Genomic DNA, 111,081 nt, shown 5'->3' with positions numbered 1-111,081 from the left:
GTCACCCGGGTGAACCTGGTCCCCGGCGCCAGTTCCGCACCGCCGCCCAGGATCTCGACCCGGTCCTCGGGAGGGAAGTAGCGCGACCAGTTCTCGGCGTCGACGAGCAGCTTCCACACCACTTCGGGCGGCGCCTTCACGTCGATGTCATTGAGGGCGTAGAGCGCCGACGTCTTCGGGTCGTACGGTTCCGGCCACATCACCTTGTCGTACATCGTCCGTCCTTCCGTTCGGGGTGTTCTGGGCGTTCCGGGTGTTCCGTCCGTTGGCAGCGGCGCGAGCGCCGAAGGCGCGTCAACCGGCCTGCTCCTCCCGCTCGGCCGCCACCTTGGCGAGCGCCGCGAGCAGGTTCTCGTGCGTGCGCCAGAAGACCTCGGGGTCCTGCTTCGCCAGTTCGACCCAGAGCGGACCTTGCATCGTCTCCTCGGTCCACAGGTGGGTCCCCGTCGGCGTGGGGGTGATGATCCAGGCGTGGTAGGCCCTGGACTCCTCGGACGCCTTGGGGTGGCCGCCCCACGCGATCCGCGTCCGGGGCCGGAACTCCTGTACGGAGGCGGAGACGTCCTGGCCGGCCAGGTTGGTCTCGAACCGCGTGCCCAGGCGCAGCGCGTCATGGCCGTCGAGCAGCCGCACCTCCCCCACGCCCGGGTAGAAGGAGGGCCACGTGCGGGGATCGACGAGCAGGGACCATACCGTTTCCGGAGATGCCTCGACCTCCAGCTCGTTGGTGAAGTGGATGGGGGATCGACTGGGCGTCATGGCCTGCGGCCAGTTGATCGCCTCGAACGTCTCGGACATGGGTTTCTCCCAACGTCGGACCGCTCCCTGGCGGTCCGTTCCGTGATGTACGGCGGGCGGCGGTTGCGCGCCGCCGGTGTTCCGTTTCGACGGGATGTCGTTCGACGGGGACCGTCACACGATGGGCGGGAGCACGGACGGCGTGTTCCCGCCGGCGGCCACGGAGTCGCGCAGCGCGTCGAGGCCGGCGGCATGCTGGACGATCGGCTCGTATCCGAGGTCGGCCACCGCCTTGTCCGTGCGCAGGGTGCACTGCTGCCCGAGGAACCAGCGGGCGGGGACGGGGACTTGACCGGCCGCGGTCTCGGCGTCCAGGTCGGGGACCGCGACATCCACGCCGAGGATCGCGAACTGCTCCTCCAGGAACGCGCGGAGGGTGACGCGGTGCCGGTCGGTGACGAAGTAGGCCTGACCCGGCCGGCCGCGCTGCCATCCGAGCACGAGCCCCTCGACGGCGTTGTCGACGTACGTGACGTCGCTCGTGTGCCGGCCGCCGTCGATCCAGGCGAACCGGCCCGCCTTCGCCGCCGCGGCCAGGCCCTCGACGAGGAAGCTGCCGGGTCCCCAGACGAACCGCGGGCGGATCGACACGGTGGCGAGGCCCGGGGCGTTCGCGTCGAGCACGATCCGCTCGGCCACGGCCTTCGTGGCGCTGTAGGCGGCTGCCGAGTCGGGCCGCAGCGGCGCGGTCTCGTCCACGTCCACGAGCGGGTCGCCGGCCAGCAGCGCGGCTTCGCTGCCGCAGTGGACGAAACGCGGCACCCCCGCGTGGCGAGCGGCGTCGACGGCCGCCCGGGTGCCGCGCACCGTCACCAGTTCGTGGCGGTCTCGGTCGGCGGTGACATCGGTCTCGGCGGCGAGGTGGAACACCACGTCGCTGCCCGCCACGTCCTCCCGCCACGTCAGCGGCTCGGTCAACTCGCCCCGCACGGGCTCCGCGCCCAGCGCCGAGACCTTCGCGGCCGATGCCTCGCTTCGCACCAGGACCCGTACCGCGTGCCCCGCGCCGAGGAGCCGGCGTACGAGTACCTGGCCGATGAACCCGGAACCGCCGGTGACGAACACCTGCGCCATGTCTCTCTCCTTCGCTTCGTGTGAGCCCCTCACCGGACGTGGCGAGCGGTCCCATGGGTGAGAGCAACCGGGCGGCCCGCGGACTTCCCTCCACAATCTTCATACTTCGAAGGCTTGCGATAAGATCCATGGATGGCTTCTCTGCGGGCACTGGAGTGCCTCGTCGCCGTCGCGGACTCCGGGTCGATCACGCAGGCCGCGCTGCTGCTGCACTCGTCGCAGCCCGCCGTCTCCCATCAGCTCGCTTCGCTGGAACGGGAGACGCGGACGGTCCTGCTGCGCCGCGAGGCCCGCGGGGTCAAGCTCACTTCCGCGGGGCGGGCCGCCGTCGCGGACGCCAGGCGCGCGATCGAGGCGGCCGCGGCCGCGGTGCGGTCGGCGCGCGCGGCCGGTCAGGCGGCCGGCGGCGTCCTGCGCCTGGTCTGCGCGCAGAGCCTGACGGTGCCGCTGCTGGCGGCCGTCATCCGCCAGTGGCGCCGCCGCCACCCGGAGGTGGCGATCACGCTGCGCGAGTCCACGGCGATGGACGAGGCGCTCGGTCTCGTCGAGTCCGACGAGGTCGACGTGGCCGTGCTGACCGCGCCCTCGGCGGGCCGCTTCACGATCACCGCCGTCGCGGAGGAGGAGATCGTGTGGGCGGCGCCCGCCGACCATCCGCTGGCCGGGCGGCCGGCCGTACGCCTCGCGGATCTCGACGGGGTGCCGCTCGTCCACTTCGCCCCGGACAACGGCCTCAGCGGCTGGCTCGACCAGGCCTTCGCCCGCGAGGGGGTCCACCCGGAGACGGTGATGCGCACCTCGGTGACGGCGACGGCGCCGCAGCTCGCGGCCGCCGGGCTGGGGGTCGCGGTGTGTCCCGTGAGCGCGGTCAGCCACGGCTTTCCGGGAGCGGTGCGCTCCTTCTCCCCGCGGTGGGTCCGGCAACTGGTGGCGGTGACGTCCACGCGGCCGGACCCGCTGGCCGCCCGTTTCATCGCCGACCTGCGCGACCACGGCATGAGCGTGCCGCGCGACGTCCGCGACCAACTCGCCCGGCCCCGCCCGCCGGACGAGCCGCCCGCGGCGTGACGGAAGCCGGGGCGCGGCCGGACGAGCTGCCGGACGGGCCGCCGTTCACGGAACCCGGGGTCACATCGCGGGGTGCTGGTCGCGGACCGGGCTGAGCGACTCCAACAGGGAGGCGGTGTGCAGCACCGTCGACTCGCAGTGCCAGCCCGCCGCCAGCTGCACGCCGATCGGCAGGCCCTCGCCGCTCGTGCCGAACCGCAGGGACAGCGCCGGGAGGCCGGTCAGGTTGAACGGAACGGTCGCTGTCTGGATGTGCGCGGCGTTCACGGTCCGGCCGTCGACGGTGAGCCGGGCGGCGCCGTGTCCGTGTGCGGGAACGGGCAGGACCGGGAGCAGGAGGATGTCGTACCGCTGGAAGTACGCGGCGAACGCGTCCCGGAGGCGTTCGACGCCCTGTTCGGCCAGGACGTAGTCGTGCAGGGGCGTGTCGGGGCCGGCGAGCATGTGCTTCGAGACCCTGCCCATCCGGTCCTCGTGGCCTGCGGTGGCCTCCCGGAAGGCCGGTCTGACCTCCATGACGTGCTGTCGGTAGAAGAGGTCGAGCGGGTTGTCCCGCTCCAGGGCCGGGATGTCCACCGCGTCGACCTCGGCCCCCGCGCTCCGCAGCGCTTCGGCGGCGTCCCGCACGGTGGCGGCGACCTCCGGGTCGATCGGGCCGAGCCCGGAGTCGACCAGCCATCCGACACGCACCGGCCGGTCCGGCGACGTGCCCAGGCCGGCGTCGAACTCCCGCGGCACGCTGGCAAGACCGTCGGCGCCGTCCGGCCCGGACAGCAGCGCGTAGGCCAGGGCGAGGTCGCGGACGGTGCGGGCCATCGGGCCCACGTGCCAGTCACGGCGGGGCGCCCGGGGCCAGACCCCGGTCATCGGGATGCGCCCGTGCGTCGGCTTGAGCGCGGCGATGCCGGTGTGCGCGGCCGGCCCGCGCACCGAGATGGCCAGGTCGCTGCCGAGCCCGAGGGGCGACATGCCCGCCGCGATCGCCGCTGACTCGCCGCCGCTCGAACCGCCGGGCGTACGGCCGAGGTTCCAGGGGTTGTTCGTCCGGCCCGTCAGGAGGTTGTCGGACTCGGTCGAGTACGAGAACTCCGGGAGGTTGGTCTTCGCCAGGAGGATCGCACCGGCCCGCTTCAGGCGGGCCACGCTGGTGGCGTCCCGGTCCGGGACGCGGCCCGCGAAGATCGGGGAACCGCGCTGCGTCAGCACCCCGGCGGTGTCGAACGAGTCCTTGGCCGTGAACGGCACACCGTGCAGCGGCCCGACCGCCACGCCGGCCGCCAGCGCCGCGTCCGCGGCCTTCGCCGCCTCCAGAGCCCCGTCGGCGAGCGTGACGATGGCGTTGACCTTGGGATCGGCCGCCTCGATGCGGTCGAGGTGCGCCCGCACCACCTCGACGGAGGAGACCTTCCGGTCGCGGATCAGCTCGGCGAGTCCGCTCGCGTCGCGGTGGATGAGCTCGGTGGTCATAGTGACCTCGTTTCTACTAGACCGGTCTACTAGTACGGCGTGCGGGGGGCGGGGAAGGCCCGTCGAAGGGCTCGTCAGATGTGGAGGACCTGGCGGGTGACGGCCATGGCACGGTCCAGCGGGCGCGCACTGCGGTGGATCTTCGCCATCATGCTCGCTCCGATCCACAGGTCGTAGAGCGCCTCGGCCGCCATGCGGGGGCTCTCCTCGACGGACACGGACCCGTCCGCGACGCCGTCGGCGATCATCCGCTCCAGGCGGTCGACGATCGCGGTGGTCCCGGTCTTCGTCGCCGCCCTCATCGCCTCGGAGAGGTCGGCGACCTCCGCGCCGAGCTTGACGACCAGGCATCCGCCCTGGCAGTCGTCCGCCGCCTGCGTGTCGTGGAACCTCTGCCAGTAGGCCATCAGGCGCTCGGCGGGGCTCCTGCGGCGGTCGGCGGCGATGCCGTCCATGACGGCCAGGTAGTCGTCGAAGTAGCTCTTCATCATCGCCTCGCCGAAGGCGTCCTTCGAGGCGAAGTAGTGGTAGAAGGACCCCTTCGGGACGCCGGCCGCGGCGAGGACCTCATTGATGCCGACCGCGGCGTAGCCCTTCGTGGCCACGATCCGCCGCGCGGTCTCCAGAAGGCTCTGCCCCGTGTCCACCTTGGTACCTGCCATACGGGCACGCTAGCAGCAGATTAGACCAGTCGTCTAGAAACCCGCTCCGCGCAAGGGCAGCGGGCGGGCAGGCATGCGGAAAATCTATCGCTGCGCCTCCTTCTATCGATGGACGGACGGGAAGCACGGCCCCTGCCCCGCCTGTTGGACACCCACGAGGAGCGGCGCGCAGCGCGCCGGGCCCGATCCGGCGGAGCCGGACCTGTCGAGGACCACCCGACGCAGAGCCCAACGCAAGAGCCCGACGCAGAGAAGGAGCGCTCACCATGAGCAGCATCAGCATCATCGGCCTGGGGCAGATGGCCCGCGTGCTCGCCGACCGGGCGCTCGACGGCGCCCACGCCGTCGAGGTCGTCGGCCGGGACGCCGCCAAGGCCGCGGACGTGGCCGCCGCACTGGGCCGCGGCGCCACCGCGGGCACCGTGGGCGCGGCCCCGGCCGGGGACATCGTCATCCTCGCCGTGCCCGCCGGCAGCGCCGTGCCGGTCGTCAGCCGGTACGGGGACGCGCTGGCCGGCAAGGTCGTCGTCGACATCTCGAACCCCTTCAACTCCGAGGCCACCGGGGTCGTCACGCCCGAGGGCACCTCCGTCGCACAGGAGATCGCGAAGGCCGCCCCGGCGAGCGCTCACGTCGTCAAGGCGTTCAACACCGTCTTCGGCGGCGTCCTCGCCCAGGGGCGCCCGGTGGACGTGTTCCTCGCCGGCGACGACGCGCGGGCCAAGGCGCGCACGTCGGCGTTCGTCGAGAGCATCGGCCTGCGCCCGTGGGACACCGGCGACCTGGCGATGGCGCGGTGGCTGGAGGGCGCCGGGGTGCTGATGATGGGCCTGGGGCGCCATGGCGTGGGGGCGTACGACTTCTCCCTCGGCGTCACCACCGCCGGCTGAGCGCGTGGGCGGGCGCGGGCGTCAGCGCGGGTCGGGGGACGTGGGCGGCAGGGAGGGCTGCGCCAGGCCGGCGAGCAGCAGGTCGATCATGCGGCGGGCCTGGTAGTCGGGGAAGGTGTCGACCCCGATGCATAGGTTGCCGACGGCGAGCATCAGGTCGAAGGCACGGACGTCCGCGCGGGTGGCGCCCGCGGCGGCGGACGCTCGCAGCAGCTGGTCGAGCACAGGTAGCAGGCGTTCGACGAACTCGTTGTGCAGGTAGTCGAACCCGGTCGGGTCCGAGCGCATGGCCTCGGCCAGGCCGTGTTTGGTGACGAGGAAGTCGGCGAACCGGTGGACCCACAGCCGCAGGGCCTCGTACGGCCCGACCTCCGCGGACGGCGCGTGCGCGTCGGTGGCGAGCGCGTCGACCTGGTGCTTGAAGACCGCGACCACCAGCTCCGAGCGGGTCGGGAAGTGGCGGTAGATCGTGCCCATGCCGAGCCCCGACTCCGCGGCGATCTCCCGCACGGGAGCGTGGACGCCCGCCCGGGCGAACACGGCCGCCGCGGCGTCCAGCAGGGTCTGCTCGTTCCGGCGGACGTCGGACCGCTTGCGGCCGCCCGGGGGCGAGGTGCTGGGCGTGGGCATCGGAGGCATCCTTTCACTTCACTTGCAAAGCGGAGCGACGTTCCATATCGTGATTCGGAGCGGGGCTCCGCATTTCCATCCTGCCAGACGCCTCGCCGCACGGGCACCGCCGTGCCCGCCGAACCTCCGAAAGGCGTCCGCCCCGTGATCGACACCGCGTCCTCCCGCGACACCGGGTCCCCTCTCGCGCCGCCCCGCCGGACCAGCTTCGGCATCATGACCGCTCCCACCCACGTCGCCTACGACGACATCCTGCGGGTGTGGCAGGAAGCGGACGGCATCCCGCAGATCGAGCACGCCTGGCTCTTCGACCACCTCATGCCGATCGGCGGCGACCCGGACGGCCCGGCCCTCGAGGGCTGGACGCTGCTGTCGGCCCTCGCGGCCCGCACCGAGCGGCTGCGGCTCGGGGTGATGGTCACCAGCAACAGGTTCCGGCCGCCGGCCGTACTGGCCAAGATCGCCGCCACCGTCGACATCGTCTCCGGCGGCCGGCTCGAGTTCGGCATCGGCGCCGGCTCCCGGCCCGACGTGCCCACCGCCCGGCGGGAGTACGCGGCGCACGGCCTCCCCTTCCACGACGCCGCGCACGCCGTCGAAAGCCTCGCCGAGGCGTGCACGGTCATCCGCAGGCTCTGGACCGCGACCGAACCGTTCGACTTCCAGGGCCGCCACCACCGGCTGACCGGCGCGTTCGCCAGTCCCAAGCCCGTCCAGCGCCCCCACCCGCCGATCCTGATCGGCGGGAAGGCGACTCGCACCCTGCGCGTGGTGGCCGAGCACGCCGACCTGTGGAACGCGCCCGCCGACAGCATCGAGCAGGCGATCGCCCGCAGCGCCGTACTCGACCGGCTGTGCGCCGAGATCGGCCGCGACCCGGCCGAGATCACCCGGTCCATCGTGCTGCCGGTCTCCTACGACCGGCCCCAGGACACCCGCGCCACCATCCGCGCGGCGGTCGACGGCGGGTTCGGCCACCTCGTGCTCGCGCTGTCCGCGCCCTACCCGGCCGGGGTCGCGCGCTGGATCGCCGACACCGTCATCGACCCGCTCGAAGCCGCCTACGCCGTACGCCCTCCCGGCCGCACGCGCTGACGGCCCATTGACGCACCCCGCCCCGATCCCCGACACCACCCCCGCAACCGAGGAACCGCCGATGACGACGAACCACCCGCCCCTCGACCCGGAACTCGGCGCCGTCCTGGCGCTGGTCCACCAGCAGCTCTCCCCGACCGTCACCGCCCAGGACATCGGCGCCCTGCGGGCCGGGCTCTTCGCCGCCCCGGGCGAGGACCTGACCCGCGGCGGCACCGTCGAGGTACGAGACCTCGCCGTCCCCGGCCCCGACGGCGCCCCCGAGGTCCCGCTGCTCGTCCTGCGGCCCGCCGGTCTGGCGGCGGGGGCACCCGTCATCTACTACCTGCACGGCGGCGGCATGATCATCGGCGACCAGCGCACCGGGGTCGGCACCGTCCTCGACTGGGCCGTCGCCAACGGCGCCGTGGTGGTGTCCGCCGGCTACCGCCTCGCACCGGAACACCCGGACCCCGCACCCGTCGAGGACTGCTACGCGGGGCTGCTGTGGGTGCACGAACACGCCGGGCGGATAGGCGGCGACCGGGACCGTGTCGTGCTCGCCGGAACGAGCGCCGGCGGCGGACTCGCGGCCGGCGTCGCACTCCTCGCCCGCGACCGGGGCGGCCCCCGGCCGCTCGCCCAGGTGCTGATGTGCCCGATGCTCGACGACCGCTTCGTCACACCGAGCAGCCGGGAACTCGACGGCGAGGGCATCTGGGACCGCACCAGCAACACGACCGGGTGGCACGCCCTGCTCGGCGAACGCCGGGGCACCGACGACGTCAGCATCTACGCGGCACCGGCCCGGGCCACCGACCTTGCCGGCCTGCCCACCGCCTTCATCGACGTCGGCTCGGTGGAGACCTTCCGCGACGAGGCCATCGACTACGCCGCCCGGCTGCTCCAGGCCGGCGTCCAGTGCGAACTGCACGTCTGGCCGGGCGGCTTCCACGGCTTCGACGCCATGGCCCCGCACGCCGCGCTCTCGCGCACCGCTTCGACGACTCGGGCCGCCTGGGTCCAGCGGCTGCTGGCCGCGGGCTGACACCAGAAGTTTCCGGCCCGGCGGTCCGCTTGACCTCGATCCTTTCGCCGGCGCCCGGCCCTGACAGAAAAGTAAGCTCTTACGTCCGATCGGGAAAAGGCATAGCTTTGCGGAAGTCGGCGATTCCGCCGCACCGATGTGCACCTTTACGCGAATACCCGCGTCCGTGCACGTCCCCACCCGCGCCTTTCCCGAATGATCGGAATTCCGTGATGCCGAGCCCCGAATCCGACGCCCTCCGCGCCGCACTGAAGTCGATGGCCGACCGTATGCGCGACCGGCCCGACATGGATCTGCCGACGCTGCGCGACATGATGGACGAACTACAGGCGCAGTCCGCGGAGCCCACCGGTGTGACGTACGAGGAGGTCGAGGCCGGGGGGCGGCCGGCGCTGTGGTGCACACCGCTCGGCTCGGCGACCGACCGCGTCATCCTCTTCCTCCACGGCGGCGCTTTCGTCGCGAACTCGAAAGACACCCACCGCAAATTCGCCGCCCATCTCGCGAAAGCGACCGGTTGCCGTGCCCTGGTGATCGATTACCGGCTGGCGCCGGAGCATCCCTTTCCGGCCCAACTCGAGGACGCGGTGGCGGTCTACCGCGATCTCCTGCGCACCGGCGTCGAACCCGGCCGTATCGCCGTCGCGGGCGATTCCGGCGGCGGCGGGCTCGCGACCTCGACCGTCCTGAAACTGCGCGACGACCACGACCCGCTGCCCGCGGGGATCGTGGCGGTCTCCCCCTGGTACGACATGGAAGCCACCGGTGAGACCTTCGACACCAACGCCGCGCACGACGTCTTCGCCAGCCGGCCGACCACGCTCGCGCTCGCCGCGATGTTCCTCGGCGAGCACGGCTCCCCCACCGACCCGCTGGCCAATCCCCTGTACGCGGACGCCACCGGACTGCCACCCGTCTATCTGACCTGCGGCGGGTACGAGACGATGCGGGCCGACGCCGAACGCTTCGCGCGCCTGGCCACGCACGCGGGCGTCGACGTCACCCTCGAAGTGGGCGAAGGGATGCAGCACATCTACCCGTTGATGGCGGGCCGCGCCCCCGAGGCCGACCGGACCGTCGCGAACATCGCGCGCTGGCTGCGTCCCAAGCTGGGGCTTTCCCGTCAGGGCGCTTCCGCGTCGTAACGCTCCCGCGCCTGCACCATGGGGCCGATGTGGTCGTCGACCCAGCGCACCAGGGTGTGCAGCCGCACGGTCAGATCCGCGCCGAGCGCGGTCAGGCTGTATGTGACCTGGGGCGGCACGGTCGGCGCCACGGAGCGTTCGACCAGTCCGGCGCGCACCAGGACCTTGAGGTTCTGCGACAGCATCTTCTCGCTGATGCCGGCGACCTCGGCGGTCAGTTCGGAGAACCGGCGCGGCCCGTCGAACAGGGCGTCGAAGATCAGCACCGCCCACCGGTTGGTGACCCGGTCGAACACCGCTCGCGGACACTGCTGGTCCAGCACGCCGACCGCGAGCGGCGTCCCCGCGGCTCGCACCTGGGACACACCTTCCACCGGTTCCATACCCGCACAACCCGCGGTCGGCCCCGGCCTATTCCGGACGGACGGCGGAGGCGAGCCGGGTCTCGGCGATCCGCCGGGCGGCCTGCTGCGGGGTCACGCCGGTCGCACGGGCCAGGTCCAGCACGTGGCTGACGGTGTCGCCGATGCGCTCCACCCGCTGCTGGGCGGCTTCGTGGCCGTAGTGCTCCGATTCCCGGCTCAGCGCGTAGACGATGCCGCCGGCGCCGGCCACGTAGTCCGGGACCCAGACCACGCCGTGCGCGGCGAGGGCGTCGGCGACGGACTCCTCGGTGAGCTGGTTGTTGGCCGGGCCGACGACCAGGGGTGCGGTCAGCCTGGGCACGGTCGCCACGCTGAGGACGCCGCCGACGGCCGCCGGGACGAAGATGTCGGCGGGCGCGGACAGCGCCTCATCGGGCTCGACCCATCCGTACCCGTACGCCAGGGCGGTGTCCTTGCGCGACCGGTCGACGTCCGATACCAGGACGCGGGCGCCCTCGGCGGCCAGGCCCGCCGCGATGCCGCCGCCGACCGAGCCGAACCCGCTGATGACCACCGTCCGGCCGGCGCTGGAGGCGCTGCCGAACACGTGCCGGGCGCCCGCGCGGAGGGCGGCCAGGACGCCGGTGGCGGTGGGACCGCCGGAATCGCCGGTGCCGCCGTGTTCGCCTGGCGCGCAGTAGGCGTACGGCGAGAAGCGCTTCAGGACCACCATGTCGTCCGGGCCGGTGCCGATGTCGGGGCCGGTCCGGTACGACCCCTCCATGGCGGCGATCAGCTCGCCCAGGTCCTCGAGCGCGGCCTCGCGCAGCCGCGCGGTGAGTTCGGTGTCCCGGCCGAGGGCGATCACGCTCTTGCCGCCGCCGAAGTCCAGACCGGCCACCGCGGCCTTGTACGTCATGGCCTCCGACAGCCGCAGCGCGTCGGCCAGCCCGTCCTGCCACGTGTCGTAGCGGCGCAGCCGGCACCCGCCGACCGCCGGGCCCAGCGCCCGGGAGTGGACAGCGACGACCAGCGGCAGCCCCGAGCGGCTGCCACGACGGACCAGGACCTCTTCATGTGCGAACGCGTGGCTCATGCGCCTGAAGCTAGAGTGACGCTCGGACGAACTGGCGCTATGCCGAACGAAATTCGGACGGCGGCCGTGGAGGGTGGTCATGGACGACATTGATTCGGCGATCGTGCGCCATCTACAGGTGGACGGTCGGCTCTCCAACCGCGCGCTCGCGGAGAAGCTCGGCATCGCACCGTCCACCTGCCTGGAGCGCACCCGGCTGCTGCACAAGCGCGGCGTCATCGAGGGGTACCGGGCCCAGGTCTCCCTGCGCGCGCTCAACCGCCCGGTCCAGGCCATGGTGTCCACGCAGGTCCGGCCGCTGCGCCGGGACGTGGTCGCCGCCTTCGAGCAGTCGGTGACCCGGTTGCCGGAGGTCGTCTCGGTCTACACGATGGCCGGCAGCGACGATTTCCTCGTCCATGTCACGGCCCAGGACATCGACCACCTGCACGCCTTCCTGCTGGACCAGTTCACCAACCGCCGCGAGATCGTCGGCTTCCGCACCTCGATCATCTACCAGCACCTCACCAACCCGGTGCTCGAGCCGCTGCCCCCCGCACCGGAACAACGCGCCTGAACATCCCGCCTGACACATCCCGCCTGGACATCGGGCACGCGGGTCAGTAGCCGAGACGTTTCTGCCGCTTCTTCTCCGCCCGGTCCCGGGCCCGCTGCTCCTCCCGGGCCCGCCACTCCGCCTCGACCTCGCGCCGGGTGTCCTCGCTGTCGCGCACCAGCTCCGCGACGCTGAACCGGCACAGGACATGCCAGTCGGTAGCGTACTCGCTGGGCAGGTCGCTGCCGACCAGCAGGAAGCCGTCGGCCGAGCGGAACAGCCGGGTGCGGGGCGGATGCCGCAGCTGGCGGGGCTGGAAGGTGGTGGCGTGGCCCTCCAGCCGGGCGAGGGCCTCCTCGCGGGTGCCGGTGAACACCTCGAGCACGGTGTTGTGCACGAAGCCGTAGCGCCCGCCCTTGGCCTCCTCGACGATCAGACCCCACCGTGTCGCCATCGACGTCGACTCCCCCCCGGAATCCGGAACGCGGCACCCGACGGGTACCGCGTTCCGCTGTCGTCCGCCGCTCCGCTGCCGGAGCCGCTGCCGGTCCGGCCTCAGCCGGTTCCCTCACGACGGTGCTTGCCGTGCGGCGCCGCCGCTTCGCCGTCCTCCGCCGAGGCCTCGCCCCGGTGCCGGCCGGCCACGTCCTCGTCCGCTCCCTGGTGCGCGTGGTCGCGCGCCTGATCGGCCCTGGTCGTGTTCGCCATCTTTCTGCTCTCCCCCTGTACCCACCTGACTACATGCTCACGCGCGGGCGTTCACCCTCGGTGACGCGGGCGAGTCTACCGAGGATCATGCCGCCGCCGGGGCAGGGGGCCTGCTGTGTCAGCGGCGCGTTCTGGAGCGGGAGCACCGCGAGCGTGCGGCGCGCCGGGGGCAGCGCGCGGGCCCGCACCACCCGCGGCGCGGGCAGTGCGCGCGGCGCCGGGGCGACCTGCGGCGGCGGGTCGTACGGGTGCAGGGCGGCGGGCGTCGGCAGGTGCAGCGGGGAGCGCGGCAGCCAGCGGGCGGCCGGGCCGAGCCAGTCCGCGGGCGCACGGCGCCAGTGCAGCCGGCGCTCGCCCGGCCGCCACAGCGCGAGCGAGGACCGCCCGCCGGGCACCGCCGAACGGAAGGCGACCACGCACGCCTCCGGGGCGAGGCTCTGCCCGGGCTGCGCGGCGACGGGCGAGAGCAGCGCACCGGCCACCCGCAGGGTGTCGGGGAAGCGCACCGGGTGGCGGCTGCCGAGCACGCCCCAGCCGAGCCGGGGCTCGCCGGTGGCGTCGCTGCGGACGATCAGCAGCCCGCTGTCCGGCTCGGCGAGCAGCAGCCGGTCGTCGCTGTCCTCGGTGAGCTGGAGCAGCGGGTTGACCTGGCCGGCGAACAGGTCGACCGCCACGGCCTTGGTCCGCCCGTCCAGTTCGCGGTCCAGGGCGAGCAGCCGCCCGGTGCGGTCCAACCAGGCGCCGCCGGTGCAGCGGCCGGGCAGCGTCAGCAGGTGCACCGGGCCGCCCCCGCTGCCGCCGCCCGCGTCGCACAGCTGCCACAGCGAGGTGACGCCGCCGCCGGCGTCGTAGCAGGTGGCGAAGGCGCCGAACGGGGCCGGCGGGAGCAGCCGCACGTCGGTGCCGGTGAGCGCGCCGATCTCCTGGCTGCCGGTGCCGGTGCCGGACGGGTAGAGCAGGGACAGGTCGTGGCGGGTCCCGGCGGGAGCGGCGTCGGCGGCGGTGCCGGCCGCCGTACCGCGCCGTACGAGCACGCGGCCGTCGGGGAGGGGGAGCACCTGCGTGCCCGGCTCCTCCGGGCGCGGACCGGGCAGCGCCACCGCGTAGGGCTCGGGTCCGTCCAGCGACCAGCGCTCGACGTACCAGCCGCCGCCCCCCTCGCCCTCCTCGCTCGGCACGGTCGCCGCCGCGAGGCAGGCCGCGTAGGCCCCGTCGGCGCTGATCGTGAAGCCGCTACGGTGCCGGGCCGCCGGTTCCGCGGCGGGCGCCCGCTCCGGCGGGGTCGGGTCCGAAAGCTGGCGGGTACCGGTCGTGTCGAGGGTCATGTGGGTTCTCCACCTCCAGCTCAGGACGGTAGTTTTCGTACTTCACGACGATCAACGCGAGCCGGGACAGTTCACACGTAAGGGTGTCGCCCCGTGCGAACCGACGCTGTCACCCGAGCCGTTGTGCTGCGTCGGCCGCTCGCATCCCGGCCGGCCGGCGCGGCGGGTAACCTTCGTAGCGTGCCCGCACCCTCTCTTGCCGACGTGCTCGCCGCTCTGGACGCCCTCTGGCCGCCGGAGCTGGCCGAGTCCTGGGACGCCGTCGGCCTCGTCTGCGGCGACCCGTCCGCGACGGTCGGCCGGGTGCTGTTCGCCGTCGACCCGGTCCAGGAGGTCGTCGACGAGGCGGTCCGGCTCGGCGCGGACCTGCTCGTCACCCACCACCCGCTCTACCTGCGCGGCACCACCACCGTCGCGCCGGTCGGCCCGGCCGGCTTCAAGGGCCGGGTGGTGCACGACCTGATCCGCGGCGGCGTGGCCCTGCTGGTGGCGCACACCAACGCCGACCGGGCCGACCCCGGGGTCTCCGACGCGCTCGCGGCGGCCGTGGACCTGCGCGTCACCGGCCCGCTCGTGCCCGACCCGGCCGACCCCGCGGGCCGCCGGGGCCTGGGCCGGCTGTGCGCGCTCGACGTGCCGATGCGGCTGGCTGACTTCGCGGCGCGGGCCGCGCGCGGCCTGCCGGACACCGCCACCGGGCTGCGGGTCGCCGGTGACCCGGACACCCTGGTCCGCACAGTCGCGGTCTGCGGCGGCTCCGGCGACAGCCTCTTCGCCGAGGTCCGCGCGGCCGGGGTGGACGCCTTCCTCACCGCCGACCTGCGGCACCACCCCGCCTCCGAGGCCCGGCAGGCCGGGCCGCCCGCCCTGGTGGACGCCGCGCACTGGGCCACCGAGTGGCCGTGGTGCGAGCAGGCCGCCGGCCAGCTCGACGAGATCTCCGACCGGCACGGCTGGAATCTGCGGACCCATGTCTCGCGGGCGGTCACCGACCCCTGGACGCTCCACGCGCCTTCCACCACGCCGGACTCCGCCGCCATGACGGACCCGTCCGCCGTCCCGTCCGCCGCGCCGGACCCCTCGGACGTGACCGGGCCGCCCGGCCCGACCAGCTCGTCGCCGAACCCGAATTCCCCTTCCAGCAGCACAGGAGCCCCCCGCTGAACGCCGCGCCCGCCGACCAGATCCGACTTCTCGAAGTCCAGGCCCTCGATGCGCGTATCGCGCAGCTCGACCACAAGCGCCGCAACCTCCCCGAGCACGCCGAGCTGGAGCGGCTGGGCGCCGACCTCGCCCAGCTGCGCGACCTGCTCGTCGCCGCCCGGACCGAGGAGAGCGACACCGCCCGCGAGCAGACCAAGGCGGAGCAGGACGTCGACCAGGTGCGGCAGCGCGCGGTCCGCGACCAGCAGCGGCTGGACTCCGGGGCGGTCACCTCCCCGAAGGACCTGGAGAACCTCCAGCGCGAGATCGCCTCGCTCGCCAAGCGCCAGTCCGACCTGGAGGACGTCGTCCTGGAGGTGATGGAGCGCCGCGAGAACGCGCAGGAGCGCGGCGCCGAACTCGCCGACCGGGTCGCGGCCTTGGAGGCCAAGGTGGCCGAGGCCGAGCAGCGCAAGAACGCCGAGCTGGAGGGCATCGACGCCGAGGGCTTCACCGTCGCCAAGGAGCGCGAGGTACTCGCCGACGCCGTCCCCGGCGGCCTGCTGGGGCTCTACGACAAGCTGCGCGCCCAGCAGGGCGGCATCGGCGCCGCCCGGCTCTACCAGAAGCGCTGCGAGGGCTGCCGGCTGGAGCTGAACATCACCGAGCTGAACGAAGTGCGGGCCGCTCCGGCCGACACCGTGGTGCGCTGCGAGAACTGCCGCCGGATTCTGGTGCGTACGGCCGACTCCGGGCTGTAGGGCGGTGGCCGCGACGGGGCAGGGGGCGCCCGACCTGGGCGCCCCGACCACGTTCGTGCTGCTGCGGCACGGGGAGACGCCGCTCACCGGGCAGCAGCGGTTCTCCGGCAGCGGCGGGACCGATCCGGGCCTGTCGGCGCGGGGACGGGCCCAGGCGGAGCTGGCCGCACGGGAGTTGGGCGCGCAGGTCCTGGCCGCGAAGGAGTTGGGCGCTCAGGAGTTGGGCGGCCCTGGCGCCGTGCACGCCGTGGTCAGCTCGCCGCTCGCCCGCTGCCGGCAGACCGCCGCCGCGGCCGCGGACCGGCTCGGCCTGGACGTCACCGTCGAGGAGGGCCTGCGCGAGACGGACTTCGGCGCTTGGGACGGCCTGACGTTCGCCGAGGCGCGGCAGCGCGACCCGGAGACGATGACCGCGTGGCTCGGCGATCCGGCCGCCGCCCCGCCCGGCGGGGAGAGCTTCGCCCGGGTCGCGGAGCGGGTGGCGGCCGCCCGGGACGCGCTGCTCGCCGCGCACCGCGGCCGGACGGTCCTGCTGGTCAGCCATGTCACGCCGATCAAGACGCTGATCCGGCTGGCCCTCGGCGCCCCGCCCGAGGCGCTCTTCCGGATGCGGCTGGACCCGGCCGCCCTGAGCGCGGTGGACCACTACGCCGACGGCAACACGTCCGTGCGGTACGTCAACGCGACCGCGCACCTGCGGGAGCTACCCGGCCGCGGGTGAGGCGCGGGCGGTTCACCCGGCCAGCGCGGCCGCGGAACGGGCCAGTTGTGTGACGCGGTCCCACGCCTTCGCCCGCAGGGCCTCCTGCGGCAGCATCCATGTGCCGCCCACGCAGGCGACGTTGGGCAACTCCAGGTAGGCGGCGGCGCGTTCGGCGTCGATGCCGCCGGTCGGGCAGAAGCGGGCGCGCGGCAGCGGAGAGTGCAGCGACTTCAGGTACGGGGCGCCCCCGGCGGCTTCCGCGGGGAAGAACTTCATGTCGGTCACGCCGAGTTCCAGCAGCCGCAGGACCTCCGAGGCCGTCGAGACCCCGGGCAGGCTCGGCAGGCCCGAGGCCCGCATCGCCGCCAGCAGGTCCTCCGTCCAGCCCGGGCTCACCAGGAACCGCGCGCCCGCCGCCTTCGCCGTCTCCACCTCGGCCGGGCCCAGGACCGTACCCGCGCCCACCACGGCGTCCGGGACCTCCGCGGCGATCGCGCGGATCGCCTCCGGCGCGGCCGGGGTGCGCAGCGTCACCTCGATCGCCCGCAGCCCCCCTGCCACCAGCGCGCGCGCCAGCGGTACGGCGTCCTCGACCTGCTCCAACACGACCACGGGGACCACGGGGGCCAGGTCCAGCACACTCTCCATGCGGCTCATCCTCACCCGCCCCCACCACCCCCCGCAACGCCCGTTGCGGAGCGCGCAACGTCCTGGCCCTGTCCGACCGGGCTGCCCCGTCCTGCCGGCACCCGGACCGCCCCGCGGTGGGGGGCTTGTCGCGCCGTTCCCCGCGCCCCTGGACAGGTGCGGCCCCTCCCGCCGGCGCAGTTGCGCCCCCTCAGTCGCCCGCCCCCCGCAGGAGCACGTCGAGTTGGGGCGAACCCGCGGGGTGCTCCACCTCGTAGCCGAGGTCGCGCAGCGCGGTGGCAAGGGCGGGAACCGTCTTGGGCGCGGCGCCGGCCATGAGGAGCGCGCGCAGCAGCTCCCCCTTGGTCGCCTTGTTGAAGTGGCTGACCACGGACCGCTTCTCGACCCCGCCCACGACCCGCACCTGGAGCACCCGGACCGTCGCCGTACGCCCCGCGAGGGCCCCTTGCGGCTTCCACGCGGCCGCGTACGCGGCGGACCGCAGGTCCAGGACGAGCCCGCCGCCGGCGACCTCGGGCAGCACCGCGTCCAGGTGCGGCCGCCAGTACGAGGCGAGCCCCCCGGTGCCGGGCAGCCGTACGCCCATCGAGCAGCGGTAGGACGGCACCCGGTCGGCGAGCCGCAGCACACCCCACAGCCCGGAGAAGACGAGGACGGAGCGCCGGGCCCGCCGCAGCGCGGACGCGTCGAGGGTGGCCAGGCCGAGCGCGTCGTAGAGCACACCGGTGTAGAGCTCGGCGGCGGGCAGGGTGGGCGCGGTGCGCAGCGCCGCGTTCTTCGCGAGTTCGCCGCGCAGCCCCGGGGTGAGCCCGAGCACCTCGGCGGCCTTGTCCGCGTCGCCCTCGCACAGCCGCACCAGCTCGTCGAGGACCGCCCCGCGCGCGGCGGTCAGCTCGGGCAGCGACAGGCCGTCCAGCGCGAGCGGCCGCCCCCGTACGGCGGTGGCCTTCCCCTCGGACGGCGGCAGCAGGACGAGCACGGGTTCTCCCTCGGTTCCGAAGACGGCGTACGGGCCGGCCGCCGTGCCTTCGCACCTCGGCCGGCCCCGTAGCAGCCTACGGCCGTACACACCCGGCTCCCGCCCCGGTCAGGGGGCGGGAGCCGGGTCGGGCCGGGTCCCGAAGAGGCCGGACGGGACCCGGCGGCCTGCGCGCCGCGCGGCGGTGCTCAGCCGCGGGCGAAGGCGAGCAGGTCGGCGTTGATCACGTCGGCCTGGGTGGTGATCATGCCGTGCGGGAACCCTTCGTACGTCTTGAGCGTGCCGTTCGGCAGCAGCTCCGCCGACCGCGGTCCCGCATTCGCGTACGGCACGACCTGGTCGTCGTCGCCGTGCATGACCAGCACCGGGAGCGTCACCTTCTTCAGGTCCTCGGTGAAGTCGGTCTGGCTGAACGCGACGACGCCGTCGTAGTGCGCCTTCGCGCTGCCGGTCATGCCCTGCCGCCACCAGTTCTGGATCACGGCCTCGTCCGGGGTCGCGCCCTCCCGGTTGAACCCGTAGAACGGGCCGGCGGCGACCTCCCGGAAGAACGACGAGCGGCGGTGCGCGGTCTGCGTCTGGAAGTCGTCGAAGACGGTCTTGGGCACGCCGCCCGGATTGCTGTCGGTGCGCACCATCAGCGGTGGCACCGCGCTGATCAGCACCGCCTTGGCCGCCCGGTCCTGCCCGTGGCGCGCCAGGAAGCGGATGACCTCGCCGCCGCCGGTGGAGTGGCCGACGTGGATCGCGTCGCGCAGGTCGAGGTGGGTGACCACGGAGGCCAGGTCGTCGGCGTAGTGGTCCATGTCATGGCCGTCGGGGACCTGGGCGGAGCGCCCGTGGCCGCGCCGGTCGTGGGCGACCACGCGGAACCCGTGGTCGAGGAAGTACATCAGCTGGGGGTCCCAGTCGTCGGACGACAGCGGCCAGCCGTGGCTGAAAACGATGGGCTGGCCGTGCCCCCAGTCCTTGTAGAAGATCTCCGTGCCGTCCCGTGTCGTCACGAAACCCATGGCTCTCCCGGTCGAATATGGGGCGATTCCCCCCGATGGGACTGTATCGCCGGGCCCGGCGCACCGCAGTCCAGCAGCAGTGCCCCTTTTCCGTTCCGGCAAACACGGTTCCGCCGCGGAATTCCCGCTGCCCCGAATTCCCGCCGCCCCCGCGTTTCCTTTTCCGGCCTAGGACCCGATCCCGTCGAACTGGCGGACCCAGTACGGGGCCTGGCCCACGGTGCCGTTCCACTGGGACACGATGAGGGTGAGCGCGTCCGCCGAGGCGCTGCCCGGGTGGATGTAGCCGCCGTAGAGGTTCGGCACGGTCAGCGAGGTGATCCGCGGGATCGGCGTACTCCACACCGCGTCCGGGCGGGACGCGCGGCGGGTGCAGATCGCCCCGAGGACCACGTCGAAGTAGCTCATGCAGTACGTGCCGCCGATCCGCTTCACCGAGAACTCGCCGGTGTTGTTGCCCGACAGGATGACCGACGGCGGCGCTGCCGTGGTCCACTGCCACGCGCCGTTCAGGTACGCCCAGTTCTGCTGCGCGCCGAAGTTGCCGTCGTGGAAGTCGCCGGGCTGGATGCGGAAGAGCTGGATCGCGCCGCCGTCCGCGGTGTTGATGTGGGTGCCGTTCCAGCGCTTGGAGAAGATGTACAGCCAGCCGTCGGGGTCGATGCCCGCGAACGACCACATGCCGTACATCGACTGGTTGACGCCCCGCACGTCGCCGTCCCAGTGGTACGGGAAGTCGGTCCAGGTCGCGCCGTAGTCGTCGGAGTACGCGACGCCGGACATCAGCGAGCCGTCGTACCCGGCGGGCGGCCCCCAGGTCGCCACGGACGTGTACTGGAGGTAGGTGCGGCCGCCGAACTCGATGCAGTCGTTCGGGATGCGGCTGACCTCCGTGCCGAACCCGTTGTTCGCGTTGTGCGTGTAGTTGAGCAACTGGCGGGCCGTGCCGTTGGGTTCGGCCCAGGTGAAGGAGATCGGGGTCGCCCCGGACGCGTCGAAGCCGGCCTGGTTGAGCATGACGGGCGAGCCGATGTACGTACCGTCCGCCTGCTGCATGCCGGCCCAGGAATCGCCGAAGACGTAGCCCCAGGTGCCGTCGTGCTCGCGGTAGTAGGGGATGCCGAGGTCGCCCGAGCCGAGGCCGACCGCGCTCGCGGAGTCGCCGGCCTGGTCGCACAGCGGGGTGCCGTTCTGAGCGGCGGCGGCCGGGGCGGCGCCGGCGAGTCCGGCGCCCAGGACGCCGGTGGCGGTGGCGGCCAGGCCCATTCCGGCCTTGAGAACGGAGCGGCGGTTCGGCCGTCCAGCGTGGGACATGGGGCGGTCCTCCAACGGTGTCGGTTCTTCCGGTGCCTTGCGGCGCGCCTGCGGCGGCCCCGACCGCGCGACGGGCGCGGGCGGGGCCATGGACGGGGGCGCCTGCGCTGCGAGTCGCGCGGGGGGCGCGGTCCCGGTGCGGCTCCTATCCCCGCCGCACCGGCGACCGTCCCCCGTTCGCCCCCGTTCCGGTGCGCGGCCGGCATCGCGCACCCGGTCGAGCACCGCGGACAGAACGCTAGGAGCGGCCGATGAAATCACGGTGAAACGGCCTGCGGCGCCCGGCCGTTGTTGCCTCGCCGCCGTCGGCCGACCGCCCCGCCGGGGGCCGCCGACCGCCTCGCCGGTGCCGGCCGACCGCCCCGCCGCTGCCGGCCGACCGCCTCGTCCGCCGTGTGTTCGCGCAGGTCAGCGCGGTGTACGCGGATCGGCCGGATATGGCCAGTCCGGTGACCTGTCCTCCCGGGCGCCCCCATACCCACACTCGGCGGCACCGGCCAGAGATTGGAGTCGCACCGTGCTGTCGACCGTGTCCCCCCTCACCCAGCAGGAGCGCCAGATGCTGCACGCGGTCGGCTGCGGCCTGCGGGACCCCGAGATCGCCGCGTGCCTGGGGCTGCCCGAGCCCGCGGTGCGCGGGATGCTCGGGCACCTGCTGGCGAAGCTGGGGCTGCCCGACCGCTCGGCCGCGATCGTGTACGCGTTCGACAGCGGTGTGGTCGTGCCCGGGCGCGGGCCGCGCCGGCCGGGCGTGCACGCGGGACCCGGCGGCGGGGGCGCCGCCGGGTCCCCCGGGCTCAGTACGGCTGAAGTCGCCGCGCACGTCGCACCCGTCTCCGTATCCGCCCTACCCGTACCCGTATCCACCCCCGTACGCGATCCGCAGGAGGAGACGCTCCGGATCTGCCTGCTCGGGCCGCTCCAGGCGTGGCGGGACGGCCGGCCGGTGGACCTCGGGCCGGCCCGGCAGCAGTCGGTGCTCGCCGCGCTGGCGCTGAGCCCCGGCCGCGCGCTCGGCCCGCAGGAGCTCCTCGACGGTGTCTGGGGCATGGAGGCACCCATGGCCAACGTCGTACCCGTCTACGTCTACCGGCTGCGCAAGATCCTCGCCGCCGCCGCGGCCGGGCAGCCCCCGGTGATCAGCCGCGACCGCTGCGGCTACCGGCTGGCCGGCGCCGTGTCCGTCGACGCCGCGCGCGTGGAACGCCACGCCACCGCCGCCGCGGCCGCCGCCCGCACCGGCGACCTCGCCGAGGCCGTACGCCTCACCGCCCGCGCCCTCGACCTCTTCCGCGGCGAGCCCCTCGCCGGCCTGCCCGGGCCCGTCGCCGAACTGGAGCGGATGCGCCTGACCGAGCGCCGCAATCTCCTGGTCCGGCGCAAGGTCGACGGCCAACTGCGGCTGGGCCGCCACACCGAGGCGATCGACGAGCTGTCCGCGCTGTCCGTCACCCAGCCCCTCGACGAGTCCGTGGCGGCCATGCTCATGTGCGCCCTCCAGAAGGGCGGCCGCCCGGCCGCCGCCCTCGAGGTCTTCGACCGCACCAGCCGCCACCTCGCCGCCGAGCTGGCGACCGCCCCCAGCGACCTGCTGCGCCGCGCCCGCCGCGCCGTCCTGCGCGGCGACACCGTCCTCCTCGACCCCGCCCAGGCGTGGCCCGCGGCCGCCGCGGGCTACGATGGGGGTACGGCAGACGAGCCGGGCGGACGGTCGCGTCGGATCACCTGTGATCCGCCGAGGAACGTCCGGGCTCCACAGGGCAGGGTGGTGGCTAACGGCCACCCGGGGTGACCCGCGGGACAGTGCCACAGAAAGCAGACCGCCGGGGACCTCGGTCCTCGGTAAGGGTGAAACGGTGGTGTAAGAGACCACCAGTGCCCAGGGTGACCTGGGCAGCTAGGTAAACCCCACCCGGAGCAAGGTCAAAAGGAGCGCCCTCACCGGCGCTCTGCGCGGACGTTCGAGGGCTGCCCGCCCGAGTCCGCGGGTAGACCGCACGAGGTCGGCGGCAACGCCGGCCCTAGATGGATGGCCGTCTCCCCGGCCGCCGCGAGGCGCCCGGGCGACAGAACCCGGCGTACAGCCCGACTCGTCTGCCACACCCACTGCCCCGGGCCCGTATCGGGCAGCCCCGATAGCCCCCGACGTCCTAAGCTGAGGCTCGGGCGGTGCCGTCGTCTTGGCGGAAGTGCACTACGGGGGGTTCAGCATTGCGTGTGCAGGGGGCGGCGACGCGCCGCTCGACAGCCCGTGGGCGGGGACGGCCGCCTTCCCCGCCCACGGCGTGGGCGCGTGTCAGCTGGTGCCGTGGTCTGCCTGCTCGACCAGGTCCGCGACCGCCCCGGGGTGGCTGACCATGGCGGCGTGCGAGGAGTTGACCTCGACGGTGTGTGCGCCGATGCGCTGGGCCATCCAGCGTTCGAGGTCCGGGCTGATCGCCTTGTCCTGCTTGGCGACCAGGTACCACGAGGGAATGGTCCGCCACGCGGCCGCTGTGGCGGCCTGGTTGAGGGCCGCCAGGTCGATCGGCTCCTGCGTGTCCGCCATGTCGGTCGCCTCGGCGGGATCGACGTCAGCGGCGAACACCTTACGGAACTGGGCCGGGTCGATGTACGCGTCGGTGCCCTGGGTTCCGTCCGGCTTGGTGTACTCCTGCTCCTGCAACGGCAGGGCCGTCGCGGGATGGTCGACCGGGTGGGCCGTCAGGTCGGCCAGCGACTCGCCGACGTCCGGCACCGAGGCCGCCACGTAGACGAGGGCCTTGACGTCCGGATCGCCCGCGGCCGCGTTGGTGATGACCTCGCCGCCGTACGAATGACCGACCAGGATGATCGGTCCCTTGATGCCGTTGAGGAAGTCCCGAACGTAGGCGGAGTCCCCGGGCAGGCCGCGCAGCGGGTTGTTCGCGGCCCGGACCGGATAGCCGTCCTTGCGCAGGCGGTCCATCGCGCCGTACCACCCGGAGGAGTCCGCGAAGGCTCCGTGCACGAAGACGACAGTCGGCTTGGGCGTGGACGTGGTGGCGTGGTGGCCGGCGGCGGCGCCGGCGGTCGGGATGGAGATGGCTGCTGCGGCGGCGAGAGCGGCGGCGACGAGCGCGGAGCGCCGGATGACAGGCGTGATCACAGGAACCTCTTGCGAGTAGAAAGAACGGTCTACCTTCTTACTGGATGAGCGTGACACGCATCCGGCGGGATGGCAAGAGAGAACGTTCCTTCTCCTTAAGAGAACGCCACTTCAGGGTGGGGTAGACCGGGTCGGCCCGCGGCCCGGATCGCGCCGGGCGGCGCTGTTAGCGTGGACTCGGTGGACATCATCGGCACCGTCGTCAGCAGTCTGCGAGCGGGGCGCGCGTACGGGCGGCGCATCAGCAAGCACGGGGCCTGGAGCATGCACTTCCCACGCTTCGCCGGCACGGGCTTCCACGTGGTGCTCGCGGGTGAGGGCCGGTTGACAGCCGCCGGCATGGAGCCGGTCACCGTCCATCCCGGCGATGTCGTGCTCGTACCCCACGGAGCCGAGCACGCCCTCGGCCATGTGTCCGCGACGACCGGCTTCGAGTTCTTCTGCGGGGTCTACCGGCTCGGTCAGGTTCCGCTGCATCCCTATCTCGGTCAGATGCCGGCCGTCGTGGTGCATCCGCGCGGTGAGGGCGACGTCGACCTGCGGGACCTGGCCGACTTCGTCGACCGTGACGTGACCCGGCCGGCGCCGGGGGAACAGGTGATGCGGGCGGCCCTCGTCGATCTGGTGGTGGTGCATCTTCTGCGTCGGACATCGGAAGAGCGGCGGACAGACGCCTGGCCGGCCGCGGCCGACTCCTCCATCGCCCCGGCGCTGCGCGCCCTGCACGACGCGCCGCACGAGCAGTGGACCCTGGAGCGGCTCAGCACGGCCTGCGCCATGTCACGTGGCGCGTTCAGCCGCCGGTTCGCGTCGGTCGTCGGCACGCCGCCGATGAAGTACCTGGCACAGCTGCGCCTCGCCGGCGGCGCACGGCTGCTGCGGGAGACCGGGGAACCGCTGGACGCGATCGCCCGGAAAGTGGGCTACTCCACCGGTTTCGCCTTCGCGCACGCGTTTCGCCGTGAGTACGGGCTCGCGCCCGGCCGCTACCGGTCGGAGCGCGGTGCGCAGATGTCACACCCGCGCATGGAACCGTCATCTTCGATCATGGTGCCGCCGCCCGCCGAATGATGCGGTGGCCTCATGACGATTGTTGTTCTCGGCGCCACCGGACACTTGGGACGCCATGTGCTTGCCGGCCTGAAGCGCCGTGGTGTCCCTGCGGCCGACATCACCGCCGCGGGCCGGGACCTGTCGAAACTCGGTGACCAGAACGTCCGGGCGGTACGTGTCGACTATGCCGACGCCGCCACGGTTCGCGCGGCGCTGCGCGGCGCCGATCGCGCGCTGCTCATCTCGGGTGGCGACTTCGGCCGACGCGTGGCGCAGCATGCCGCGGTCATCGACGCGGCCGGCGCGGCCGGCGTCGCGCTGCTCGCCTACACGAGTACGCCGCACGCCGCCGGTTCGGGGATGGCCATGGCCCGGGAGCATGCCGCTACCGAGTCGCACCTGCGCGACTCCGGTGTGCCGTTCACGGTGCTGCGCAACTCGATGTACCTGGACATACTCACCGGGCAGGTCGCGCCGCGGGCGGCGGCCCGCGGTGTGGTCGAGGGCGCTTCGGGCAAAGGCAGGATCAGCCCGGCGAGCCGAGCCGAGCTCGGGGACGCGGCGGCCGAGGTGCTGGTGGGTGCGGGCCACGCCGGCGCCGTGTACGAGCTCGGCGGCGCGCGCTCGTACACGATGGACGACGTGGCCTCGGCCATCGCCCGGTGGTCCGGCCGGCACGTCGAGTACCGCGACGTGCCGGCCGGCGACTACCGGGCCATGCTGGTGAAGCAGGGCATGCCCGAGAAGGTGGCCGAGATCTTCGCCGACACCCAACTCGGCATTGCCCGCGACGAGTTCTACGTGAGTTCCGGCGACCTGACGCGGCTCATCGGCCGGCCGTCCCGGACCCTCGAAGAGGCGCTGTCGAGGACGGCTACCAGCGGTTCCAGTGGCTGAAGTTCCTGTCGTCGGCGCGCGGGGCCGGCTTGAAGTCGGTGCCGATCGTGTAGGCGATCGGGGTCAGCGCGACCTGGACGGTTTTGTCGAACGGGAGGCCGAGCAGGTCGGCCATCTCGCGCTCGAACGTGAGGTGGGCGACGGTCCATGCCGTTCCCAGTCCGCGTTCCCGCGCGGCGAGCATGAAACTCCAGGTCGCCGGAACCACCGAGCCCCAGTTGTGGGCCTGCCCCCGGATCGAGAGGAGTTCCTCGCGACGAGCGACCCGCACCACCGGGATCATCAGCACCGGCACCTCGTGCAGATGCTGGACCAGATGGCCGAGGCTGCCCCGAATCCGTCCCCACTGCGACGAGGCGAAGCTCATCCGGGTCGGGAGCGGGGTGGGGTCGTGCTCGTCGGGAGCACCGGCCATGAGCCCGGCGCGCCAGATGTCGGCCACTTTCGCCTTCGTCGCCGGATCGTCGATGAAGACGAAGTCCCACTGCTGCTGGTTGCGGCCGGTCGGTGCCTGGGTGGCGACCTTCACCGCCTCCTGGATCAGCTCCCGCGGAACGGGCCTGGTCAGGTCGAGGCGCCTGCGCACCGCGCGCGTGGTGGTGAGGACCTCGTCTGCGGTGAGCCCGAGGGCCTGGTGCGTCGGACCGCTGGTGTTCACTGGGCCGCTCCTGGTTCGTGGCAAAGGACAAACGGACAAACGGGCAAAGGGACAAGGAGACAGGGAGGCGGAGGGAGCAAGGGGTTCCGCGGTGGCTACGGCGCTGTCCGGGTGGCGGGCAGCGCCGCGTCGAGCAGGGCGGCCGCCGCATCGCGCGTGGCGTGCACCACCGCGGGGTCGCGGTCCATCTGAAGGGACTGCGCGGCCCCGTCCCACAGGGCGTGCAGTTGCATCGCCACCGCCGAGGGGTCGGCCGCGCCCGCCTCTGCCGCGAGGTCGGTGAACGTCGTCCGGAGCCACTCGCGGTACTCCGAGGCGACGGTGTCCACGCCGGCGGCGTGCGACTCGGCGGTGGCGCGGGCGAAGGCGCATCCGCGGTAGGTGCTGTCGGCGGCGAACTCCAGCTGGATGTCGAACGGCGCGAGCGCCCTCTCCCGTGGGTCGCGGCGGCTCGCGAGCGCGCGTTGGAAGCGCGCCTTCATGCCGTCGTGCCGGTCGCGGAGGTAGGCGGCGACCAACTCGTCCTTGGACTTGAAGGCGTCGTACAAGCTGGCCTTCGCCACCCCCGCGTGTTCGAGGAGCCGGCCGATGCCGACGCTTCGGATGCCCTCCTGGTAGAACAGCTCCGCGGCGGCCGAGAGGAGCCGTGCGCGAGGTGTACCGTGCGTGTCAGTCTGCATCCGACTCACCTTTTCCTGTGGTGGGAACAACCGTCGTCAACGCGGCGGCGCCGAGGGCCGCCAGTACCAGGGCCAGTCCCGCCGCGATCCGGGTGAGCGGTATCCCCGCACTCGTCAGGGCGCCCGGCACGATCGCGGCGGCGCCGAGACCGAGGTAGGCGACGACGAAGACGGCGGCCATCAACGCCGGTCTGTCGCGGTCCGATACGCCGGCGGTCACCATGCGGATGGGGCCCTGGAAGCCCGGACCGAACCCCGTGCCCGCTACCGCGCTGGCGGCCAGATAGAGGCCGGCCGAGCCCAGCGCGAGCGCCGCGAGCGTCACACCGAGTCCCGTGAGCGTCATGAGCAGGCCGACGACGGTGACCGCTCGGCCCCCGACGTTGCGCAACGCCACCGTCATCACCGTCGCGGTGCCCATCAGCGTGAACAGCGGAAGCGCGCTCTTCCAGCCGGAGGCCCCGGGCGCCAGCGTGCGGAACAGGGCCGGGCTCAGCGCCGCGTAGAAGCCGGACAGGCCCCAGACCACGAAGACCACCGGCGCACATCCGATGAAGGCCGCGCGGGCGTGACGGGGGACGGCGACTCGTGGTGTGAGCGACAGCACCGGGACCGGCCGCCGGTCCGTGTCCGGGATCAGACGCGGGACCAGGGCGCCTTGAGCCAGCAGGATCGCCCCCAGCACCAGGTAGACCGTGTGTGTGGGGCCGGGCACGAACTGGATGAGGAGGCCGCTCAGCAGCGCCCCGAGTCCGCTGCCGGTGCCCGGCGAGGCGGCGCTCGCGACCGGGCCGTACTCCTGGTCGGACTCGATCATGAGGGCCGACAGGTTCCCCAGCGCGGCGCCTGAGGCCAGACCCTGCATCGCCCTGCCGATGACGATCGGCACGAACGAGCCGGCGGCGGCGAACAGGGCGAGCGCGATCACCTGGACCCCGATGGAGGCGAGCAGCACCCTTCCGCGCCCGAATCGCTCGGGCAACCGGTCCAGCCACAGCAGCCCGCAGATGACCGCCACCGCGTAGGTGGCGAACGCGAGCGTGCCGATCAACGCGCTGGCATGCCACGCCGATTCGTACGCCTGATACAGCGGGCTGGGCGCGTTCGCGCTGGCGAGGAAGAGCACGACGATCGAGCTCGCGAGGACCAGCGCGCCGGGCCCGCCCGGTCCGCCCGGTCCGTCCTGAGCGTCCCGAGCGGACGCGAGGACCTCCAGCGGCGCTGCCCCGTACATACGGCGGGATGCCAACGGTCTCCCCCTCCGGACAGACCGGTCTGTCCGCAGGAACCTAACAACAGACAGGCCGGTCTGTCCACCGCAGTCCCGACGTCGACGTGACCGCTGAACTTCTCGCGGGGGCCGGCCCGTTGGCCGCGCCGACGCCCGTCGGAGTGATCAGCGCAGGTCGAGTACCGCCTTCCCGACGATGCCGGCCTCGACGGCCTCGTGTGCGGCGGCCACGTCGTCGAGGCGGAAGGAGTGCACGGGCAAGGGCGTGAGCGCGTCCTTCCGCAGGGCCGCGGTGATCTCGGCGGCGGAGCGCAGCAGTGCGTCGCGCGGCTCGGTGAGGAACAGTGCGAACCGCAGCACCAGGTTGGACCACATCAGCCGGAAGACCGGCAGGGCCGGGTCGTCGGGGGACGCCGAGTAGGTCACGATGGTGGCCCCCGGACCGGCGACGGCGAGGTCCAGTTCGAGGTTGCCGGTCAGCGAGACCTCGATGATCCGGTCGACCGGCCCGACTCCGTCGAGGATCTGCCGCGCCGCGTCGGCGTCGCGGTAGTTCACCACGAGGTCGGCGCCCGCGGCCCGAGCCAGCTCGGCCTTCTCCGGTCCGCTGACCGTCGTCGCGATCCGCGCGCCCGCGAGCCGGCCGAGTTCGATCGCGTAGTGCCCGACGGCGCCGGCACCGGCCGCGACCAGTACCGTGCGGTCGCGGGGCGAGCCGTCCGCGTGCAGGCACCAGTGTGCGGTCATCGCCGGTATGCCGAGGCACGCCCCGAGTTCGTCGGAGGTCCCGTCCGGCAGCACCACGGCCTGCTCGGACGGCACGACCGTCCACTCCGCCGCGGTCCCCCACAGGGCGCCCGACCCGGCCATCCAGATCCACACGTGTTCGCCGATCCGGCTCGCGTCGACTCCCGTGCCGACCGCGTCGATCCAGCCCGTCCCGTCCTGGTGCGGGATACGGCCGGTGCGCTCGCCGATGCGCTGGAAGTCCCGCGCGGTGGAGTTCAGCCGCATGAACATGTCGCCCGGGTTGATCGCGGACAGTGCGATGCGGACGCGGACCTGGCCGGGGCCGGGTTCGGGGCGGTCGACGTCCACCACCCGCAGCACGCTGCTCGCGGGACCGGACGTGTCGTAGAACGCTGCCCTCATTGCTTCTCTCTTCTCCTCTTGCTCGTGGTGCTCTCGCGCTACGGACGGGCGGCGACGCGTCGCATCAGCGACTCCAGGTCACGCTCGCCCGCCGGGGTCTGCGCACCCAGCTCCAGAGCGCCGGTCATGAGCCGCGCCGGCAGGTCGCCGCTCACCAGCTCGGCCCAGGCGCTGTTCTCCGCGCGCAGGCCGTCGGACAGGTCCGCCGGCGGGACCAGTTCCTTGGCGGCGGCGATCAGCTCCGGGGAGAGCGCGGCGATCCGCTCCGCCACCTGGTCCACGAACCCGTCCAGTTCGGACGCGGGCACCGCGCGGTTGATCCATCCGTAGGCGGCCGCGGTGTCCGCGTCCACCAGGTCACCGGTGAGCAGCAGCTCCAGCGCGCGGTTGCGCCCGACCCGCTCGCGCAGGTACTGCGTTCCCCCGCCGCCGGGCACGATGCCCATCAGCACCTCGCTCTGGCCGATGCCCGCCGTCTCCCGCGCGGCGAAGGCCATGTCGGCGGCCGCGACGAACTCGGCACCTCCGGCCCGGGCCTTGCCCGCCAGTTTGACGATCGTCACCTGGGGCTGGTGGCGCAGCAGTTCGCCGACCCCCTGGAAGAGGTTGGCGTCCGGGTTGCGGTCCGCGATCTCCGCAAGTCCCGCCATCTCGTCGAGGATGTGGATGTCGACGTGGGCGATGAAGAACTCGGGGTTGGCGCTGGAGAACACGATGACGCGGACCGAGCGGTCGTCCCGCAGTGTTCCGAGAACGTCGTGCAGTTCGCGGATCAGGGTCCCGCTGAGCACGTTGACCGGCGGAGTGTCCAAGGTGATCCGCGCGACTCCGGCATCGATGCCGACACGGAGCGTTGTGTACTGGTCCGGGTCCATGAATGTCCCTAGGTTTGCGATGGGCTAGTAGGTTTGCGATGCATACCAACCCTGGGCCCGGCCCTGTGAACGGTCAATAACGCACTTGTCGACAACCAAGGATCACGATGGATACCGACCTTTCGCCCCAACCGCCCCGTGGTGCTCCGCGGTTCAGCGCCGAGTGCCCGAGCCGGCCGATCCTCGACCAGATCGCGGACAAGTGGTCGATGATGGCCATGGCGGTCCTGGAGCGACCGACGCGGTTCAACGAGATCAAGCGGCAGTTGGAGGGCGTCACCCAGCGGGTCCTGACGCAGACGCTGCGCCGGCTCGAACGCAACGGCATGGTCCGGCGCCGGGTGCTGGAGACCTCTCCGCTCGGGGTGGAGTACTCCCTCACCCCCCTCGGCGAGTCGTTCCGCGGCCCTTTCACCCGCCTCCACGAATGGACGGTCGAGCACAGCGACCAGGTCCAGTCGGCCCAGCGCGCATACGACGAGCGGTCGTCGGGGCGCTAGCAGGTTCGCGCGTGCGGGGCGGGGACACGTCGCTGTTCGAGCGGGCTGCTGCTGTCAGTCCGTTCTGACGTCGGCGGATCGTGCCGCGGCCTGCGCTCGATACCGCCCCGGTGTGGTGCCGAACTCCCGTTGGAAGGCGTGTGAGAGCGCGTACGGGCTGCCGTAGCCGACTTGGTCGGCGATGGCGGCCAGGGTGTCCGGGGTGTCGCGGAGCAGGGTGGCGGCGCGGATCACGCGCCACCAGGCGAGATACGCCATCGGAGGACGGCCGACCAGGGCGGTGAACCGGCGCGCCAGGGTGGGGCGGGAGACGCCCGCCTCCGCCGCCAGCCGGTCGTTGCTCCATGGCTCGGCCGGGTTCGAATGCAGCGCCCGCAGCGCGGCGGCCGTCACCGGGTCGCCCAGTACGCGGGGCCAGGCTCCGCCGGGGGCCTCGGTCATCCACGCGCGGATCATGTAGATGAGAAGGAGGTCGAGCAGGCTCGGGAGCGCCACGCAGGAGCCGGGCCGCGTCTCGTCCAGTTCACCGGCGAGCAGCTCGATGGCGGCACGCAGTTCGAGGTGGCTGCTGACCCGGCTGGGCAGGTGGACGACCTCAGGCAGCTCTGCCATCAGCGGGTGCATGCGGCTGCAGTCGAGCCAGTACCTGCCGCAGAGCATCTCTGTCTCGTAGTGACCGGGCCGGGTCCGCGGCTGTGTCTCCGCAAGCCCTGGCCCGAACGGGACCGCCTCCTTTTTCGCGACCGCCGTATCGACCGGGGAGTCGGCGAGCACATGGCCGGTGCCATGGGGCAGCAGCACCGCGTCGCCCACGCCGAGGGGTGTGGGGGCACCGCCGTCCGTCAGCAGCCAGCAGTGGCCCTTGAGGACGACGTAGAAGCCCGCGCCGTCGTACGGGTCCAGGCGCGCGCTCCAGGTCCCGCTGGTCCGCAGCCGGTGGGACCAGGGGTGCCCGAGGTGCACGGCGGAGATCGCATCGCTCACCACATCCACCGCTCCAGGGTATCTGTCGTATGACGGGTGAGAGGGATGCGTATTTTCTTGAGCACAATGCGCATTGAGACGGTCGTTCGACCTTTCCTAAGGTCGCTCACGTGACGAACGAGAACGAGCGTGCGCAGAGCATGGTGCTGGGAGACGTCGAGGTCATCCGGGTCGTCGAGTGGCACGAACCCTTCCTGCCCGCCTCCGACATGTTCCCGGGAGCTGCCGCCGAGGTGTGGAAGGAGAACGAGGGCCGGCTGGCACCGGACCACTGGGAGCCGGACAGCGACGTGGTGGTGCTTGCGCTCCAGAGCTGGGTGCTGCGCAGCGCGGGCCGGACCGTCCTGGTCGACACCGGGGCGGGCAACGGGCGCGAGCGACCGGGCATGGGGCCCTTCCACCACGCCCGGAGCGATCTCCTCGGCCTCCTGGCGAGGGCCGGTGTCCGACCGCAGGATGTCGATGTCGTCGTCAACACCCACCTCCACGTCGACCACGTCGGCTGGAACACCGTCGACGTGGACGGGCAGTGGGCACCGGCGTTCCCCAACGCCCAGTACTTCATCCCGGCCGCAGACGACTTCCACTACGGTCCGGGCAACGCGTACGGGAACGGCACGCAGGAGGTCGACCGCCTGGTCTACGAAGACAGCATCGCGCCCATCCACCAAGCCGGACAGGCCGTGCTGTGGGACGGCGTCCATCGCGTCGACGAACACCTCACCCTGGAATCCGCGCCCGGTCACACGCCCGGCTCGTCCGTGCTGCGACTCGCGTCCGGCAGCGACCGGGCGGTCTTCGTCGGAGATCTGCTGCACAGCCCGGTGCAGATCCTGCACCCCTGCTGCAACAGCAGCTCCTGCCTGGCCCCGGAACAGGCGGTGGCCAGCCGCCGCCGGATTCTCGGACGGGCCGCCGACGAACGGGAACTGCTCGCTCCCGCGCACTTCGGCGGCGCGGGGGCCCTCGAAGTACGACGGGACGGCGACAGGTTCGCCCTCGGCCCATGGGCGGCGGCCGGCCGGAGGAAGCGCGCCGTCGAGTGAGCCGTGGCCTCGTCCGCGCACCGCCCCGGCACCTGCTTGGGTACGGTGTGGGGCGGTGCTCGTCGGCGGGGCGGCCGTCGGAGCACCGCGCCGCACACGGCCGTCGCGGCGCGGCACCGGACGGGGGACGGGGATGGCGGGGGACGCGGGACAGGCGTCCGGCGCGGCGGACGGCGCCGCACCGGACCGCGCGGGCGGACCGAAGGGGTGCGCCGGACCGCGCAGGAAGCTGTGGTGGTACCGCTCCGAGCCGTTCGAGGAGGAGATCGAGCGGCTCAGGAAGCCCGACGGCAACGCCCTGATCCCGTGGCTGCTGATGGCGCTCGGCCCGCTGGTCGACCTGCTCAAGGGCCGGGTGGGCCAACCGTGGCCGGCCGCCGCGGGCCTGGCGGTCTTCTGCACGCTCTACGTGCTGACCGTGCGCTCCGCCTTCAGCGCCCGCCGGCGCTCCGGGCCGGTGCCGCTGCGGCTGCTGGGCGGCCTGGGCGCGACCGCGCTGGTGCTGGCGATCGGCTACGGCGGCAACTTCCTGCTGCTGTTCGTGCTGGTGTCGCTGTGCGTGGGCAGTGTGGCGGGCAGCCGCCGCTCGCTCGGGCTGCTGCTGATCCCGACCAGCGCGGCGGCCGGGACCGTCTCGGGGCTGCGGCACGAGGGCATCTGGTCCACGATCAGCCTGGCGTACGGCTCGTTCCTGTCCGGGCTGGTGGTCTCGGTGATCATCACGCTCTTCCACGCGGTGGACCAGCTCAGGTCGACCCGGCAGGAGCTGGCCCGCTCCGCGGTCGCGCAGGAGCGGCTGCGGTTCTCCCGGGACCTGCACGACCTGCTCGGGCACACCCTGTCGGTGGTCGTGGTGAAGTCCGAGGCGGCCCGCCGGCTCGCGCCGCGCGACCTGGACGCGGCGCTCGCCCAGGTCGCGGACATCGAGTCGGTGGGCCGGCAGGCGCTCACCGAGATCCGTGAGGCGGTCACCGGCTACCGCGAGGGCAGCCTGGCCACCGAGTTGGAGCGGGCCCGTTCGGCGCTGGCCGCCTCCGACATCGAGGTGGCGGTGCGCGAGTCCGGCCCGCCGCTGCCGCCGCAGACCGAGGCGCTGCTCGGCTGGGTGGTCCGCGAGGGCGTCACCAACGTCGTACGGCACAGCCGCGCCTCGAAGGCCACGATCGAGCTGCGCGCCGACGGGGAACAGGTCCGCCTGACCATCACGGACGACGGGGCCGGGCCGTCGGCCACGCCCGGCCCGGGCCCCGGGGTCCGCACCGGCACGGGTCTGCGCGGGCTGACCGAGCGGCTCGCCGCGGCGGGCGGCTCGCTGGCGTCCGGTCCGGCCCCGGCGGGCGGTTTCCGCGTCGCCGCGGTCCTGCCGGTCGAGGAGCAGCCGGAAGGGTTCAGGCGCGGTTGACCCGGCGGGCGACCAGATGGGCCACCGCGAGGTAGACCGCGGCGGGCAGGCCGTAGTTGACCACGGTGCGCCACTTCGCGTTGTCGATGGTGAACATGTCCCTCGACCAGGTCGCGAGCCAGTTCGCCGCGTGGTGGACCGCGTCGACGAGGTCGTTGCCGCGGTTCGCGTCGAAGACGAAGAAGAAGATCCAGAGGATCAGGATGAGTGCAGCGATGTCTGCGGCGAGCAGGATGATCGCCGCGGCGGGGTTGCCGCCATACCGTCTGGCCATGGCGGTCGTGTTGCCCGGGCGCGGTGGGCGAAACCTGCCGCGGGGCCGTCTTGTTGAAGTGGACCTGCCACCAACTGCCGGTGCGGGCCGACCCCGGGCCGGGTCCCGGCACGACGACGGCCGGCCGCCTCCCCCGTCATGAGGGAGGCGGCCGGCCGTGGTGCGGCGCCCGGTCGTACGGCCGTGCCCGCCCGGCGAACCGGCCCGACGCGGTCGGGCGCCGCGGATCAGCCGCGCTGGATGCCGCTGCTGTCCTGGAGGACGCCGCGGCGCCCGTCCTGGGTCTGCGCGATGAGCGCCTGGCCGCGCTGGTCCACCGCGAGGTACCAGGTGCCCGGGGCCAGTTCGGCGATCTGCCCGCCGCTGCCGTCCTCGGCGAACAGCGGCCGCGGGACCGGCACCGCGAACCAGAACGCGGTGAAGTCCGCGGACGGCGACGGGGCGGCCGTGGTCGGCTGCGAGTGCACACCGGCCGCGGGTGAACCGCCGTACGGCGGCTGCGGGGCCGGGGCGCCGGCGTAGGCGGGGTCCACCGACTGCGCGCCGCCCGGGTAGCCGTAGCCCGCCTGCTGCGGGGCCGCACCGTAGGGCTGCGGGCCGCCGACACCGTACGGCTGCGGCTGCTGCGGGCGCGGGGCGCCGGCCAGCGGGGCCTTCAGCGCGGGCAGCCGGCTGCCCAGCACCGCGGCCACCGCGATGACGACACCGAAGATCAGGGTCAGCCAGGCGCCGACCTTCTTGTCGACGTTGTCCTGGTTGTTGAAGAGCGTCGACCACACCGCGGTCCAGCCGACGAACAGCGACAGCGCGATCGTCCACTGGTCGAGGGACAGCCCGAGCACCTGCCGCCCCGCGAACTGCCCCGACCGGGAGACCAGCAGCGCCGCGGCGGCGATGATCGCGGCCAGCGTGACCGACGGCAGGATCGGGAACGTGGCCGAGTGCCAGAGGTTCTGCGAGCTGTGCGAGACGCCACCGCTCACGGAGTAGCCGCTGGGGTAACTGTAGAACGGCAGGAAGGAGGCGATCAGCAGCAGCGCCGCTGAGCCGATCACCAGGCCGTCTCCTCGGGTCAGGGAGCGGATGTTCACGTCGGGTCCTGTCCTTTGCGATGCGGAATGCTGGATTCGGTTCGTCGGGGCGGGAAGCGGTGCCCCATCGTACGGGTGTGACCTTTGGCCGGGTGTCAGGTATGCGTCTTGGTGCACGATCCATACCGGACTGCTACAGCCCTGTCACCTCTTCCCATCGGCAGGCCCCGCGGGGGAACCCTGCAGAAAGGCGGTGAGGCCGTCGGCGATGCCCTGGGCGGCGCGCTGCCGCCAGCCGGCACTCGTCAACGACGCGGCGTCCTGCGCGTTGCGCATGTTGCCGCACTCGATGAACACCTTCGGCACGGTGGAGAGGTTGAGCCCGCCCAGGTCGTCGCGGACCATCAACCCCTTGCCCCCGCCGAGGTAGTCGGCGAAGGGCTCACCGGTCGCCGCCTTGAAGTGCGCCCGCAGCGTGGTGGCGAGCAGCAGCGACGGAGCGGCGATCTTCCGGGTGTCGGCGCCGCCCGCGTGCAGCGACTTCGGCGCGATCACATGGAAGCCGCGCGCACCGGCGGGCGCGCCGTCGGCGTGGATGGACAGCGCGGCGTCCGCGTGGGCGGCGTTGCCGATCCGGGCCCGCTCGTCGACACAGGGGCCGTACGGGCGGTCGCCGTCCTGGGTCAGCACCACCTTCGCGCCGCGGGCGACCAGGATCGCCCGCGTCCGCCGGGAGACGTCCAGGGTGTAGGTCGCCTCCGGATAGCCGGAGTCGGTCTCGGTCCCCGTGGTGTCGCATTCCTTGCGGTTCGTGCCGATGTCGACCAGCCGGTTGATCTGCGCGGTGTGCTGGTAGTTGGTCGGATTGTGCCCCGGGTCGAGCACGACGACCTTCCCGGCCAGGGGAAGCGTTTCAGCAGACGGCGTCGCGGACGGGGTGGTGCCGCCGGGCGCGGCGCTGCCGCCGCCGGCGTTCTTCCCGTCGGCGCTCGACGCGCTGCCCGTGCTGCGTGTGCCGCCGGTACCGGAGCCCGAGTCCGCCGCTGTTCCGCAGCCACTCACAAGCACCGCCGCCGCCACCACGGCCGCTGCGGCGAGTCCGCCGCCACGACCGCCCCCGTGTGACCCGTTGCTGAACACGCCCGCGACTCTATCGGCCCGAGCTGTCACCTTGCACCCGGCGTCACTTTCCGCGGTCGGCCGCGTCAGCGCCGGGGGCGCCCGCCTGCCCGGCATCCGGCCGCCCGGTGTCCAGGTGCCCGGCGCCGCGCCGCAGCACCCGCAGCGAGCCGGTCGCCGACACCTCGGTGAACGCCCCGGACGCCAGCGCCCGCCGGTAGATCCGGTACGGCGCCCGGCCGCCGTCGGCCGGGTCGGGGAAGACGTCGTGGATCACCAGCAGGCCGCCCTCGGCCAGCAGCGGCGCCCAGCCCTCGTAGTCCGCGCCCGCGTGCTCGTCGGTGTGGCCGCCGTCGACGAAGACCAGGCCGAGCGGCTGCCGCCACACCTTCGCGACCTGCGGGGAGCGGCCGACCACCGCGATCACGTGCTCCTCCAGCCCGGCGGCGTGCAGGGTGCGGCGGAACTGCGGGAGGGTGTCCATCCGCCCGGTGACCGGGTCCACCAGCTCCGGGTCGTGGTACTCCCAGCCGGGCTGCTGCTCCTCGCTGCCGCGGTGGTGGTCCACCGTCACCACGACGGTGCCGGCCGCCGCGGCGGCCTCGGCGAGCAGCAGCGTGGAGCGCCCGCAGTACGTGCCGACCTCCAGCAGCGGCAGCCCGAGGCCGGCCGCGGCCTCCTTCGCGGCGGCGTGCAGGGCCAGGCCCTCGTCGAGCGGCATGAAGCCCTTGGCGGCCTCGAAGGCGGTACGTACGTCCTTGTCCATGCCGCCAGCGTAGGCGGCCGCTCGCCTCCCGCCCGCCGCGGCGCCACCATGCCCCGCGGCGGGCCGCCAACTCGTATGGCCGGAACGCCTGTTCGTGCCTACGCTGGCCGGGTACGTACGTATGCGCAGGTTCCGCCGGTCCTATCCGCCCGAGGAGTCCCATGCCCGTACCCGGTCAGGCCCACGACATCCTGTCGCCGCAGTTCGCCGAGGACCCGTACGCCAGCTACCGGGTGATGCGGCAGGAGACGCCCCTCGTCTGGCACGAGGGCATGCGCAGCTACATCGTCTCGCGCTACGAGGACGTCGAACGCGCCTTCAAGGACAGCACGTTCACCACCGACAACTACGCCTGGCAGCTCGAACCCGTGCACGGCCGGACCATCCTCCAGATGAGCGGCCGCGAGCACGCGGTGCGCCGCGCCCTGGTCGCGCCCGCCTTCCGCGGCCGGGAGCTCCAGGAGAAGTTCCTGCCCGTGATCGAGCGCAACTCCCGCCGGCTGATCGACGCCTTCCGGCGGACCGGCTCGGCCGAGCTCGTCGGGCAGTACGCCACCCGCTTCCCGGTCAACGTCATCGCCGACATGCTCGGCCTGGACCCGGCCGACCACGACCGCTTCCACGGCTGGTACACCTCCGTGATCGCGTTCCTCGGCAACCTCGCCCAGGACCCGGAGGTCACCGCGGCCGGGCAGCGCACCCGGGTGGAGTTCGCCGCGTACATGCTCCCGATCATCCGGGACCGCCGCGCCCACCCCGGCGACGACCTGCTCTCCGCGCTGTGCCGGGCCGAGGTGGACGGCACCGCGATGGACGACGAGGACATCAAGGCGTTCTGCAGCCTGCTGCTGGCCGCGGGCGGCGAGACCACCGACAAGGCGATCGCGAGCGTCTTCGCCAACCTGCTGCGCCACCCCGACCAGCTCGCGGCGGTCCGCGCGGACCGCGCCCTGGTGCCGCGCGCGTTCGCCGAGACGCTGCGCTACACCCCGCCGGTGCACATGATCATGCGGCAGGCCGCCACCGACGTGCCGGTCAGCGGCGGCACCATCCGCAAGGGCAGCACCGTCACCTGCCTGATCGGCGCCGCCAACCGCGACGAGGAGCGGTACGCCGACCCGGACGTGTTCGACATCTTCCGCTCCGACCTGAACAGCACCAACGCGTTCTCCGCGGCCGCCGACCATCTGGCGTTCGCCCTGGGCCGGCACTTCTGCGTCGGAGCGCTGCTGGCGAAGACGGAGGTGGAGGTCGGGGTGAACCAGCTGCTCGACGCCCTGCCGGGGGTGCGGCTGGCACCCGGCGAACTCCCCGTCGAGCGCGGTGTGTTCACCCGCGGCCCGGCGTCGGTACGGGTGGCGTTCGACCCGGTGTGAGCCCGCCGGCCCGGCCCGGTCTGAGCCGAGCCCCGGCCCGGCCTGAGCCCGCCGGCCCGCTTCAGCCGACGTACGCGGAGGTGAAGCGGACCGGCAGCCGCTCCAAGCCGCGCATCCAGATCGACGGCCGCCAGGCCAGCTCGTGCGGCTCCACCGACAACTCCACGTCCGGCAGCCGGTCGAGCAGCACCTCGACCGCGGTCCCGGCGATCGCCTCGGCCAACTCCGGCGCCGGGTACGGGCAGCGGTGCTCGCCGTGGCTGAAGGAGACGTGCGCGCTGTTGCCGGCGGCCCCGGCCGGCCCGTCGGGCCGCACCTCCGGGTCGGTGTTGGCCGCGGCCAGGCCGAGCAGCACGCAGTCGCCCTGCCGGATCTGGCGGCCGCCGAGCTGCGTGTCGCGGGTGGCCCACCGGCCGATGAAGTTCTGCGTCGGGGTGTCCTCCCACAGCACCTCGTTGAGCGCCTGGCCCGCGCTGCCCCGGCCGCCGGACAGGGTGACGGCGAACCGGTCGTCGGTGAGCATCAGCCGCAGCGCGTTGCCGATCCAGTTCGCGGTCGGCTGCTGCGCGGCGGCGATCACCGTGACCAGGTCCTGGACGATCTCCATGTCCGCCAGCCCCGCGCGGTGGGCGAGCATCCGGGAGGCGACGTCCGGGCCGGGCAGCACCCGCTTGTGGTCCAGCAGCGCCTGGACCCGCTGCTGGACCCGCAGGTAGGCCGCGACCGGGTCCTCGCCCTCGGCGGCGTCCAGCGACGTGGTCAGGTCGCGGACCATGTCGGCGGTCTGCGCCTCCGGCAGCCCGCACATCCAGACCGCCGCCAGCAGCGGCAGCCGGTGCGCGTAGTCGGCCATCAGGTCCGCCCGGCCGCGCCCGGCGAACGCGTTGATCAGCCGGTCGGCGACCTCCTCGCAGTGCCGTTTCAGCTCGAACTGGTCGACCTCGGCGAGCGCGTCGCTGATCACCCCGGCCCGCCGCTGGTGCTCGGCGCCCTCCGCGAAGAGCACCGACGGCTGGTAGCCGACGTACGGCAGCAGCGGCCAGTCCGCGGGGATCGCCTCCCACTGGTTCCAGCGGCGCGAGTCGCGGGCGAACAACTCGTCGTTGGAGGTGACGTAGTGCAGTTCGCGGTAGCCGAGCACCAGCCAGGCGGGCACGCCGCCGTCGAGCAGCACCGGCGCCACCGGGCCGTGGGCGCGGCGCAGTTCCTGGTAGAGCCGGGCCGGGGTCTGCTGGAACTCCAGGCCGCCGAGGGCCACGGCGCCGAAGGGGGCCGGGCAGTGCGCGGGCGGTGCGGACAGCGCGGCACCCGCGGGGGCGTGGTCGGTCACTGGGCCATCTCCTGGGCACGGGACAGGGCGTAGAGGTGGTCGACGAGCGTGATCAGGACGGTCTTGCCGGACTCCCGGTCGCGCGCGTCGCAGTCGATGAGCGGAACGGCGTCGTCGAGGGTGAGGGCGTCCCGTATCTGCTCCAGGGTGTGCACCGGCGGCCCGAAGCTGTTGCGGGCCACCACGAACGGCAGGCCGTGGTGCTCCAGCCGGTCGATGGCGTACCAGGAGTCGGCGACCCGGCGCGGGTCGACCAGCACCACCGCGCCGAGGGTGCCGGCGAAGAGCCGGTCCCACAGGAACCAGAAGCGCTGCTGGCCGGGCGCCCCGAACAGGTAGAGCACCATGCGCGCGTTGAGGCTGATCCGGCCGAAGTCGAAGGCGACGGTGGTGGTGGCCTTGCCGTCGACGCCGGCGGCCTCGTCGATGCCGACGCCCGCCTGGGTCATCGTCTCCTCGGTGTTCAGCGGGCGGATCTCGCTGACCGAGCGGACCATGGTGGTCTTGCCGACCCCGAACCCGCCGACGATCACGATCTTCAGTCCCTCGTCGGCGGTGTCGGCCAGCGGCCTGCGCGCGGGCGGTTCACAGTTTGCGGAGTCCAACGAGCACCTGCTTCAGAAGGTCGGAGTCGGGCAGCCGGGCGCCCGCGCGGGTACGGGGGTGGCGGGCGGTGATCATGCCGGTGTCCAGCAGGTCGGCCAGCAGGATGCGCACCACGCTCACCGGCAGCCGCAGGTCCGCGGACAGCTCCACCACCGCGGTGGGGCGCCGGCAGGTCCGCAGGATCGCGGCGTGCTCGGACTGCATCCCGGCGGTGGGCTGCGACTCGCTGACGATCAGGGCGACCAGGTCCAGCCGGTCGTCGTCGGCGCGGCTGCGGCCGCCGGTGACGGTGTAGAGCCGGTCGGGGTCCTCACCGCCGACGCTCGCGCGGGTCACGCGGGCTCCTCGGCGGGGCTGCGCGGTGGCGCGGTCAGGTAGTCGCTCAACTGCTCCACCAGTTCGCTGGTGTTGTGGCCGATCATGCCGGCGTCGGCGTCCTGCGCGGCCACGACCGCGAGGTGCGCGCCCTCGCCGGCCTCCACGATCACCAGCAGGCCGCCGTGGAACTCGGTCATCGACTGCCGCACCCCGCCGCTGCCGTCCCCGAACTCCACGGACGCGCCGTGCGACAGGCTCTGGATGCCCGACGCGATGGCGGCGAGCTGGTCGGCCTGGTCGACGTTCAAGCTCGTGGACCAGCTCATCTTGAGGCCGTCGCGGGAGAGCACGAGCGCGTGCCGGCTGCCCGGGGTGCGGTCGAGGAGGCTGTCCAGCAACCAGTCGAGGTTGCGGTCGGTGGTCTGCATCGCGGTCGAGGTCCACCCGGCGGTGCGGGTCGCGGGCCCCTTCCTCCAATCTGTTGTCCTGACGCTGACGGGTGGGGGTGCCTGGGCGCGCAGGTCCTACGGCGAGGGGGTGCCGTCCTGCGGGGTGTCGTGGGGCGCGCCGTGCGGCATGTCGTACGGGTCGTCCTGCGGTTTGGCGTGCTGGGGTTCGGCGTGCTGCTGCGGCTCGGCGTGCTGGAGTGCGGCGGGCTGCGGTCCCGCAGGCTGCTGGGGCTCGGCGGCGCGGGTGCGGGCGGTCTGTTCGCGCCGGCGTTTGCCCGCGGCGACGAACGCGCCGAAGCGGGCGCCCATGTTGCCGGTGGCCGGCTGCGGGACGGGCTCGTCGCGGCCGGGCCGGCCCTGGCCGGGCAGGGCGTGCTCGGCGGCGGCGAGGGTGTGGCCGCGGACCCGCTTGGGCAGGGCGAACAGGTCGTCGTCCGCCGCGGGGGGCGCGGCGGGTTCGGGTACGGTCCCGCTCTGCGGTACGGGCTCGGGCGCGTGGGGAAACGTCCCGGCGGTGCTGGTTTCGGTTTCGGTGCCGCTATCGGGTCCGGCCGGCGGATGGCTGGACCAGGCGGTGCCCTCGGCGGGCGCGGCGGGCGCGGGGACCGGCAGGGGCGCGGTGGGGGCGGTGTGACCGGGCTGCCGCATCGGCAGTCCGCTCGGGCCGATCACCGGTTCGCCGGAGGCGGCCGGACCGGTCGCCGCGGGCACCGCCGTACGCGGTGCGCCGCGGTCCCGGTCCCGTTCGCGCTCCGCGGGCTCCTGCGGCGTACCGTGCGCGGGTGTCTCCTCCCGCGGCCGCGTGATCAGGTGCTGCGGGATGAGCAGCAGTACCCCGGTGCCGCCGCGTGAGGAGGGCCGGAAGTTGACGGTCAGCCCGTACTTCCCGGCGACGCCGCCGACGACGGCCAGGCCGAGCCGGGTGCCCGACAAGGTGCCCAGCCGCAGCGGGTCGTGCGAGACCGCGTGCTGGGCGCGGCGCAGCGCCGGGGGGCTCATCACCAGGCCCGCGTCCTCGACGGTGATCACCACGCCGGTGGTCAGCTCCTCGACATAGAGGTGCACCGTCTCGGTGGGCGGCGAGAACCGGGTGGCGTTGTCGACGAGTTCGGCGAGCGCGTGCATGACGCCCTCGGCGGCGTGGCCGACGACCGCGGCGGTGGACGTGGAGTGCAGCCGGACCCGCTGGTAGGCGCTGATCCGGCCGATCGCACCGCGCAGGATGCTCTCCATCACGATCGGCTTGGTCCACCGCCGCCCGGACCGGCCGCCGGTGAGCACCGCGATGCTGTCCGCCAGCCGTCCGGCCTGCGCCGTGGCGTGGTCCAGCTTGAGCAGGTCGCCGAGAACGTCCTCGTCGTAACGGTTCTCCATCTCGCGCAGGTCGGCCATCATCGTGGTGGTCAGCGCCTGGACCCGGCCCGCGGCGTTGGCGCACGCGGCGAGGGTGGCCGCGCGCAGCCGGGCGGCGCCGGCGAGTTCGGCGGTGAAGACCTCCAGCACCCGGCGGTGCCGCGGGTCGGCGAGCGCGGGGGCGGCGGCCAGCGCGGTGGCCGCGGAGGCGCCGGAGCCGAGCATCTCGACCGTGCGCGGGATCGCGGTCTCGGCCAGGACGCCCGCGTCGGCGGCCGCCGCTTCCAGGCGGACCCGCAACTGCTCGGTCTCGGCGCGCGCGGCGGCCAGTTCGGCGGCGACGGCGTCCGCGTCGGCGGCCATCCGCGCCAGCTGCCGCTGGTGGCCGTCGGCGAACGCCTCGGCCTGGGTGGCCTTGCGGCGCAGGTCGGCGTTCCTGCTGTCGGCGGCGGCGAGCCGGTCGGCCGTGTGGTGCCGGCGGTGCGAGGCGCTGCCGGCCCAGATCACGGCCGCCACCAGCAGCACGCCGTAGCCGATCGAGACCGTCTGCACCCAGCCGCGCGCCTCCCGTGGTGCGCCGAGGGTGAGCACGGCCCAGGCCAGGGCGCAGACCGCCGCCGCCCCGAGGGCGAGGGCCGGGGTGCCGGGGAGCGGGTGCGGTCCGGCCGGGCGGCCGGCGGGTGAACGATCTGGCATCTGGCGGTCCTTCGTCGGTCCTCGTGATCGGTCGGAGGTATGGCGACGAGCCTGCGGGCGGCGTGCGCGTGCGGTTCGGGGACGGTCCGTGCCCGTGCCATGCCCGTGCCATGCCCGTGCTGATCCGTGGTCGGCGCCGCGCCGGATCGGGCCGAACTGCGGTGCGGGCCAGCGTTCATGATGGTCCGCGGCGGCCGGTCGTCAGGCGTCCCGCCCGGCAAGTCCCCCGTTCGGGCGACGTTTTCGAGGAATGCTCGGCTGCTGTCGTCACCGTGCGATAGGTCCAGCGGGTGGGTTCGCGGCTTCTGGCGCCGGCGCGTGCGCGGGTTGGGGGTGGTGCGGGGCGTAGGCCGCGGGTAGGTCGGGCGTAGGTCGAAATCCCGATGCCGTGGGGCGGGGCAGCCGGGAGGATGGTCGTATGAGCGAACTCCTGGGGCGGCGGGCGCCCACCTCCCGTACCGGCGGCCGTGCGGCAGCTCCCGCGTGGGCGGTGCTCGCGATGGTGTGTGCGGGCCAGTTCCTGGTCGTACTCGACGTGTCGGTGGTCAACGTGGCGCTGCCGTCGATGCGTTCGGCGCTGTCCCTGGGCGACGGCGGGCAGCAGTGGGTGGTCAACGCCTACGCGCTGACCTTCGCCGGGTTCCTGCTGCTGGGCGGGCGGGCCGCGGACCTCTTCGGCCGCAAGCGCACCTTCCTGGTGGGCCTCGGGCTGTTCACCGCGGCGAGCCTGGCCGGCGGGCTGGCGCAGGACGCCTGGATGCTGGTCGGTGCCCGCGCGGTGCAGGGCCTGGGCGCGGCGGTGCTCGCGCCGACCACGCTGTCCATCCTCACCACGTCCTTCCCCGAGGGCTCCGAGCGCACCCGGGCGATCGGCACGTGGACGGCGGTCGGCGCCGGCGGCGGCGCGGCCGGCGGCCTGGTCGGCGGGCTGCTCACCGACTACCTGTCCTGGCGGTGGGTGCTGCTGGTCAATGTGCCCGTCGGCGCCCTGGTGCTGGTGGGTGCGGCGCTCTGCCTGACCGAGAGCCGCGCGGAGCGGGCCCGCCGGCTGGACGTGCCGGGCGCGGTGCTGGTCACCGCGGGCGTGGCCGGGCTGGCGTACGGCATCGCGCAGAGCGAGTCCTACGGCTGGGCCTCGGTGCGCTCGCTGCTGCCGCTGGCCGCGGGCGCGCTGCTGCTCGCGGCCTTCGCCCTGGTCGAGGCGCGTACGGTGGCGCCGCTGATGCCGCTGCGGCTGCTGCGGGTGCGGTCGGTGTCGGCGGCGAACACGGTACTGCTCGGGTGCGGCGCGGCGACCTTCTCCACCTGGTACTTCCTCTCCCTGTACATGCAGAACGTGCTCGGCTGGAGCCCGGTGCGCGCCGGGGTGTCGTTCCTGCCGCACACCGTGGCGATCATCGTCGGCTCCAAGCTCGCGCCGCGCCTGATGGGCCGGACGGACGCCCGGCTGGTGGGCGCGGCCGGCGGGGTGCTGTCGGCGGCCGGGCTGGTGTGGCAGAGCACGCTCACCGTGCACGGCAGCTTCACCGGGACGATCCTCGGGCCGGGCATCCTCACGATGTTCGGCGCGGGCCTGCTGATGACGCCGATCGCCGCGGCCGCGACCTCCGGGGTGGCCATGGGCGAGCAGGGTGTCGTCTCCGGACTGCTCAACACCTCACGGCAACTCGGCGGCGCCCTCGGGCTGACCATCCTCGCGACGGCCGCCGCGGACCGCTTCACCACCCGCCGCACCCACGGCGCCGACCCCGCCCACGCCCTCACCTCGGGCTACGGCCTCGCCTTCCTGATCGCCGCGGCCTTCGTCGCCACCGCCACCTGCCTGATCGCCCTCCTCCCCAACCCCACCCCGAAACGCGCCTAGCCGCACCAGAGTCCGGCGCCTCGGTGTCCCTCGCTACTCGGCGGTGCCAGGAGCGTCACCGGGGAGGCGGGCGTACCGGGCGAGGGTGGCCTTGTTCGTCGACGGGTCCTCGAAGGTCAGCCCCCATGGCCCGGTGTTCATGTCCATCTCCTTGCCGAACCCGACCCATTTGCCCGCCATACGGCGCCCGGTCGGTTCGACCAGCATCTGGATGGCGCCGTGGTAGCGGGCACCGCGGTAGTAGCTGTCACCGGCCGTCTGCTCCACCCACGTTCCGGTGACGACGCTCCCGTCGATGGTGAGGTCCACGGTGAGGGTCGAGTCCGACGAGCCGGGGATACTGCGGACCGTCAGCCGGTTGCCGTGCTGGAGCACGACGACGTGGTGGAGCCCGGTGAACGTCTTCCCGCGGCTGCTGGAGTAGTACTCGTAGCGGCTCAGCCACACCCCGCTGTAGTTGCCCGTCGGCGCGGGTTGCGGGGCGCGCCCGCGGCCGGGCGTCGTGGCGTGAGCGGTGCCGCCGGGCCGCGCGGGTTCGACGTCGTGGCCGCCGTCGCCGTCCTCCACCACGCGCGCCTGAGGGATCGCCGGCGCGAAGCCGAGAGACTCGATCGGCAGGCCGGTGATGGACTCCAACGCGCGGGCGTAGACAGGACGGGGAGCCGCGGTGGTACCTGCCTCCCAGCGCTGGACCAGCCGCTTGCTCGCGTCGTTGGGCTGCCCGGCGCGCTCCCCCGCTGCCCGCAACGCGCGGGCGAACTCGTCCTGGCTCATGAGCAGTCCCATGCGGACGGCCCGGAGCGTGCTGTTCGGAGTCGCTGTCGTCATGCCGGTCACGGTAGTCCGCCGCGGGTCGGAATGACACCCGAATGACGCCCTTGATGACGCCGGAATGACACCCCGAGTGTCGTCGCGTTGAGCATGGGATCAACGACATTCTGTGACCTCCCCTTCGACTGCGCACTCGGCGTCCACGAGCAGCAGGAGGTCCGCGATGAGCAAGGACGGTGGCGCGAAGAGCGCCGACTGGGAGGGCCTGTCGGCGCGGGAGTGGTATGCGAGCGAGCTGGCGCGCCTGCGGCAGGAGGCGGGGTGGACGCTGGTGCAGCTCGCGGAGTCGTGTCTGTACGAGCAGTCGTACCTGCACCGGTTGGAGCGGGGCCAGCGGCTCGGCACCGTGCAGGCGGCCGCCGCGCTGGACAAGGTGTACGGCACCGGGGACCTGCTGGTGCGGCTGTGGCACCTGGCCAAACGGGAGACGAAGGACCAGCCGTTCATCCGGCTCGGGCCGTTGGAGGCCGGGGCGGCCGGAATCCAGGAGTACGCGCTCAGTGCGGTGCCGGACCTCCTCCAGACCCGCGCGTACGCGGAGGAGCAGGTACGGGCCGCACGCACGGGAAGCCCCCAGCAGGCCGACGCGCGAGTGGCCGGGCGGCTGGCGCGGCAGGAACGGCTGACCGACGAGGACCCGGTCCACTACCGGGCCCTCATCGACGAAGCCGTGCTGCGCCGGAAGGCACGCGACCCGCAGACCTGGACCCGGCAGCTGGAACACCTCATCGAGATGGCCCAACTCCCGGGCGTCTCCCTGCACGTGATGCCGTTCGACACCGGGCCGCATCCGCTGCACGGCTCCCTGGAGCTGGTCTACCTCCCGCAGGGGCGCACCGTCGCGTACGCGCCGAGCAGCTGCGGCAGCCACGTCCTGGAGGAGCCGGAAGAGGTCGAACCGCTGCGACTGGCCTACGACCTGCTCCGCGACACCGCACTGACCCCGACCGAGTCGCTCACCTTCCTGCGCACCCTCCTGACCGAGCACACCGCAGCCGGAACCACGGAGAACCCCGCGTCATGAGCCCCCCACCAGCCACCGCCGTCGCGGAGGACGTAGCCCTAGAGCCAGCCGTGCTGGCGGGCGGAGCGGAGGGCTTCGATGCGGTTGCGGGTGCCGGTCTTGCCGATGGCCGCGGAGAGGTAGTTGCGCACGGTGGACTCGGAGAGGAAGACGCGCCGGGCGATGTCCGCGACGGTCGCCCCGTCGGCCGCGGCGTTGAGGACGTCCCGCTCGCGGGCGGTCAGCGGGCTGGGCCCGGCGCTGAGCGCGGCCGCCGCCAGGGCCGGGTCGATCACCCGTTCCCCGCGCAGCACTTGGCGGATCGCACCGGCCAACTCCTCCACCGGCCCGTCCTTGACGAGGAACCCGGCCGCGCCCGCCTCCATCGCCCGCCGCAGATAGCCGGGCCGGCCGAACGTCGTGAGGATCAGTACCTTGCAGGACGGCAGTTGCCCGCGCAGGTCGGCGGCCGCGTCGAGCCCGCTGCGCCCGGGCAGTTCGATGTCCAGCAGCGCGACGTCCGGCCGCGCCGCCAGCGCCTCGGCCACAATCCGGTCCCCCGCCCCGACCTGCGCGACGACCTCCATGTCGTCCTCCAGGTCCAGCAGCAGCGCCAGCGCCCCCCGCATCATGCCCTGGTCCTCGGCGAGGAGCACCCGGACGGCCCGCGCCCCATTCCCGTCGCTCATCCCCCAAGGGTAGGGCGGTCGGCGCGGACTCGGCCTACCGGTTCGCGGCTTCGCGCGAGGCGATCCGGTGGGTGCGCACGACCACGCGGCCCACCGCGTTGCGCACCGCGAGGCCCGGCCGGGTGCGGGGCACCAGGAGCCTGGAGAGCAGACCGACGCGTCGCTGCCGCGGGCCCACCTCACGGCGGAGCCGCGACTCGTAGGCGGCGAACGCGCGGGCGTGGTCACCGGGATGGGCGGCGAGCTCTTCCGCGAGGGCGTACGCGCCCGCCATCGCCATGCTGGACCCGTCACCCAGCAGAGCTGTCGCCGCCGCCGCGTCCCCGAGCAGTACGACCCGCCCGCGGGACCACGAGGGCACCCGGACGGTGGTCAGGGGGTCGAAGAACGGAGCCGGGTGGTCGAGGAACGCCGCCACGAGTTCCGGTGCCCGCCACCGCACGTCGGCGTAGGCGTCGGCCACGGTCTGCTTGTGAAGGGCGGTGTTCCTGCGGTCGTGGGGAGCCGGCTGCACGGCCCGGAAGGTGAAGATCGCGAGCGGAGTGGTCCGCGAGGGGTGGACGACCAGCATCCGGTTCGGCACGGTCAGCATCGTCATCTCGCTCGGGTCCTCGACGGCGTCGGGTTCCAGCGGGACGGTCGCGCCGTACAGGCCCAGGTCGCCCGCGAACTGCCGCTCGGGGCCGAACACCAGGCGCCGTACGGTGGAGTGCATCCCGTCGGCGCCGACGACCAGGTCGAAGCGCCGTGGCGCGGACCGCCGGAAGGTGACGTCGACCCCGCCTTCATCCTGGTCGAGAGCGGTGACCGTGTCGTCGAACAGGAACTCGGCCCCGGTCTGCGCCGACCGGTGGAGTACCTCGGACAGGTCGGCCCGGGTCACCTCGACGGTCGGCGCGCCGTCCGAGGCGAGCGGGACGCGCAGGACGCGCCGGCCCGCGGGGTCGAGCAGGGTCAGCGACCGGTTGCGGGTGGCGAGCCCGCGCAACTCCGGGAGGACGCCCATCCGGTCGGCGACCGGGATGGCGGGCCCCTTCACGACGATCGCGCTGCCGCCGGAGCGCAGTTCCCGGGCGTGCTCGACGACCGTCGGCCGGTATCCGTTCCGGGCGAGCCAGTACGCGAGGGCGGGCCCCGCGATTCCGGCACCGACGATCAGCACTTCGGGCTTCTTCATGACGATGACCTCTCGGCGTCGATGGCCAGGTACGAATAGTTTCGTACCTCAGTGGAGCACATCCATCAGGTACGATTCAAGTCGTACCTGAAGGGGGTGCCACATGGCCGGGAGGAACCGGACGGGCCCGGAGGCCGATGCGCTCGATCTGGGTGCGGTCTTTCGCGCCCTCGCCGACGAGCACCGTCGTTCGGTGATGACGGAGTTGGTCCGCGACCGCAGCGACAGCGAGCGGGGCTGCAACTCGTTCGATCTGCCGATCTCGAAGCAGACCCAGACCCACCACTTCCGCGTCCTGCGCGAGGCAGGTCTCATCGACGAGATCGACTACGGCAACCGCAAGGGCATCCGCCTACGACGCGCGGACATCGAGAAGAGGTTCCCCGGGCTGCTCGCCCTCCTGGGAGCAGAGCCCGCGGGCGACACCACCCCTCGCTGAGCAGTCGCCGCTCTCGTCGCGGACTGCCTCCCAGCGGAGGCCCGAGGGCACCGGGCGCGGGCGGTCAGCAGCAGGGGGACGGGAGGGCGGTGGGGAGGGCGTCGGCGGCGAAGACCGCGGTGGTGGCCGGTTCGCCGCCCAGCGCGGCGACCGCGAGGAGGAGGGCGGCCGCGGTCCAGGTGGTGCGTTCGACCGGCCACACCGCGCGGTCGGCGAAGACGTAGCCGGTCCAGTACAGGCCGTCCTCGGCCCGCAGGTGCTGGATGTCGGCGAGGACCCGGACGGCGTCGTCGGTGCGGCCGACCGCCCAGAGGGCGAGGGCGAGTTCCGCGGACTCGCCGCCGGTGACCCAGGGGTTGGGGTCCACGCAGCGCACCCCGAGCCCGGGGACCACGAAGCGGGACCAGCCGGCGTCGATCCGGGCGAGGGCGGCCGGCCCGCGCAGGGTGCCGGTGAGCACCGGGTAGTACCAGTCCATGGAGTAGCGGGACTTGTCGAGGAACCGCTCGGGGTGGCGGCGCACCGCGTGGCCGAGCAGCCCGGCCGACAACTCCCAGTCCGGCTGCGGCTCCCGGCGGTGCTCGGCGAGGGCCAGCGCGCAGCGCAGCGCCTGGTGGATCGACGAACTGCCGGTGAGCAGCGCGTCGTTGACGGCGGTGCCGTCCGCCTCGCGCTTCCAGCCGATCTGCCCGCCGGGCTGCTGGAGCGCCAGGACGTACTCGACGGCGGCGTGCACGGTCGGCCAGATCCGCTCGGCGAACGCCTCGTCGCCGGTGGCGAGGTAGTGGTGCCAGGCGCCGACGGCGACGTAGGCGCAGAAGTTGGACTCGCGGCCGAGGTCGGTGGGCTGGTCGGCGCTGCCGTCGTGGTAGGCGGCGTACCAGGAGCCGTCGGGGTTCTGGTGCCGGGCCAGCCAGTCGTACGCGGCCGCCGCGCGGTCGTGCTCGCCGGCCGCGTCCAGGGCCATCGCGGTCTCGGTGTGGTCCCACGGGTCGAGGTGGTGGCCGCGGAACCACGGGATCGCGCCGTCGCTGCGCTGCGCGGCGGCCATCGCGGCGACCGTCCGCCGGGCCTGCTCCGCGGTGAGGACGCCGGGCAGTTCCAGCCGCTCGGTGCGGCGGCCCTGCCCGCGGCTCGGCGAGGTCACTTCGCGCGGTCCACGCCGACAGCGGACCCGGCGCCGGCGGCGGACCCGGAGTCGGCGGCCGACCCGGCGCCGACGGCGGACCCGGCGCCCGTCGTCGCTTCCGCGGCAGCCGCCCGCTCGGGCAGCCGCGGCTTCGTCGCGTACGCCACGAAGCTCTTGCCGACCACCGGGTTGAGCACCTGCTCGGCGAGCCGCGTGGCCAGCGGTTTCTTCATGATGTCCCAGACCAGCAGCTTGTGGTACAGCTTCACCGGCAGCGCCTGGTCGTTGTCCACGCCGACCGCGCACTTGATCCACCAGTACGGCGCGTGCAGGCCGTGCGCGTGGTGGGTGCCGTACGGCTTCAGGCCCGCCTCGCGCATCCGGTCCAGGAGCTGGTCGCCCTTGTAGATGCGGATGTGGCCGCCCTCGACCTCGTGATAGGCGTCGGACAGCGCCCAGCAGATCTTCTCCGGGCCGTAGCGCGGCACGGTCACCGCGATCCGGCCGCCGGGCCGCAGCACCCGGACCATCTCGGCGAGCACCGCCTTGTCCTCGGGGATGTGCTCCATCACCTCGGAGATGATCACGACGTCGAAACTCTCGTCGGGGAACGGGAGTTGGAGCGCGTCGCCCTCCATCGCCAGCGCGGACGCGCCCGCCGGGGCCTCCCCCGCCTCGCGCATCGCCGCGAACCACTTGGCGACCTCGCGGATCTCCTCGCCGTTGCGGTCCAGCGCGACGACCTGCGCGCCGCGCCGGTAGCACTCGAAGGCGTGCCGCCCGGCCCCGCACCCGAGGTCCAGGACGCGGTCGCCGGCGGCGAGCGGGAAACGGGTGAAGTCGACGGTCAGCATCAGCGGTTGCTCCCCACGGGGTCTGAGGGATGTGCGGTGTCCCGGTCGTCGCCGTCCCGGCCGTCCGCCGCCGCGCCGGGCGGGGCGGCCGTGTCCGGTACGGGAGTTGCCGCCGGGTCGGCGCCGGGCGGGGCGGCCGTGTCCGGTACGGGAGTTGCCGCCGGGTCGGCGCCGGCAGGGGTACTCCTGCCCGCGTCCGCGGCGCTATGCGTGCGGCCCGCGGCGGGCAGCGGCGCCCGAACCGGCCCCGGGTGCGCGGCGATCGCCGCCCGGTACAGCTCGGCGGTCGCCTCGGCCGCACGCGTCCAGGTGAAGCGCTCCAGCACCCGGGCCCGCCCGGCGGCGCCCAGCCGCGCCCGCAACTCCGGTGCGGCCAGCAGCCGTTCGAGCGCGGTGGCGAGCGCGCCCGCGTCCCCGGGCGGCACCGCGAGGCAGGTCTCGTTGTCCGGCCCGGCCACCTCCGGTATGGCGCCCCCGGTGGTGGCCACCAGCGGGGTGCCGGTGGCCATCGCCTCGGCCGCAGGCAGCGAGAACCCCTCGTACAGCGACGGCACGCACGCCACCTCGGCGCTGCGGATCAGGTCGACCAGCTCGGCGTCGCTGATGCCCTTGACGAACTCGACCGCGTCGGCCAGCCCGAAGGCGGCGACGGCGTCGGCCACCGGCCCCCGCTCCGGCCGCTTGCCGACGACCACCAGGTGCGCGTCGGGCCGCTGGGTACGGACCTTCGCCAGTGCCTCGACGAGGAAGACCAGGCCCTTGAGCGGCACGTCCGCGCTGGAGGTGGTGACGATCCGCCCGGGCACCTCGGCCACCGACGGGTCGGGCGCGAACAGCCGGGCGTCCGCGCCGATCGGCACCGTGTGCACCCGCTCGGGCCGCACCCCGAGGTCCGCGACGATCTCCTGCCGCGACGACCCGGAGACGGTCAGCACCGACGGCAGCCGCCGGGCCACCCGCTTCTGCATGCGCGTGAAGCCGTACCAGCGGCGGACCGACATCCGCTTGCGGAGGTCGGGGGCGGCGGCCAGCTCCAGGCGGCGGTCCACGGTGATGGGGTGGTGGATCGTGGTGACCAGCGGCAGGCCGAGGCCGAGCAGGCCGTATCCGAGGGTCTGGTTGTCGTGCACCACGTCGAAGTCCGCGCGGCGGGCGGCGAGGTGGCGGCGCGCGCGCAGGCTGAAGGTCAGCGGCTCGGGGAAGCCGCCGGTCCACATGGTGCCGACCTCCAGCGCGTCGACCCAGTCGCGGTACTCCGCCAGGCGCGGGGTGCGGAACGGGTCGGGCTGCCGGTACAGGTCCAGGCTGGGCAGCTCCGTGAGGGTCACGCCCTCGCCGAGCGCGTCCAGTACGGGATAGGGCTGCGCGCCGATCACCTCGACGCGGTGGCCGAGTGCGGCCAGTTCGCGGGCCAGGTGCCGGACGTACACACCCTGGCCGCCGCAGAACGGATTGCCCTTGTAGCTCAGCAGCGCGATCCGCAGTGGCCCGGACGGAGAGGTCACTCCGGCTCCCTTCTCGCTGCGATTGGGCCGGAGCGTAACCGGTCGCGCTAATCTAGAACAAGTTTCAGATAGATCGTACAGGGGTGGGGCACGCCCTCCCGCACCCGGCTGCCATCATGCACACACCCCCGACCCGGGCGCGCGGCGTCGGCACCGGCCACGGCGCGGCGGGCCCCGGCCCCGAACCCGGCCGGACTCGGCACCGCACGGCTAAGGACAGGACGGATGAGCGCACACCCCAGGCCACCGGCCCCGGCACTGACCGCGCGGCAGGCGGCCCGGCGCGACCGCATCCTGGCCGCCAGCACCGAACTGGCCTGCGGCGGCGGCTTCGACGCCGTGCAGATGCGCGAGGTTGCCGAGCTGTCCGACGTCGCCCTGGGCACCCTCTACCGCTACTTCCCGTCCAAGATCCACCTGCTGGTGGCGGTCATGGAGGACCAGCTCGGGCAGTTGCAGAGCGCGCTGCGCACCCGGCCGCCGACCGCCCCCGACCCGGGCACCCGCGTCGCCGACACCCTGCTGCGCGCCTTCCGCGCGCTCCAGCGCGAACCGCTGCTCGCCGACGCGATGTTCCGGGCGATGATCTTCGCCGACCGCTCGGTCCGCGCCCAGGTGGACACCGCCTCGCGGCTGACCACCTCGATCATCGTGGAGGCGATGGGCCGACCGGGGGCGGCGGAGGCCGAGGCCGAGGCCGCCGGAAGCGTCGCCGCCGCCGAGCCGCCGGAAGCGCTGCTCTCGGCCGTCCGGGTGATCGGGCACACCTGGCACGCGGCGCTGGTCGGCTGGATCTCGGGGCGCACCTCGGTCGCCGAGGTGACGGAGGACATCCGCACGGTCTGCGGCCTGCTCGACACGGCGACGGCGTAGCGGCACCGTCGCCCGGCCCGGCCGCGCACCTCACGCGCACCCCTATCACACGACCACGTTCGGTATCGGCGCAACTACCGTCGATTACCTCGAAGGGAGGGCGCGCGTCGGCGCAGAGTGCGCTCCTGGCGCCTCCTGCCACTCCTGTTCTGCCCCCGGCTGGGACGGAAGTTCACCCGCACGGGGTGATCCGCCGGGTATGAATGGGTTCGCGTTCGTCCCGGGGGTCGCGGACATCACCCGCAGGGGGATCAGGGCGGCGCACCGATGCGACCACGCGAGGGGGATGACCCGGTGATACGTGTACTGGTGGCCCATGACACCTGCCTGCTGCGCTCCGCGCTGGCGGCGCTGCTGGGCCGGGAGGCGGACTTCGAGGTGACGGACACGGCCTGGCCGTTGCTGGCGGAGGCCGCGCGGGCCTTACGGCCGGACGTCTGCGTGGTGGACGCGGACTGTACGGGCTGGCGGCAGCACGTCGGCGCGGGCGGCGGCCCGCTCGACGGTCAGGCCAGACCGGTGCGGGGCCCGGCCGGCGCGGGAGCGGGTACGAGCCCGGGCGCCGCGCGGGGCGGGAGCGGGACGCGCGGCCGCGGCGGGTCCCGCACGGTGAGCGGCGGCCGGGCGGCGAACGGGAGCACCGCGTCGCGGGGAGCCGCCGGCACCGGCCCGCTGCACCCCACCACGCACGGGCTCGCCACCGCGGGGGCCCTGGGCGGGCTGACCCGGGCCCGGTGCGCGCTGGTGGTGCTGACCGGCGCGGGCAAGCCCGGCGATCTGCGGCGGGCCCACGAGGCGCACGCGCTGGGGTTCGTGAACAAGGACCGGTCGGCCGACCGGCTCCCGACGGCCGTACGGCAGGCCGCGCAGGGGAAACGGTTCGTCGACGAGTCGCTCGCCGTGGAGTTTCTGCACGCCGCCGAAATGCCGTTGACCAGGCGGGAGTTGAGCGTGCTGTCGCTGAGCGCGGAGGGCGCCCCGGTCACCGAGATCGCGCACCGGCTGCATCTGTCGCACGGCACCGTGCGCAACTACCTCGCCTCGATCACCCGGAAGACCGGGGCCCGCAACCGGGTGGACGCGATCCGGATCTCCCAGGTCGCCGGATGGGTGTGACGGCGGCCGTCGGCGTACGGGCGGGCAGGTGCCGGGCGCGGCGGTCGGATACGGCACCGCGCCGTACGCGTCACGCCGTACCCGTAGCCGCGCCCGTACCCGCCGCTGCGTCGGCGGACCAACTGCCCACCAGGTCGCGGTAGAGCGCCGAACGGGCCGGCAGGTCCTCGTGCGTGCCGCACACCGCGTGTGTGCCGTCCAGCACGAGGACCCGGCCGGCCCGCCGCGCCGAGCTGATCCGGTGCGCGATCACCACGAGCGTTCCGCCGGGACGGCGGGCGAACGCCTCCTCGGCGACGGCCTCGGCGGCCGGGTCGAGGTGGCAGGTCGCCTCGTCGAGCACGACGAGTCCCGCCGGGGACAGGTAGGTCCGGGCCAGCGCGAGCAGCTGCCGCTCCCCCGCGGACAACCGGGCCGGGTCGACCTCGGCGTCCGGCCCGCCGAGCGCCTCCACCAGGGGGCCGGCGCCCACCGCGCGTGCCGCGGCGAGCAGTTCGGCGTCGGGCACCGGGTCCTCCCGCAGGTAGGCCAGGTTCTCCCGTACGGTTCCGGTCAGCACGTATGCCTCCTGCGGGACGAGCGCGGGGCGGCCCGCGGTCCGTACGTCGCCGCGGTCGGGGCGCAGCAGGCCCGCGGTGAGCGCGGCCAGCGTGGACTTGCCGATGCCGCTCGGGCCGACCACGGCCAGGTGTTCACCCGCGTGGAGTGCCAACTCCAGATCATGCAGAACCGGTTCGGCGACCGGGCCGTAGGCGAAGGTCACGTGGCGCAGGTGCAGGACGCACCCGGGCAGGTCCGGATGCCCCGTCTCCGCCTCCCGCGGCCCGGGTTGGCCCGGCACACCGTCGCCGACACCACCGCCCCCGCCGGCGCCGCCGTCCCCCCCGATCCGCCGCAGCACGACCCCGAGCCGGGTGCCGGCCGCGCCCAGCGTGTGCACCAGGTTCTGGAGCGCCGGTTGCAGGGACTGGGTGAGGTAGGTGAGCGCGCCGAGCAGGTCGCCCGGGGTGAGGCGGTGGGTGCGGATCAGCCAGGGCGCGGCCACCAGCAGCAGCACCACGGGGAGTTGGCCGCCGACGGCCAGGGCGGCGGCGCGCAGCACCCCCCAGCGGGCGAGCGCGCGGGCGGTGTCGAGCGCGGCGCCGGTCCGGGCGTCGGCGCGCGCGGCCATCAGGGGTTCTGCGCCGCACGCGGTGATGTCGCGCAGTCCGCCGGCGAGGGCGCCGCACTCCGCGGCGAGCGCCTCGTCGGCGGCGAGGTAGGCGTGCTGGCGGCGGGCGAGCGGGCCCAGCCCGGCCGCGAACAGCGCCACTCCCGCGGCCAGCGGCGGCAGCACGATCAGCAGCAGCACCGGCGCGAGCGCGCACATCCCGGTGAGCGCGCCGATCGCGGTGAACGCGAACGAGCGCACCACCAGCACCAGTCCGCCGAAGGCGTCCCGCGCGATCTCCACCTGGTGGGTCAGGCGCGACACCACGGCGCCCTCGCCGCTGCCCCGCCCGCGCACCGCCGCCCGCAGCCCGTCGCGCACCACCCGCGTCACCAGGCCGTCCCGCAGCGGCTCCACCAGCCCGGCCAGCCCCCGGTAGACCCGCGCGGTCCCGTACGCGCCGACCGGCACCGCCACCGCCGCCAGCGCCAGCCACCACAGGCCTGCCGCGTCGCGCCCGCGCAGGAAGCCCTCGTCCAGTGCCTTCGCGACGGCGTAGCCGACCGCGAACGTCTGCGCCGACTCCACCACCGACCACCCGGCCAGCACCGCCAACGCCCCGAGCCTGCCCCGCAGATACCCCCGCATCCCGTTCACTTCTCCCCCTCCCCCGCCACGGCGGCCAGCGGCTCCCCTGCCGCGCTGCCTTCGGCCGCCGCGGTGGCGAACAGCGCGCGGTAGGCGGGCTGTTGCCACAGCTCCCGGTGGGGGGCCAGGGCGCGCAGCCGGCCGGAGTCGAGCCAGGCGACGAGGTCGGCGCGGGCGGCGGTGGCGGCGCGGTGGGTGGTGAGCAGGCGGGTGCGGCCGCGCGGATCGTGCAGAAGGGCGCGGGCGACGTGCCGTTCGGTGACGGTGTCCAGGCTGGAGGTCGCGTCGTCGAGCACGAGCAACCGGTCGCCGCGCGCGAACGCCCGGGCCAGGCCGATGCGTTGAGCCTCACCGCCGGACAGGGGGGCGTCGGCGCGCGGGGTGGCGTAGCCGGCGGGCAGGCGCCGTACGAAGCCGTCGGCGCCGGCCGCGCGGGCGGCGCGGGTGACGGCGCCGGGGTCCAACTCGCCCGGCCCGAAGGCGATCGCGTCGCCGAGGGTGTCGCCGAGCAGCACCGGGCGTTCGAAGGCGTAGCCGACGGCGTCGCGCAGTTCGGCGCGGCTGAGTGCGGCCAGCGGGCGGCCGTCGAGCAGCACGGTGCCCTCGTCCGGGTCGGTGAGCCGCCCGGCGAGTTCGGCCAGTACGGACTTGCCGGCGCCGGACGGCCCCACGACGGCCACGCAACTGCCGCCGGGCACGGTCAGGTCGAGGCGGTCCAGGACGGTCGTGCCGCCGCGGGTGACGGTGACGCCCCGCAGTTCGAGGGTGCCGGGGCCGCCGCGGGGCAGCGCGTCGGTGCCGTGGGCGGGTGCGGGCACGGCGAGCACGCCGGCGATCCGGCGGGCGGCGGCCCGGCCGCGGACGAGGGCGCCCAACTGCCCGACCACGGTGCCGATTCCGGAGGCGAGCAGCGCGTAGCGGGAGGCGGCGAGCAGCCCGCCGACGGTCAGGTCGCCCTGGGCCAGCCGCAGTCCGCCGACGGCGAGGACGAGGATCTGGAGCAGCGGCACCAGGACGGCGGCCTGTGCGGTGGCCCGGCCCTGGACGTGCCACATCCGGTGTCCCTGGGTGCTGAGTTCGGGCAGCGGCGCCAGTACCCGCGCGGCCTCGCGCTCCTCGGTGCGGGCGGCGGCGATGGTGCGGGCGCCGCCGATCGCCTCGACCAGGCGGGCGGCGATCCGGCCCTGGGCGTCCTGGTAGCGGGCGACGCTGTCGGCGGAGGCGCGGGCGAAGCGCCGCACGAGCAGGGCGAGCGGCGGGGCGCCGAGCAGGAAGGCGGCCGCCAGCCAGGGGTCGGTGAGGAAGAGGGCGACGATTCCGCCGAGCGGGGCGCCGACGGCGGCCGGCAGGGTCGCGGCGGCGGCCGGTACGGCGCCCGCGTCGGCGGCGTTGCCGACCAGCCGGGTGACCAGGTCGCCGCCGCCCGCCACCCGCGCGGCGAGCACATGGCGTACGGCCCGGCGCCGTACCGAGGCGGTGACGCGGGCGCCGGAGACGGCCGCGAGCACATCGCTGGTGGTGCCGACCAGCACCTGCCCGGCCACGACCGCCGCGCACGTCCAGACCCGACTCCCGGCGTGCCAGGGCGCGTCGGAGTCTCCGCGCAGCACCTGGTCGACGGCGTGGCCGAGCACCGTGGGCAGCAGCAGGCCCAGGCCCACCGAGAGCCCGGCCAGCACCGCGACGGCGGCGACGGCGGTGCGGCTGCCGCGTACGGCGGGCCGCAGCACGGGGGGCGGCGGGGCGTGGTCGGCCATGCGGTCCTCCTCCGGCGGGGCGGGGGTGTGCGGGGGCGCGGCGGCGGGCATGCCGGGGCCCCGCCCCCGGGTGCTGGGGGCGGGGCTTGGCCCTGTCGGACAGGGCCTCGGGTCACCGGTCGTACCGCCGTGGAGCCACGGGCGGTCGCGTCACAGACAGATCAGGAAGCTCACCGAGCTGACGCAGCTCAGCAGGCTGAGCGAGCTGGCGTTGTCGGCGCCGTGTCCGTGCTCGGCGGGCTCCATGTCCTGAAGGTCGAGAAGGGCCATGTCAGGTGTTCCTTTCCATCGGTGTCGCCGAGGAGTTCGGCGGCTGGTCGCCAGGTTCTGGCGCGGTCCGGGCCGCTGCCCGGACCGGTTCGTGGGGCCCGCGGGTCAACGCGCGGGCGGTGGGGGGAGGAAGGGCAGCCGGGGTGCGGGGTGCCGGCCGGCGTGCGCGGCGCTGAGGGCGAGCAGGCAGCCCGCCGTACCGGTGCCGAGGTCCATGGACAGCCGCATCATCTGGTGCCCGGGGAAGGCGAGCGCGCCGCGGTGCGCCATGCCGTACCAGCCGAGCGCGTCGACCTGTGCGGCCAGAGCGCCGTCGGGGACGCCGGGTGCGGTGGTGCGGGCGAGGTGCAGGATCATCCCGGCCCGGCCGGCCAGCAGTCCGGGCTGGGCGTACAGCCGCGCGGTGGCGGCCCGCACGATCCCGGCCCTGGCCTGCTCGAAGCGTGCGCGGACCGGCTCGTCGAGGCCGTCGGGGCCGGCCAGCGCGAGCAGGTCGTCGAGGACCAGCCCGATCCCGGCGCTGCCGTCGCCGACGTACGGCATGGTGCGCCAGCCCTCGTCCACTTCGAGGCTGCCGCTCGCGGTGGCCACGCAGGAGTCGAGGTCGAGGGTGAGCGCGCGGGCCGCGTGGCCGAGCAGCCCGGGCAGGCCGGTGCGCTCGTACAGCCGCAGGAAGAGCAGGGCGGCGCCGGTGGTGCCGCGCATCAGTCCGGCGCGGCGGGTGGGCCGGGCGTCCGGGTGCTGCCGGCGCCGCTCGGCTTCCGCTTCCGCCTCGGCCGCGACCCGGGCGGCGACGATCCCGGCGGCCTCCAACGCCCGTTCGTGCAGGTCGGCTTCGCCGGTGGTCAGTGCGAGGTGGTCCAGCACCAGGCCGATGCCGGTGAGGCCGCCGTGGAGGTCGGAGGCCAGCCGCTGCCAGTTCTCGGCGAGCAGGGTGCGCACCAGGGTGAGGGCGCGTTCGGTGTGGCCGAGCCGGTCCAGGACGTGGGCGATGCCGGCGACGCCGTCGTACAGGCCGAGCGGGATGCCGTTCGGCAGGTGTGCGGTGCGGGCGAGCAGCCACTGCTCGCCCTCGTCGTGGCGGGGCAGGCCGAGCTGGTCGAAGGTGTAGAGCACACCGGCGGCGCCGTGGGCGACGTTGAGGCCGCCGCCCGGGGTGAACTGGGCGATGTCGCCGGGGTAGAGCCGGTCGTCGCGGTCGGGGGTCGCGGAGCGGAGGATCGCGGCGGCCATGGAGTCGCGGGCGGCGGGCCAGTCGCCCGGCTCGGCGGGCAGGTAGTGGCGGCGCGGCGGTCCGGGGCGGGTGCCGGCGGGCAGGCCGGTGGCGTCGGCGCCGTGGCCGAAGGCGTGGTCCGCGGCGTGCCCGGGGGCCTGGTCGGGGGCGCGTTCCGACCAGCGGTCAGAGGCGCGGTCTTCTGCGGGAGCGGGGTCGCCGGTGTGCACGTGCAGATCGCGGGAGGGTGAACCCGCCCGCAGGTCCGTTCCGTTGACGCCGTACCCGCCGGCCGGGCCGTGGGCGGCGGCTGCGGCAGCGGCCCGTTCGCCACGGGATTCCTCGGCCTCCTCGGCCGTCCGCGTGATCTCGTCCACCGCCTCCGCCAGGTACCACTCCGGCACCGGGAACTCGCGGCCGATCACCTCCGCCAGGTGCGCGGCCTTGCCGCGGTCGATGGCGAAGAGCGTGGTGACGGGCAGGAAGAGGGCCAGCCGCAGGCAGGCCAGCGCGTAGTGGTCCACGGCGGCGCCGCGGCGGTCGGGCGGCGCGACGAACCCCGGGTGGGCGACGGCCTGGCGGCCGTTGTCGGTGGTGCGGGCGGCCGCCTCGAAGTCCAGCAGGGACACCGTCTCGTCGTCGGGCGCGACCATGATGTTGAACATGTGCAGGTCGTTGAAGACCAGCCCGCGCGAGTGGACCTTGGCGACGGCCGCCGCCACCCCGGCGTGGATGCGCAGCGCCCAGGCGGTGAAGTCGGCGACGCCGGCCGGGTCGGGGTCGGGCCGCAGCAGCGGGTGGCGGTGCGCGAAGTAGGAGTTGAGCGGCTTGCCCTCGACGAAGTCCATCACCAGGAAGCGGTGGTCGCCGACGGTGAACCAGTCGCGCAGTTCCGGGGCGACGCCGAGCCCGGACAGCCGCCGCAGCGCGTCGCGTTCGCGGCGCAGCCGGGTGACGGCGTCGGCGCCGTCGGAGGCGAGGCCCGCGTGCGGGCGGCCCTCCTTGAGGACGACCTTGGCGCCGGTGCGGGTGTCGGTGCCGGCGTAGACGCCGCCGCCGTTGGAGAAGTGCAGGGCCTGCTCGATGCGGTAGGGCAGGTCGGCGACGGTGGTGGCGTTGCGCGCGGCCAACTCCGGGGCCAGGAACGGCGGGAGGGTGACCCAGTCGGGCACGTGGAAGGCCGGTGAGCGGTCGTCGGGCACCAACTGCCCGCTGCCGTTCTCGACCGCGGGCACCAGGGTGCCGTGCCCGCCGACGCAGTAGCGCTTGGCGAAGGCGCCGTAGCGCACGTACAGCGGGCCCTGCCGCCAGCGCAGGTCGGTGAGGATGTAGGGGCCCGGCTCGCCGTCCAGGAGCGCGCCGAGTTCGTCGAGGACCACCCGCAGGCCCTGCTCGTCGGGCGGGTAGATGGTGACGAACTTCCCCGAGGTGTCGCGCCCGGCGTACTTGGAGTTGCGCAGGTGCAGCAGCCGGGGGCCGGGCACGAACTTGAACGGGATGTTCCGCGGCACGCAGTAGTCCCAGACCTTCGCGGCGACCTTGTCGGCGCTCTCCAGGGTGGCCGAGGCGTGCACCTTCCAGCCCTGCGCGGGGTAGGCGCGCTCCCCGGCCGGCGGGTCCAGGTGCAGCCAGTCGCCCTCGCGCACGGTGCGCCAGCCGGCGGGCACCGGCCGCCGCGCGGTGTCGAAGAGCGGTACGGCGGCGCGGTCCGTGCTCCCGGCGGCCGCGGCCCCGGTCGCCGCCCCGGGTACGGCGGCCGGGTGCCCGGTCGCCGCCGCCCGGCTCCCGGCCGCCGTACCCGTGTCCCCGGCGGTCGCGGACAGCCGGTCCAGGCTCTCGTAGAAGTGCCGGTCGGCGAGGCAGAAGACCTCGTAGCGGTTGTCCATCGATCCCCCCTCTTCGCGGTGACGGCACTGAGACTGACACGGAAGCGGAATCGGGTGAAGTCACCGTTGTCACCTCATCGCCGTGCGGAACGCATATGTCGGACAGCCGGATCACACGACAGACGGCCGCCACGTTGCGTTCGTCCGCGACTGCGCTCGGTGTTCGCCCAGCGTGAACGCACCGCCCCGCCCGACCCTCCCGCCGCACCCGGCAGTTCCGCCCCACCGGCGGCTATCCGGTCGCCGTCACCGGACGCCCCGGCCAACACGGCGTCTGCGCAAGGGAGTTGACTATGGGAGAGTAAAGATCGCCGAGCCCATATGGGGCAATAGTGCACCGCTGCAACGTTGTCTCTGATTAGTTACGGATTTCCTGAAACGATCTGGACCCCGCGAGAGCGGAACGGCACACTCGGAAACCAGCACCACGAAGGGACACCATGCCGCTCAGGAGCACCGCGACCGCCCGCCAGGAGCGCCTAGGCGCGGAGCTGAGAAAGATGCGGGAAGCCGCGGGGATCACCGCCCGCGACACAGCGCGGTTGCTCGGCACCGACCCGGCGAAGGTCAGCCACATCGAGGCGGGCCGGCTCGGTGTCAGCGAGGAGCGGTTAAGGCGTCTGGCCGCGTTCTACGAATGCGGGGACGCCGCCCTGGTCGACGCCCTGGTCAGCATGGCCAACGGGCATGGCCGCAAGGGCTGGTGGGAGGCCTACCGCGGGGTGGTGCCGGCCGGCATGCTCGACATCTCCGAGATGGAGCACCACGCCGTCCACCTGCGCCCGCTCCAGGTGAGCCACGTCCCCGGCCTGCTCCAGACCGAGGCGTACGCCAGGGCAGTGGTCGGCCACGCCGTCCCGCCCCTGCCCGACAACGAGTTGGACGCCTGGGTCGCCCACCGGATGGAGCGCTCCGCGATCCTGCACCGCGAGTCCGCCCCGCCGTACGAAGCGCTGGTCCACGAGGCAGCGCTGCGGATGCGGTTCGGCGGGGCGAAGGTGGCCAAGGCCCAGCTGGAGCACATCCAGGAGCTGAGCCACCTGCCCCAGATAAGCGTGCGGGTCATCCCGTTCGCCTCCGAGGGGCATGTCGGCTCCAGCCACGCGATGCTCTACGCGAGCGGCACCGTCCCGCAGTTGGACACCGTGCAGATCGACTCCGCGCACGGCGTGATCCTGCTGCACGCGGCCACCCAACTCGCCAACTACCTCAGCCGGTTCGAGATCCTCACGAAGGTGGCGCTGGACCGGGATGAGTCGCGCGACTTCATCCACAGCATCGCCCGAGACCTCTGACCCCTGAAAGGGCCGCATCCCATGACCGCGCTCCTGCCTTGGCAGAAGTCCTCCTACTCCCAGGACAACGGGGACTGTGTCGAGTTGGCCGCACACGGGGGCGCGGTCCTCCTCAGGGAGAGCGACAACCCCGGGGTGGTGCTCACCACCACCCGCAAGGAGCTGGCGCGGTTCCTGCGCTTCCTCAAGGCCGCGCCGACCGCGCCGGCCGTGCCGACCGATCGGGCGGCTCCGGCCGGTCGTGGTCGCCGCCGCACAACTCCGCGCTCAACTTCGTGACGAGGGCCCCGAGTTCGGAGTTCTGCGCGGTGTCCCAGTCGCCCAGCAGGTCGGCCAGCACCGTGCGGCGGGCCGCCCCGAGCCGCTCGGCCAGCGCCTTCCCGCTGTCGGTCAGCCGCAGCGGGTTGCCGGCCCGGACCGCGAACCCGCGGCTCTCCGCCTCCACCGCGGACCGTTCGATCATCTCGGCCGGCACCGTGGCGTGTTCGGCCAGCTCCACCGGATCGGCCTCACCCTGGTGCGCGATCCGCAGCAGCAGCCAGCTGGTGGCCGGATGGATGTCCGCGTCCGCCTTTCCGGTGACCCGGACGTACAGGTCCCGTTTGGCCTCCCGGCTGCCCAGCACCGACAGGCAGCGGGCGATCTCGTCCAGCGAGGAGCGCTCCACCGGATTGGTGCCGAACGTCTCGTTGGCGTCCGGCGCCGTCACCGACCCGCGCAGCGGCTGCTCCTTCAGCAGCCAGGCGAGCACGAAGCCGAGCAGCGCGACAGGCACCGCCCACAGGAAGACCGTGGTGATGGACTGCGCGTAGGCGTGCAGCACCGGGGACTTGATGCTGCTCGGCAGCCCGGCGATCGCCTTCGGGTCGGCCTGGAGCTGGGCCGGGTTGAAGCCGGCCGGCACATGCACCCCGCGCAGCGCCGAACCCAGCTTGTGCGACAGCTGGTTGGTGAAGACGGTGCCGAACACCGAGACGCCGAAGGACGCCCCGATGGAGCGGAAGAAGGTCGTGCCGGAGGTGGCCGAGCCCAGGTCCTCGTAGCCGACCGCGTTCTGCACCGCGAGCACCAGCACCTGCATCACCAGGCCCAGCCCGAGGCCGAAGACGAAGAAGTACAGGCTCATCAGCCAGGTCGCGGTGAACTCGTCGAGCTGGTGCAGCAGGAGCAGCCCGAGCGCGGTGATCGCGGTGCCCAGGATCGGGAAGACCTTGTAGTGGCCGGTGCGGCTGACGATCTGGCCGGAGCCGGTGGAGGACAGCAGCAGCCCGACCACCATCGGGATCATGTGGACGCCGGACAGGGTCGGCGAGTAGCCGTGCACCACCTGGAGGAAGGTCGGCAGGTAGGTCATCGCGCCGAACATCGCGAAGCCGATGATGAAGGAGATCGCCGAGCAGATCAGGAAGGTGCGCACCCGGAACAGCCGGGGCGGCAGCACCGGTTCCTGCGCGCGCCGCTCGATCAGCACGAACACCCCGACCAGCACCACCCCGAGCACCGCCAGCCCGATGATGCGCGCCGAGCCCCAGGGCCAGGTGGTGCCGCCGAGCGAGGTGACCAGCACCAGGCAGGTCGCCGCCGCGGCCACCACCGCCATCCCGGCGTAGTCGATCCGGTGCGCGGTACGCCGTACCGGGATGTGCAGCACCGCGGCGATCACGGCCAGCGCGACGACGCCGATCGGCAGGTTGATGTAGAACACCCAGCGCCAGGAGAGCTGCTCGGTGAACACCCCGCCCAGCAGCGGCCCGAGCACACTCGCGGCACCGAACACCCCGCCGAACACGCCCTGGTAGCGGCCGCGGTCGCGGGGCGGCACGATGTCGCCGACGATCGCCATGGACAGCGCGATCAACCCGCCCCCGCCCAGCCCCTGCAACGCCCGGAACGCGATCAACTCGCCCATGCTCTGGGCGATCCCGCACAGCGCCGACCCGATCAGGAAGAGCACGATCACGGACTGGAACAGCCGCTTGCGGCCGTACATGTCACCGAGCTTGCCCCACAGCGGGGTTGCCGCGGTGGACGCCAGCAGGTAGGCGGTCACCACCCACGACAGGTGGTCGATGCCACCGAGGTCGCTGACGATGGTGGGCAGCGCCGTCGACACGATCGTCTGGTCGAGCGCGGCCAGCAGCAGCCCGAGCGCGAGCGCGCCGATCGCGATCCGCACCGCCCGCTTGTCCTGCTGCTCGCCCGGTGCCGCCGCCGGCGCGGTGGCGGTGCTGGTGTGGGCCATGTGGCAGCTCCTCGCCTCGTCTCCCCGAGGGCCAGAAACTCATATTGCCACCCTTTGTTCGGTTATGGCCTGCGGAAGACGTCACGTCCGGGCCGAAGCGGTGTGCCTCGGGCGTGTCGGATCGGCATAATCACCGGAGACTTCGCGTACGCCGTGTGAACGGACCGTGCGCACCCGGGTACGAACGGCGGGAGGGGAACACCGTGGCGCCGCAGCAGCCGAGCAGGCCGGAGGACGGCCCGTACGACGGCGGGTACGCCCGCACGGGGCGGCCCCACCCGCAGCAGCCGCCGCCGTACGACCCGCACGCGGCGGGGCACCCCGGATATCCCGCCCCCTCCGCCGGTCCCGTCTATTCCGCCGAGGACGACGCGGGCGGGATACGCGCGGCCGAGCGGTCCGCGGAGCGCGCGGCGGCCGTCGCGGCCGTCGAGGGCTTCCACCCGCTGCGCCTGCGGCCCTACGTCGTCGCCGAACCCGACGGCGAGGCCGGCGAGAGCACCGTCCGGCAGCTGATCGACACCGACCAGCCCGGCGCGTACGGCGACCCGTACGACAGCGCGCCCGGCCCCGCGGACGGCGGGCCCGCGTTCGCCGACCTCGGCCTGTTCCCCGCGGCGGGCCGCGGCGACCTCGCTGACGACGACGAGGACACCGACCTCCACCCGGCCTCCGCCGCCCACGGCCGCCACCGGCGGCGCAGGCGCGGCATCGTGGTGGCCGCCGCCGCGGTCGCCGCCTCCGCGCTCGCCGCGGGCGCCGTGGCGGTCAGCGGCCACATCGGCACCGAGCAGCCCGGCACCGACCGCGCCCTGCCCGACCAGTCCTCCTCGATGCCGGACGTGGTCCTCCCCTCCAACGCCACGCAGGCCACCGCGTCGACGGCCCCGGCCATGACCGGCCACACCACCGCGGCCGCCACGCCCCGCACGGCCACCTCTTCGGCCACGCCCTCGACGTCCGCCACCGCCGATCCGGCCGGCACGGCCCCCTCCGCCACCGGCGCCGCGCCGACCGAGCAGGTCTCCGGGTCCGCCGCGAACGCGACCGCGGCCACCCCGCCGTCCGCCTCGGACGGCTCGACCACCACGGCCACCACGGGCACCTCGGGCACCTCCACCCCGACGGACACCGCCTCGGACGGTTCGGGCACCACCACGACCCCTGCGAGCGCCACCACGCAGGTGCTCCAGGTCGGCGACACCGGCCCCGCCGTCACCGACCTCCAGCGCCGCCTCAGCAAGGTGTGGTGCTACGCCGGCCCGATCGACGGCGTCTTCGACAACCAGGTCAAGCTGGCGGTGGCCACCTTCCAGACCTGGTACTGGGTCTCCGACGCCCCCGACGGCAGCCACAACGGCATCTACGGCCCCCACACCCGCGCCGCCCTCCAACACCAGACCCCGAGCGAATAGCCTCCCGACCTGGGCAGGCCCTCAGCGGGCCTCTTGGTCCCTGTGGCGTTCCAGTTCCTCGGCCCACGACTCGATCGCGAAGCGAAGGCCGGCGACAGCTTCCATGTCCACCTTCGTCTGCCGACCCTGCTCGCCAACGACCAGCAAACGCGCGAACGAGCCTCCGGAGCGCATCACCTCGACGGTGAGCCCGTGGGACACATAGGCGTCCCGTACTGCCCGCACCGCAGCGTCGAATCGTTGCGGATCACCTTATGCGGCGGCGGCCGACCCCAACTGGGGGAATCTCTCCTGCCACAGTGATCTCACGCGTACGGGCAGCCACAGTGAGGGCCACAGGCGCAGCAGCAAGCCCTCGTCGAGGAAGCGCCGCACTTCGGACACGTCCATGGCTTCGCGGATCACCGTCTCGTAGAGGCGGCGCCGGTCCTTGTCGATGCCGAGGTCGTAGCGGCCCTGCTGGGACCAGTCCAAACTCAAGGGCAGAGTGACGATCCCGCTGGTCGGTCCCGCCAGCTCACTGAGCGACTCGGGCACCGTGTACGGGCGGATGTCGGCGTAGCGCGACCCTGCGTGCATACCCGCAGTATGCCCGCGTGGCCGGGGAAGACGCGAGCGTCCAGGGCGTTCCGCGTTCGGTCGCCGGTGGGTCCCCCGGGTGGGGCTCAGCGGTCCGCGACGTACTGGAGGAGGCCCCAGGTGAAGTGGGCGACCAGGCGGTTGGCGGTGAGGGGGTCGGTCAGGGAGAGGCGGGCGCGGGAGGGGGCGTCCGGGGGGAGCGGTGCGGCCGGGGGGAAGGCGCGGGCGGCGTCGTCCACGGTGCACGACCACGGCAGCAGGTCCGCCACGGCCGCGAGCCGGGGCGGTTCGGCCCCCGGAGCGCGCACCAGCCACTCGTTGACCACCCCGCCCCCGCCGCCCGGCAGGGTCACCACCTCGAACCGCAGGTGCGGCCAGAGCGGTACGGGCCAGCGAGCCGCGCGCAGCGCCAGGTCCCCGGCCCGCTGCTCGCGTACGTCCTCCGGCGGCCCGAGCGCCGTACGGTAGCGGGCCTCGCCGCCCGGGAACGTCCGGCTGTGCAGCCGTGCCTGCCAGCGGCGGTTCGCCTCGCGCACGTCGGTGTGGTTCACGCCCAGCGTGCGCAGCGCGTCGTCGACCAGGTCCGGCTGGTGGTCGGCCATCCGCCGCAGCAGCACCAGCTGGAACTGGAGCGGCCCGAAGGGTTCCGTGGGCATGCGGCGAGTCTAGGGCCGGCGGAGCCGGGGGTGGCGCACGGGCCACATCTTTTGTATCGTGATGGAACAAAGTGGTTCCGCCCGCCTCCCCTGACCGGCGGGCGGGGCCACGGAGTAACGGAGTCACCGTCGGGGGCGGTCGCAGCGGCGCCAGCCGGAGCGGCCGCCCCCGCTTCGTCCGCGCACACCGTGGCTCCAGCGGCCCCACAGACCTCAGAACCCCAGATCCCCAGGGAGCAGTTCCATGACGCCGTCCGCCCCGTCCGCCGAGTTCCGCGCCCGCGCGCTGCTGCTGGACATGGACGGCACCCTGGTGAACTCCGACGCCGTCGTGGAGCGCTGCTGGCGGCGCTGGTGCGAGCGCAAGGGCCTGGACGCGGAGTACGTCCTGTCGATCGTGCACGGCCGCCAGGGCCACGCCACGATGGCCCTGCTCTTCCCGGACCGGCCGATGGCCGAGAACTTCGCCGAGAACGCCGTGCTCCAGGCCGAGGAGACCGCCGACACCGAGGGCGTCGTGCCGATCCCCGGCGCCCCCGCGTTCCTCGCCGCGCTCCAGGGGCGGCCGCACGCGCTGGTCACCTCCGCCGACAGCAACCTGGCGCGGGCCCGGATGGACGCGGCGGGCCTGCCGATGCCCGAGGTCCGGGTCACCGCGGAGCGCGTCAGCGCCAGCAAGCCCGACCCCGAGGGCTTCCTGAAGGGCGCCGCCGAACTGGGCTTCGCCCCCGAGGACTGCCTCGTCTTCGAGGACGCCGAGGTCGGCATCGCGGCGGCCCGCGCCGCGGGGATGCGGGTCGTCGGCGTCGGCCCCCGCGCGGCCGCCCAGCAGCCCACCGCGCACGCCCCGTCCCTGGAGCACGTCCAGGTGCGCTTCACGGACGACGGCACCTTCGTGGTGACGGTCACCGCCTGACGGTCACCGCCTGGCAGCGGCCATCTGACCGTTCGCCACCTGACCGTTCACGGCGCGCACCCCGCGCGCACGGGCCGTTCACCACGGCACCCCTGTGCGCACGGGCCGTTCACCACGGCACCCCACCCGCACCCGGGTGTCACAAACCCGCGCGCTCGCCGGTTCGTTCGGGCAGCGGCGTCCCGCAGCGGGGCGCCCGTCCGACCGAACGGAGCGCACGTGTTCGCCGCCTACCTCACGGTCACCCTGGTCGGGGTGGTCTTCAACGGCGCCGCCGCCGTCACGTACCTGATCGGCCACGAATACCCCAAGACCCAGGCGGACATGAAGGGGATCGCCCGCAAGTGGGTGCCGGTGCTGGGCCTGTTGCTCGCCGCCGGCACCGTGGGGCTGGCCGCCGGGCTCGCGGTGCCGGTGTTCGGCACGCTCGCCGCCTGCGGGCTGGTCCTCTACTTCGTCGGCGCGATCATCGCCCACCTGCGGGTGGGTTCACGCAACATCGTGGGCGGGATCGTCTTCCTCGCCACCGCGGTCGCCGCGCTGGTCCTGGGCCTCGCGGACCGCGGCCCCTGGTGACGGCACCGGGCGGCGGGCGGCCGCGGGGCGCGGCTCGGCGCCGTCCGCGCCCAGACCCGCGAGCAGCCGCAGCCCGTCCTCCGAAGGGCTGCCCGCGGCCGCGGTGAGCACCACCAGCTCCATGCCCGACCCGTCGGGCAGCGCGAAGTTCTCCTGGTGCAGTTCCAGCGGTCCGACCAGGGGATGCCGGTACGACTTGGGCCCGTGGGTGCGGGCGCGCACGTCCGCGCGGGCCCAGAGCCGGCGGAAGCGCTCGCTGCCCATGGCGAGTTCGCCGATGAGCGAGGCCAGCCGGGGGTCGTCGGGGTACTTCCCGGCGGACAGCCGCAGGTGCCCGACGACGTCGGTGGTGCAGTCGTCCCAGCCGCCGAACAGGCCGTGCTCGGCCTCCTCCAGGAAGAGGTACCGGGCGGTGTTCAGGCCCGGCACCGGCCGGCCGTAGAGGAGCCTGGCCAGGCGGTTGGCCGCGAGCACGTCCATCCGGTGGTCCACGACCATCGCGGGGGTGTCGCCGACCAGGTGCAGGATGCGCAGCAGTTCGGGCCGGACCCGGCCGCCCGGCGTGGGCGTGCGGCGGCGGGGCTGCCCGGCCAGCCGGCACAGGTGGTCGCGTTCGGTCTCGTCGAGGCCGAGGACGCGGGCGAGCGCGTCGAGCACCTGCGCGGACGGCTGGGTCGCGCGGCCCTGTTCCAGCCGTACGTAGTAGTCGACGCTGACCCCGGACAGGTGCGCGACCTCCTCCCGGCGCAGCCCCTCGACCCGGCGGCGGCTGTCCGGGGTGACCCCGACGGTCGCCGGGTCGACCCGGGCGCGCCTGGTCCGCAGGAAACCGGCGAGATCGTCCATGCGCCCAGTATGGGCCGCCGCGCCGCCGGCGAAGGTGGCCCTGCCGGTACCAGGAAGTCCGGTCCGACGGAATCGGCGCCCCTGAACAACAGGACACGCAACGCCCAGGATCGAAGGCGTCCCGATCCACCCGCACCCGATCCCCGAGGAACCCCCGTGAAGACGCTGATCGTGCACGCCCACCCGGAGCCGAAGTCGCTGAACGGCTCGCTGAAGGACCTCGCGGTCGCCACGCTGGAGGCCGCCGGCCACGAGGTGCGGGTGAGCGACCTGTACGCGATGGACTGGAAGGCCGTGGTGGACGCCGCGGACTACGGCCCGCACGCCTCGAACCCGCTCCAGGTCGCCCGCGACTCCGGCCGGGCCTTCGACACCGGGACGCTGAGCCCGGACGTGCGCGCCGAGCAGGAGAAGCTGCTGTGGGCCGATACGGTCATCTTCCAGTTCCCGCTGTGGTGGTACTCGGTGCCGGCCATCCTCAAGGGCTGGGTGGACCGGGTGTTCACCTTCCACTTCGCCTACGGCGTCGGCGAGCACAGTGACACGAAGTACGGCGACCGCTTCGGCGAGGGCTCGCTGGCCGGCCGCCGGGCGCTGCTGTCGGTGACCACGGGCGGCCCGGCGTCGCACTACGCCGCCCGCGGCATCAACGGCCCCATCGACGACCTGCTCTTCCCGATCCAGCACGGCATCCTCTACTACCCGGGCTTCGAGGTGCTGCCGCCGTTCGTGCTCCACAGCACCGACCGGATGACCGACGAGGAGTACGCGGCCGCCGCCGGCGCCTGGGAGGAGCGCCTGCTCACCCTGGAGACCACCGAGCCGATCGCGTTCCGGCCGCAGAACTTCGGCGACTACGAGATCCCGTCGCTGCACCTGAAGGAGGGGCTGGAGCCTGCGGGCCGTACAGGCTTCGGGCTGCACGTGCGCGGCTGAGGCGGGCTGGTCGTAAGGGGGGCGGCGACCCAGGCGTTTGCGAATCGGAACCTCGTTCCGTATCGTTGGCGGAGCGAGGTTCCGTTTCGTCCGGTGGTGCGCGGACCGGAGGCCGGCCCAGCCGTCCTCCTGCCGCGGCGCGCCGTCCAGGACGCGGTCCTCGCCCGCCACCCGGCCCGGGCGGCATCGCCGCAAACCGGGTCGGGCCCCGTGAACGACGAGGAAAGCAAGGCACTCCCATGTCCGACTCCACCACCGCGACCCTGAACGACCCGGCCGCGCCCGCTCCCGCCGCCCCCGCGGGCGTCATCTCCGTACGGCCGGTCCTGCTGCCCGGCGGCGCCGCGCGCGGCGCGGACCTCCAGGTCCGGGTCTCCGCCCCCACCGAAGGCAGCGACCTGCCCGTCGTCCTCTTCTCGCACGGCTTCGGCCAGTCGATGGACGACTACGCCCCGCTCGCGGACCACTGGGCCGCCCACGGCTTCGTGGTCCTCCAGCCCACCCACCTCGACTCCAGGACGCTCGCCGTCGCGCCCGAGGACCCCCGCACCCCGCACATCTGGCGGTTCCGCATCGAGGACCTGACCCGCGTGCTGGACGGGCTCGACACGCTGCTGGCCGCCGTGCCGGGCCTGGGCGGGCGGGTCGACCGCGACCGCGTCGCGGTGGCCGGGCACTCCTGGGGCGCCCAGAGCGTCAGCACCCTGCTCGGCGCCCGCGTCCTTGACCCCGACGGCGTGCCCGGCGAGGACCTGACCGACCCCCGCGTCAAGGCCGGGGTCCTGTTCGCCCTGACCGGGCTGGGCGACGAGCTGACGCCGTTCGCCGCCGAGCACTTCTCGTTCATGCGGCCGTCCTTCGACGCCATGACCGCCCCGGCGCTGATCGTCGCCGGCGACCACGACCAGTCCGCGCTGTCCACCCGCGGCCCCGACTGGTTCGTGGACCCCTACCTCTACAGCCCCGGCGCCAAGAGCCTGCTCACGCTGTACGGCGCCGAGCACTCACTCGGCGGCATCAACGGCTACTCCTCGACCGCCACCACCGACGAGAACCCGGCGCGCGTCGCGCTCCTCCAGCAGCTCAGCACCGCCTACCTGCGCAGCGCCCTCGACCCGGCGGACGCCGCCTGGCAGGACGCGGCCGCCGCGCTGGCCGAAGCCCCCAGCCCGCTGGGGAAGTTGGAGAGCAAGGACGCGTGAACGGGATGGCACCCGGTCACGCGAGCAGGTCGGCGACCGTGGACTGCGGCGCCCAGCGCGGGTCGCGGCCGGTCAGACGTTCGTCGACCCGCGCCCAGGCCGCCGGAGCGGAGCCGAGGCGGGAGCGGACCAGGTCCGCGAGTTCCGCGAGCGCGGCGGCCGCCTGGGGCGGGGCATCGGGGCGGCGGGCGGCGCTGCCGAGGTAGTCCAGCAGGAGGGCGGCGGGCGCGGCTTCGTGCAGCAGGTCGGCGGCAGTGAGCAGCCCGGACGCGAGCAGGCCGTCGATCTGGGTGGCGGCCGCGCAGTGGTAGTGGCCGGCCAGGCCGTGGCGGGCCCGGGCCAGGGTGGCCGCGGCGCCGTCGGGCAGCCCGTCGGGCCCGGGTTCGGGCAGCACGTGCGGGTGCCGCAGGCGCAGTTCGAGGGGGGCCATGCCTATGAGGTCCTCCCAGTGCGGCAGCGGCTCCTCCTGGTGCGCGGCTTCCAGCGCCTGCCAGTCGACGGGGCCCGGGTGGCGTGCCACCAGGCTCGTCGCGACCCAGCGGTGGGAAGCCCCGCGCAGCTTCCGCACCAGCCTGGCCGGGGCGAGTTCGCGTGCGACCCGGGCCCTGAGGACCGCGGCCGGGTCGGGCGCGGCAAGCGCCTTGACGCACAGCCTGGTCGCGGCCCGGCCGAGTGCGCCGCGCTCGGCGAGGGAGGTGAGGCGAGCCGCGCCGCCGTGTTCCAGGAGGCTCAGGCAGCCCCGCACCTGCCGGACGAAGTCGAGTTCGGTGCCGTAGCGGGTCAGGAGTTCCTCGACCAGGTCGGGCACGGGCGCGCCCAGCCACACCATGCCCCCGGGCGGACCCGCCTTCGGGTCGGCCCGCAGCGAGGCGAGCACCCCGGCGGCCACCGGGTCGGCGCTCTGGGCCCCTTTGCCGTCCCCGCCCGGTGCCGCCGAGCGGCGGGCCGACCTCGCCACGATGCGGTCGACGACGAGCGGGTCCCGGGTGTGCCGCAGCAGCACGAGATCGGTGCCGGGGTCGTCGACCTCGGCCAGCCGCGCGGCAAGGCCGTCCGACAGCCAGCGCTGCTGGGTGCCCAGGACCCGCAGCGCGCGCGGGTCGCGGCCCGCGAGCAGCCGATCGTACGCCGGGCGCGGGGTGCGGTCGTACCGCAGCAGGTAGGCGGCGAGCGACCAGGGGCCGTCGGGGCCGAGCCGGGGCAGCACCGCGTCGACGGTGTCGGCGCCGGCGAGGCACAGCAGGGTGCCGATCGGCCAGACCCACAGGTGGTCGCCGTGCGCCAGCAGGCCGAGCGCGTCGTCCGGGGTGCGCGGGCGCACCGAGTGCCGGTCCCAGGAGGGCCGGTCGGCAGGCTCCGCCGCCATGCACCCGGCCGCCGGGGCATGTACGGCCGCGGCGCGCCGGGAGCCGACTCCCGTCGCACCGGCGTGCGGTGGCGTGATGACGGCGCCCTCGGAGGCGGTGGTCCCGGGCGTGTTGCGTCCCGGTCTCCCGTCCGCCGGCTCCCCCGCTGCCCGCGAGGACGGCAGGGAGGCGGTCGCCCGCGCCAGCAGGTCGAGCCAGGTGTCCTCCGGTGCCGCATGCCGCGCCACCGCCGCGAGGTGGAGCCAGGCGTCGGGGTCGGTGCCGAGCTCGGCGTGGAGCCGGCGGGCGAGTGCGGCGCGCCAGGCGGCCGGGAAGGCGAGCCGCCGCCAGTCGTACGGGAGGAGGAGCAGGCGGTGCGCGGGCAGCCAGCCGAGCAGGTCGTCGGCGGTCAGGATGCCCTGGGTGTAGGCGAGTTCGGTGCGGGCGGCGCCGGAGCCCCAGGTCTCCGGCGGCTTCGCGCGCACTTCGGCGGCGGTGGGTGCGGCGTACCAGGAGCCGTGCGCCGGCGGCTCGACGCCCTGCGCGGCGCAGGCGCGCAGCAGCCACAGCGGGGTGGCGAGGCCCGGGGTCCGCTCCGCTTCGGTGGCGGCCAGGAAGCGCAGCACGCCGGGGTCGGCCGGGTCGGGCGCCGGGGCCTCGGCCGGGGCGAGGGACCGCAGCAGGTCGAGTGCGCAGAGCGCGGCCCGCTCGGTGGGGCGGCGCGGCACGAGCGGCGGTTCGTACCGCTCCTGCTCCGCACCGCGGGTTTCGGCCTGTGCCGCACCGCCGGACTCGGCCGGGGCTTCCGAGGGACCGGGCCCGTCCGGAGCCCCGGCCGCGGCAGCCGCTCCGGCCGCCTCGACCAACTCCCGCAGTGTCCCGCTGAACTCGGGCAGCAGCCGGTCGAACTCCGCCCACCCGGCCGCCGATTCGCCGAGGTGCTTCGCCGCCGCGTCGCGCACCTCCCCGGCCGCGTCCGCGGACAGCAGCCCGCGCTCCCGCAGCGCGCCCAGCGCCGCGAGCGCCCGCTCGGCCGGCCGGGCGGTCCGCACCAGCGCGACCGGGTCGAGCAGCCCCGCCGCGACCACGCCCTCCGCCCAGGAGACCGCGCCGCCGTCCAACTCCTCAGCCGCGAGGCGGGCTTCGGGCGCCGTGAGGTTCCCGCCGCGCCGACCGCCCGCGCGCCAGGACTCGTTGAGGACGCTCAGCCGGAACGACCGCCGCTGCTCGTCGCTCGCCGCCTCATGGCGGGCCAGCTCCTCGCACGCCTTGGGCATGAACGGGTGCGCCAGATGGGCCTGGTGCAGCGCGTCCAGGTCGTGGGCGTAGGGCTCCGCGAGCAGGTCGCGCAGCGTGCTGGTGCCGCGGGCGGCGGCGAGCAGGGCCGGCAGCCGCGCCGGGTCGCCGTACGGCTCGCCCCGCTCGTACAGCCCGCGCAGGGCCCGGACCGCGGCACCCTCCGTGCCCTCGCCCGCGCCCTCGCCCGCGCCCCCGCCCGCGTCCTGTTCCGCCGCTGCCAGCGCCGCCGACACCGCCGCCCGCACCGGGCGGGCCACGCTCCGCGCGAGCGCCGGATCGGCGAGCAGCGTCCGCAGCGCCGCCGGGCCGTGCCGCTCCCACACCCGGGCGAGTGCGTACTGCTGGGCCGCGCCCCGCGCGCCCGCGCCCAACGCCCTTGCCACCAGCTCCGGTTCGCCCGAGCACAGCAGCGGCGCGAGCCAGGTGCGCGGCACATCGGCGGCGGGATCGGCCAGTTCGGCCCGCAGCGCCGGGTCCATCGGCACCGCGTCCAGCCGGCGGGCGAGCGTACGGCGCAGCGAGTGCGTGGTCCGCGGGTTGCGGTAGACCGCCGCGCCGACGGCCGCGTCCCCGGTGCCGAGCAGCCGCGCCAGCACCCGCGGGTCGAGCCGGGAGTGCCGGGCCAGCGCCGTACGGCTGCGGGTGTCGCCGTGCTCCGTGACGGCGCGGACGAGCGCGGGGGCGGGCAGCGTGCCACCGGACAGCAGCCGTTCGAGCGCCCGGTCCGGCAGCGCCGCCAGCACGGCGGCCGCGTGCGCGGGCCGGGCGTGCGCGACGGCGAGTGCGAACGTCTCGTCCACGCTGCGCGGCGCGGGTGCCCGCAGCCCGCTGTCCGGCGCCGGAGGCACCAAAGGCTCCGGCTCGGCGAGGAGTTCGGGCAGACTGCCGCGGTAGGACGGCAGCGCGTCGTACATCCGCAGCCACCGCCCGGTGTCACCCGCGAGGTGCGCCTCGACCGCCGCCCGCAGCTCCTCGGCCGTATGCTCGTCCACCCCGCCGAGCGCGGCGATCCGCGCGGCGGCGGCCCGGGCCGGCCGCACCCGCGCGAGCCCGCCTGCCCCTCCCCCGCCGGCGCCCTCCCCCGTACCGCTCGCTGTGCCGACCGCCGCCGCGATGATGCCGCGCACGGCGTCCGCCCCCGTACCGATGCCTGTTCCCCTCACACCGGCCACTCTACGAACGGGGTACGACAGCGGCCGGTGCGCGGACGGTCAGAGCAGCGCCGTACCCGTCGCCGCCTCGTACAGGCTGAGCGCGGCCAGGACGACCATGACCGCGGCGGCCACCTTGGTGATCAGGGACAGCGGCACCCGCTTCATCAGCAGGCGGCCGCCGAAGATGCCGAGCGCGCCGACCGCCCACAGGCCGAGGACCGCGCCGATGGCGACGGAGAAGGGCGAGTCGTAGCGGGCCGCGAGGTTCGCGGTCATGATCTGCGTGAGGTCGCCGAACTCGGCGACGAGGATGAGCATGAAGCCGGCGCCGGAGACCTTCCAGAAGCTCTGGTCGGACGGCGCCTTGACCTCCTCCTCGTCGTCGTCCTTGGAGAAGAGCAGCATGGCGGCGCCGCCGAGGAAGAGGACGCCGACCACCCCCTGCACCCAGCGGTGCGGCAGCAGCGTCAGCAGGCTGCCCGCGGCGATCGCGAGCGCGACATGGACGACGAAGGCGGCCGCGACGCCGACGAAGACATAGGACGGCCGGTAGCGGGTGCCGAGCATGAGACCGGCGAGCGCGGTCTTGTCGGGGAGTTCGGCCAGGAAGATCACGCCGAAGACGACGGCGATGACGCTGATGCTGAGCACGGAAGCTGTTCCTCGATCGGTCGGGGCGGCCGTACCGATGGGACCACAGGGCTTTCCAGGGGTCGCTTCGGCACGGCAGCGTCAGGACACTGCGGCCGAAGGTCTCGCTGGCGGGCACCCGCGGTGCGCCGTCTCCGGGCGCCGGCCCGGCACGCCCCCACCTCGCGGTGCGGAACGGCCCGGCAGTATGTCGACGGTCCGGCGAAGAGCTACTCCCCTTCTGCTGCCCCCATCGTACGGCACCGCGCCCCGGCCCCCGAGGACCGCCCGCTACCCCTTGCGCCGCCGGGCGGCGGCCGCCCACGGGCTGCGGCGCCGCGGCGGCACCGCGTGCCGGGGGCGGGTGATCAGGCCGCGCGCCACCAGTTCCAGCACCACCGCCACCGACACCGCCTGCACCGCCATCAGCGCGATCAGCACGAAGAGCTGCACCGCGCCCGCCGACACCGGGCTCGCCCCGCCCAGCAGCATGCCGACGAACGCGCCCGGCAGCGTGACCAGCCCCACCGTGCGGGTCTGGTCGAGCCCCGGGATCAGCGCGCCCGAAGCCGCCGGGCGGGCGATCTCCATGCGCGCGTCCCGGTCGCTGAGGCCGATCGCCATCGCCGCCTCCACCTCCCCGGCGCGCCCGGCCAGCTCCTCCAGCGCGCGCCGCCCGCCCAGCACGGTGGCCGTCAGACCGCCGCCGATGAGGATGCCCGCCACCGGGATCAGCGCGACCCCGTCGATCGGCACCAGCCCGGTCAGCACCAGCAGCGCCACCACCGGCAGCGCCCCGGCCCCCACCGGCACCGCCGCCCAGCGCCAGGTGCGGTCGGTGGTGACGCGCCGCCCCGCCGTACGCGAGGCGACCGCGTACATCAGCAGCACGAACGCCAGCAGCGCCGCCTGGTGCTTGACCACCCACCCGATCAGCGCGGAGACCGCCGCCAGCTGCACCGCCGCCCGGACACCGGCCAGCAGGATGCCGTGCGCGTACTTCTCGTGCGTGTCCGCGAGCCGGGCGTAGGCGGCGATGCCCGCGGCGGCCACCAGCAGCGCGGCGAGCACGATCCCGAGCGTCCGGTTCACCGGCAGCAGCGACGATGTCGACGAAGAGGCCAGGAAAGAGGCGGGCGGGGTGAGCGAAGAGGGCAAAGCGAAGGAACGGAACGAAGGGAGTGAAGGGAGTACGGTGTCCGCAGGACGTCCGTATCCGGTCATAAGAACAGCGCCGGCCGCTGCCACGGGACTGACCACCTCACACTTGGCGTGCGCTTTTGCGGCCGACTCCACGAAATCTGTGCCGAACCGTTTCCGTGAGAGTATTCCGGCCGTGATAACGCCGTGATTGTCTATTACGTCACGTGCCCTTGAGGGAACCGCGGTCCACCACTGGCGTACGCTGTACGGCTGACGGCGGATGAAGATCCGCCGCTCGTTGACGCGACACCGGGGCACGCCTCCGGACGACTTCGCAGACGGGCTCGCAGGACCACGGCATGAGACCACCGCAGGACACGAGCAGGACGGCGAAGGGCGAGGAGGCGTAGTGCTGCACCACGTGGGCTCCCTCTTCGAGTGGCCCTGGATCTACCTGCTCGTCGGGCTGTCCGTGCTGCTCGACGTGTTCGTGCCGGTGCTGCCCTCCGGCGTGCTGGTGATCAGTGCGGCGACCACCGGTTCGACCGGCGCCCGGGACGGCGTCCTGGACATCCTGGTGCTGCTCGCCTGCGCGGCCACCGCGTCCTGCGCGGGCGACCTGCTCGCCTACCGGCTCGCCTGGCGCGGCGGGGCGTGGTTCGACCGGCGCATCGCGAACTCGCGGCGGCTCGCCGCCGCCCACGAACGGCTCGGACAGGTGCTCAACAGCGGCGGCGGCGTCCTGGTGGTGCTGGCCCGCTTCGCGCCCGCCGGCCGCAGCGTGGTCAGCCTCGGCGCCGGTACCGCGCGCCGCCGCCCGCGCGAGTTCCTGCCGTGGTCGGCGCTGGCCGGCGTCTGCTGGGCCACCTACAGCGTCGGCCTGGGCTGGATCGGCGGCCGGTGGCTGGGGGCGAGCTGGTTCGGCACCCTCATGTCCTTCGTCGCCCTGCTGGGCGCCGGCGCGTTCGCCGCGATGGTCTTCCGCCGCGAGCGCCGGATAGCGCTGGAGGCGGCGGAGTACGCCGCCGCACCGCTCGACACCGACGCCCTCGACGCTCTGGACACCGGCGCCCTCGACGCCGAGCCGGCTGCCGCGGCCCCGCTCGCCGCGACGACCGCCGAGCCCGCCGCAGCCCCGTCGGGCGCCGCTCCCTCGGGCGGCACTCCCTCGCGCCCGGCGCCGGCCGCGCCGCTCATACCGCCCCTGGTCCCGCCGTTCGTGCCGCCGCGGCCGACCTTCGCGCCCTCCTTCGCCGCGCCGATGGCGGCCAACCCGGTCGCCGGCCCGCTCGGCCCCCTCGGCGTGCCGCCGCAGGCCGCCGCGCCGGCCGAGCGCGGACCGGTCGTCGAAGCGCTCTGAGCGCCCGGTCCACCCTCGCCCGCCCGCTCTCCCCCGGCCCTTCCCCGCACCCGGCCGCCCGATGCCGACGTTCCTGCGCACATTCGTTCCCACCCGCCGGGACCGTTCCCCACGAAAGCCGCACGGAAGGGGACGGATCACCCCCGCACCCCGCCGCCCTGTCCCGTATTCCGGAAAGTATTCTCACTCGATCCGGCAATAGTCAGCACTCTGCGTTGCGGAAACAATTGGGCTGTACCACCTCCTTACGGAAGGACAGTCCATGTCGGTTGATGCGGGTCAGGACACCGCACAAGGCAATCCGCAGGACGCCGGGGCGCGGACCAGTCTCGACACTGCCGCCGCGCGGAATCTGGCGACCACCACGAAGTCCACCCCGCAGATGCAGGGCATCTCGTCCCGCTGGCTGCTGAAGGTGCTGCCGTGGGTGCAGGTCAACGCGGGCACGTACCGGGTCAACCGCCGGTTGAGTTACGCGGTGGGCGACGGCCGGGTGACCTTTGTGAAGACCGGGTCCGAGGTCCGGGTCATCCCGCAGGAGCTGGGCGAGATCGCCGCCCTGCGCTCGTTCGACGACGTGGCGGCGCTCGGCGCGCTGGCGGATCGTTTCGTCCAGCGCGAGTACCAGCCGGGCGAGGTGCTGGCCGAGGCCGGCCGCCCGGCCGACACCCTCTACCTGATCGCGCACGGCAAGGTCGAGAAGATCGGCGAGGGGTCGTACGGAGAGGAGACCCAGCTCGGCTCGCTCGCCGACGGCTCCTACTTCGGCGAGCAGGCGCTGCTGGGCGAGGGCACCTGGGAGCACACGACCAAGGCCGCCACCGCGACCACCGTCCTGGAACTGCCCCGGCAGGCGCTCACCGCCCTGCTGGAGACCGCGCCGCCGCTGCGCGAGCACCTCGACGCCTTCCGGGCGCTCCCGCAGCAGCGGACCAACAAGCGCGGCGAGGCCGCGATCGAGCTGGCCTCCGGCCACAAGGGCGAAGCCGCGCTGCCGACCACCTACGCGGACTACGACGTCAAGCCGCGCGAGTACGAACTGAGCGTCGCCCAGACCGTGCTGCGGGTGCACAGCAGGGTCGCCGACCTCTACAACGAACCGATGAACCAGACGGAGCAGCAACTCCGGCTGACCGTCGAGGCGCTGCGCGAGCGCCAGGAGCACGAGCTGATCAACAACCCCGAGTTCGGCCTGCTCAACAACGCGGAGTACGACCAGCGCATCCAGCCGCACGCCGGCCCGCCGCTGCCGGACGACCTCGACGAGCTGATCAGCCGGCGCCGCAACACCCGCTACCTGCTGGCCCACCCGCGCACCATCGCCGCGTTCGGCCGCGAGTGCACCCGTGCGGGCATCTACCCCGACCCCGTGGAGGTCAACGGCTCCACCGTCCCGGCCTGGCGTGGCGTGCCCCTCCTCAGCTGCAACAAGATCCCGGTCACCGAGGCCCGCACCAGCTCGATCATCGCCATCCGTACCGGCGAGGACAACCAGGGCGTCATCGGCCTCAACCAGACCGGGCTGCCCGACGAGCTCGAACCGGGCCTCAACGTCCGCTTCATGGGCATCGACGACAAGGCGATCATCAGCTACCTGGTGAGCACGTACTTCTCGGCGGCGGTGCTGGTGCCGGACGCGCTCGGCGTGCTGGAGAACGTCAACGTCTCCAACTGGCGCTGATCCGCGCGGCCGAGCCCGCGGCGTGACGAAAGCGGTTCCCCCACCGGGCCGGGTGGGGGAACCGCCCTCGTCGTGCGTTGCGCGTTGCGCGTCAGGCGTGGCGTCCGGGCGCGCAATGTCACGTCGTCACGTGCGGAGCACGATCTCCCGGAAGACGTTCGCGCTGACCGCCATGCCGTCCCCGAACGGCGCCTCCAGGTCCCAGATCAGGAAGAGCAGGAAGGCGATCAGCGCGCTGAAGAGCCCGGCGAGCAGCAACTCCCGCCCGGAGCGCCGGATCTGGAGGGTGAAGATCAGCCCGACGGTCACCAGAGCCCCGGTGATCAGGCCGAACCACACCATGCCCGGCACCGAGGACCCGAGGTCCTGTCCACGGGCCGTCCGCGCCTGGTCCGCCGCGGTGACCTGGTCGAGCAGCGGCTGGTACGCCTGCTGCCCGAGGTCGTCCTTGGGGTCGTAGCTCGTGACGTCGCTGCGCACCTTGTCGAGCAACTGCGTGGCCTTGGGCGACAGTTCCTCGTGGTGGCGCATGTAGGGCCACTCCTTGTCGGCCACGAAAGCCGCGTACGTGTCGACGTCCGCGCGCACCTGGTCGCGTACGCCGACCGGGTAGACCTGCACCCGCGCCTTGATCTCGTGCAGGGCCTGCGCCTCGGCGAGCGCCTCCGCCTGAGCACTGCCGCGGCTCTCCCACACGCCCGCGATGGCCAGACCGAGCACGATCGCGTAGACCACGCCGATCATCATGACCATGTACTCGATGACGTCCGGGGTCTCGGACGGGTCGTCGTCCGCGGTGATCCGGCGCTGCCGGAGCACCACGACACTGATCACCACAGCGCACACCGCGACCATCGCGATGACCAGCGCCAACCACTGTGACATGGATGAACTCCCCCTCTTCGGCTAGTGGTTACGGCGGTAGGTGCGGGAGCCGGGGCGCAGGACGGCCACGGCGAGCAGGGCGGGAACGGTGGTGAGCAGCATCGTCTCCATCACGGTGCGGGTGTGCCGGGCCGGTGTGTGCACGGCTTTCGGCGCAGGCGTGGGCCACGCGGCCGGTTGCGGCGGGGCGGCGGCACGGGTCGGGCCGGGGGTGGGAGTGGGTTTCGGGGTCGGGGTGGCCGCCGGTGTCACTGGCGGGGTGCGGGTGGGTGGCGGGGCGGGGGTGCGGGACGGGGTGGGGGCAGGTGGCGGTTGTGCCGGGGCAACGGCCTTGGTGTGCGTGGGTGTTGGAGTCGGGGTCGGGGTGGCCGTCTTCGTCGGGGTCGGCGTCGGGGTCGGCGTGGGTGACTGGGTGGGCGGCGGTGTGGGGGGCGCCGAGGGCGGCGGCTGCGGGTGGCACCATGGCCACGGCCAGCCCGGGGGGAAAGGCCATGAGCCGGACCAGCCGTCGTGCCGGCTCCACGGCCAAGGCCAAGGCCAGGGCCAGGGGACGCACTTGAGCGGCCCGGTGTGCGGGTCGGGGGCTCGCGTGGGCGAGGGCGTCGGCGCCGGGTGCCGCGTCGGGTGCGGCTTCGGTGCGGCCGTACGAGGCGGGGCCGCCGTACGAGCCGGCGCGGCGATACGGGTCGGCGTGGCCGTACGAGCCGGGGCCCCCGTACGAGCCGGGGCCGCCGTAGGCGCCGGGGACGGGGGGCGGGTAACGGTCGGGGACGGGGAGGGTTCAGGCGAACGGGCCGGGCCCGGGGGGCCGTCGGTGACGTGTTCGGTGCCCGGGCGGGCTGGTGGACGGGAGGTCGTACACGTGCGGGCCGCGCGTATGCCGTCGGCGCAGCCGGGTCCGGGGGTCGCCGCGGCGACGCCGCCCAGCCCCCACGAACCCGCTGCCACCACCACGGCGAGCGCCGCCCACAGTCGGGCGAGCCTCCCCCTTGAAGTTCTCACCCCCCAATGCTTCGCGGCGCCGCCGGGACCCGCCCGTGCGAAGGCCACCCGTTCACCCGAAAGGTTCACATCACCCGTAAACCTGCCTGTGTGATGTGCAACGCCCTTTTCGCCAGGCGCGGTTGAGGGCGTCCGCTACCGCTGCGCGCCGGCCTCCCCCAGCGCCTCCAGCAGCAGGTCCCAGGGGTACGCGACCGGTTCGTCGCCCTCCGGCGGGCCCGGTTCGTAGCCGCCCGGACCGTAGAGCACCCGCACGCCGGCCTGCCGCAGCTCCCCGATCGACCGTTCGAACGCCGGGTGCTGGGCATACGCCGAGTTCAGGCAGGGCATCGTGAGCAGCGGGATGCCCTTGCCGATCGCCTCCGCGGCCACCCCGACCACGAACTTGTCCGAAATACCCGCCGCCCACGCGTTGACCGTCGTGAACGTCGCCGGCGCCACCACGACCATGTCGGCCGGCGGCCAGACGTCAGGCTGCCCGGGCAACTTGTACTCCCAGCGCACCGGGTGGCCGGTCAGCACCGCCAGCCCCTCCAGCGACTCCGCCAACCACCGTGCCGCAGTCGGGGTCAGCCCCAGGCAGACGTCCCACCCGGCCCGCTGCGCGGACTCCACCACCCGCGCCACGTCGAAGACCGGGGGCGCGGCGGAGGCCAGCAAATAGAGCGTTCGAGCGATCATGACCACCACCCAACAGCCCCACCCGTCCCACCGCAACCTGCCCCCGCCTCCCCCGTAACGCTTCCGTCCCAAAGGCTGCCGCCCGCGGGGCTCCCCCGGCCGGGCCGGCGTGACACTGCCCACATGAGCAAACCTCCGGCAGTTCCGGGCGGGGTCCCGATCCGGGTGGACAACGCCACGATCAGCGCGGGTGCCTGGTCGGCTCCCGCGAAGGGCACGGTCGTCCAGACCGTCGACGGCACCGGCAAGCGGATCACCGCCACCCGGATCGTCGCTCTCGGCCCCCTCGCCCTCGCGGCCCGCAAGAAGACGGGCCGGCTGACGATGGTGCTCGCCGCGGCGGACGGCAGCACCACCACCGTCAGCGTCAAGCCCGGCAAGGCGCAGGCCGCCACCGCGTGGGCGATCGCCTTCAACGCCTGGAGTTCCGCGCCCTGACGCCGACCCGGTCGAACCCGGGGAGGCGGTCGCGTCGTCCCGCCGGCGGGCGGCCCGGTGGATACGCTGGAGCGCATGATCCACACCGTGGCCGTCGACATCGGCGAGACGCTTACGTCCGACACGCGTGTGTGGGGGATGTGGTCCGACTGGCTCGGGGTGCCCCGGCACACGGTGTCGGCCCTGGTAGGCGCGGTCGTCTCGCGCGGCCAGGACTGCAACGACGCGCTGCGGCTGCTCCGGCCCGGGCTGGACGTCGCCGCGGCGCAGGCGGCGATGGAGGCATCCGGCCGCGGCGAGCACTTCGACGAGACCGACCTCTACCCCGACGCGCGGCCCGCCCTCGGCGCCCTGCGCGCCGCCGGCTACCGCGTCATCGTCGCCGGCAACCAAAGCGCCCGCGCAGCCGAGTTGCTCCGCGCCCTCGACCTGCCCGCCGACCTCGTCGCCACCTCCGGGGAATGGGGCCTCGCCAAACCCGACCCCGCCTTCTTCGCCCAGATCGTCGGCCTCGCGGGATGCGAACCCCACGACGTCCTCTACGTCGGCGACCACCCCCACAACGACACCTTCCCCGCAGCAGCCGCCGGCCTGTCCACCGCCCACCTCCGCCGCGGCCCCTGGGGACACCTCTGGGCCGACGACCCCGACGTCGCCCTCACCGCCGACCTCCGCGTCGACTCCCTCACCGACCTCGTCAACAAACTCACGAACCGCCGCTGAAACCGGCTCGGTTCCGCATCCCTCGGGCTCGGCCCGCCCCGGCAACCGACCGACGACGGACGACGTGCCCCCCGACGGGCCCGCGCGCCCCGTGCGCCCACGGCGCGGCCGTCGCACGGCTGTTGGTGTCTGCGTACCGCAATGCCGACGCCTTCACTTACGGGCACGGCGGACGCGACCCGGTTCGGTGCGCCTATCCGACGCTGAGCTTCGGCAGGAGAGTGGCGAGCACCCACGCCGCGCCGTCCCCCTTCTCACCGCCGATATGTGCGGCCTCAACCGAAGCAAGGGTCGACGCGCCTGCCCCGACGCACTGCTTGTAGACCAGCACCACCCGGTCCTGCTGCTTTGGGATCGCCAACGGGATGTGCCCGTATCCGGCTGCTTGGAGGCCGGCGGAGATTTCGGCGACGACATTGACCTTGGCACGCGAAGCGCCGACTGCGTTGCGGAGCGTCTTGACGCTTACCGCCGCGTAGCCGCCCCCGGCCTCGACGGCCGCCTCGACCTGCGTCATGTCCATGAACTCCCCCTCGCTGTAGAGGCCGTGAGCGTACTGAAGGGGGAGCGCCCCTGTTGACCGTTTCAGCCGAAGTGCTGCCTCGAGTGCCGAATGAGGCGGTTGTTCACGCGTGGGCCCCGGCCAAGTGGGCCCATGGCACGGCTGGGCAGACACCGCCGCCCGTTCCAGAACCGCCGGAGGGTGCGACACATCGTTCGTCAGATCGTGTTGATTCCGTCCGACAACGAAGTCACCAGCCTTCGAGAAACACAAGGAAGAAAAAGTTCGAACTCCGCTTCGCTCAGCGGGCTCGGGCGTGGAACGCCGCTCTGCGGACTCCAGCGAGCTTCCTGACCTGCGATCTTTTCAACACCACTTGAAACGTAAGGCACATTCCCGATGATCGATGATCGGCAATGGCGGCGATTCCCCGCCGGTAAGAGTGCACATAGGAACTCACGTACGACGACGCGCCGTTGACTGCCCAAGGCTGTCGCGTACAGCGAGTAATCTGGTGCGGTCGGCTTCCCGTTCGAGTGGAGCCGACCCAGGACAGAGGTATGCCCTCGCACAGGTCGCACGCCGCCGAGGGCACGGCACCACGAGCGGAGGGCTCGGTGGCACGCTCACACCATAACGCGGTCGCCCTTGACCCAGCACTGCGCACCCACCGCTCTTCGCCGAATATTCACCCGCGTGGCCGTGACCGCCTCGCAGACGGAGGGGGTCGGCATGGTCGGTAAAACGTTGAAAACGTCGGAGCTCAAGAAGGAGCTTCGTCAGGTCGTGGAGTCCCTCGTCGCCGAGGGCTGGTCCGCGCGCAAGGAAGGTCACAAAGGTCGGCTCTACTGTCCGTGCGGGTGCTCCACGATCCCCGTCCCCGGGACGCCAAGGGATGTCGACGTCGCCGCCAAGCGCATCAGGGAGGCCGCCGCGCGATGCCCGAAGCCGGAGGACTCTCCCCAGCGCAGCCCCGCACGTAAGAGGGAACCGTCCACAGACTGAATGGTCTTTGTCCGGTTTCGCCACCCTTTCTCCGTTGACGAATGCCAACGGCTCTGCCATCCTTGCCCGCGTAGAGAGGGGGCTTCATGGACTACGAATTGACCTTCGTTGTATCCGGTGTATCGGTCGACGACGACGATGCTGTCGATGCACTTGAGGAACTCGACGCGATGCTCTTTCGCGGCGGCGGTGTCGACCTGCTGACGATCACTGGTACCGGCGAGGACCCCGTCCGCGCCGCCCGCTATGCGGCGGCGTGCGCCGTGAACGCGGTCCCTCGAATGCGCGTACTCAGACTCGACCGCAACCTCGTGGGCATCCCAGAGATCGTCGAGCGAACCGGTCGGACCCGACAAAACGTGGCCCAGTGGGTGAGTGGCGAACGGCAGGCAGGCACACAGCCGTTTCCTCAGCCTGAGGGCACTGCGGGCCGTTCCAAGGTCTGGCTCTGGTCCGAGGTGAACACCTGGCTGCATAACATCGGCCTCGCCGATGGCCGGCATTACCCCAGTCGCGACGAGATGACGAAGATCGACCACGCTCTGCTCAACAGCACAACGATGACCATTACGTATGACTGCCCTGCCGATGAGTTCGCCGCAGAGAGGGATGCCGTCAGCCACGAGATGGAGCGCTCTGAAACTCTTCGCGACCTGGTGAGCGGCCTTGCCGGCAACGCGAGCACTCTCGACGCGCAGGGACGTCATGTCGTCGTGGTCGCTGGGCAGTCAGAGCCAGCCGGAGCCGTCATGGATCGGATGCTGGACTACGGCCACGATGTCGTTCTCCTGACCATGACGGATCGTCTGTTTGCGGCAGTGATGTCCACCAACCGAAAGCCGAAGCCGGTGCCGGTCGTGTCGGTTCCTCTGGCCGCGACGATGAGGGACTGGGTCGACCTGATGTGGAAGAACCCGAACGCGGCTTTCACGCTGTCCAGCGCCGGCCAGGTGCAGCCGAAGGATGCTGTGTACGGAGACGCTGCATGAAGCCCGCGCAGTGAATACCTGACGGGTGCTGCGCGAGACCGAGGCAAAGCAGGGTGGGTTGCGCGTCTACGACCAGATGGCCCCTGAGCCGGACTCGCCGAAGGCGCATGCTCGATACGCCGCGCAGACGACGCTTCGCCTGCTCCGGCCGGTGCTCTGCCACCTTGCGCGTGCCTACGCCGACCACCCGGACTACCGCGCCGACGAGTGGGTGCCGGAGATCTGACCTGAGACGTGCGACCGTCCCGTCACCAGCACGGCCGGCACGGTCACGGAGCGGTCGTGTCAGCCGAGTTGGTGGGCGAGCACGTCGGATGCGACGGCGGATACCTCGTCTGCGGTGAGGCCGGCGCATTCCGGCGGTGTCGTCGGCGCCCCGGTGAGTTGCACCGTCCCGGGCGTGTACTGGTCGCGGATCGCCTTCCAGCACGCGGCGGTGCGGCCCTTGGCCAGTTTCGAGTCCGCCGGGATCGGCGGCTCGGACGTAATGACGCTGAGCGGGGTGTACTTCCCGCTGTATGTGACAACGCTGTGCCCGCGGCTGCTGCTGGACGAGCAGCCGGCGAGCAGAAGCCCGGCAGCGGCGAGCAGCCCGAACACGGCGGTTGCAGAGGTGCGGTGCATGGTTCCTCCCTCGTGTGGTCAGGGCGCTTCAAGGGCAGCGGCAATGACGCCCTGTCCGGCGGACTCGCTACCGCGGGGCTGGCGGACGGGCAGGTCTGGGTCGATCTCTTTGCTGTCGCGGTCGTTGGCCACAGGTCCCCCCTTGGCGCGGATGTTCATGCTGGCATGCGGGCTGCCCCGCGCACCGGGGCCGCCCCATGACCGGCCGAGCGCATGTCGGGGGGCTTCTGCCGCGCGGGCGGGACGCGGTCCCGGCACGCACCGCCGCGTGATCAGGAAAGCCCCTCCCGGTCCAACGGGAGGGGCTTCGACCTGCGCTCGCGACGGGGGTGGGCGTGGACGGTTTCGAACCGCCGACATCCGCCTTGTAAGGGCGGCGCTCTACCACTGAGCTACACGCCCGCGGGGTCTGCGACGACACAGGTTACCCCGGGGTGGGGAGTGCTCGGCAAGCGAGGCGTTCCGGGCGCGGCCGCGGATCGGCCGGGGCCCGGCCGGGTCCCGGGGCGGGTGGCAGGGGACCGTGTGTTCGGGCCGGGTGGGTGGGAGGATGGGCGGAAAGACGGTGAGCAGCGAACACGGGGAGAGAGAGTCACTGTGACGACGGCACGTTCGTGGTGGCGGCGCGGCGACGATCTGCGTGCGGAGGCCCAGGCCGCGAAGGACGCCGCGGCCCAGGAGTTCTACGACCTGGACACGGCCCAGCGGGACCTGGAGATCGCGATAGAGACGATCTCCGCGGTCGACGACACCCCGCAGGCGCGGCAGGCGCTGGACGGGTTCCGCGCCCTCGGGGAGAAGATCGACCGGGTCAGCGCGGCGTACATCGAGACGGTGGACGCCAACGACATCGACCGGGACGACCTGGACCACGCGGCGGCCTCACGCGCGGTGGCCGCGCTCACCCAGGCGAAGCACGAGCTGGCCAGCGCGAAGAAGGAGCTGGAACGCTACAAGTCCGGCCTCGCCCCGCTGCTCGACAAGGCCGAGACGCAGCTCGCCCAGCTCGCGCCGGCCCGGGAGCGCGCCAAGCAGTCGCTGCTCGCGGCGAGCCAGGCGCTGGACGCGGTGCGCGCCGCCGGGCTCAAGGCGGACGACCTCGCGGCCCGGCTGGCCGCGCTCGGCCCGGAGCTGACGAAGCTCAACGAAGGTGCGAGCAAGCACGGCGTCCAAGCGACGGTCCGCCGCGCCGACGAGATGCGGCGCACCGCGGAGGCGGTCCGGGCCGAGGCCGAGCGACTGCCCGAGCGGGCGAAGGAGATCGACAAGCGGCTGGTGTCGCTGCGCACCCGGGTGCAGGCGCTCGGCACCCGGGCGGAGGGGGTCGCTCCCGTGCTCAGCGAGTTGCGGCGGCGTTTCTCGACGGCCTGCTGGCAGGACCTGCAACAGGTGCCGGACCAGGCCGCGCAGGCGGTCCGGCGCGCCGAGCAGGCCCTCGCGGAGGCCCGCGCGGCGCGGGCGGAGCAGCGGTGGGCCGACGCCACCGCGCGGCTGGCGACCGTACGGGCCCAGATGGACGAGGTGGACGGGGCGGTGGCCGCCGCCGGGGATCGGCTGCGCCGGCTCAACGAGGTCAGCAAGGACCCGAGCGGCGAGGTGGAGAAGACGCGGTTCGCGATCCGTGACGCGCAGCGGCTGGCGATGCAGGGGCGCAGTACGCCCGAGCCGAGGCACGCGCGGCCGCTCGACGAGGCGGTGGCGCGGCTGGACCGGGCGGTGGGGGCGTTGCAGGGGCGGCACCCGGATTACTGGGCGTTCCTCACGGAGACGGCCGCGGTGCGGGAGACGGCGAACCGGGTGGTGTCCAACATCAGGGAGGACCGCGCGGCGGGGCGTTGAACGGACCCTCCGCACGGGTACGGGCCCCCGCCCCGGGACCACCTGCCGGCGGATGGCTGGTCGCGCCGTTCCCCGCCGGGACCTACCCGGGCACCCCGACGCCACGGGGGTACGCACCCGCTGGCATGCGACCACCTGCCGGTGGACGGCTGCTCGCGCCGTTCCCCGCGCCCCTGGGGTACGCCCGGGACTCCCCGCGGCACCCGCGCCGTTCCCCGCGCCCTCGGGCACGCCGCGGCGCCCCTGGGGGTCAGCCGCAGCAGCCGCCTCCGCAGCAGCCGCCGGAGGCTGCCGCGCCGGCTTCGCCGCCGCCGGAGGCGGGTGTGGAGGAGGAGGCGACGGAGACGGTGGAGAGGAGTTTGACCGTGTCGGCGTGGCCGCGGGGGCAGGGGGCCGGGGCGTCGGACTGGGACATGGGGCGGCGGAGTTCGAAGGTGAAGCCGCAGGCCTTGCAGCGGTACTCGTAACGGGGCATGGCTTCAGAGTAGCCGTCAGAGCCTGCGGGCGAGGGTGGTGCCGTCGGCGACGGTGAGGAGGACGTCGTCGACGCGGTCGTCGGCGCGTACGTGGTCGTTGAAGGCGCGGATCGCGGCGGCGCCGCCGCCCTTGGCCGGGTCGGTGACGTCGCCGTGGAAGAGGGTGTTGTCCACGACGAGGAGGCCCCCGGGGGTCATGCGGGGCACCAGTTCCTCCCAGTAGTCGACGTAGGACCCCTTGTCGGCGTCGAGGAAGGCGAGGTCGATCCAGGGGCCGTCGGGCAGGGCGCGGAGGGTCTCGATCGCGGGGGCGATCCGCAGGTCGATGCGGTCGGCGACGCCGGCGTCGGCCCAGGCGGCGCGCCCGACCGAGGTCCACTCCTCGGAGACGTCGCAGGCGATGACCTGCCCGCCGGCGGGGAGGGCCGCGGCCATCGAGAGGGTGGAGAAGCCGGTGAACGTGCCGACCTCCACGATCCGGCGGGCGCCGGTGAGCCGGACCAGGAACGCCAGCAGGGCGCCCTGCTCCTCGGCGGTCTGGAGCCCGGCGACGTCGGCGTACTGCCGGTGCGTGGTGTCCACCAGGGCGCGCTGGGTGGGGCTCAGCGGCGGATTGTGCGCCAGGACGTACGCGTAGAGCTCCGGCGTGAGCTGCGGGTTCTTCGTCTCGTACAACGCTCGTCTCCCGTCGGGGGTGTGAAGCTCTGGCCTGACCCGGTCGGCGCTGGCCTAGGCTGGCCGGATGCTCGTCGATGACGTGGTCGCCATGGTGCCCAGCATTCCAGGTCGCAGGCTGCTGCTGGGGCTGGCCGGCCCGCCCGCCGCCGGGAAGTCGACGCTCGCGCAGCGGCTGGTCAGCGGGGTCAACGGCCGACTCGGCCCGGACACGGCGTCGTACGTGCCGATGGACGGGTTCCACCTGTCCAACGCCCAGTTGGACCGGCTGGGGCTGCGCGGGCGCAAGGGCGCGCCGGAGACGTTCGACGTCGACGGCTATCTGCACCTGCTGCGGCGCCTGCGCGCGACGCCCCGCACCGGGCCGGTCTACGCGCCCGGGTTCGACCGGCGCCTGGACGAGCCGGTCGCCGCCGAGCTGGTGGTGCCCGCGGCCGTACGGCTGGTGGTCACCGAGGGGAACTACCTGGCCGACGACGCGGACGGCTGGTCCGAGATCCGCGACCTGCTGGACGACCTGTGGTACGTGGACACGCCCCAGCGGCTGCGGGAGCGCCGGCTGCTGCACCGGCACGTACGGGGCGGGCGCTCGCAGGACGAGGCGGCCGCCTTCATCGCCGACAGCGAGCGGCCCAACGCCCGCCGGGCCGAGGCGGGCCGCGCCCGCTGCTCCCGCGTGGTCGCGGCGGAACGCGGCGCCTGAGCCGATCGCCGGAGTCACCCGGGAGGCCCGTCAGCAACCATGGCCGCCCGCCAGCAACTCATGGCTGCTACATGTATCCATGCTAGGGTGCATGCATGGACAACCCGCGCACCGGCGCCTCCCCCTCCGCGGCCGAACGGGCCTACGCCGACACCAAGGAGCGCATCCTCGCCGGTGACCTGCCCGGCGGCAGCCTGATCAGCGAGGTCGAGGTCGCCGATCGGATCGGCCTGAGCCGCACCCCGGTGCGGGCCGCCTTCCTGCGGCTGGAGGGCGAGGAGCTGCTGCGGCTGATCCCCAAGCGGGGCGCGGTCGTCGTCCCGGTGCCGCCGCACGAGGCGGCCAACGTGCTGGAGGTGCGCGAGGCGCTGGAGTGCGCGGCGGTGCGCCGGCTGCTGGCGGCGGACGACAGCGCGCTCGCCGACGCGGTCGGCCGGCTCCGCGGCTGCCTGGCGGAGCAGGCGGCCCCCGCCCGGGACCTGGACGTCGACACGTTCACCCGCCTCGACCAGGCGTTCCACCTCGCGATCGTCGCCGCGTCCGGCAACACCCTCGCCGAGCGGTTCTACGCCTCGCTCGGCGACCGCCAGCGGCGGATGGCCGTGCACGCGCTGCGGCCGCGCCCGGACCGGCTGAGCGTGCTCGCCCGGGAGCACGAGGCCCTGGTCGGCCACATCGCGGCCCGGGACGGGTCCGCCTTCGCCGCCGCCCTGCGCCGCCACCTCGACGACACCCACCGCGCCCTCGACGGCACCGGCCGCTGACGCCGCCCCCGCAGACCGCGCCACCCACGCCCGCCGGCTCCGGACCCCGGGGCCCCGGCGCGGAAAGGACCACCACGGTGACCGCCCCCACCGCCGACACCGCTTCCACCGCCGGCACCGCCTCCTCCCCCGGCCCCCGTACCGCCCTGACCCGCCCCACCGGAAGCGCCGGGAGCGCGCGGGGCTGGCGGCAGGCCGCCGCCGGGCTCGTCGCGTGCGGGTGGGGCGGCAACCAGTTCACCCCGCTCCTGCTGATGTACCGCCGTACCGACGGCTACTCGACGGTCGTCGTCGACGCGCTGCTCGGCGCCTACGTCGTCGGGCTCATACCCGGCCTGATGATCGGCGGCCCGCTCTCCGACCGGTGGGGGCGGCGGCCGCTGATGATCGCGGGCACGCTGCTGTCGCTGCTGGCCAGCGCGGTGATGGCGGCCGGTTCGCTCGGCCTCGCCCCGCTCGTGGCCGGGCGGCTGCTGACCGGCGCCGCGGTGGGGATCGCGATGGCCGTGGGGTCGAGCTGGGTGAAGGAACTGTCGCAGGGGCCCTACGATCCGGCCGCCGACGCGGGGGCCGGGGCGCGGCGCAGCTCGCTCGCGCTGACCGTGGGCTTCGGGGTCGGGCCGGGCGTGGCGGGGGCGCTGGCGCAGTGGGGGCCGTGGCCGACGGCGCTGCCGTTCCTGGTCCATGTGGCCGTGGGGGCGGTGCTGCTGGGGGTGATGCTGCGGGCGCCGGAGACCCGCGCACCGGCCGCGGGCGGGGCGGCGCCGGGCGGGCTGCTGGCGGACCTGCGGGTCCCGGCGGCGGGGCACCGCCGCTTCCTGCGGGTCGTACTGCCGCTGGCGCCCTGGGTGTTCGGGTCGGCGGGCATCGCGTACGCCGTGACACCGCAGCTGGTGGACGCGCGGCTGGGCGACTGGGGGCTGGCGTACGCCACCGCGCTGACCGTGCTGACGCTGGGCATGGGGGCGGTGGTGCAGCCGTTCGCCAAGCGGCTGGGGGCGCGCTCGACGGTGGCGGCGATGTCGGTGGCGATGGTGCTGATGGCACTGGGCATGGCGGTGTGCGCGCTGGTCGCGGTGACCGGCTCGCCGTGGCTGGCGCCGGCCGGTGCGCTGGTGCTGGGCGCGGGCTACGGCATCGCGATCGTCTCCGGGCTGGTGGAGATCCAGCGCATCGCCCGGCCCGACGACCTGGCGGGGCTGACGGGGGTGTACTACGCGGCCGCGTACGCCGGGTTCCTGCTGCCGACGGTGCTGGCGGCCGCCTCTCCGCTCGTCGGCTACGCCGTGATGCTGTGCGCGCTGGCGGTGCTCGCGGTCGGCTGCCTGGCGGTCATCGTCACCAACGCCCGTACTCCGGCGACACGTTGAGGTAGCGCCGCCGGAGCACGGGGGGGTCACCGGGCCAGGCGCTCCAGCATGCGGCGCACGATCTCCTCGCCGGCGGCCACGCCGACGGTGGGGAGCGCGGTGACATGGGGCGCGGTCCACCCGGTGTCGGCCAGCTCGCCGTGCCCGGGGGTCCAGCCGATGTCGGCGGCGTCCAGCAGGTCGGCGTCCAGGAGGGAGTCGCCGGCGGCGAGCACCCGTTCGGCGCCGGTGCGCCGGACGACCTCGGCCAGCGCGGCGGACTTGCGCAGCGGCTTGGGCACCGCGTAGATCTTGCGGCCCTGGAGCGAGACGGTCCAGCCGAGCGGCTCGGCCCAGGCCGCGAGTTCCTTCACCCAGCCGGCCGGGAGCCGTTCGCGGTCGACCACGAGGTAGGCGAACAGGTCCTCGGCAATCCGCTCCTTGCGCAGCCACTCCGGGTCGGAGGTGGCGGCCAGGTGCGCGCGGACCTCGGCCAGCGGCGCGCAGCCGTCGGCGAGCCGGCGCCGCATCTCGTCGTGCCAGTCGTGGTCGGTGCGCCCGTCGACCAGCAGGTGGCCGCCGTTGGCGCAGATCGCGTACCGCGGCACCCGCCCGGGCAGCCTGATCCGCCGGTACTGCTTGCGGGTGCGGGTGGTGGCGGGCACGAACCGCGCGGTATCGGCGAGTTCGACCAGCAGCCGCGCGGCGGTCTCGGTGAGGTAGGACAGCGGCCTGGCCTCGTGGACCTCGACGCACAGCAGCCGCGGCGCGTGCTCGTCGGGCATGGCCAGGGCCAGCGCGGCGGCGGAGTACACCAGGGTGCGGTCCAGGTCGCTGGCGACCACGGTGCGGTGCGGCGCGGGCGCCGGTGTGCGGGTCACTTGGCGCCCACCGCCTTGCCGTCCGCCCCGGTGGCGCCGCGCGTGTAGCGCGGGTGGATCAGGCCGACGCAGGTGTACGGCAGGTCGTCCACCTCCTCGACGGGCACGCCGCGTTGGGCGGCGAGCAGGCGTACGTGCTCCAGGTCCGCGCCCGCGCCGCGCCGGGCGAGGATCTTCCACGGCACCCGGCGCAGCAGTACCCGGGTGGTCTCGCCGACGCCGGGCTTGACGAGGTTGACGTCGCCGATGCCGTACTCCTCGCTGATCCGCTCGACCGCGGCCCAGCCGGCCCAGGTCGGCGAACGGTCCTGCGCGCGCAGCGCCTTGACGTCCTCGGCGACGCCGTCGCCGACCGCGTCGAAGGCGGCGGTGACGGTGTCGAGGAAGAGCGCGGAGACGTCGGAGTCCCGCAACTGGCGGTAGAACTTGGCGCCGTGGAAGTCCCGGGGGCCGATCAGGCCGTCCCGCAGGACCGTGCGGGAGACCAGCCCGGAGACGGTGGAGTTGAGGCAGGCGGAGGGGACCAGGAAGTCGTCGCGGGTGCCGTAGGTCCGCACGCAGCCGCCGGGGTCGGCGAGGACCGCGATCTCCGGGTCGAAGCGGCCGACCGCGCGGCCGACCGGCGCCGTCCCGGCCGCGGCCTCGAACTCCGCTACGGCGGCGGCGAGTTCGCGGGTGATGGCGCCCTTGCCGGTCCAGCCGTCGACGAACACCACGTCGGCCGGGTCGTGGTGGGCGGCCAGCCAGCGCAGCGCGTTGGCGTCGATGCCGCGGCCGCGGACGATGGAGACCGCATAGTGCGGCAGCCGCAGTCCGTGCGCGTGCTGCGCCCAGCGGCGCATCAGCACGCCGACGGGGGTGCCGGCGCGGGCGAGCGAGACCAGCACGGCGTCCGGGCCGCGCTCGGCCAGCACCAGTTCGGTGACGGTGCCCACCGCGCGGGCGATCCGCAGCGCCGAGGCGTCCAGCGCCGAGCGGAACAGCTCCTGGTACTCCGGGCTGGGCTGGTACTCCACCGGCAGTGACTCGGCGTAGTGCGCGCCGCCGTTCTGGACGGCCTCCTCGCGCTCCTCGACGGGTGCCTCCAGCTCGACGCCGGAGAGGTCCTTGAGCAGCCAGCCGACCTCCTCGGGCGCGTAGGAGGAGAACTCCGGCCCCCGCAGCGGCTCGGCCAGGCCGAGGTCGGTCGTGGGGTGCGGGGTGTGCGGGGTCTGCGGGGTCTGCGGCGAGCTCATCGGTTGCGGGGTTCCGTTCGGTCGGTAGGACGGCACCACCGCGAGCAGGACCGCGTCGGTGGCGGCGGCGAGCCGGTCCAGCAGCCCGCCGGGCGCGTGCAGGGCGGGGGTGTCCCCGGCGGAGTCCACCACGCACACCACCGCGTCGAACCCGCGCACGTTGTACGCGAACCGGTCGGTGCTGCCCGCATCCGTCGGGTCGTCGTGGGCGGGGAAGACGATCCGGCTGCGTATGGCGTACCCCGGGTCGTCGACGGCCAGCACCGGGGAGCGGGTGGTGGTGGAGTAGCGGACGGCGGCCGGGGTGCTGCCGTGCGCCCGCGCCTCCAGGGTGTCCTGGAGCGCCCGGGCGAGCCGCAGCGGCGCGTACATCAGCTCCTCGTTGCCCAGGACGAGGACACTGGCCGCGGCCGGCGGCAGCGCGTCGGCGAGTCGCGCGCCCATCGCGGGCAGCGCGCGGTCCAGTTGCCCGGCGTGCCCGGGCAGGAAGCCGTGCCGTCCGCCGTCGGGCAGGCCCGCGGGCCAGTCGAGCGGCACCCGGGAGACGCGGCGGCCGGCGGCCGGCCCGGTGCCGGGTGCGGGCGCCTCGTCGGCCGCGCTGTGGGCGGCGACCAGCTCCTGGCCCTTGCCGAGCACCCCGTCCGGCAGGCTGACGCTTCCGGTGGCGTGGGCCACCACGTCGACGCGCGCGGGCAGTGCGGCGGCGAAGGCGCGCAGCGCGTCGCGGTCGGCGGGCGAGCGCATGTCGGTCAGGGCGACCACGACGTAGCGCTCGCGCGGGTGCCGGGCGTGCAGGGCGGCGATGGTGTTGCGGATGGTGCGGCCGGTGGAGAACTCGTCGTCGACCAGCACCAGCGGGCCAGGGCCGGCCAGCAGGTCGGGCTGCTCGGGCAGCAGCAGGTGGGAGGTGGCGTGGCTGTGCTCCTCCTCGAACCCGCCCTGCGGGGTCAGGCCGGGCACCGCGCGGCGGGTGGAGTGCAGGTAGGGCGCGGGGCCGAGGCCGTCGGTGACCGCGTGGCCGAGGCCGGTGGCGGTCTCGGCGTAGCCGAGCACGACCGCGCGCGCCGCCTCGTCGGGCCCCAGCAGCTCCCGTACCCGCACGCCGAGCGCGTGGGCGTGGCCGTAGACGGTGCGGGGGTCCTGCGGGACGTGCTTGCCGAGCACGTTGGAGACCAGCAGGTGGGCCCGTTTGGGGTTGCGCCGCAGCGCCAGGCCGAGCAGGTCGGTCAGGCGGTCGCCGTGCAGGGTGACGCCGAGGCGGTCGGCCACCCACTGCCCGGTCCAGGGCGGGTGGGGCCCGGTCCGGGGCGTGTTGTCGGGCATCAGGCGGGTGTCCTTCGGTGACGGGGCGGCGGGCGCCGGTCAGGCGGGGGGCAGGCTCGCGGCGAGCAGTTCCACGAAGCCGATGTCCTCGCGGGCGACTCCGAAGACCTCGGCGCGGCGCAGGGTGCGCTCGGCCCAGGCCCGGTGCGGCTTCACCTCGTTCATCTTGTTGGTGTAGGCGGAGCGGAGCACCCCGCCGCCGCTGCGGTCCTCGTGCAGGATGTCGGCGGCGTCGCAGTACTCCTCGTGGGTGACCACGCTCAGCGCGTTGACCACCGGCACGTGGCTGGGGTGGATGCAGGTCTTGCCGAGCAGGCCGTTCGCGCGGTCCAGTTCGATCTCGCGCAGCAGGCCGTCCATGTCCTGCTGGATGAGCGTGTCGCGCAGGTCCTCCGCCTCGGGGGTGAACGGGCTGCGGCGCAGTTGCGGCTTGAACATCCGCTCGTGGTGCCGGAAGTACTCCCACACCGGGCCGGTGACCACGAACCCGCTGCCGTCCGCGCGGCCCAGCACGTTGACGACGTCGGCGATGACGGCGGCGACGATCTGCACGTCGTAGGCGGTCATCGCCGGGGCGCGGCGCAGGCCGTAGGAGGAGCAGAAGTCCGTGACGCCCAGCCGCAGCGCGAGCACCCGGTCGCGGTACTTGTCGACGGTGCGGGAGATGCCGTGCAGCGTCTCCACCCGGCTCTCCAGGTGCATCAGCTCCGGGGACTCCAGGACCGGCATGGCGAACAGCCGCCGGCCGGAGGCGCCCTCGGCGGCGGCGAGCGCCTCCAGGAAGGGGACGCCGCTCTCCTCGGTGAACTTCGGCAGTACGAATCCGGACAGCAGCCGTACGGTGCCGCCCAGCCGGGCGACCAGGTCGGTGATCTGCGCGGGGGTGCGGACCCGGATGAACAGCAGCGGCAGCAGCCGCTCGGCGCCGGGGCGGGCGGCGAGGTCGGCGAACTGCCGGACGAGGTTGGCCTCGCCCGCCTCGACGTCGCGGTCGTCGATGGAGTCCTCCAGGCACAGCACCATGGAGACCACACCGCGGGCGGCCTGCTTGAGCACGTCGTCGGCGAGGTGCGGGCGGGTCGCCGGCGAGTAGAGCGTGGCGCCCAGGGCGGTCGCGAGGACCTGCCCGGGCGAATCGGCGGCGAACTCCTGAGGTTCCCGGTGGAAAAGTTCACCCCTGAGATCCGACGCAAGGTGCCCGAAGTGTCGCACACGCCCCCCTTTCACCGTCATAGCCGCGAGGACAGGCGTCAATCGCGTGGCCGATTATCGTACGTACATCCCCGACGTAAAGGTTCCCACCGCGCGTGACAAACAGGTAACCGGTGGCGGTCGGCCGGGTGTCCGCCGCCATGCGCGCCCGCGGCGTTGTGGGCCGCCCCGCCGGGCGGGCAGGATGGCGGTCATGACGCACGTGATGGTGAAGGGCTCGAACATCCCGCTGGACGCCTCGGGCATCCGGGCGGTGCTCCGCTGGAGCCCGGCGCCGGGGGCCCCGGATGTCGACGCCTCCGTGCTGCTGCTCGGTGCCGGCGGCCGGGTGCGCTCCGACGCCGACTTCGTCTTCTACAACGCCCCGCGGCACCCCTCGGGCGTCGCCCGGCACCTGCCCAAGCAGCGCGTCCCGGAGGGCCTGACCGACACCGTGGAGGTCGATCTGGCCGCGCTCGACCCGGAGGTGGCCCGGGTGGTGGTCGCCGCCTCGTGCGACGGCGGGCCGTTCCGGCAGGTCCCCGGCCTGGTGCTGGCGCTCTACGACGCGGCCGGCCCGCAGCACGCCGCGCCGCTGGTCACCTTCGACGTGGTGCCCGACACCGGCCACGAGACCGCGCTGATCTGCGGCGAGCTGTACCGCAAGGGCGCCGGCTGGAAGTTCCGCGCGCTCGGCCAGGGGTACGCCACCGGCCTGGTCGGCCTCGCCACGGAGTACGGCATCGCGGTCGACGACGGCGAGCCGGACCCCGCCGCACCGCCGCAGGGCGCCACCGCCGCCGCGGGCCCCACCGCCGCGCTGCCCGCGCCCGGCCCCACCGGCGGCTACCCCGCGCCCGCAGGGCCCACCGTGGCGGCCCCGGAGCCTTCCGGGGCCTACGGCTACCCGCTGGCGGCCCCCTACCCCTCCCACGTGCCCGCGCAGCCCGCCTACGGCTACCCGCAGCCGGTCGCCCCGGCCGTGCCGCCCCCGCCGGCGCAGCAGCCGGTGGTCCACCAGCAGCCCCAGCCGGCGTACCCGGCGTACGGCTACCCGCAGCCGGTGGCCGCGCCGCCCGCCGCGCCGGCGGCTCCCCCGGCGCCCGACGGCCACTTCACGCTGCCGCCGCAGGGCCCGCAGTTCCAGAACGCCTGAGCAGCGCTCTCCGGGGACGCCCCGGAGCCGCGGTCACGGCGTGACGACCTGCTGGAAGTCGTAGCGCCCGTCCGTCTCCAACCGCACCAGCGCGATCGGCTTGTCCTGCGGGTCGCCGTCCGGGCCCAGTCGGATCGGGCCGCTCACCCCGGTCACGTCGTTCCCGCCGACCAGGCCGTTGAGCGTGCTGCCCGCGGTCACCGGCACGGTGCCGGCCGGGCCGGCCGCCTCCCGGATCGCCTCGCCCAGCGTCCACACCGCGTCGTGGCCCAGTATCACCTGCCCGTCCTGGAGTTCGGTGTCCCCGCTGCCGCCGAACTGCTGGTGGTACAGGTCCCGGAAGGCCGGATACGGGTCCTTGGCCGCGGGGTAGACCACGCCGGGCAGCGCGGGGTGGCCGAGCGCGGTGTAGAGCACCGTCACCCGGCTGGTCCGCCAGTCCTGCGCGAACTGCTCCTTGGTGGCCGCCGACGCCGAGCCGTCGTAGTAGACGCCGACCGCGTCGTCCCCGGTGAGCACCGTGACCTCGCACCTGCGGTCGGGCGCCGCCATCGCGACGATGAAGTCCCGCAGGTTGGCGCCGCGCCCGGCGAAGTAGACCGCGTCGGGGTGCTTGTCGCACACCCGGTCGGCGACCGCGGACATGGCGTTGCTGACGCCGTCGATGCCCGAGACGTACTCCAGGTCGCCGCCGTCCAGGGCGAGCCGGCGCGCCGCGGCGTCCCGGGTGAAGTCGCTGTAGAGGGAGGTGTTGTAGATGTCCTGCTGGTTGCGGTCCCGGACCACCGCGACCGTGTAGCCGGCGGCCTTGTCCTGCTGCTGCTTGAGGTACTTCACCGCGGCGCTGACCTGGGCGGAGTTGGGCGAGGAGACACTGAAGAACCCGACCTCGTCCGGGTCGGTCAGGCCGTCGGCGGTCACCGTGGCGCCCATCATCGGCACCTTCGCCGCCCGCAGCGCCCGCACCAGGTCCAGCGTCCCGTCGCGGCTCTGGCCGAACCCGGCGACCCCGACCAGCGGGTGGTCCTTGCGCTGCGACCGCCGGATCAGCACCTGCGACAGCTTCTGCCACTGCTCCGAGCGCAGCCCGGAGTTGGCGACCAGCAGCCGGATCTGCGGCACCTCGCCGTGCCCGCCCAACTGCACGTCGTTCAGCTGCTGCTGGGCGAGGTAGGCGCCCTCCAGCTCCTTGCGGATGCCGTACTTGACGGACTCCTGGTCCTGCTCCTTGGTGATCGGCTCCACATAGGCGACGTCCACCCACGGCTTGCCGGACTTCACGACCGCGCGGTTCGCCTCCTTGATCCGGTCCATGACCGGTGTGAGGGAGGACTCGAAGGAGTACGAGCCGTCGCTGACGCCGATGCACTCGCCGCCCACATTCGTGCCGTCGGTGGCGCAGTCGTGGTCGCGCACCACATGCACCACGGCGAGGACCGCGGCCACCAGCACCAGGGCGGCGGCCACCGCGACGGCGACCCGCGGCCACCTGCGCGGCGGGGACGGCGGCACCGCGGGTCCCTCGATCCTGTCGTCCGGATCGGACGGTGGCGCTGCGCCGTTCACCACGGCTTCCCCCTGTAGAGCTCGTCGTACTCCCTGGCCTTGGCCGCGAACACCGCCCGGGCGGCGGCGCCGATGCCCCGGATGTCCCGCAGGTTGCGGAACTCGTGCGCGATGTCGTCGTACAGCTCGGCGAACGGATCGCCGAACGGGTCCTCGTACAGCCGCGCGTACGGGTCGCTGCCCGGGTGCGCGGTGATCCAGCCGGCCGCCAGGAGCCGGACGACGGCGCGCCGCGCCTCGTCGCCCGGCGGGTCGCCGACCAGCCGCTCGTAGCGGTCCTCGGCCGGCTCGATCCGGCCCTCGTGCCACCGGGCGGGGGCGCGCTGGAGGTAGGACAGGTCCCGGCACCAGGCGTCGGCCGGCGTCACGGGCGGGAAGCGCCCGCGCAGGTAGTCCGCCGCCGCGGCCAGGTCGCCGCGGGCCAGGCTGTGGTAGGCGAGGGTGCGCCCGGTGCTCTCGCCCGAGGCGCCCTCCTCCTCCAGCGCCGCCGCGCCCAGCGCCGTGTGCGCGCCGTCCCAGGAGGCGGCGCCGCGCGCGTTGCGGTCCTCGTCGAGGCGGCGCAGCAGCAGGTAGCGCGCCGCGGGGTGGAAGGCGACCTCGCCGTCGGTGGCGAACGCCCGCTGCTGCGAGCCCGACACACCGGCCCACAGCCCCGGCGCGGCCTCGGCCTGCACATGGGAGGCGGCCGCCGCCGTGCGCGGCAGCACCCGGCGCAGGCCGGTGTCGCAGTCCGCGAGCAGTACGTCGAGCACCGACTCGGCCACGGTCGGCAGGCCGCCCGTCCCGTCCCGGCCGGGCACCGGCCGGACCGGGAGCTGCGGCCAGCGCTCCAGCCGCTCCTTCCAGGGCGTGGCGGCCGGGAACCGGCCCAGCGCGTCGAGCAGGGCGCCGGTGGCGGCGGGGTGGCCGCGGGTCGCGGCGTAGACGTTCCAGCCCAGCCACGCCGACGCGCGGGCCACCGCGGGCTGGTCGTCGTCCGGCAGGGCCCGCAGCAGCCGTTTGGCGTGCGCCTCCACCTCCCCGGCGTCCAGGTCCCGCAGCCGGCCGACGTGCAGCCGGCCGGTGCGCACCGGGGTGAAGGCGCCGCCGGCCCAGCTCGCGGCGTCATCGGACGGCGACACCGTCGCGCCGCCCGCCCCGATCAGCTCGCCCGGCGCCCGGCGGGCGGCCGCGACCACCAGCAGCGGGTCGGGGGCCGCGCCCGGCTCCTCCCGGGCGGCGAGCAGCAACTCCAGCAGCGCGTCGCCGAGTTCGGTGTCCACGTTGTCGAGGGTGATCAGGCAGGCGGAGGTGCGCCGGTGCCGGGTGGTGGCGTAGGCGGCGACCAGGTCGGCCCGGAAGGCGGCGAAGAGCATCCCCTCGACCCTGCGGCGCTGCACCGGGTCGCCGTGGTAGAGCCGGTTGGCGCGGACCAGGAACCCCGCGCCCGCCCGCGGGGTGCCCACCGCCGCCGCGGCGTGGCCGATCCGCCGGTGCAGCCCCCACCGTGCCCGGAACCGCCGGGCGAAGGTGATGCCGGGGAGGATCTGGGCGATCCAGGCGACCGGCAGGCCGCCGACGGCCGTGGCCACGCCCTCGATGAACGACTCCAGGGACTCCGGGTCGTACCCCTGCCCGCTCAGGCCCTGGAGCAGCAGCGCGCGCATCTCGCGGACCGCCCGGTCCATGTCCTCCGTCTCGACCGACGCCCGCAGCGACATCAGCAGCAGCGTGAAGGACGGGAAGTGCAGCGGGCGGAAGCCCTCCTTGTGCTCCTGCAACTGGAACGCCAGGTCCACCAGGACGTCGAAGACGGTCGCGCCGCCGCGCCGCATGGCCTCCAGGTCCAGGCCCGCGCACGGGTGCGCCCGGCCCCACTCCGCCACGACGCCCAGCGTCGTGGTCTTGCCGCTGCCCCGGGGGCCCAGCAGCAGCACCGCGGGCAGCGGCACGACCACGCCCGGGTCGTCGAGGATCAGCCGGGACCCGAGGTAGGTGAGGATGCGCCGGTCCCGCGCGGACCGGCCAGGCCATTCGGGCAAGTCAACCCCCCGTGCACCGCGCCATGCCTGTGGTGGCACACCACAATGCCCCAATTCCCGCAGTACGCAAGCGACTTGGGACATTCCCCGGTACTGGCACATGCCTCGGGCAAGCCGTCGGACGCCTACCGCGTGCCGCGAAAAGGGCTGAACAGGAGTTCTAGACCTTGGACTTGTAGCCGCGCCCCCATTGCAGGCCCCAGCCGTAGAGCCGGTCGATCTCGGCCTGGAAACCGTAGACGTACCGCACCTCGCGGCGTACGACCATCTCGTCCTTGCGGTTCTCTATCAGCACCACCGCGCACGAACGCGCCTGCGGCTCCCGCTCGGTGAGGGGGATCTCGATCCGCGGCCCCGACCCGGGGAAGATCTCCACCTTCGCGTGGGTGCGGTCGAACGCGGGCGTGCCGTCGTAGATGTACACGAACACCAGCAGGCGCTTGAACTCCTCGCGCTTGTCGAAGTTGATGTACATCGTCTCGCCCGAGGTGCCGCCGAACCGGTCGTCGCCGGACATCTGGATGTACGGCGGCCCGTCCAGGTCGCCGTGGAAGCCGCCGAGCGGCTGCACCACGCCCTTGGTGCCGTCGGCGAGTTCGTACAAGCACGCCAGGTCCAGGTCCACGTTGACCATCGCCGGCCCGGCCGCCTGCACGATACGTGGCTTGAACACGTCGATCTGGCGGCGCAGGAAGCCGCCCCGGTCGGTCGCCCAGTCCCCGGTGTCGGACGGCCGCATCTGCCAGGACAGGTTCACCCGCATGTTGCCGACCGCGGCGCCCTGCTTGGTGAGCGACAGCTCCGGCCGCCGCTTGGTGAGTTCCACCACGTGCGCGTTGGTCACGTCGAACTGGTCCGGGCCGTTGGGCCGCAGGAACCGCCACCAGGACATTGTGGTCCGTCCTCCCCTAGTTGCTCTCGGCCGTGGCCGCCACCGTGCGCACACGCCGCTGCCCCCGCCGGAGGGCGGGGGCAGCGGGCTGGTGCGCGGCCGGGGTCAGACCCCGGACGTGACTTCCGCCTTGTCGTCGTCCGACTGCCCGGAGTCTTCCCCGAGACGGCGGTTGCGTACCACCGACGACCAGTACGACGCCAGGATCAGGACAACGCCGACCAGGCCGGTGATGACCTCGCTGACCTCGTACTTGATGGTGACCAGCAGGATGACCGCCAGCGCGCCGATCGCGTAGTGCGCGCCGTGCTCCAGGTACACGTAGTCGTCCAGGGTGCCCTTGCGGACCAGGAAGACGGTGAGCGACCGGATGTACAGCGCGCCGATGCCCAGGCCCAGCGCGATCTCGAAGATGTCGTTGCTGATCGCGAAGGCGCCGATGACGCCGTCGAAGGAGAACGACGCGTCGATCACTTCCAGGTAGAGGAACATGAAGAACGCGGCCTTGCCGGCCAGTCCGACGCTGCGCACCACGCTCGCGCCGCTGCCGCCCGCCGGCGCCTTGGCGACCTCGATCTCGGGCTCGCCGTCCTCGTCGCCCTCCTCCTCGTCCTCGAGGCGCTCCTCGAAGAAGCCGGAGATGCCGCCGACCACCAGGTAGGTGATCAGGCCGGCCACGCCCGCCAGCAGCACCGTCTCGGCCTTGTCGACCGTGCCGTGCCCGCCGTGCAGCGGCACCGAGTCCGCGACCGTGGTGCCGGCGATCACCAGGGCGACCATGGCGACCACCACCGACAGCATGTCCAGCTTGCCGAGCTTGGCGAGCGGCTTCTCCAGCCAGGACAGCCAGGTGATCTCCCGGTCCTCGAAGATGAAGTCGAGGAAGATCATCAACAGGAACATGCCGCCGAAGGCGGCGATCGCCGGGTGCGCGTTGGTGACGAGGTTCTCGTAGCGGTCGTGGTCGTTGACCGCGATCCGCACCGCCTCCCACGGGCTGAGCTTCGCGGTGACGGCCACGATGACGATCGGAAAGACCAGCCGCATGCCGAAGACGGCGATCAGCACACCGATGGTCAGGAAGATCTTCTGCCAGAACGCGTTCAGCTTGCGCAGGATGCCCGCGTTGATGACCGCGTTGTCGAACGAGAGCGAGATCTCCAGGACGGACAGGATCGCCACGATGGCGAGGCCCTTGCCTCCCCAGAGGATGCCGGCCAGGGCCAGGCCTGCGGCAGTGATGCCGAACGACCAGCCGAATGTTCTGAGGAGCACGTGCTTCCCACCCAATCCCTTGTGATCCCTTGAGCCCAAGGGTCCCCCGCGCGGGCGCGCGGCTTTACGAAACGTTGACCCCGAAGTCTAGGGCGATCCCGCGCAGTCCGGAGGCGTACCCCTGGCCGACTGCACGGAACTTCCACTCGCCGTTGTAGCGGTAGAGCTCGCCGAAGATCATCGCCGTCTCGGTGGAGGCGTCCTCGGTCAGGTCGTAGCGCGCCAGTTCCGCGCCGTCGGACTGGTTGAGCACGCGGATGTAGGCGTCGCTGACCTGGCCGAAGGTCTGCACCCGGGCGTCGGCGTCGTAGATCGACACCGGGAAGACGATCTTGTCGACGTTGGCGGGCACCGTGGTGAGGTCGACCAGGATCGTCTCGTCGTCGCCGCCGCTGCCGCCGGTCAGGTCGTCGCCGGTGTGCTCGACCGAGCCCTCCGGGCTCTTGAGGTTGTTGTAGAAGACGAAGTACTCGTCCCCCAGCACCCGGCCGCCGGAGCACAGCAGCGCGCTGGCGTCCAGGTCGAAGTCGGCGCCGGTGGTCGAGCGGGCCCTCCAGCCGAGGCCGATCTGCACCTGGGTGAGATTCGGCGCGGCCTTGGACAGGGAGACGTTGCCCCCCTTGGCGAGCGTGACGCCCATCGTGGTCCTTTCCCCCTCACACGTGGTGTGGGCAAGCCTGGTGGCGGTGGTCAGACGTTGACGCCGAAGTCCTGGGCGATGCCGCGCAGCCCCGAGGCATAGCCCTGGCCGATGGCGCGGAACTTCCACTCCGCGCCGTGCCGGTACAGCTCGCCGAAGACCATCGCGGTCTCGGTGGAGGCGTCCTCGGTCAGGTCGTAGCGCGCCAGTTCGCTGCCGTCGGCCGCGTTCACCACGCGGATGTAGGCGTTGCGCACCTGGCCGAAGCTCTGCTGGCGCGGCTCCGCGTCGTAGATCGACACGGGGAAGACGATCTTCGCCACGTTCGCCGGCACGGTGGCCAGGCTGACGTTGATCACCTCGTCGTCGCCCTCGCCGTCACCGGTGAGGTTGTCGCCGGTGTGCTCGACCGAGCCGTCCGGGCTCTTGAGGTTGTTGAAGAAGACGAAGTGCTGGTCGGAAAGGACCTTGCCCTGCTCGTCGGTGAGCAGCGCGCTGGCGTCGAGGTCGAAGTCGCTGCCGGTGGTGGTCCGGGCGTCCCATCCCAGGCCGACGACGACCGCCGTGAGGTTGGGCGCCTCCTTCGTCAGCGAGACGTTGCCACCCTTGCTGAGGCTGACTCCCACGAGTCCTCCCGTTCGGTTTCCCCGCCCGTCGGTACGGTGTGGGTCGTTGTGTACTGCGGTCCTGGATCAACGTCCAGAGCCTAGTGACACGTTCCCGATGCCGTCACAGCGCGGACAGGGCTTTCCGGTACTCGTCGAGATCGCGTGCGTCCGGCAGGCCGTTCACCACGGTCCAGCGCACCGTGCCCCGGCGGTCGATCACGAACGTGCCGCGCAGCGCACAGCCCTTGTCCTCGGCGAAGACGCCGTAGGCACGGGACACCACGCCATGCGGCCAGAAGTCGCTCAGCAGCGGGAAGTCCAGGCCCTCGGCGTCGGAGAAGGCGCGCAGCGCGTGCATCGAGTCGCACGACACCGCCAGGACCTGGGTGTCCTCACCCTGGAACAGGTCCAACTCCTGCTGGATCGCCCGAAGTTCGCCGGAGCACACACTCGTGAACGCGAACGGGAAGAACATCAGCAGCACGTTCCTGCGGCCCCTGAAGTCCGCCAAACCCACGGCACGGCCGTGCTGGTCCTTCAACCGGAAGTCCGGAGCGGGCTCCCCCGCGAGATCATGCATGGCCAGCAGCTCCGCCGTGTTCATCTGTGACTGGACAGGTTTCAGCCCCCGCCCCTCATGGTGGCGCGCCTCTTCCGCGGCGCGCAGCCACCCAAAAGGGGCGCGGGGAACTGCGCGACCAGCCACAACGGCAGGGGCAGCCGGGAACGGGCCGCAACCCACTACGGCGCGACCCCGTCCCCGCACTTACCGCTTGCCGGCTTTGGCTGCCTTCGGGGTCACCAGACGGCTGCCCGTCCAGTCCTTCGCGGCGTTCACGCTGCTGGTCTGCGCCAGCCCCGCGGTCTGCGCCGCCTCACCGATCTCGCTCGGCTCGACGTGGCCGTCACGCCCGGTCTTCGGGGTCATGAGCCAGATCGGGGCGCCGGGGTCGATCGTCGACGTGGCGTCGACGAGCGCGTCGGTGAGGTCGCCGTCGTCCTCGCGGAACCACAGCAGGACGGCGTCGGGCACGTCGTCGTACTCCTCGTCGGCGAGCTCCTCACCCGTGAGCTCCTCGATCCCCTCGCGAAGCTCCTGGTCGCAATCCTCGTCGTACCCGAGCTCCTGGACCACCTGTCCGGGCTCGAAACCAAGCCGGCTCGCCGGGTTGGTCCGCTCCTCCGCGTGGTCCGCGGTCGCGCTCACGCTTTGCCTCCTGTCATGGGCACTGATGTCGTGCGGGTCTTCATGGTCTGTATGTGCCCGCGACGGTGCGAGCTTATTGGCGGTAGTCCACACGGGCGGGGCGGATCGCGCAAGTACCCGCCGTACGAGACCGCCGAAACAGTGACGATTCGACCGTCTTCATGGCAAGTTCCCCGCCGCCTTGTCGCCGTGCGCACCCTCCCATGGTGACGCAGATCGTCGGCATCCGCCGGGGTTGCCCGTTTTGCAGAGTGTTGGCCCGGGAGTCGGTCGTACGTCCGAGTGGGCGTAGAGTTCGGATTTGGCCGTCCACCTGGGGTTACCGCCCGGTAGAGATGACGTACCGAACGGCCGCGGTACACGATGGACAGGGCACCGGCGGCCGATCGCGGCCGTCCGATCACGCCCGGCGACACCTCGTACCCATCCCGTAGCAGCCTAGTGAGCGAAGGAACAGCGTGGCTTCCGGATCAGATCGCAACCCGATCATCATTGGCGGCCTTCCCAGCCAGGTCCCGGATTTCGATCCCGAGGAAACGGCGGAATGGCTCGACTCGCTCGACGCGGCCATCGACGAGCGGGGCCGGGAGCGCGCCCGCTACCTGATGCTCCGCCTGATCGAGCGGGCCCGCGAGAAGCGCGTCGCGGTCCCCGAGATGCGCAGCAGCGACTACGTCAACACCATCGCCACCAAGGACGAGCCCTTCTTCCCCGGCAACGAGGAGATCGAGCGCAAGATCCTCAACGCCACCCGGTGGAACGCCGCGGTGATGGTCTCCCGCGCGCAGCGCCCCGGGATCGGCGTCGGCGGCCACATCGCGACCTTCGCGTCCTCCGCGTCGCTGTACGACGTGGGCTTCAACCACTTCTTCCGCGGCAAGGACGACGGCCTCGGCGGCGACCAGGTCTTCTTCCAGGGCCACGCCTCCCCGGGCATCTACGCCCGCGCCTTCCTGCTCGACCGGCTCACCGAGGCGCAGCTCGACGCGTTCCGGCAGGAGAAGTCGAAGGCCCCCGACGGCCTGTCCAGCTACCCGCACCCGCGGCTGATGCCGGACTTCTGGGAGTTCCCGACCGTCTCGATGGGCCTGGGCCCGCTCAGCGCGATCTACCAGGCGCGGATGAACCGCTACATGGAGGCGCGCGGCATCGCCGACACCTCCCAGTCGCACGTGTGGGCGTTCCTCGGCGACGGCGAGATGGACGAGCCGGAGTCGCTGGGCCAGCTGTCCATCGCCGCCCGCGAGGGCCTGGACAACCTGACCTTCGTGGTCAACTGCAACCTCCAGCGGCTCGACGGCCCGGTGCGCGGCAACGGCAAGATCATCCAGGAGCTGGAGTCGCAGTTCCGCGGCGCCGGCTGGAACGTCATCAAGCTGGTCTGGGACCGCTCCTGGGACCCGCTGCTGGCCCAGGACCGCGACGGCCTGCTGGTCAACAAGATGAACACCACGCCGGACGGCCAGTTCCAGACGTACGCCACCGAGACCGGCGGGTACATCCGCGAGCACTTCTTCGGCGGCGACCAGCGGCTGCGGAAGATGGTGGAGCACCTCACCGACGAGCAGATCCTGCACCTCGGGCGCGGCGGCCACGACCACCGCAAGGTCTTCGCCGCCTACACCGCCGCCTTGGAGCACAAGGGCCAGCCGACGGTGATCCTCGCGCAGACCATCAAGGGCTGGACGCTGGGCCCGAACTTCGAGGGCCGCAACGCGACCCACCAGATGAAGAAGCTCACCGTCGACGACCTCAAGGGCTTCCGGGACCGGCTGCACCTGCCGATCACCGACAAGCAGCTCGACGAGGGGTACCCGCCCTACTACCACCCGGGCCGGAACTCCGAGGAGATCCAGTACATGCACGACCACCGCAAGGCCTGCGGTGGCTACGTGCCGACCCGGATCGTGCGCGCCAAGCCGCTGCCGCAGCCCGACGACAAGGCGTACGCGGCCGCGCGGAAGGGCTCGGGCCAGCAGTCGATCGCCACCACGATGGCCTTCGTCCGCATCCTGAAGGACCTGATGCGGGACAAGGAGATCGGGAAGCGCTTCGTGCTGATCGCGCCCGACGAGTACCGCACGTTCGGCATGGACGCGTTCTTCCCGAGCGCGAAGATCTACAACCCGCTCGGCCAGCAGTACGAGTCGGTGGACCGCGAGCTGCTGCTCGCGTACAAGGAGTCGCCGACCGGGCAGATGCTGCACGACGGCATCTCCGAGGCCGGCTGCACCGCGTCGCTGATCGCCGCCGGGTCGGCGTACGCCACCCACGGCGAGCCGCTGATCCCGGTGTACGTCTTCTACTCGATGTTCGGGTTCCAGCGCACCGGTGACCAGTTCTGGCAGATGGCCGACCAGCTCGCGCGCGGTTTCGTGCTCGGGGCGACCGCCGGGCGGACCACCCTCACGGGTGAAGGCCTCCAGCACGCCGACGGCCACTCCCAGCTGCTGGCCTCCACGAACCCGGCGTGCGTCGCGTACGACCCGGCGTACTCCTTCGAGATCGCGCACATCGTCAAGGACGGGCTCCGCCGGATGTACGGGGAGACCGCGGACGGCAAGCCCGGCGAGGACGTCTTCTACTACCTCACGGTCTACAACGAGCCGATCCAGCACCCCGCCGAGCCGGCCGACGTGGACGTCGAGGGCATCCTCAAGGGGGTGCACCGCTTCCGGCCCGGCAGCGCCGGGGAGATCCCCGCGCAGATCCTCGCGTCCGGGGTGGCGGTGCCGTGGGCGCTGGAGGCGCAGCGCATCCTCGCGGAGGAGTGGAACGTACGGGCCGACGTGTGGTCCGCCACCTCCTGGAACGAGCTGCGGCGCGAGGCCGTGGCGGTCGAGGAGCACAACCTGCTGCATCCCGAGGAGGAGCAGCGGGTGCCGTGGGTGACCCGCAAGCTGTCCGGGGCGCAGGGGCCGTTCGTGGCCGTCTCGGACTGGATGCGGTCCGTGCCGGACCAGATCGCGCGGTGGGTGCCCGGGCGGTACTCCTCGCTCGGCGCCGACGGGTTCGGCTTCGCCGACACGCGGGGGGCGGCGCGGCGGTTCTTCCACATCGACGCGGAGTCGGTGGTGCTGGCGGTGCTCACGGAATTGGCGGCCGAGGGGAAGGTGGAGCGCTCCGCGCTCAAGCAGGCGGTGGACCGGTACCAGCTGCTCGACGCTTCCGCGGCTCATCCGGGTGCCGCGGGCGGCGACGCGTAGCGCTGCGCTCGGCTTCAGCCGATCACATGTGAAGGCCCGCACCGGTTCGCCCGGTGCGGGCCTTCCGCGTTCGGCGGCGCCCTGATCCGCCCGGGCGGGGCGGCAACGGAGGGTGCCGGACCTTCTGCCGGTGGACGGTTGCTCGCGCAGTTCCCCGCGCCCCTGAAAAGCCCGCC

At 73.5% G+C, this 111,081-nt stretch carries 105 protein-coding genes, 1 tRNA gene, 1 other RNA gene and 2 pseudogenes (1 of these 109 only partly in view); 41 read left to right on the top strand and 68 right to left on the bottom strand.

What is annotated here, in order from left to right; genetic code table 11:
* The 3 genes from WA788_RS26035 to WA788_RS26025 form a co-directional block, all read right to left on the bottom strand.
* A protein-coding gene (locus WA788_RS26035) for an SRPBCC domain-containing protein (protein ID WP_335981175.1) crosses the window boundary here: on the bottom strand, positions 1–215 show its 5' portion. Its footprint begins 289 nt before the window's first position; 215 of the gene's 504 nt are visible here — the first part of the coding sequence; the start codon lies at positions 213–215; the stop codon falls past the left edge of the window.
* Between the two features lie 79 nt (positions 216–294).
* Positions 295–798, bottom strand: coding sequence for an SRPBCC domain-containing protein (locus tag WA788_RS26030; RefSeq protein WP_335981174.1), 504 nt, complete (start codon positions 796–798; stop codon positions 295–297).
* Positions 799–912: 114 nt separating this feature from the next.
* Positions 913–1,872 carry an NAD-dependent epimerase/dehydratase family protein gene (locus tag WA788_RS26025; RefSeq protein WP_335981173.1) on the bottom strand — a complete coding sequence of 320 codons (960 nt, stop codon included), beginning with the start codon at positions 1,870–1,872 and terminating at the stop codon, positions 913–915.
* A 132-nt stretch (positions 1,873–2,004) separates the two neighbouring features.
* Here WA788_RS26025 and WA788_RS26020 point away from each other — a divergent pair, with 132 nt between their 5' ends.
* Positions 2,005–2,940 (top strand): LysR family transcriptional regulator, encoded by a 936-nt coding sequence (locus tag WA788_RS26020; protein WP_335981172.1) that lies wholly within the window; start codon positions 2,005–2,007, stop codon positions 2,938–2,940.
* Between the two features lie 60 nt (positions 2,941–3,000).
* Here WA788_RS26020 and WA788_RS26015 read toward each other — a convergent pair whose 3' ends face one another.
* Together WA788_RS26015 and WA788_RS26010 are read right to left on the bottom strand one after the other, a co-directional pair.
* Positions 3,001–4,407, bottom strand: coding sequence for an amidase (locus WA788_RS26015; RefSeq protein ID WP_335981171.1), 1,407 nt, complete (start codon positions 4,405–4,407; stop codon positions 3,001–3,003).
* 74 nt (positions 4,408–4,481) lie between these two features.
* A complete protein-coding gene (locus tag WA788_RS26010; RefSeq protein ID WP_335981170.1) occupies positions 4,482–5,069 on the bottom strand; it encodes a TetR/AcrR family transcriptional regulator in 588 nt (195 codons plus the stop codon).
* Between WA788_RS26010 and WA788_RS26005 the strand changes: the two genes are divergently transcribed.
* Positions 5,063–5,959 (top strand): NADPH-dependent F420 reductase, encoded by an 897-nt coding sequence (locus WA788_RS26005; protein ID WP_335981194.1) that lies wholly within the window; start codon positions 5,063–5,065, stop codon positions 5,957–5,959. The two genes, WA788_RS26010 and WA788_RS26005, sit on opposite strands and share 7 nt — an antisense overlap.
* 21 nt (positions 5,960–5,980) lie before the next feature.
* Here WA788_RS26005 and WA788_RS26000 read toward each other — a convergent pair whose 3' ends face one another.
* Positions 5,981–6,589, bottom strand: a complete 609-nt coding sequence (locus WA788_RS26000) for a TetR/AcrR family transcriptional regulator (protein ID WP_335981169.1) — start codon at positions 6,587–6,589, stop codon at positions 5,981–5,983.
* A 216-nt stretch (positions 6,590–6,805) separates the two neighbouring features.
* On the opposite strand from WA788_RS26000, the gene WA788_RS25995 reads away from it, so the two are divergent.
* The 3 genes from WA788_RS25995 to WA788_RS25985 all read left to right on the top strand — a co-directional run bounded on the left by WA788_RS25995 (position 6,806) and on the right by WA788_RS25985 (position 9,856).
* Entirely contained in the window at positions 6,806–7,684 is an 879-nt protein-coding gene (locus tag WA788_RS25995) for an LLM class flavin-dependent oxidoreductase (protein ID WP_335981168.1), read from the top strand.
* A 61-nt stretch (positions 7,685–7,745) separates the two neighbouring features.
* On the top strand, positions 7,746–8,711 hold the full coding sequence (locus WA788_RS25990; RefSeq protein WP_335981167.1) for an alpha/beta hydrolase: 966 nt from the start codon (positions 7,746–7,748) through the stop codon (positions 8,709–8,711).
* A 212-nt stretch (positions 8,712–8,923) separates the two neighbouring features.
* Positions 8,924–9,856: an alpha/beta hydrolase gene (locus WA788_RS25985; protein ID WP_335981166.1), complete on the top strand. Its 933-nt coding sequence runs from the start codon at positions 8,924–8,926 to the stop codon at positions 9,854–9,856.
* Here the strand turns inward: WA788_RS25985 and WA788_RS25980 are convergent.
* Both WA788_RS25980 and WA788_RS25975 read right to left on the bottom strand, forming a co-directional pair.
* Entirely contained in the window at positions 9,835–10,212 is a 378-nt protein-coding gene (locus tag WA788_RS25980) for a winged helix-turn-helix transcriptional regulator (protein ID WP_335981165.1), read from the bottom strand. The genes WA788_RS25985 and WA788_RS25980 overlap by 22 nt on opposite strands.
* 55 nt (positions 10,213–10,267) lie before the next feature.
* The gene (locus WA788_RS25975; RefSeq protein WP_335981164.1) at positions 10,268–11,317 is read right to left on the bottom strand and encodes a Glu/Leu/Phe/Val dehydrogenase dimerization domain-containing protein; all 1,050 of its coding nucleotides are present in this window, start codon (positions 11,315–11,317) and stop codon (positions 10,268–10,270) included.
* Between the two features lie 79 nt (positions 11,318–11,396).
* Here WA788_RS25975 and WA788_RS25970 point away from each other — a divergent pair, with 79 nt between their 5' ends.
* Positions 11,397–11,873 carry an Lrp/AsnC family transcriptional regulator gene (locus WA788_RS25970; RefSeq protein ID WP_335981163.1) on the top strand — a complete coding sequence of 159 codons (477 nt, stop codon included), beginning with the start codon at positions 11,397–11,399 and terminating at the stop codon, positions 11,871–11,873.
* 43 nt (positions 11,874–11,916) lie between these two features.
* Here WA788_RS25970 and WA788_RS25965 read toward each other — a convergent pair whose 3' ends face one another.
* From WA788_RS25965 to WA788_RS25955, 3 genes are all read right to left on the bottom strand, one after another.
* A complete protein-coding gene (locus tag WA788_RS25965; RefSeq protein ID WP_335981162.1) occupies positions 11,917–12,306 on the bottom strand; it encodes a hypothetical protein in 390 nt (129 codons plus the stop codon).
* Positions 12,307–12,407: 101 nt separating this feature from the next.
* Entirely contained in the window at positions 12,408–12,560 is a 153-nt protein-coding gene (locus WA788_RS25960) for a hypothetical protein (RefSeq protein ID WP_335981161.1), read from the bottom strand.
* Between the two features lie 29 nt (positions 12,561–12,589).
* A complete protein-coding gene (locus WA788_RS25955; protein ID WP_335981160.1) occupies positions 12,590–13,885 on the bottom strand; it encodes a hypothetical protein in 1,296 nt (431 codons plus the stop codon).
* A 180-nt stretch (positions 13,886–14,065) separates the two neighbouring features.
* Between WA788_RS25955 and WA788_RS25950 the strand changes: the two genes are divergently transcribed.
* From WA788_RS25950 to WA788_RS25940, 3 genes and pseudogenes are all read left to right on the top strand, one after another.
* The gene (locus WA788_RS25950) at positions 14,066–15,049 is read left to right on the top strand and encodes a Nif3-like dinuclear metal center hexameric protein (protein WP_335981159.1); all 984 of its coding nucleotides are present in this window, start codon (positions 14,066–14,068) and stop codon (positions 15,047–15,049) included.
* Positions 15,046–15,789 carry a zinc ribbon domain-containing protein gene (locus tag WA788_RS25945; RefSeq protein WP_335981193.1) on the top strand — a complete coding sequence of 248 codons (744 nt, stop codon included), beginning with the start codon at positions 15,046–15,048 and terminating at the stop codon, positions 15,787–15,789. The genes WA788_RS25950 and WA788_RS25945 overlap by 4 nt, the downstream gene beginning before the upstream one ends.
* Positions 15,737–16,510: pseudogene (locus WA788_RS25940) on the top strand (histidine phosphatase family protein); the annotation flags it as partial. The gene WA788_RS25945 and the pseudogene WA788_RS25940, both read left to right, overlap by 53 nt.
* 12 nt (positions 16,511–16,522) lie before the next feature.
* Here WA788_RS25940 and eda read toward each other — a convergent pair.
* The 4 genes from eda to WA788_RS25920 all read right to left on the bottom strand — a co-directional run bounded on the left by eda (position 16,523) and on the right by WA788_RS25920 (position 20,446).
* Positions 16,523–17,140, bottom strand: coding sequence for a bifunctional 4-hydroxy-2-oxoglutarate aldolase/2-dehydro-3-deoxy-phosphogluconate aldolase (gene eda, locus WA788_RS25935; RefSeq protein WP_443034097.1), 618 nt, complete (start codon positions 17,138–17,140; stop codon positions 16,523–16,525).
* 190 nt (positions 17,141–17,330) lie between these two features.
* The gene (gene yaaA / locus WA788_RS25930) at positions 17,331–18,119 is read right to left on the bottom strand and encodes a peroxide stress protein YaaA (protein WP_335981157.1); all 789 of its coding nucleotides are present in this window, start codon (positions 18,117–18,119) and stop codon (positions 17,331–17,333) included.
* A 188-nt stretch (positions 18,120–18,307) separates the two neighbouring features.
* On the bottom strand, positions 18,308–19,132 hold the full coding sequence (locus WA788_RS25925) for an alpha/beta fold hydrolase (RefSeq protein WP_335981156.1): 825 nt from the start codon (positions 19,130–19,132) through the stop codon (positions 18,308–18,310).
* Positions 19,133–19,300: 168 nt separating this feature from the next.
* Positions 19,301–20,446, bottom strand: coding sequence for a DUF4185 domain-containing protein (locus tag WA788_RS25920; RefSeq protein ID WP_335981155.1), 1,146 nt, complete (start codon positions 20,444–20,446; stop codon positions 19,301–19,303).
* On the opposite strand from WA788_RS25920, the pseudogene WA788_RS25915 reads away from it, so the two are divergent.
* Both WA788_RS25915 and rnpB read left to right on the top strand, forming a co-directional pair.
* Positions 20,445–22,004, top strand: a pseudogene (locus WA788_RS25915) (BTAD domain-containing putative transcriptional regulator); the annotation flags it as partial. The gene WA788_RS25920 and the pseudogene WA788_RS25915 sit on opposite strands and share 2 nt — an antisense overlap.
* A gap of 137 nt (positions 22,005–22,141) precedes the next feature.
* Positions 22,142–22,543: RNase P RNA component class A (gene rnpB, locus WA788_RS25910), an RNA gene on the top strand.
* 199 nt (positions 22,544–22,742) lie between these two features.
* Here the strand turns inward: rnpB and WA788_RS25905 are convergent.
* Entirely contained in the window at positions 22,743–23,573 is an 831-nt protein-coding gene (locus tag WA788_RS25905; RefSeq protein WP_335981154.1) for an alpha/beta fold hydrolase, read from the bottom strand.
* Positions 23,574–23,753: 180 nt separating this feature from the next.
* Here WA788_RS25905 and WA788_RS25900 point away from each other — a divergent pair, with 180 nt between their 5' ends.
* Positions 23,754–24,644, top strand: coding sequence for an AraC family transcriptional regulator (locus WA788_RS25900; protein WP_335981152.1), 891 nt, complete (start codon positions 23,754–23,756; stop codon positions 24,642–24,644).
* A gap of 12 nt (positions 24,645–24,656) precedes the next feature.
* Positions 24,657–25,523 carry an NmrA family NAD(P)-binding protein gene (locus tag WA788_RS25895; RefSeq protein WP_335981151.1) on the top strand — a complete coding sequence of 289 codons (867 nt, stop codon included), beginning with the start codon at positions 24,657–24,659 and terminating at the stop codon, positions 25,521–25,523.
* On the opposite strand, the gene WA788_RS25890 is transcribed toward WA788_RS25895, so the two are convergent.
* The 5 genes from WA788_RS25890 to WA788_RS25870 form a co-directional block, all read right to left on the bottom strand.
* Positions 25,501–26,181, bottom strand: a complete 681-nt coding sequence (locus WA788_RS25890; RefSeq protein WP_335981150.1) for a nitroreductase family protein — start codon at positions 26,179–26,181, stop codon at positions 25,501–25,503. The genes WA788_RS25895 and WA788_RS25890 overlap by 23 nt on opposite strands.
* Before the next feature lie 95 nt (positions 26,182–26,276).
* Complete coding sequence (locus WA788_RS25885) at positions 26,277–26,861, bottom strand: TetR/AcrR family transcriptional regulator (RefSeq protein WP_335981149.1); 585 nt, start codon at positions 26,859–26,861, stop codon at positions 26,277–26,279.
* Complete coding sequence (locus tag WA788_RS25880) at positions 26,851–28,095, bottom strand: MFS transporter (protein ID WP_335981148.1); 1,245 nt, start codon at positions 28,093–28,095, stop codon at positions 26,851–26,853. Before WA788_RS25880 ends, WA788_RS25885 begins: the two co-directional genes overlap by 11 nt.
* A 162-nt stretch (positions 28,096–28,257) precedes the next feature.
* Positions 28,258–29,244: an NADPH:quinone reductase gene (locus WA788_RS25875; RefSeq protein WP_335981147.1), complete on the bottom strand. Its 987-nt coding sequence runs from the start codon at positions 29,242–29,244 to the stop codon at positions 28,258–28,260.
* A gap of 38 nt (positions 29,245–29,282) precedes the next feature.
* Positions 29,283–30,119 carry an enoyl-CoA hydratase/isomerase family protein gene (locus WA788_RS25870; RefSeq protein WP_335981146.1) on the bottom strand — a complete coding sequence of 279 codons (837 nt, stop codon included), beginning with the start codon at positions 30,117–30,119 and terminating at the stop codon, positions 29,283–29,285.
* A 107-nt stretch (positions 30,120–30,226) separates the two neighbouring features.
* On the opposite strand from WA788_RS25870, the gene WA788_RS25865 reads away from it, so the two are divergent.
* Positions 30,227–30,619: a winged helix-turn-helix transcriptional regulator gene (locus WA788_RS25865; RefSeq protein WP_335981144.1), complete on the top strand. Its 393-nt coding sequence runs from the start codon at positions 30,227–30,229 to the stop codon at positions 30,617–30,619.
* 54 nt (positions 30,620–30,673) lie between these two features.
* Here WA788_RS25865 and WA788_RS25860 read toward each other — a convergent pair whose 3' ends face one another.
* Positions 30,674–31,612 (bottom strand): AraC family transcriptional regulator, encoded by a 939-nt coding sequence (locus WA788_RS25860; protein WP_335981143.1) that lies wholly within the window; start codon positions 31,610–31,612, stop codon positions 30,674–30,676.
* A 101-nt stretch (positions 31,613–31,713) separates the two neighbouring features.
* On the opposite strand from WA788_RS25860, the gene WA788_RS25855 reads away from it, so the two are divergent.
* Together WA788_RS25855 and WA788_RS25850 are read left to right on the top strand one after the other, a co-directional pair.
* Positions 31,714–32,649 carry an MBL fold metallo-hydrolase gene (locus tag WA788_RS25855; protein WP_335981142.1) on the top strand — a complete coding sequence of 312 codons (936 nt, stop codon included), beginning with the start codon at positions 31,714–31,716 and terminating at the stop codon, positions 32,647–32,649.
* 133 nt (positions 32,650–32,782) lie between these two features.
* A complete protein-coding gene (locus WA788_RS25850) occupies positions 32,783–34,051 on the top strand; it encodes a sensor histidine kinase (protein ID WP_335981141.1) in 1,269 nt (422 codons plus the stop codon).
* On the opposite strand, the gene WA788_RS25845 is transcribed toward WA788_RS25850, so the two are convergent.
* The 4 genes from WA788_RS25845 to WA788_RS25830 form a co-directional block, all read right to left on the bottom strand.
* A complete protein-coding gene (locus WA788_RS25845; RefSeq protein WP_335981139.1) occupies positions 34,038–34,325 on the bottom strand; it encodes a hypothetical protein in 288 nt (95 codons plus the stop codon). The genes WA788_RS25850 and WA788_RS25845 overlap by 14 nt on opposite strands.
* A gap of 227 nt (positions 34,326–34,552) precedes the next feature.
* On the bottom strand, positions 34,553–35,416 hold the full coding sequence (locus WA788_RS25840; RefSeq protein WP_335981138.1) for a hypothetical protein: 864 nt from the start codon (positions 35,414–35,416) through the stop codon (positions 34,553–34,555).
* Positions 35,417–35,560: 144 nt separating this feature from the next.
* Positions 35,561–36,496 (bottom strand): N-acetylmuramoyl-L-alanine amidase, encoded by a 936-nt coding sequence (locus WA788_RS25835; protein ID WP_335981136.1) that lies wholly within the window; start codon positions 36,494–36,496, stop codon positions 35,561–35,563.
* Between the two features lie 43 nt (positions 36,497–36,539).
* Complete coding sequence (locus WA788_RS25830; protein ID WP_335981134.1) at positions 36,540–37,241, bottom strand: class I SAM-dependent methyltransferase; 702 nt, start codon at positions 37,239–37,241, stop codon at positions 36,540–36,542.
* Between the two features lie 161 nt (positions 37,242–37,402).
* On the opposite strand from WA788_RS25830, the gene WA788_RS25825 reads away from it, so the two are divergent.
* Positions 37,403–38,617 carry a cytochrome P450 gene (locus WA788_RS25825; protein WP_335981133.1) on the top strand — a complete coding sequence of 405 codons (1,215 nt, stop codon included), beginning with the start codon at positions 37,403–37,405 and terminating at the stop codon, positions 38,615–38,617.
* Positions 38,618–38,678: 61 nt separating this feature from the next.
* Here the strand turns inward: WA788_RS25825 and WA788_RS25820 are convergent, their stop codons facing one another.
* From WA788_RS25820 to WA788_RS25800, 5 genes are all read right to left on the bottom strand, one after another.
* Complete coding sequence (locus WA788_RS25820; protein ID WP_335981132.1) at positions 38,679–39,947, bottom strand: cytochrome P450; 1,269 nt, start codon at positions 39,945–39,947, stop codon at positions 38,679–38,681.
* A complete protein-coding gene (locus tag WA788_RS25815; protein ID WP_335981131.1) occupies positions 39,944–40,552 on the bottom strand; it encodes a GTP-binding protein in 609 nt (202 codons plus the stop codon). The genes WA788_RS25820 and WA788_RS25815 overlap by 4 nt, the downstream gene beginning before the upstream one ends.
* Entirely contained in the window at positions 40,533–40,889 is a 357-nt protein-coding gene (locus WA788_RS25810; protein WP_335981130.1) for a DUF742 domain-containing protein, read from the bottom strand. Before WA788_RS25810 ends, WA788_RS25815 begins: the two co-directional genes overlap by 20 nt.
* Positions 40,886–41,299: a roadblock/LC7 domain-containing protein gene (locus WA788_RS25805; protein ID WP_335981128.1), complete on the bottom strand. Its 414-nt coding sequence runs from the start codon at positions 41,297–41,299 to the stop codon at positions 40,886–40,888. The genes WA788_RS25810 and WA788_RS25805 overlap by 4 nt, the downstream gene beginning before the upstream one ends.
* Positions 41,300–41,395: 96 nt before the next feature.
* Complete coding sequence (locus tag WA788_RS25800) at positions 41,396–43,369, bottom strand: sensor histidine kinase (protein WP_335981126.1); 1,974 nt, start codon at positions 43,367–43,369, stop codon at positions 41,396–41,398.
* Positions 43,370–43,787: 418 nt separating this feature from the next.
* On the opposite strand from WA788_RS25800, the gene WA788_RS25795 reads away from it, so the two are divergent.
* On the top strand, positions 43,788–45,233 hold the full coding sequence (locus WA788_RS25795; protein ID WP_335981125.1) for an MFS transporter: 1,446 nt from the start codon (positions 43,788–43,790) through the stop codon (positions 45,231–45,233).
* A gap of 33 nt (positions 45,234–45,266) precedes the next feature.
* Here the strand turns inward: WA788_RS25795 and WA788_RS25790 are convergent, their stop codons facing one another.
* Complete coding sequence (locus WA788_RS25790) at positions 45,267–46,061, bottom strand: helix-turn-helix domain-containing protein (RefSeq protein ID WP_335981123.1); 795 nt, start codon at positions 46,059–46,061, stop codon at positions 45,267–45,269.
* 166 nt (positions 46,062–46,227) lie between these two features.
* Here WA788_RS25790 and WA788_RS25785 point away from each other — a divergent pair, with 166 nt between their 5' ends.
* Positions 46,228–47,088 (top strand): helix-turn-helix domain-containing protein, encoded by an 861-nt coding sequence (locus WA788_RS25785; protein ID WP_335981122.1) that lies wholly within the window; start codon positions 46,228–46,230, stop codon positions 47,086–47,088.
* Between the two features lie 38 nt (positions 47,089–47,126).
* On the opposite strand, the gene WA788_RS25780 is transcribed toward WA788_RS25785, so the two are convergent.
* A complete protein-coding gene (locus tag WA788_RS25780; protein WP_335981121.1) occupies positions 47,127–47,756 on the bottom strand; it encodes a response regulator transcription factor in 630 nt (209 codons plus the stop codon).
* A gap of 34 nt (positions 47,757–47,790) precedes the next feature.
* A complete protein-coding gene (locus WA788_RS25775) occupies positions 47,791–48,933 on the bottom strand; it encodes an FAD-dependent monooxygenase (protein ID WP_335981120.1) in 1,143 nt (380 codons plus the stop codon).
* A 103-nt stretch (positions 48,934–49,036) separates the two neighbouring features.
* On the opposite strand from WA788_RS25775, the gene WA788_RS25770 reads away from it, so the two are divergent.
* The gene (locus tag WA788_RS25770) at positions 49,037–49,372 is read left to right on the top strand and encodes an ArsR/SmtB family transcription factor (RefSeq protein WP_335981119.1); all 336 of its coding nucleotides are present in this window, start codon (positions 49,037–49,039) and stop codon (positions 49,370–49,372) included.
* Positions 49,373–49,436: 64 nt separating this feature from the next.
* Here WA788_RS25770 and WA788_RS25765 read toward each other — a convergent pair whose 3' ends face one another.
* The 3 genes from WA788_RS25765 to WA788_RS25755 are packed head-to-tail and all read right to left on the bottom strand — an operon-like array spanning position 49,437 to position 52,860.
* Positions 49,437–50,519 carry a prenyltransferase/squalene oxidase repeat-containing protein gene (locus WA788_RS25765; RefSeq protein ID WP_335981118.1) on the bottom strand — a complete coding sequence of 361 codons (1,083 nt, stop codon included), beginning with the start codon at positions 50,517–50,519 and terminating at the stop codon, positions 49,437–49,439.
* Positions 50,516–51,355: a class I SAM-dependent methyltransferase gene (locus tag WA788_RS25760; RefSeq protein ID WP_335981116.1), complete on the bottom strand. Its 840-nt coding sequence runs from the start codon at positions 51,353–51,355 to the stop codon at positions 50,516–50,518. The genes WA788_RS25765 and WA788_RS25760 overlap by 4 nt, the downstream gene beginning before the upstream one ends.
* Positions 51,355–52,860, bottom strand: coding sequence for a glycosyltransferase family 4 protein (locus WA788_RS25755; RefSeq protein ID WP_335981114.1), 1,506 nt, complete (start codon positions 52,858–52,860; stop codon positions 51,355–51,357). Before WA788_RS25755 ends, WA788_RS25760 begins: the two co-directional genes overlap by 1 nt.
* A gap of 225 nt (positions 52,861–53,085) precedes the next feature.
* On the opposite strand from WA788_RS25755, the gene WA788_RS25750 reads away from it, so the two are divergent.
* Both WA788_RS25750 and WA788_RS25745 read left to right on the top strand, forming a co-directional pair.
* Positions 53,086–53,733: a TetR family transcriptional regulator gene (locus WA788_RS25750; RefSeq protein ID WP_335981113.1), complete on the top strand. Its 648-nt coding sequence runs from the start codon at positions 53,086–53,088 to the stop codon at positions 53,731–53,733.
* 294 nt (positions 53,734–54,027) lie between these two features.
* A complete protein-coding gene (locus tag WA788_RS25745; protein WP_335981112.1) occupies positions 54,028–54,849 on the top strand; it encodes a helix-turn-helix transcriptional regulator in 822 nt (273 codons plus the stop codon).
* A 70-nt stretch (positions 54,850–54,919) separates the two neighbouring features.
* Here WA788_RS25745 and WA788_RS25740 read toward each other — a convergent pair whose 3' ends face one another.
* From WA788_RS25740 to lanKC, 4 genes are all read right to left on the bottom strand, one after another.
* The gene (locus tag WA788_RS25740) at positions 54,920–56,647 is read right to left on the bottom strand and encodes an ABC transporter ATP-binding protein (protein WP_335981192.1); all 1,728 of its coding nucleotides are present in this window, start codon (positions 56,645–56,647) and stop codon (positions 54,920–54,922) included.
* Positions 56,648–56,652: 5 nt separating this feature from the next.
* A complete protein-coding gene (locus WA788_RS25735) occupies positions 56,653–58,404 on the bottom strand; it encodes an ABC transporter ATP-binding protein (RefSeq protein ID WP_335981111.1) in 1,752 nt (583 codons plus the stop codon).
* A gap of 150 nt (positions 58,405–58,554) precedes the next feature.
* The gene (locus tag WA788_RS25730; RefSeq protein WP_335981110.1) at positions 58,555–58,674 is read right to left on the bottom strand and encodes a SapB/AmfS family lanthipeptide; all 120 of its coding nucleotides are present in this window, start codon (positions 58,672–58,674) and stop codon (positions 58,555–58,557) included.
* A 105-nt stretch (positions 58,675–58,779) separates the two neighbouring features.
* Complete coding sequence (gene lanKC / locus WA788_RS25725) at positions 58,780–61,773, bottom strand: class III lanthionine synthetase LanKC (protein ID WP_335981109.1); 2,994 nt, start codon at positions 61,771–61,773, stop codon at positions 58,780–58,782.
* Between the two features lie 440 nt (positions 61,774–62,213).
* Here lanKC and WA788_RS25720 point away from each other — a divergent pair, with 440 nt between their 5' ends.
* Both WA788_RS25720 and WA788_RS25715 read left to right on the top strand, forming a co-directional pair.
* Positions 62,214–63,068: a helix-turn-helix domain-containing protein gene (locus WA788_RS25720; RefSeq protein WP_335981108.1), complete on the top strand. Its 855-nt coding sequence runs from the start codon at positions 62,214–62,216 to the stop codon at positions 63,066–63,068.
* Positions 63,069–63,089: 21 nt separating this feature from the next.
* Entirely contained in the window at positions 63,090–63,347 is a 258-nt protein-coding gene (locus WA788_RS25715) for a DUF397 domain-containing protein (protein ID WP_335981107.1), read from the top strand.
* On the opposite strand, the gene WA788_RS25710 is transcribed toward WA788_RS25715, so the two are convergent.
* Positions 63,253–65,310 carry an MFS transporter gene (locus WA788_RS25710; RefSeq protein ID WP_335981106.1) on the bottom strand — a complete coding sequence of 686 codons (2,058 nt, stop codon included), beginning with the start codon at positions 65,308–65,310 and terminating at the stop codon, positions 63,253–63,255. The genes WA788_RS25715 and WA788_RS25710 overlap by 95 nt on opposite strands.
* A gap of 203 nt (positions 65,311–65,513) precedes the next feature.
* Between WA788_RS25710 and WA788_RS25705 the strand changes: the two genes are divergently transcribed.
* Complete coding sequence (locus tag WA788_RS25705; RefSeq protein ID WP_335981105.1) at positions 65,514–66,725, top strand: peptidoglycan-binding domain-containing protein; 1,212 nt, start codon at positions 65,514–65,516, stop codon at positions 66,723–66,725.
* Between the two features lie 21 nt (positions 66,726–66,746).
* Here WA788_RS25705 and WA788_RS25700 read toward each other — a convergent pair whose 3' ends face one another.
* The 3 genes from WA788_RS25700 to WA788_RS25690 all read right to left on the bottom strand — a co-directional run bounded on the left by WA788_RS25700 (position 66,747) and on the right by WA788_RS25690 (position 67,960).
* Entirely contained in the window at positions 66,747–66,926 is a 180-nt protein-coding gene (locus tag WA788_RS25700) for a hypothetical protein (protein WP_335981103.1), read from the bottom strand.
* Between the two features lie 51 nt (positions 66,927–66,977).
* Positions 66,978–67,304 carry a hypothetical protein gene (locus WA788_RS25695; RefSeq protein WP_335981101.1) on the bottom strand — a complete coding sequence of 109 codons (327 nt, stop codon included), beginning with the start codon at positions 67,302–67,304 and terminating at the stop codon, positions 66,978–66,980.
* Between the two features lie 86 nt (positions 67,305–67,390).
* A complete protein-coding gene (locus tag WA788_RS25690; RefSeq protein WP_335981100.1) occupies positions 67,391–67,960 on the bottom strand; it encodes a hypothetical protein in 570 nt (189 codons plus the stop codon).
* A gap of 244 nt (positions 67,961–68,204) precedes the next feature.
* Here WA788_RS25690 and WA788_RS25685 point away from each other — a divergent pair, with 244 nt between their 5' ends.
* Both WA788_RS25685 and WA788_RS25680 read left to right on the top strand, forming a co-directional pair.
* Positions 68,205–68,876 carry an HAD family hydrolase gene (locus WA788_RS25685; protein WP_335981098.1) on the top strand — a complete coding sequence of 224 codons (672 nt, stop codon included), beginning with the start codon at positions 68,205–68,207 and terminating at the stop codon, positions 68,874–68,876.
* A gap of 219 nt (positions 68,877–69,095) precedes the next feature.
* On the top strand, positions 69,096–69,452 hold the full coding sequence (locus WA788_RS25680; protein ID WP_335981097.1) for a DoxX family protein: 357 nt from the start codon (positions 69,096–69,098) through the stop codon (positions 69,450–69,452).
* Here WA788_RS25680 and WA788_RS25675 read toward each other — a convergent pair.
* Complete coding sequence (locus tag WA788_RS25675; protein WP_335981096.1) at positions 69,366–70,298, bottom strand: helix-turn-helix transcriptional regulator; 933 nt, start codon at positions 70,296–70,298, stop codon at positions 69,366–69,368. The genes WA788_RS25680 and WA788_RS25675 overlap by 87 nt on opposite strands.
* A gap of 156 nt (positions 70,299–70,454) precedes the next feature.
* Between WA788_RS25675 and WA788_RS25670 the strand changes: the two genes are divergently transcribed.
* Complete coding sequence (locus WA788_RS25670) at positions 70,455–71,234, top strand: NAD(P)H-dependent oxidoreductase (protein ID WP_335981095.1); 780 nt, start codon at positions 70,455–70,457, stop codon at positions 71,232–71,234.
* Between the two features lie 239 nt (positions 71,235–71,473).
* Complete coding sequence (locus tag WA788_RS25665; protein ID WP_335981094.1) at positions 71,474–72,436, top strand: alpha/beta hydrolase family protein; 963 nt, start codon at positions 71,474–71,476, stop codon at positions 72,434–72,436.
* Between the two features lie 16 nt (positions 72,437–72,452).
* Here the strand turns inward: WA788_RS25665 and WA788_RS25660 are convergent, their stop codons facing one another.
* From WA788_RS25660 to WA788_RS25650, 3 genes are all read right to left on the bottom strand, one after another.
* Complete coding sequence (locus tag WA788_RS25660; RefSeq protein ID WP_335981093.1) at positions 72,453–76,244, bottom strand: hypothetical protein; 3,792 nt, start codon at positions 76,242–76,244, stop codon at positions 72,453–72,455.
* A 48-nt stretch (positions 76,245–76,292) separates the two neighbouring features.
* On the bottom strand, positions 76,293–76,886 hold the full coding sequence (locus WA788_RS25655; RefSeq protein ID WP_335981092.1) for a TMEM165/GDT1 family protein: 594 nt from the start codon (positions 76,884–76,886) through the stop codon (positions 76,293–76,295).
* A gap of 270 nt (positions 76,887–77,156) precedes the next feature.
* On the bottom strand, positions 77,157–77,966 hold the full coding sequence (locus WA788_RS25650) for an ABC transporter permease (protein ID WP_335981190.1): 810 nt from the start codon (positions 77,964–77,966) through the stop codon (positions 77,157–77,159).
* Between the two features lie 451 nt (positions 77,967–78,417).
* On the opposite strand from WA788_RS25650, the gene WA788_RS25645 reads away from it, so the two are divergent.
* Positions 78,418–79,368 (top strand): DedA family protein, encoded by a 951-nt coding sequence (locus WA788_RS25645; protein ID WP_335981090.1) that lies wholly within the window; start codon positions 78,418–78,420, stop codon positions 79,366–79,368.
* Positions 79,369–79,630: 262 nt separating this feature from the next.
* Positions 79,631–81,049 (top strand): family 2B encapsulin nanocompartment shell protein, encoded by a 1,419-nt coding sequence (locus WA788_RS25640; protein WP_335981089.1) that lies wholly within the window; start codon positions 79,631–79,633, stop codon positions 81,047–81,049.
* Positions 81,050–81,175: 126 nt separating this feature from the next.
* Here WA788_RS25640 and WA788_RS25635 read toward each other — a convergent pair whose 3' ends face one another.
* From WA788_RS25635 to WA788_RS25625, 3 genes are all read right to left on the bottom strand, one after another.
* Positions 81,176–81,934: a bestrophin-like domain gene (locus WA788_RS25635; protein ID WP_335981088.1), complete on the bottom strand. Its 759-nt coding sequence runs from the start codon at positions 81,932–81,934 to the stop codon at positions 81,176–81,178.
* Positions 81,935–81,955: 21 nt separating this feature from the next.
* Entirely contained in the window at positions 81,956–82,078 is a 123-nt protein-coding gene (locus WA788_RS25630) for a hypothetical protein (protein WP_335981087.1), read from the bottom strand.
* Positions 82,079–83,071: 993 nt separating this feature from the next.
* Positions 83,072–83,617, bottom strand: coding sequence for a flavoprotein (locus WA788_RS25625; protein ID WP_335981086.1), 546 nt, complete (start codon positions 83,615–83,617; stop codon positions 83,072–83,074).
* 123 nt (positions 83,618–83,740) lie between these two features.
* Between WA788_RS25625 and WA788_RS25620 the strand changes: the two genes are divergently transcribed.
* Positions 83,741–84,055, top strand: coding sequence for a hypothetical protein (locus WA788_RS25620; protein ID WP_335981085.1), 315 nt, complete (start codon positions 83,741–83,743; stop codon positions 84,053–84,055).
* Between the two features lie 75 nt (positions 84,056–84,130).
* A complete protein-coding gene (locus WA788_RS25615; protein WP_335981084.1) occupies positions 84,131–84,778 on the top strand; it encodes an HAD family hydrolase in 648 nt (215 codons plus the stop codon).
* Positions 84,779–84,971: 193 nt separating this feature from the next.
* Here WA788_RS25615 and WA788_RS25610 read toward each other — a convergent pair whose 3' ends face one another.
* Positions 84,972–85,301, bottom strand: a complete 330-nt coding sequence (locus WA788_RS25610) for a hypothetical protein (protein ID WP_335981082.1) — start codon at positions 85,299–85,301, stop codon at positions 84,972–84,974.
* A 1,070-nt stretch (positions 85,302–86,371) separates the two neighbouring features.
* Between WA788_RS25610 and WA788_RS25605 the strand changes: the two genes are divergently transcribed.
* Positions 86,372–87,274, top strand: coding sequence for a helix-turn-helix transcriptional regulator (locus tag WA788_RS25605; RefSeq protein WP_335981081.1), 903 nt, complete (start codon positions 86,372–86,374; stop codon positions 87,272–87,274).
* A 25-nt stretch (positions 87,275–87,299) separates the two neighbouring features.
* Positions 87,300–87,500, top strand: a complete 201-nt coding sequence (locus WA788_RS25600) for a DUF6221 family protein (RefSeq protein WP_335981080.1) — start codon at positions 87,300–87,302, stop codon at positions 87,498–87,500.
* A gap of 59 nt (positions 87,501–87,559) precedes the next feature.
* Here the strand turns inward: WA788_RS25600 and WA788_RS25595 are convergent, their stop codons facing one another.
* Together WA788_RS25595 and WA788_RS25590 are read right to left on the bottom strand one after the other, a co-directional pair.
* Complete coding sequence (locus tag WA788_RS25595; RefSeq protein ID WP_335981079.1) at positions 87,560–87,898, bottom strand: hypothetical protein; 339 nt, start codon at positions 87,896–87,898, stop codon at positions 87,560–87,562.
* 330 nt (positions 87,899–88,228) lie between these two features.
* A tRNA-Val gene (locus WA788_RS25590) sits at positions 88,229–88,300 on the bottom strand.
* Between the two features lie 195 nt (positions 88,301–88,495).
* On the opposite strand from WA788_RS25590, the gene WA788_RS25585 reads away from it, so the two are divergent.
* A complete protein-coding gene (locus tag WA788_RS25585) occupies positions 88,496–89,737 on the top strand; it encodes a hypothetical protein (RefSeq protein WP_335981078.1) in 1,242 nt (413 codons plus the stop codon).
* 250 nt (positions 89,738–89,987) lie between these two features.
* On the opposite strand, the gene WA788_RS25580 is transcribed toward WA788_RS25585, so the two are convergent.
* Together WA788_RS25580 and WA788_RS25575 are read right to left on the bottom strand one after the other, a co-directional pair.
* Positions 89,988–90,212: an FmdB family zinc ribbon protein gene (locus WA788_RS25580; protein ID WP_335981077.1), complete on the bottom strand. Its 225-nt coding sequence runs from the start codon at positions 90,210–90,212 to the stop codon at positions 89,988–89,990.
* A 16-nt stretch (positions 90,213–90,228) separates the two neighbouring features.
* A complete protein-coding gene (locus WA788_RS25575; protein WP_335981076.1) occupies positions 90,229–90,888 on the bottom strand; it encodes an O-methyltransferase in 660 nt (219 codons plus the stop codon).
* 67 nt (positions 90,889–90,955) lie between these two features.
* Between WA788_RS25575 and WA788_RS25570 the strand changes: the two genes are divergently transcribed.
* The 3 genes from WA788_RS25570 (at position 90,956) to WA788_RS25560 (ending at position 93,725) form a co-directional block, all read left to right on the top strand.
* Complete coding sequence (locus tag WA788_RS25570; RefSeq protein WP_335981075.1) at positions 90,956–91,591, top strand: nucleoside/nucleotide kinase family protein; 636 nt, start codon at positions 90,956–90,958, stop codon at positions 91,589–91,591.
* Positions 91,592–91,686: 95 nt separating this feature from the next.
* Positions 91,687–92,355 (top strand): GntR family transcriptional regulator, encoded by a 669-nt coding sequence (locus WA788_RS25565; RefSeq protein ID WP_335981073.1) that lies wholly within the window; start codon positions 91,687–91,689, stop codon positions 92,353–92,355.
* A 77-nt stretch (positions 92,356–92,432) separates the two neighbouring features.
* Entirely contained in the window at positions 92,433–93,725 is a 1,293-nt protein-coding gene (locus WA788_RS25560) for an MFS transporter (RefSeq protein ID WP_335981072.1), read from the top strand.
* A gap of 26 nt (positions 93,726–93,751) precedes the next feature.
* Here WA788_RS25560 and WA788_RS25555 read toward each other — a convergent pair whose 3' ends face one another.
* From WA788_RS25555 to WA788_RS25545, 3 genes are read right to left on the bottom strand one after another with little or no spacing between them, the layout of a single operon-like run.
* The gene (locus tag WA788_RS25555; protein WP_335981071.1) at positions 93,752–94,585 is read right to left on the bottom strand and encodes an HAD family hydrolase; all 834 of its coding nucleotides are present in this window, start codon (positions 94,583–94,585) and stop codon (positions 93,752–93,754) included.
* Positions 94,582–97,143 (bottom strand): phosphoribosyltransferase, encoded by a 2,562-nt coding sequence (locus WA788_RS25550; protein WP_335981069.1) that lies wholly within the window; start codon positions 97,141–97,143, stop codon positions 94,582–94,584. The genes WA788_RS25555 and WA788_RS25550 overlap by 4 nt, the downstream gene beginning before the upstream one ends.
* 39 nt (positions 97,144–97,182) lie before the next feature.
* A complete protein-coding gene (locus tag WA788_RS25545; protein ID WP_335981067.1) occupies positions 97,183–98,355 on the bottom strand; it encodes an HpcH/HpaI aldolase/citrate lyase family protein in 1,173 nt (390 codons plus the stop codon).
* Positions 98,356–98,548: 193 nt separating this feature from the next.
* On the opposite strand from WA788_RS25545, the gene WA788_RS25540 reads away from it, so the two are divergent.
* Positions 98,549–99,490 (top strand): TerD family protein, encoded by a 942-nt coding sequence (locus WA788_RS25540; protein ID WP_335981066.1) that lies wholly within the window; start codon positions 98,549–98,551, stop codon positions 99,488–99,490.
* A 33-nt stretch (positions 99,491–99,523) separates the two neighbouring features.
* Here the strand turns inward: WA788_RS25540 and WA788_RS25535 are convergent, their stop codons facing one another.
* The 8 genes from WA788_RS25535 to WA788_RS25500 all read right to left on the bottom strand — a co-directional run bounded on the left by WA788_RS25535 (position 99,524) and on the right by WA788_RS25500 (position 107,699).
* On the bottom strand, positions 99,524–101,056 hold the full coding sequence (locus WA788_RS25535; RefSeq protein WP_335981065.1) for a hypothetical protein: 1,533 nt from the start codon (positions 101,054–101,056) through the stop codon (positions 99,524–99,526).
* A complete protein-coding gene (locus tag WA788_RS25530) occupies positions 101,053–103,077 on the bottom strand; it encodes a hypothetical protein (protein WP_335981064.1) in 2,025 nt (674 codons plus the stop codon). The genes WA788_RS25535 and WA788_RS25530 overlap by 4 nt, the downstream gene beginning before the upstream one ends.
* 160 nt (positions 103,078–103,237) lie before the next feature.
* Positions 103,238–103,969, bottom strand: a complete 732-nt coding sequence (locus tag WA788_RS25525) for a TerD family protein (RefSeq protein ID WP_335981063.1) — start codon at positions 103,967–103,969, stop codon at positions 103,238–103,240.
* Between the two features lie 105 nt (positions 103,970–104,074).
* Entirely contained in the window at positions 104,075–105,244 is a 1,170-nt protein-coding gene (locus tag WA788_RS25520; protein WP_335981062.1) for a DUF475 domain-containing protein, read from the bottom strand.
* Positions 105,245–105,308: 64 nt separating this feature from the next.
* Entirely contained in the window at positions 105,309–105,884 is a 576-nt protein-coding gene (locus WA788_RS25515) for a TerD family protein (RefSeq protein ID WP_335981061.1), read from the bottom strand.
* 50 nt (positions 105,885–105,934) lie between these two features.
* Positions 105,935–106,510 (bottom strand): TerD family protein, encoded by a 576-nt coding sequence (locus WA788_RS25510; RefSeq protein WP_335981060.1) that lies wholly within the window; start codon positions 106,508–106,510, stop codon positions 105,935–105,937.
* 103 nt (positions 106,511–106,613) lie between these two features.
* Positions 106,614–107,072, bottom strand: coding sequence for a peroxiredoxin (locus WA788_RS25505; RefSeq protein WP_335981189.1), 459 nt, complete (start codon positions 107,070–107,072; stop codon positions 106,614–106,616).
* A gap of 186 nt (positions 107,073–107,258) precedes the next feature.
* A complete protein-coding gene (locus WA788_RS25500; RefSeq protein ID WP_103883542.1) occupies positions 107,259–107,699 on the bottom strand; it encodes a DUF3052 domain-containing protein in 441 nt (146 codons plus the stop codon).
* A 458-nt stretch (positions 107,700–108,157) separates the two neighbouring features.
* Between WA788_RS25500 and aceE the strand changes: the two genes are divergently transcribed.
* Positions 108,158–110,905 carry a pyruvate dehydrogenase (acetyl-transferring), homodimeric type gene (gene aceE / locus WA788_RS25495; protein ID WP_335981059.1) on the top strand — a complete coding sequence of 916 codons (2,748 nt, stop codon included), beginning with the start codon at positions 108,158–108,160 and terminating at the stop codon, positions 110,903–110,905.
* The last annotated feature ends 176 nt before the right edge of the window (positions 110,906–111,081 follow it).

This window comes from Streptomyces sp. CA2R106 (genome assembly GCF_037034245.1).
Lineage (GTDB): Bacteria > Actinomycetota > Actinomycetes > Streptomycetales > Streptomycetaceae > Actinacidiphila.
This window is presented reverse-complemented; position numbering and strand designations above follow the sequence as displayed.

What these genes read in the sequence shown, in the direction of transcription:
- WA788_RS25605 (WP_335981081.1), top strand. Translation starts at nt 86,372, where the DNA reads ATGGACTACGAATTGACCTTCGTTGTATCCGGTGTATCGGTCGACGAC.
- WA788_RS25795 (WP_335981125.1), top strand. Translation starts at nt 43,788, where the DNA reads ATGAGCGAACTCCTGGGGCGGCGGGCGCCCACCTCCCGTACCGGCGGC.
- WA788_RS25920 (WP_335981155.1), bottom strand. Translation starts at nt 20,446, where the DNA reads ATGTCCCACGCTGGACGGCCGAACCGCCGCTCCGTTCTCAAGGCCGGA.
- WA788_RS25790 (WP_335981123.1), bottom strand. Translation starts at nt 46,061, where the DNA reads ATGACGACAGCGACTCCGAACAGCACGCTCCGGGCCGTCCGCATGGGA.
- WA788_RS26030 (WP_335981174.1), bottom strand. Translation starts at nt 798, where the DNA reads ATGTCCGAGACGTTCGAGGCGATCAACTGGCCGCAGGCCATGACGCCC.
- WA788_RS25615 (WP_335981084.1), top strand. Translation starts at nt 84,131, where the DNA reads ATGATCCACACCGTGGCCGTCGACATCGGCGAGACGCTTACGTCCGAC.
- WA788_RS25540 (WP_335981066.1), top strand. Translation starts at nt 98,549, where the DNA reads ATGACGCACGTGATGGTGAAGGGCTCGAACATCCCGCTGGACGCCTCG.
- WA788_RS25640 (WP_335981089.1), top strand. Translation starts at nt 79,631, where the DNA reads ATGTCGGTTGATGCGGGTCAGGACACCGCACAAGGCAATCCGCAGGAC.
- WA788_RS25870 (WP_335981146.1), bottom strand. Translation starts at nt 30,119, where the DNA reads ATGGACCCGGACCAGTACACAACGCTCCGTGTCGGCATCGATGCCGGA.
- WA788_RS25965 (WP_335981162.1), bottom strand. Translation starts at nt 12,306, where the DNA reads ATGGCGACACGGTGGGGTCTGATCGTCGAGGAGGCCAAGGGCGGGCGC.
- WA788_RS25845 (WP_335981139.1), bottom strand. Translation starts at nt 34,325, where the DNA reads ATGGCCAGACGGTATGGCGGCAACCCCGCCGCGGCGATCATCCTGCTC.
- WA788_RS25970 (WP_335981163.1), top strand. Translation starts at nt 11,397, where the DNA reads ATGGACGACATTGATTCGGCGATCGTGCGCCATCTACAGGTGGACGGT.
- WA788_RS25595 (WP_335981079.1), bottom strand. Translation starts at nt 87,898, where the DNA reads ATGCACCGCACCTCTGCAACCGCCGTGTTCGGGCTGCTCGCCGCTGCC.
- WA788_RS26025 (WP_335981173.1), bottom strand. Translation starts at nt 1,872, where the DNA reads ATGGCGCAGGTGTTCGTCACCGGCGGTTCCGGGTTCATCGGCCAGGTA.
- WA788_RS25775 (WP_335981120.1), bottom strand. Translation starts at nt 48,933, where the DNA reads ATGAAGAAGCCCGAAGTGCTGATCGTCGGTGCCGGAATCGCGGGGCCC.
- WA788_RS25710 (WP_335981106.1), bottom strand. Translation starts at nt 65,310, where the DNA reads ATGGCCCACACCAGCACCGCCACCGCGCCGGCGGCGGCACCGGGCGAG.
- WA788_RS25695 (WP_335981101.1), bottom strand. Translation starts at nt 67,304, where the DNA reads ATGCACGCAGGGTCGCGCTACGCCGACATCCGCCCGTACACGGTGCCC.
- WA788_RS25620 (WP_335981085.1), top strand. Translation starts at nt 83,741, where the DNA reads ATGAGCAAACCTCCGGCAGTTCCGGGCGGGGTCCCGATCCGGGTGGAC.
- WA788_RS25720 (WP_335981108.1), top strand. Translation starts at nt 62,214, where the DNA reads ATGCCGCTCAGGAGCACCGCGACCGCCCGCCAGGAGCGCCTAGGCGCG.
- WA788_RS25770 (WP_335981119.1), top strand. Translation starts at nt 49,037, where the DNA reads ATGGCCGGGAGGAACCGGACGGGCCCGGAGGCCGATGCGCTCGATCTG.
- WA788_RS25990 (WP_335981167.1), top strand. Translation starts at nt 7,746, where the DNA reads ATGACGACGAACCACCCGCCCCTCGACCCGGAACTCGGCGCCGTCCTG.
- WA788_RS25635 (WP_335981088.1), bottom strand. Translation starts at nt 81,934, where the DNA reads ATGTCACAGTGGTTGGCGCTGGTCATCGCGATGGTCGCGGTGTGCGCT.
- WA788_RS25780 (WP_335981121.1), bottom strand. Translation starts at nt 47,756, where the DNA reads ATGAGCGACGGGAATGGGGCGCGGGCCGTCCGGGTGCTCCTCGCCGAG.
- WA788_RS25825 (WP_335981133.1), top strand. Translation starts at nt 37,403, where the DNA reads ATGCCCGTACCCGGTCAGGCCCACGACATCCTGTCGCCGCAGTTCGCC.
- WA788_RS25740 (WP_335981192.1), bottom strand. Translation starts at nt 56,647, where the DNA reads ATGCGGGGGTATCTGCGGGGCAGGCTCGGGGCGTTGGCGGTGCTGGCC.
- WA788_RS25760 (WP_335981116.1), bottom strand. Translation starts at nt 51,355, where the DNA reads ATGCTGACCGTCGACTTCACCCGTTTCCCGCTCGCCGCCGGCGACCGC.
- WA788_RS26000 (WP_335981169.1), bottom strand. Translation starts at nt 6,589, where the DNA reads ATGCCCACGCCCAGCACCTCGCCCCCGGGCGGCCGCAAGCGGTCCGAC.
- WA788_RS25865 (WP_335981144.1), top strand. Translation starts at nt 30,227, where the DNA reads ATGGATACCGACCTTTCGCCCCAACCGCCCCGTGGTGCTCCGCGGTTC.
- WA788_RS25975 (WP_335981164.1), bottom strand. Translation starts at nt 11,317, where the DNA reads ATGAGCCACGCGTTCGCACATGAAGAGGTCCTGGTCCGTCGTGGCAGC.
- WA788_RS26020 (WP_335981172.1), top strand. Translation starts at nt 2,005, where the DNA reads ATGGCTTCTCTGCGGGCACTGGAGTGCCTCGTCGCCGTCGCGGACTCC.
- WA788_RS25610 (WP_335981082.1), bottom strand. Translation starts at nt 85,301, where the DNA reads ATGGACATGACGCAGGTCGAGGCGGCCGTCGAGGCCGGGGGCGGCTAC.
- WA788_RS25690 (WP_335981100.1), bottom strand. Translation starts at nt 67,960, where the DNA reads ATGCCCACGGAACCCTTCGGGCCGCTCCAGTTCCAGCTGGTGCTGCTG.
- WA788_RS25925 (WP_335981156.1), bottom strand. Translation starts at nt 19,132, where the DNA reads ATGGGTTTCGTGACGACACGGGACGGCACGGAGATCTTCTACAAGGAC.
- WA788_RS25995 (WP_335981168.1), top strand. Translation starts at nt 6,806, where the DNA reads ATGACCGCTCCCACCCACGTCGCCTACGACGACATCCTGCGGGTGTGG.
- WA788_RS25805 (WP_335981128.1), bottom strand. Translation starts at nt 41,299, where the DNA reads ATGCAGACCACCGACCGCAACCTCGACTGGTTGCTGGACAGCCTCCTC.
- WA788_RS25850 (WP_335981141.1), top strand. Translation starts at nt 32,783, where the DNA reads ATGGCGGGGGACGCGGGACAGGCGTCCGGCGCGGCGGACGGCGCCGCA.
- WA788_RS25515 (WP_335981061.1), bottom strand. Translation starts at nt 105,884, where the DNA reads ATGGGCGTCACGCTCGCCAAGGGGGGCAACGTCTCCCTGTCCAAGGCC.
- WA788_RS25735 (WP_335981111.1), bottom strand. Translation starts at nt 58,404, where the DNA reads ATGGCCGACCACGCCCCGCCGCCCCCCGTGCTGCGGCCCGCCGTACGC.
- WA788_RS25675 (WP_335981096.1), bottom strand. Translation starts at nt 70,298, where the DNA reads ATGGACGATCTCGCCGGTTTCCTGCGGACCAGGCGCGCCCGGGTCGAC.
- WA788_RS25715 (WP_335981107.1), top strand. Translation starts at nt 63,090, where the DNA reads ATGACCGCGCTCCTGCCTTGGCAGAAGTCCTCCTACTCCCAGGACAAC.
- WA788_RS25580 (WP_335981077.1), bottom strand. Translation starts at nt 90,212, where the DNA reads ATGCCCCGTTACGAGTACCGCTGCAAGGCCTGCGGCTTCACCTTCGAA.
- WA788_RS25505 (WP_335981189.1), bottom strand. Translation starts at nt 107,072, where the DNA reads ATGCATGATCTCGCGGGGGAGCCCGCTCCGGACTTCCGGTTGAAGGAC.
- WA788_RS25570 (WP_335981075.1), top strand. Translation starts at nt 90,956, where the DNA reads ATGCTCGTCGATGACGTGGTCGCCATGGTGCCCAGCATTCCAGGTCGC.
- WA788_RS25550 (WP_335981069.1), bottom strand. Translation starts at nt 97,143, where the DNA reads ATGCCCGACAACACGCCCCGGACCGGGCCCCACCCGCCCTGGACCGGG.
- WA788_RS25525 (WP_335981063.1), bottom strand. Translation starts at nt 103,969, where the DNA reads ATGTCCTGGTGGCGGTTCCTGCGGCCCAACGGCCCGGACCAGTTCGAC.
- WA788_RS25895 (WP_335981151.1), top strand. Translation starts at nt 24,657, where the DNA reads ATGACGATTGTTGTTCTCGGCGCCACCGGACACTTGGGACGCCATGTG.
- WA788_RS26010 (WP_335981170.1), bottom strand. Translation starts at nt 5,069, where the DNA reads ATGGCAGGTACCAAGGTGGACACGGGGCAGAGCCTTCTGGAGACCGCG.
- WA788_RS25885 (WP_335981149.1), bottom strand. Translation starts at nt 26,861, where the DNA reads ATGCAGACTGACACGCACGGTACACCTCGCGCACGGCTCCTCTCGGCC.
- WA788_RS25955 (WP_335981160.1), bottom strand. Translation starts at nt 13,885, where the DNA reads ATGACCCTCGACACGACCGGTACCCGCCAGCTTTCGGACCCGACCCCG.
- WA788_RS25875 (WP_335981147.1), bottom strand. Translation starts at nt 29,244, where the DNA reads ATGAGGGCAGCGTTCTACGACACGTCCGGTCCCGCGAGCAGCGTGCTG.
- WA788_RS25960 (WP_335981161.1), bottom strand. Translation starts at nt 12,560, where the DNA reads ATGGCGAACACGACCAGGGCCGATCAGGCGCGCGACCACGCGCACCAG.
- WA788_RS25565 (WP_335981073.1), top strand. Translation starts at nt 91,687, where the DNA reads ATGGACAACCCGCGCACCGGCGCCTCCCCCTCCGCGGCCGAACGGGCC.
- WA788_RS25785 (WP_335981122.1), top strand. Translation starts at nt 46,228, where the DNA reads ATGAGCAAGGACGGTGGCGCGAAGAGCGCCGACTGGGAGGGCCTGTCG.
- WA788_RS26015 (WP_335981171.1), bottom strand. Translation starts at nt 4,407, where the DNA reads ATGACCACCGAGCTCATCCACCGCGACGCGAGCGGACTCGCCGAGCTG.
- WA788_RS25750 (WP_335981113.1), top strand. Translation starts at nt 53,086, where the DNA reads ATGAGCGCACACCCCAGGCCACCGGCCCCGGCACTGACCGCGCGGCAG.
- WA788_RS25985 (WP_335981166.1), top strand. Translation starts at nt 8,924, where the DNA reads ATGCCGAGCCCCGAATCCGACGCCCTCCGCGCCGCACTGAAGTCGATG.
- lanKC (WP_335981109.1), bottom strand. Translation starts at nt 61,773, where the DNA reads ATGGACAACCGCTACGAGGTCTTCTGCCTCGCCGACCGGCACTTCTAC.
- WA788_RS25800 (WP_335981126.1), bottom strand. Translation starts at nt 43,369, where the DNA reads ATGCCAGATCGTTCACCCGCCGGCCGCCCGGCCGGACCGCACCCGCTC.
- WA788_RS25730 (WP_335981110.1), bottom strand. Translation starts at nt 58,674, where the DNA reads ATGGCCCTTCTCGACCTTCAGGACATGGAGCCCGCCGAGCACGGACAC.
- WA788_RS25830 (WP_335981134.1), bottom strand. Translation starts at nt 37,241, where the DNA reads ATGGACAAGGACGTACGTACCGCCTTCGAGGCCGCCAAGGGCTTCATG.
- eda (WP_443034097.1), bottom strand. Translation starts at nt 17,140, where the DNA reads ATGGAGAGTGTGCTGGACCTGGCCCCCGTGGTCCCCGTGGTCGTGTTG.
- WA788_RS25665 (WP_335981094.1), top strand. Translation starts at nt 71,474, where the DNA reads ATGTCCGACTCCACCACCGCGACCCTGAACGACCCGGCCGCGCCCGCT.
- WA788_RS25685 (WP_335981098.1), top strand. Translation starts at nt 68,205, where the DNA reads ATGACGCCGTCCGCCCCGTCCGCCGAGTTCCGCGCCCGCGCGCTGCTG.
- WA788_RS25880 (WP_335981148.1), bottom strand. Translation starts at nt 28,095, where the DNA reads ATGTACGGGGCAGCGCCGCTGGAGGTCCTCGCGTCCGCTCGGGACGCT.
- WA788_RS25625 (WP_335981086.1), bottom strand. Translation starts at nt 83,617, where the DNA reads ATGATCGCTCGAACGCTCTATTTGCTGGCCTCCGCCGCGCCCCCGGTC.